Genomic DNA, 115,343 nt, shown 5'->3' with positions numbered 1-115,343 from the left:
GGCTGAACTCCGACGCCTCCGGCACCCGGATCGGCACGCTCGCCCTGTTCAACGACTCGGTCAGTTTCGGCGGCGGCTTCCACACGAACGGCGCCCGCGGCAACGGCACGGCGCGCCCGGGCGGCATCTCGGCACTGCCGATGGACGCACTCGAACTCGCCGAATACACCGACCTCTTCATCCAGCCCGACGAATACGACGCGGGGCTGGAGGCACTGCGTGAGCACCATCTCCTCGTCCTCACGGGCCCGCCCGGCAGCGGACGCGTGGCCGCCGCGGTGAATCTGCTCGCCGAGGCGATGGCCCTGGACGGCACAGGCGACGGCGGCTGCCATCGGCTCCTGGACCCCGCGCTCGTCCTGGAACCGGGGTGGACGCCGCCCGTCAAGAACTGCGGATACCTTGCCGTTCTGGAGGACGGGCCTGCCGGCATGGGGGAGTTCGCGGTCGCGTTCGGTGTCGGGACGGCAGCCGGCATCGGCTCCGGTGCACGGCAGCTGGCCTCCGTTGTCGCCGCGCTGCGGGCCTCGGACTGCCACCTGGTGCTGACCGGCGGGCACGACCTGGCGGTGGCGGCGGCAGGGCCGGGCGGCGAGGCCGTCGGCCACCACCGGCTGGCACCGGTCGACCCGCTGACCGTTCTCGAACGGCGTGTGCTCGGCCATGAAGGCACCCCGGACGCGCATGCTGATCTACGGAGGCTGCTGGCATCTGCCGGGGCCGCCGACGCCTTGCGCGAACAACCCGCCGCCCGGCACGCCGTCCGGCTCGCCGCAGTGATCACCACGGGCGCCGATGTGGCTGCCGCGGTGGCCGCGCTGCGCGATCCGAGCGACCAGGTGCGCGCCTGGTTCAACCGGTATCGCGAACCTGAGGCCCTCGCCTTCGCCCTGGCCTCCGCCGTCCTCGAAGACAGCAGTTATCTCACCGTCTCCGATGCCGCGGTGAAGCTGTGCGCTGGTCTCACACCGCCAGCACTCGCCCCGCCCGACATCAGGTTCAGGGACCGGCTGGGCCACGAGCAGCAGTGGATCCGCCTCGACTTCTCCGGCACGGCTGCACCCCGGGTCCGATTCCGCAGCCCCTTGCTCGGCCAGGTGATTCTCGCCTATGCGTGGGGCACACTCGACGGCCGCCGCGAGGCCTTCCTCGACTGGTTGCGTCAGCTGCTGAACCACAGCGACCTCGAAGTGCGCGCCCGGGCCTCGGTCGCCGCCGGCGTCATCGCCTGGGCCGACCACCACTACGCCGTGCACCGTTTCCTCACCAGGTGGGCCAGCAGCACGTCGTGGCCCCTGCGACAGGCCGCCGCGACCGCCCTCGGGGGTGGCCGGCAGCCGCCCTGGATCGGCCCGGCTTGTCTGGGAGTTGCTGCACAGCTGGGCAGACGGCGGTACCTCCGCGCACCAGCGACGGCTCGCCGGAACAGCGGCCAACGCAGTGGGAGGACTCCTCGGCCGCAGCGCCCCCGACCAGGCGGTGGCCGTGCTGCGCAGTGCTCTGGACCGCGGAGACGACTGGGGAACACTCCTCCCGGTCGCCTGGGGCGGCGTTCATCTCATCCACCAGGGTCAGGCTCACGTCCTGCTCGACGCCCATCTGAACTGGTCCCGGGCACAGGACCTGTCCCCCATGGTCGTCAAATCGCTGTCCGCATTCGTGTTCGCCGTATCGCGGCCGTACGAGAGGCCCGCTGACGGAGCGGAGGTGGATGCCGGCGTGCCGGGGGTCCCCCTGCTGCTGAGCGGCCTCCCCCGGCACAGGGCCCAGCTCGCGGAGCTCTGGGCTCGGGCACTGGCCAGACGCCCCGTCCAGGACTCGGCAATCACGGCGCTCCGCGAGTGGATCGACACGTACGCCGAGAAGTGCCCGGGCTCCCTCGACACCATAGGCGCGCTCCTCGGAGACATCGCGGGGCGGCCGGGGAGCCATCGTGAGCGGCTCGTGTGGTGGCTGGGGAAATGGGCCGGCGACCGGGACCGCCCTTCGGCGAGCGCGGCCGCGCTGCGCCGCCTGATCGAACTCACCTAAGACAGAGACTGAAGCAGAGGGAGGGGGCGTCGTGGAGGAACAGACCTACGATCCGATCCTGCGGAGTGAGGAGCTTCCCAGGTGGCGGCTGACGAACCCGGTGCGGCCACCGAATCCCGGCCTTGCACTGGTTCTCGTCCGGGAGAGCGGCCCCGCGTTGACGATCCGCAGTGGCGAGGAGATCGCGTCGTCCCGTTTCGGGGCGTACCACGGCGTATTCACCGTCGACATGACGGAGCACCGGCTCGTCCTCGACATCCCCCTGCTCAGCCGCGATCCGACGTTCTCCTTCCGCAGCCGGGTGGATCTGGTGTGCCGGGTCGCGGAGCCCGCCAAGGTAGTGGCACGCGGCATCCGCGACATGAGCGGTGCGCTCTACGGACACCTGCGCACCACCCTGCGCGGCGTGGCCCGCGACTACGACATCGCCGAGTTCCACGAAGCGGAACAAGCCCTCGGCGCCGCCCTGTCCGGCTTCACCGGCGACGACGCGATACGGCTGCGCAACATTCAAATCGAGCTACTCGTCGACGAGGACGAAATCAGCGCCAGCGGAAGGGAATTCCGTGATGTCGTACGGGAAACCCGGCTGTCCGGAATGCGCCGCAAACGTCATCTCGACATGATTCGCGAGGAAGGCGTCGACGGCTTGATCGCCGACATCATGGAAAAGGAGGGCCCGCGCGCAGCCCTCGCGTGGATCGAGAAGGGTGAGGCGGAGAAGCGCACGGTGCGGCGTGAGGTCATGCGCATGGTCCTGGACCGGGGTGACGCGGACCGTGAACCCTTCGAGCAGGCGGAACTTGAACGGGCCGTCCTCGAAGAGGTGCTGCGCGACGGCGACAGTCTGTTCGAGACGGCCACACGCCGGGGCCGTCTGGGGGGCTCTCTGGCTCGCACACTCGGCCCAGGCCCGAGCGACGAGGCGCCGACGACGGGTCACGCCGGCGAACCCGGTCGCCGCGAGTCGCTCACGGGCGAGGTGGTGGCGGGCGGGCGAGCCGGCGCCGGCGGACGTCCCTCACCCCGGGACAGCCGCGAACGGGAAAGGCCGGCGGAGCGGCGCGGACCGGGCGCCAGTTCATCGGCACGCCCCAGCGCCCCGCCCGAGGACGAGCCTCTGCCGTCCGAATCCGGGGACCGCACCCGGTCTCACCCGGAACGCTCCGCTCCGGCAGCGGAAACGCCCCGCGTCAGCCGAGTGCGGGGCACCGCCAAGCGCCTGCCTGGTGGCCCTTCCGGTACCACCGGCCATGATGGAGAGCGACGGTGACGGAACAACACCACCCAGGCAGCGAGGGCCCTTGCCCGCTGCGCGCCCCCGCATCCCCCCCTCACTGGGGCACGGCCTCGCAACACCCGCAGATCAAGACTCCGGCGTTGCCGCCGCAGCCCCCGCCATCGTCGGGCCCGGGTACGGCCGGCATCCAGGAGTCCGAAAGGCCGAGGCCGTCCCAGCGTGTCTGGGTGGAGAGCGAGCAGGCCTTCCAGGCCCTCTCCGTCTGGACCGAGCGGGTCCCGGACAAGGGCGAGGACGCGGAGCCGTTTGTCGCCCACCACTGGGAGACGGGACAAGGACTCCTCGCGGTGTTCGACGGCTCGGGCGGCTCCGGCGCGGCCACCGCGTGGCAGGCCCCCGACGGCACGCCCCGGACGGGCGCCTGGGTCGGCGCCCGCACCGCCCGCCTCGCCACCGACTGCTGGTTCCATGAAGTGGCGACGGGTGGCGAACCGCGCGGTCCGGAGAGCCTGCACACATACGTCCAATACTTCCTGTCCAAGGCACCGCAGCGCCGTAGCAAGATCGGCGGCACCATGCGCCGCCAACTGCCTACTTCGGGTACGTTCACACGCCGGCCGATTTCGAGTACGTGTTGCTGCGCACCCTGCACGAGGCTCATGACCAGGACGAATGGGCCGATCTGCTCCGCCGCGAGGTGCAGTCCTATACCGCCGACGATGCGTCTTTGGCCCTGCTGGCACTCGGGTACCGATCGTTCACCGACCTGCGCGAGCAATTCGCCGGGCGCCTTGCCCATGTGACCGACCGATACCTGAGGAACCGGCCGCCCCCTCTTGTCCGTTCTCCCCACCCGGCGTCGGAGGCCGCGAGCGGGCCGCCGCCTGCCGCCGGGTCCCCCGCCTCCCTGTCGGCCGGGATCCGCGCCTGGCAGGACGAGACCTGGCACGCGTACCGCGCCGCATACGAGACACATCTGCCGCCCGCACCGGAGGAGTTCGCATGAAGCTGGGCGATGTGATCAACGGCTACCGCATCACCACTGAGCCGACCAACGCCAATGGCGGCAAATGCATCTGGGCCTTCGCAGAGAAGAACGGAACCCAGTACTTCGTCAAGCAGTTCCTGGACCCCAAGCGCCCACGGGACGACGACACCCGGAACACCGAAAGCCTGCGCATTCGCCGACAGGTGGCGAGCGATTTCGAGGAACGACACCGCACGATCATGAAGCGGCTGCGGCCTGATGCCCCGGGCGGCGGCAACATCGTCCTGGCCACGGACTTCTTCCACGCAGGCAGCACGTACTACAAGGTCACCGAACGGATCGACACCTCCAGTCTGGAGAAGCCCCAGCTGCTGGAGCCGCGCCAGAAGATGGTGCTTCTCAAGACGCTGGGCACGAGCCTCAAGCTGCTCCATGACATCGACGTCGTCCACGGCGATCTCAAGCCGTTGAACGTCCTGGTGCAAAAGCGCGACGACGCCGCGTTCCACACCGCGAAACTGATCGACTTCGACGACTCGTATGCCTCCGGCAGCCCTCCGCCCCCTGCCGACATTTCGGGGGACTCGGTATACGGTGCCCCGGAATGGCGCCGGTACGTGCAGGGCGACGAGTCGGTGCGGCCTGAGCATCTGACCTGCGCCGTTGACGTCTTCGCGCTCGGTCTGATGACCCATCTGTACTTGACGGGCGAACTGCCCCTTCATGACGACCGGTACGACTCCCCGGCCGACGCCGTCAGCGCGGGCGAGCAGCTCCAGTTCAACGTCCGCCTCTCGGACACGCTGCTCGGCCTCCTGCGGGCCATGACCGCGCGGGCACCGGGCGGCCGGCCCCGGCTGTCCACGTTCCTGAAGGCCCTGTCGGATCCGAAGGTGTGCGTGCTCCAGCACCGGCGGCCGGGAAGCTCCGCATCGAAGCCGGACCCGGTGGCCGACGAGACGCGGGCCGCCGTGCCACCCGCGCGTAAGAGTCGCATCCATGCCAATCTCACGTCGCGGGCGCGACCCGGGTCGGTGCCACCGGCTCCCCCGTCCGTGCCTGCGCCCGCCCCTGCGCCTGCGCCTGCTGGAGAGAGGCCCGTTGAGGATCCGATACCCCGCACCTCCCGCGTCCGGATCAACCTCGGAGACCGCGGCCCGGGCCGCCCCACCGCCTGACCCGCCCCCTGCGATCCACCCGCATCCGTCTCACCACGAGGAAATCCCATGAACGCCAACGTCCAGCAGTACCAGGGCAATCTGCAGTACGCGGTTGACATCGTCCTGTGTATCGACGCGACTGCCAGCATGTTCCCCGTTCTCGACACCGTGAAGTCGAGCTCACTGCAGTTCCACAGCCGGCTCAACGACGTCATGGCGAAGAAGGGCAAGGCCATCAGCCAGCTGAGGCTGAAGGTGATCGCCTTCCGCGACTTCGGCGACGACGCCGACAGTGCCATTGAGCAGACCGACTTCCTGCATCTTCCCTCTCAGGAAAGGGACTTCGAGCGGTTTGTGAGCGGCATCGACGCGTCCGGCGGGGGCGACATCCCGGAATCGGGCCTGGAGGCGCTGGCACTGGCCGTCAACTCCCCCTGGGAGACGGGGCTCGACCGCAGGCGCCACGTGATCGTGATGTTCACCGACGCACCCGCGCACCCCCTGGGCACGGTCGGTACGGCCGCACAGAACTACCCCGCCGGCATCCCTCGCAGCATCGACGACCTCTTCGAGCAGTGGGGCTACGCGCGCAGTCAGACCGCGGTCATGGAACAGTCGGCCAAGCGCCTCGTGATGTTCGCGCCCGACGCGGCACCGTGGAACGAACCGATCGCCGAGGAGTGGGACCTGACGCTCCACTTCGCCTCCAAGGCGGGCGACGGTCTTGAGGAATTCGAGATGGACGAGATCATCGAGACGATCGCGAACAGCCTGTGACAGTGCGGCTGGGCTGGCCGTACTTCACGCTGAAGTACAACGGTGCTCAGTTGGAGTTCGAGTGGCAGGGCGCGTGCCTGATCGAAGTCCACGTCCATCGCTGCGTCTCAGCCGGCCTCCACCCCCCGGGCCCGGACGGCACCGGCCAGCTGGTCTTCCAGTTCAGCGGCGCCGAGTCAGGATCGTCCGATCTGATCGAGACCCACATCGACGTACCCGCACAGAGCCTGCCGGAGACCGAGCGGTTCCTGGCGATGCTGCGGCACGATCACGGAGTTCCGGGCCGGTCACAGGGTGAGGCGGAGGACACCGAACTCAAGCGGGTGCCCCGCGGCGACGGCTGGCTCGTCTCCGACGCCGGCCCGGCGTCGGAGGAACTGTTCCGCGACGTGATGGCCCGAGCCAAATGACTCCGCTGACGGCCCCGGCCATCCGGACCGACTGAACCACGGCAGGGAGAGGAGGACCAGGGGTGGCTTCATCAGCCAACTGGCGCTGCGCGGACTGCGACGCATTCAACAAGCCCGGGGAGAAATCCTGCACCATCTGCTACGGAACACGGCGTGTACCGCCGAAGCCCACGCCCAAGCGGCCGGCCGCCGACTGGCGCTGCTCCAAGTGCGACACGAACAACACGAGCGCCCAGGCGTCGTGCGTCAACTGCGGTACCGGTTGGAAGACCGCCGCGAAGAAAGCCGCGGCGAAGACACCCAGGGCCACCGATTCTGCCCCTGGGAGGCCGGCTACGAAAAAGTCCGCCCCCAGCACGACGACGGCACGGACGACGGCACCCAAGAAGCCCACGCCGAAGAGAACTCCGCCGTCCGGCCCGGGCCGCGCCACCACCCCTTCCGGGCCGCGAGCGGGGGCGGGCACCGGCGCTGCGGGCGGCGCCGCACGCCCCCGCACCGAGGGCGTTTTCTACCCCCCGTCCAGCGGCGCGGGGTACACACCCCGCCCGGCGCCCGTCCCGCGCCCCGCGCCGACGACGTACACCCATCCGACGCCGACTACCCCGTGGCCCACAGCGCCCGGTCGTTTCACACCGGTCGCTCCGAAGAGGAACTCCAATGGCCGCGCGTCGGGCTGCCTCACCGCTGTGGCAGTCCTCGGCCTGCTGGCCTGGTTCGCCAGCAGCCACGCCGGTTCCGGCTCGGACAGTCCGCAGGCCGACACGTCGCCGAGCAGCACCACAGCTCCCTGCCCCGGCCGGATCGCCGACGAGATCCCCGAAGGAGACGGCTCCGAACTTGTCGAGGCGTTCCAGACCGACAACAAGCAGATCACCCTCTGCCGTACGTCGGGCGGCACGCTCTACTACTTCGGCGAGTTCAGCGACCACCGCGAGAAGGGCATCGCCATGCGCGCGGAGAAGACTCCCGACGGCTACGAGGCTCGCAACGACCCGTATCGCTACGTGATTCACGACGGCGTGGTCACGATCTACAAATCGGGGGATCGAATCGGCCAGGAACCGATCACCTCGGAGCCCTCCCCGAAGTGACCCCCGGGTCCCCACCCGACCGCGTACGGAGCTCAGCCCTCGGCTGCCGGGTGCAGCCGCAGGGAGATGGAGTTGACCATGCCGTGCGAGACGTCCGCCTTCAGCTCGACGGCGTGAGAGTCCTCCGGGTCGAAGAAGGACGGCCAGCCCACGTGCTTCGAGGATTCACACTGCTCCGCCCGGCGCGCTCACACCGGCTGCACATGCACGTCCGGCGGATTGAGCACATCCAGGTACGCCTGAATGTCTTCCGGATCGCTCGTGAAGATCACTGCGCTGCCGTGCTTCGCGGCGGCCAGCGCCACCCAGGCGTCAACCGCGTCCGGTTTCTTCTTCGCCGGCAGTGCCGCCTCCCCCAGCGCGGTCCCCACGCGGCGCCAGTCGGTCAGATCAGGACCGGCGAGGCAAGTAATGCACTCCGGTCGCCCCGCTCCGGTCTGCCGCATGGCCGACGCCGAGTTCCGGGCCTGCGGCACCGTGCAGTCCGCCAGCACACCGGCCAGCGCGTGCACGAGAGCCGGGCGCGGGCGCCATACCTGGGCGAGAACGGGGCCGAGGACCAGCGCCCGATGCGGAGTCGCCCTCAGCCCGGCGTGCAGGTGAACAGGCTTTGCCTTACGGTCGGCGAGAGCGATGAGCATGCCCGTGTCGTAGACGGGTACACGTGCACTCACGCGGCTTCCCCCGGACGCCCGGCTCGCCGGTCAGTTCCGTAGACGAGGCCCAGGGCCTCCTCGACCTCTCGCCGCTCCTGCTCCGTCAGCTCCTCTTCGGCCACTCCCGACTCGGGCGGCATCTGACCCGCCGCGGCCTCGGCCGCGGCGATCACCGTGTCCACCTCGGCGAACTGTGCCTCTATGGCCTCGGTCTCCGCCATCTGGCGCGTCGCCGCGTGCACCAGATACGCCGAGACATCCATCCCGGCCTGCTCCGCATGATGGCGGATGCGCTCCGCCTGTTCTTGATCAAGGCTGATGCTGATCCGTGTCTTGGCCACAACCAAAGAGTAATACGGATATTACGGCAGCGCCAATGAGGCGAATCGGGGCTTCGCCAACTGCCTCTACCCAACCCGACCACCTTCAAGGCCGACGGCCAGCCGCTGCTGTTCGCCCTGCTCGCCGCCACGCGCGGGGCGGGCCGTGCGCCGGATCGGGCGGACCCTGCTGGTGCATGACGCGGACGCCTACTGGGAGGCGCTGACCCGGCTGCCGCTCGACCGTACGGCGGCCGGGACGACGGGCGGCGCCGCGCGAGCCGCGCTGCGGGGCGAGGGGGTGTGCTGTTCGACCAGGACGGCGGCGGCCACCGGGCGGACCGGCGCGGCCTCGCGGTCGGGCTCAGCGCGGCCGGGGTGGAGGAACTGCGCGCGGTGTGGCGGCCGTTGCTGGTACGCCGCCTCGCGCCGCTGGCCCACGGCGGCGAGGTGGATCTCGTCGAGCTGGCGCGGGAGCTGGCCGGGTCGGTGGTGTGCGCCCTGCTCGGCTCCGGCGCCGATCCGCGTGCCCTGGCGGAGGCGGCCGCCGAGGCCGCGGCCGCCTCCGTACGCAGCCACCTGCCCGGTCCGCACAGGCCCGGCGCGCAGCCCGCCGCCGCACGAACCGCGGAGCGCCTGCGTCTGCTCCTGGGCCCCGGCCCCGGCTCTGGCCACGGCTCTGGCCCCGGCCCCGGCTCCGGCCACGGCCGGGACATCACGGAGCGGCTGCTGCGGGCGGCGGCCGGCCCGTGGTGTGGGTGAGCAGCGCCAGCGTCTACGACCCGCGCCCGGGCCGGGCCCTGGTCACCGAGGACCATCCGCGCGGCGGCCACCTCAACGCCTACGGGCGCACCAAGGCGGCCGGCAAGGCACTCGCCCTGGCTGCGGGCGCCGTGGTGCTGCGGCCGCGGGCCGTCTACGGCCCCGGGGACACCCAGCTGCTGCCCCGGCTGCTCTCCCGGGTCCGGGCGGGGACCCTGCTGCTGCCGTTGGCCCATACGGCGGCCCGGATCGCGGAGGCCCTGGCGGCGGGCGATCCGGCCCTCAGCCGCTACGCGGTGGACCAGCTGGCACATCCGGTGGTGCTGGATCTGGCCCGGGCCCGGTCACAGGGCGGGATCCCGCGCCGGACGCTCGCCGACTACCTAAAATTGAGGGACCAATAGTGAGGGACCAATAGTGCTCATCGGGCGCATCGGGTTCATCGGGCTCATGAGCCACCGGAGGCATCGAGCGTCGTCGTGCGCAACCAGCGATTCATCGCCCCGGCACTCGCCCTGCTGATCGCGGCACTGCCCGCGGCAACCGCGTCCGCGCAGGACGACGAGGTCCCGCGCGGCCCGACGTTCGGTGACCGGGCCCTCCAGGCGCTGGTCGACGGCATCCAGTTCGGCGTCATCATCGCCATCTGCGCCGTCGGCCTCTCCCTGATCTTCGGCACCGTCCACCTGATCAATTTCGCGCACGGCGAGCTGGTCACGATCGGCGCGACCTTCGCCTTCTTCCTGAACGTCACCCCGTCCGGCCCGCACTGGCACCTGATCCCCGCCACCCTCGCGGCGGTCGTGTTCGGCGCCCTGCTCGGCGGGGCGATCGAGCGCTTCCTGATGCGGCGGCTACGGACCCGGGGCACCGGGCTGATCAACCTGTTCATCGTCACCATCGGGCTGTCGCTGCTGCTGCGCCACCTCGTCCTCGTGTTCTACGGGGCGCGGCCCGGCTCCTATGCCCAGTACGACATCCAGCGCGCCTGGGACCTGGGGCCGGTCGGCATCACCCCGCGGGACCTGACCGTCACCCTGCTGTCGGTGGCGGTGCTGCTCGGCGTGGCCGCGCTGCTCCAGAAGACCCGGATCGGCACGGCCATCCGCGCCGTCTCGGTCGACCGCGACCTCGCCGAGGCCTCCGGCATCGACGTGCGGCGGGTAGTGCTGATCGTGTGGATGCTCGGTGGCGCCCTGGCCGCGCTCGGCGGGGTCTTCTTCGGGCTGGTCGAGATCGTCAGCTGGGACATGGGCTTCAAGCTGCTGCTGATGATGTTCGCCGGGATCATCCTGGGCGGGCTCGGCTCCGCCTACGGGGCGATGGTGGGCAGCCTCGTCGTCGGCGTGGTCGCCCAGGTGTCCACCCTGTGGTTCCCGCTGGACCTGCAATACGCCTGGGCGCTGCTGACGCTCATCGTGGTCCTGCTCATCCGCCCGCAGGGCATCCTCGGGCGCCGGGAACGCGTCGGGTGAGGGGCGTGCCATGGACTTCTCGATCATCCTCTCCGACGCCATCCGCTCCGGGATCGGGCCCATCGCCGCCGTGTACGCCCTGGCCGCGATGGGGCTGAACCTGCACTTCGGCTACACCGGTCTGCTGAACTTCGGGCAGGTCGGCTTCATGCTGGTCGGCGGCTACGGGCTCGCGATCACCGTGGCGACCTGGGGCGGCCCGATGTGGCTGGGCATCCTGGTCGGGCTGGCCTCGGCGGTCGTGCTCGCCCTGCTGCTGGGCCTGCCCACGCTGCGGCTGCGCGCCGACTACCTGGCCATCACCACGATCGCCGCCGGGGAGACGCTTCGGCTGTTCTACCGGTCCAGCTGGGCCGAGCCGACCACCGGAGGGGTGTTCGGACTCCAGCGGTTCGCGGGCGACTTCTACGAGATGAACCCGATCGGGCGCGGCAGCTACGGGTTCTGGATGGTGAAGTTCAGCGCCCGGGACCTGTGGGTGCTGATCGTCACCTGGGGGCTGGTGGCCCTCGTCGGGGTGCTGCTGGCCCTGCTGATCCACAGCCCGTGGGGCAGGGTCCTCAAGGCCATCCGCGAGGACGAGGACGCGGTGCGCAGCCTGGGCAAGAACGTGTACGCGTACAAGATGCAGAGCCTGGTCCTGGGCGGTGTGATCGGGGCGGCCGCCGGAATGATGCAGGCGATCCAGGTGCAGTCGGCGAGCCCGGACAGCTTCGACCCTGTCGTCACCTTCTTCCTGTACACCCTGCTGGTGCTGGGCGGGGCCGGGCGGATCATGGGGCCGGTGATCGGCTCGGTGGTGTTCTGGTTCCTGCTGACCTTCCTCGACAGCGCCCTGCGGCAGGCCATCGACGCCGGGTACGTCTCGCCGGAGGTGATCAGCCCGGCGGAGGTCGGCGCCGTGCGGTTCGCCCTGGTGGGGCTCGCGCTGATCCTGCTGGTCGCGTTCAGACCGCAGGGCATCCTCGGCAGCAGGAAGGAGATGTTGCTCAGTGCCCGCTGACACCTCTCCGCACGGGCTCGCCTCGGTCGCGCCGGAGCCGGGGGTGCGGAAGCCCGACCCGGTGCTGGTCCTGGACGGAGTGACGCGCGCCTTCGGCGGCCTGGTGGCGGTCCGGGTCGATCACCTGGAGGTGCAGCGCGGCACCATCACGGCGCTCATCGGCCCCAACGGCGCCGGGAAGACGACCCTGTTCAACGTGGTGAGCGGCTTCGACCGGGCCAGCAGCGGCAGTTGGTCCTTCGACGGGCACCCGCTCGCAGGTCGGCCCGCGCACAAGATCGCCCGCCACGGCATGGTCCGTACGTTCCAGCTGACCAGGACGCTGGCCCGGCTGACCGTACGGGAGAACGTGCTGCTCGCGGCGACCGGCCAGCTCGGCGAACGGCTGCTGCCCGCGCTGCTCCCGCCGCTGTGGCGGCGCCAGGAGCGGGAGATCGTACGCAGGGCCGACGAACTGCTGGACCGCTTCCTGCTAGCGAGGCTGCGCGACGAGTACGCCGGGACCCTCTCCGGCGGCCAGCGTAAGCTGCTGGAGATGGCCCGCGCGCTGATGGCCGAGCCGGCCATGGTGCTGCTCGACGAGCCGATGGCCGGGGTGAACCCGGCGCTGACCCAGTCACTGCTGGGCCACATCACGGCGCTGCGGGACGAGGGGATGACCGTGCTGTTCGTCGAGCACGACATGGACGTGGTGATGGGTATCAGCGACTGGGTGGCCTGTATGGCCGACGGGCGCCTGGTCGCCGAGGGCCCGCCGTACACGGTGGGCCGCAACCCGGAGGTCGTGGACGCCTACCTGGGCAAGCAGCACGACGATCCGGACGCGAAGAAGGAGGAGCGGCCATGACCACGGGCGAGCCGGTGCTGGTGGCCGAGGAGATCACCGCCGGGTACGTGCCCGGGGTGGACGTACTGCGGGGCTGCGGCATCGAGGTGGGCCCCGGCGAGCTGGTCGGCGTCATCGGCCCCAACGGTGCCGGCAAGTCCACCCTGGCCAAGGCGGTCTTCGGGCTGCTGCGCATCCGCAGCGGGAGCGTCCGGCTGCGCGGCGAGGAGATCTCCAACCGGCCCGCGCACGAACAAGTGCGGCGGGGCGTGGGGTACGTACCGCAGCTGGCGAACGTCTTCCCGGCCCTTACCGTCGAGGAGAACCTGCGCATGGGCGCCTACCTGCGGCCCAAGGACTTCACCCGGCGGGCGGCGGCGATGGAGGAGCTCTTCCCCATCCTGGCGGCCCGCCGCAAGCAGAAGGCGGGGTCGATGTCCGGCGGCGAGCGGCAGATGCTGGCGATGGCGCGGGCACTGATGACGGAGCCGCAGGTGCTGCTGCTCGACGAGCCGTCGGCGGGCCTGTCCCCGCTCTTCCAGGACCAGGTGTTCGAGCGGGTCAAGGAGATCAACGCCACGGGTGTGGCGGTGTTCATGGTCGAGCAGAACGCCCGCAGGTGCCTGCAGATCTGCCACCGCGGGTACGTACTGGACCAGGGCCGCAACGCGTACACCGGCACGGGCGCGCAGCTGCTGCACGACCCGAAGGTGATCGAGCTCTACCTCGGCACCCTGGCCCGCGCCCGGTGACGTGTGTCTTCACGGACCTGTGTCTTCACTCGCCGGTGGCCACCTCCGTACGCACGGTCTGCAGCTTGCCGTTCTGGTCGTAGGTGTAGACCTCGATGGTCGCCTGCCCCGGTTCGCCCTGCTCGGTGAAGTCGAGCGGGCCGCTCACGCCGTCGTAGTCGATGTCCTTGCCCTCGGCCAGCAGCTTCTTGCAGGCGGCGAACGAGTCGCACTTCTCGCCGTCCCTGGTGATGCCGACGATCTCCTTGGTGAACTTCTCCGGGTCGTCCGACTTCGCCTTCTCGGCGGCGAGCGCGAGGACTGTCACGCAGTCGAAGGTCTGCGGTGCGAACTGCAGCTCCGTCAGCTTCGGTGCGAAGGCCTTGAGTTCCTTGACGAACTTCTCGTTGGTCGCCGAGGCCGGCGCGGTCCCCTTCATCCCGGCGATGCGGGAGGGGTCGCCGGGGGCGACGAGCGTGGCCAGTTCGGCGCTGTGCAGACCGTCGGCTCCGTAGATCCCGATCTGCTTCGGGCCGAGACCTGCCTCGATGAGGCCTTGCAGGATCTGGGCACCCTCCTCGAAGGAGATCACAACGGCCGCATCGGGCTTGGCGTTGCGCACCTTCTGCACGACCTGGTCGAAGTTGGTCGCCTTGGCATCGTAGGTGTCGGCGAGGACCACGTCCACGCCCTTGTCCTCCAGGGCCTTCTTCGTCGACTCCAGCAGGCCGCGTCCGTAGTCGTCGGCGCGGGCGACGAGCGCCACCCGCTTCTTGCCGTCCTCCTGGACGACCTTGGCGAGGACCGGCCCCTGGAGGGCGTCGCTGGGCGCGGTGCGGAAGTAGTACCCGCCGTCGTCGTAGTCGGTGAAGGTGGGCGCGGTGTTGGAGCCGGAGCACTGGGCCACGCCGGCTCCGGTCACCCGGTCGATGATCGCCAGGGACATCCCGGAGGCGGCGGCGCCGATGATCGCGTCGACTCCCCTGGCCAGGACCCGGTCGGCGGACTGCGCGGCGACGGCTTCCTGGCCGGCCTCGTCGCCGGAGACCACGGCGGGGATCGGCTTGCCCAGCACGCCGCCGTTGTCGTTGATGGTCTTGACCGCGTACTTCAGGGACTCGATCATCGGCGGGCCGAGGAAAGCGAGCTGTCCGGTCTCCGGCAGCACGTAGCCGAGTCTGAGTTCGTCGTCGTCGCCGGGGGCCGCGACCGCGGACGCGCCGGCGTTCCCGCTGAAGGCCGTCATCACAAGAGCGGCCGCACCCAGGAACATCGTGGACCGCTGTACCGATTTGCGCATGGCCGCCTCCTCTCCGTCGAGGACGGGGCTTCTGGTTCGAGCGTAGATCCGGTGGGTGAGAGGCGAAACCGGACGCCGGACCGACCCCGCCACCACCGTCACAGAGCGTGCTGCTCCACTACGATGAGCTACCAAAACCCCGCTCCGGAAGGACGGGAAGCGGGAGGACGCGATGGTCGAGCAGGTGCCCACACTCGGCGTCGAGGAGGAATTCCTCCAGGCGGACGAGGACACAGGAGCGGTCGCCCCATGCGCGCCTGCGGTCGTGAAGCGAGCGCAGGACACGCTGGCCGGCCAAGTGGACGGGGAGCTGTTTCCTACCATGGTCGAGACACGGACGCGCCCCGTCACCGGGCTCGACAGCCTCCGCCGGGAGCTCACCCGGCTGCGCGCGGGCGTCGCGGAGGCCGCCCGCGAGTCCGGCTGCCAGGCCGTCGCCTCCGGCACCCCGGTGCTGCCCGCCTCCGGCGAGCAGGCGGGGGTCACCGACAAGGACCGGTACCTGCGGATGGCCGGCGAGTACGGTTCGCTCGTCGCAGAGCACAGCGCCGAGGTCTGCGGCTGCCACATCCACATCGGTGTCCCGGACCGTGAGACGGCTGTACAGCTCGGCAACCACCTCAGACCCTGGCTGCCGGCCCTCCAGGCGCTCGCCGCCAACTCGCCGTTCCACGACGGCCGGGACACGGGGTACGCGAGCTGGCGGACCATGTCCTGGGCACTGTGGCCGGGCAGCGGCCCGGCCCCGCTGCTCCCCGACGCGGCCGCGTACGACGCACTCGTCGACGCCCTCGTCGCCTCCGGCGTCCTGCTGGACCGCGGGATGGTCTACTGGTACACGCGCCCCTCCGAGCAATGGCCGACCCTGGAGATCCGGGTCGCCGACGTCAACGCCGAGGTGGACACGGTCGTCCTGCTGGCAGCCCTGGCCAGGGCACTGGCCGCGGTGCTCCTGGCAGACATCGGCCGCGGCAAGGAGCCCCACCGCGTCAGCGACCCGATCCTGCGGGCCGCCCACTGGCGAGCGGCCCGGGACGGTCTCCAGGGCTGCGGAGTGGACCCCGCGACCGGCACACTGCGACCGGCCGGCCAACTGGTCGAGCAGCTCCTGCGCTTCGCCCGGCCGGGCCTCGAAGCGGCCGGTGACCTGCCTGCGGTCCGGGACCTGTGGCGGCGCCTGCGCGCGGGCGGCGGCTGTGGCGCGGAGCGGCAGCGCGCGGCGTTCCGCCGCCGGGGCGAGCTACGGGACGTCGTGGATCTGCTGACCCTCGCACCCGGGGCGGGCTGACACCCGTCCGCGAACGTCAGGCGCCCACCGTGGCCCCCGCCTTGGCTATCAGCCTGTCGAGAAGCGAGAGCAGGGCACCGCGGACGTCGTCACGGGAGCGGGCGTCGAGCATGAGGACGGGCGTGTTCGGGTCGCGCAGATGCAGCGCCGCCCCGATCTCCTCTGCGGTGTACGGCTGCTCGCCGTAAAAGCAGTTCGCGCCGACCACGAACGGCAGCCCTCGGCTCTCGAAGAAGTCGACGGCCGGGAAGCTGCGGTCGAGGCGTCGCGTGTCGACCAGGACGATCGCGCCGAGGGCCCCGTTCAGCAGGTCGTCCCACATGAACCAGAAGCGCTCCTGGCCCGGCGTACCGAACAGGTAGAGAACCACCCCGGCATCGCTGAGGGTGATCCGGCCGAAGTCCATCGCCACGGTGGTCACCGTCTTGGACTCGATGCCGTCGAGGTCGTCGACGCCGACACCGGCACTCGTCAGCCGCTCCTCCGTACGCAGCGGCTCGATCTCGGAGACGGTCTCGACCAGGGTCGTCTTGCCGACTCCGAATCCCCCGGCAATGAGGATTTTGACAGGGGCCGCTTCTTGGGCAGCGGCGTCATATCCGGGCAAGGTTGTCCCTGATTCTCATGAGCAGGTGGACATTGGTGGTCTCGGCCCCCTCCAGGGGCGGCCGGTGATGGATCAGCCCACGGTCCGCGAGTTCACCGAGGAGGAGCGTCATCGGAGTGAGCCGGATGTGCATCCGCGCCGCGATCTCGGCGACCGCCAGCCCGTTGGGGGGCAGGCACATGGCGAGGATTGCCTGCCACTCGGTGGGCAGGCCGCCGTGGGCGTCCGCGGCTTCCGCGTCGGCGACCGCCGTGATCGTGGTGTCCATGGTGAGGACGGTGTGCGGAGCAGCTGTACGGCCATCGGTCAGGGCGTACAGCCGCGTCCGGCGGCGGCCTCCGTGCTGCGGCTGCTGCGGTTGCTGTGGCTCGTCCGGCATTACGACGTCGGCGCCTGGGTGCGCTCAGGGGTTCCCAGCCATTCGCCGAGCGCCTGGGCGGTCCGCACGGCCTCGCCGCCCAGCTCCCCGAGCCGCGCCTTGCGGGAGGTCACCACGATGAGCGTGCTGCCCTCCCCGCACCCGACGATGCAGAGGTACCTGTCGTCCATCTCGACCAGCTGGCGGATGACCCGGCCGCCGTCGACCTCCCTGGAGATCGCCTTCATCGTGGCCGCCACTCCGGAGGACGCCGCGGCTATGCGCTCCGCCTGGTCCCGTTCCAGCAGGTAGGCGCTGAGTCTGATCCCGTCGTTGGACAGGAGCACGGCTCCCTGGATACCGGCGATCCTGCTCAGGTTGTTGTCCAGGACGCTGTAGATCACATCGTTGGTTGTCGTCGTCATGTCTGATCCTGTCGGAGCTCGTCTTCCACTTTCTGGGTCCCGTGTTCGTAGTCGGCCCAGGCGTCGGCCACCTCTTCGGGTGTCGCCGCGTCCCGGTCGACGGCCGTCTCCGCCGCCCTTGGCCCGCGGAGCTGCTCGGCGATGTGGGTCTGCGGGATGCGCTCGGGGAGGGCCGGCCGCGCCTCGCCATCCGGTGTAACGGAGCGGTCCGGATGCAGCCGCTCGGGCGGCCGACGGCTCGGCAGCCCGGACCCCGTATGCAGGACCAGTTCGGGCTTGCGGTCGTCGGAAAGCCGCGGGGCGGAGGCGGCGGCGAACGGTGCCGGCTCGGGCGACGGCTTCGGTTCCGTCTTCACCAGCAGCTCCTGGGGAAGGATCACCACGGCGGACGTCCCTCCGTACACGGAGCGGCGCAGCGTGACCGTGGCCCCGAGCTGCTCGGTGATGTGGCCGACCACGAAGAGTCCCAGCCGGTGCGCGTTCTCCGCCAGGACGGAGTACGGCGGCGCCGAATGCAGGCGCGCGTTCATCTTCTCGTAGTTCTCGGGGGTCACCCGCGGCCCACGGTCCTCGATCTCGACCGACAGCCCGTCCGCCACCAGTTCGGCGCGGATGACCACCTTCGATCTCGGCGGGGAGAAGCGGGTGGCGTTGTCCAGCAGCTCCGCCAGGAGGTGGCAGATCTGGCTGATCACGCGCGGTTCCACGCTGATCTCGTCCAGAGCCTGCCGTTCGATCCGCCGGAAGTCCTCGACTTCCGCCGCGGCTTCGCGCAGCAGGTCGGCGATGCGCATGGGCTCGGTGTGCGGGTCGGGGACCTCGCCGCCCGCCAGGATGAGCAGGTTTTCGATCTGGCGCCGCATTCCCACCGTCAGCTGGTCGGCCCGCATCAATTGGGCGAGCAGGGCTTCGTCGTGACCGAACCCGTCCTGGATTTCATCGGTGAGACTCAGCTGACGGCTGACCAGGTTTCCGGTCCGCGAGGCGATGCCCGCGGCGAACATGCCGAAGCCGTGGCGCTCGGCCGCCAGCTGCCGGTGCCCGTCGACGGACACGGCGACGGCCCGGGCGAACGCGTCGCTGATGCGTCCGACCTCGTCCCGGTCTCCGCGCACCCTCGGCAGGACCTCGACGTCGACGGACTGCCCGCGCTGGAGCCGGGCGACGACGTCGGGGAGGGTTTCCTCGGCGACGGTCACCGTGCGTTCGTGCAGGTCGCGCAGACGGCGGAGCACCGATCGCGTGGTGAACACGACGACGACCACGACGACGAGCAGCCCGCCACCGCTTCCCCCGATCAGCCAGGCGACCTCGGTCTCCAGCTCCGCGGCCTTGGCCTCGCCGCGCGTGAGCACCTCCCGCGCCCGGTCGACGTTGAGCGTGGCCATCTGCACCGAGAAGTTCTCGTGCGCGGACCGCCAGCCCCCGACCTCGGCGGGCAGCTTGATGCCGGATCCGATGTCCGTGTGCTCGGTGACGATCGCGTTCTCGATACGGATCTTCCTCTGCCAGTCCGGGGAGGCGACGATCCGCTCGTAGAACCGCCGGTCCCCCTCGGACAGATAGGGCACGACCCATGTCTCGTACAGGTACCGGTGGGCTCCCATGGCGCTGATGAACTGGTCGAAGCCGGCGGCGTTCAGTTCCCTGGACGGCCCGGCCAGGGCCAGGAGCGTGTCCTCGTGCGCCACCATCTCGGTGGCCGAGAGCATGGACACCACGGGCCGGCTCTCCTGGACGAGGTCGGCGTCCTCCGCGTGGCTGAACTCCTGCTGGTACGCCTGGATGACCGCGCCGATCACGCCGGTGTAGTAGGCGAGCGTGCCGTCGGCGCCGCCGGTGCGGGCCTCCGCGCGCTGGCGGGACGCGGCCAGGCCGTCGAGCCGCCGGTTCACTTCCCCGAAGGATTCACCCGAATCGCCCGCCAGCCGACGGAACTCGGCCGCGGCCCGGTCCGTGGCCTCCCGCCGGTTCCGCAGCTCGTCCTCGGCCCCGGCGGTGCCCGCCCACAGCGCGGCGGTCGACGTCCGCTCGGCCTGCATGTCGACCATGAGCGTGTAGAGCGGTGCGCCGATCCGCTCGGCGGCCGCGACATCGGCCCGCAGGTGTTCCGACTTCGCCAGCAACCGCCCGGCGGTCACCGTCACTTGGGCGCCCATCGCCACAGTGGGGAGCACCGCCAGCCAGATGAGCAGGGTGCGCAGGCGCACGGTGCGCCGCCGACGGGTCGTCGACTGCCCTCGTACGCCTTCGGGTTCTATCGGAGACATCGGACCTCGGGAGCGGGGGACGGCGGGTGGACGGCTGGGGGTGCCGATCATAACCAGCCACGCCGAGGAAGTAGATAGGTGTCTTCCGCGACCAAAGCGTGCTATCGGCGGCGGATCATCGCAGGCGAGAGACCTGATCGGAACCCAACCGCGACGTCCTCGACACCAAGGAGCTCGCTCCGAGCCACGCCAAGAGTGCTGCGATCGAACTCGTCGTGCCGGGAGGGCGCACGATCAGAAGCCGCGAAGCGGAGGCAGCGAGGCACTCAAGTCCCGGGGGCGCGGGCCCGGCCACCAGGGCAACGCCTGTCGGCACAGACGTGAGCCCACGGCGGCCGGGTGTGCCCGCGACTCAGATGGTCAACGCACCTGTGTATCCGGCCCGTTGGTGTACTCCGATGCGGCGTCGAGCAGCCAGTCGGCCAGGTAGCCGGCGAACGACGAGCGCACCAGCACCCAGAATCCCGGCTTGAGCTCGCCCCGGGGGACCAGCACCACGTGCGCGCGGGCCAGCGTGGTCTGCGCGCACCGGTCCGCGCCGAAGGACCGCGGATGCAGGTCGAGGGAACAGCCGTGCGCCAGCACTTCGCCGGCCCGGGCCCCGGCGACGAGCAGGGTGGTCCGCTGGGACGACACGTCGACGACCGCGGCGTGCTCGTCGCCGATCGCCTCGCGCAGCCGTGCCTCGATCTCCGCCTGGGTTCCGGGTGGGCCCACGACGAGCCACTCGTCAGGCCCCAGCCACAGCGCGGCCAGCTTGCCGCCCCGCGCGACCGTGTTGGGCTCCAGCGGCAGCGGAAAACCCAGCGCGAGACCGACGGCGTCCGCAGCCGGACCCTTGGGGTCCAGACGCACATTGACCTGCGCGAGGAAGGGGAGTTCCGCCAGCCGCAGCGCTCCGCCCGAGGCGCGCGTTGCGGCGGCGAACCGTTCGGCGTGGTAAGACATCGGGCTCCGCGGGTCGCGGCGGCTTCCGAGCGGCGAGCCGAGACGAAGCGGAGGCTCGGGGTCGTGCCCGAGGGACGAGGGCACGGCACCGGGCCGAAGCGGAGTCGAAGCGGAGCGCGACCAGACATACGAGCTTTCAGCCATCGCGGCGTGCCCCCTCAGGGTCGTAGAGAACGGGACTTGCGACCGTGACCGGGACCAGCTCGCCCCCCACCGGCGCATACAGCCGCTCACCGATACGGTCCCGGCCGCCCCTGACGAGGGCGAGCGCGAACGTCCGGCCGAGGGCCGCGCTGCGGTAGCTGGAGGTGACGTGCCCGAGCATCGGCACCGGCGGTTCGGGGAGCGGGCTGCTGGCGACCAGGTGAGTGCCTTCGGGCAGCAGGGTGCCGGGGTCGTCCGGCAGCAGGCCGACGAGGTGCTTGCGGTCGGGCCGGCTGGTGTCGGCGCGGGCGTACGAGCGCTTGCCGATGAAGTCGGGCTTCTTCTTGGACACCACCCAGCTCATGCCGAGGTCCTGCGGGGTCACCGTGCCGTCGGTGTCCTGGCCGACGATCGGATAGCCCTTCTCGGCGCGCAGGACATGCATGGTCTCGGTGCCGTACGCCGTGATGCCGAGCGGGCGTCCCGCCTCGTACAGCGCCTCCCACAGCGCCGTCGCGTCCCACGGCGAGACATTGATCTCGTACGCCAGTTCGCCGGAGAAGCTGATCCGGCACACCCGTGCCGGGATCCCGGCGACGGCCGTGTCGCGCCAGGCCATGAACGGGAAGCCGGCGTTGTCCACGGCGAGCTGCGGGGCGAGCCCGCCCAGCACCTCGCGGGAGCGGGGGCCGACCAGGGCGACGGTGGCCCACTGCTCGGTGACCGAGGCACAGTGCACGCGCAGGTCGGGCCACTCCGTCTGGAGCCACTCCTCCATCCAGTCGAGTACAGCGGCGGCGTTGCCGGTCGTGGTGGTGACGAGGAAGCGCCTCTCGGCGAGCCGGATGACGGTGCCGTCGTCGAAGAGCATCCCGTCGGGGCGGCACATCACGCCGTAGCGGATCATGCCGACCTTCAGCGTGCTCATCATGTTGGTGTAGAGCCGGTCCAGGAATTCTCCGGCATCCGGTCCCTGCACGTCGATCTTGCCGAGGGTGGAGGCGTCCATGAAGGCGACGCCTTCGCGGGCGGCGCGGCACTCGCGCAGCACTGCCGCTTCCATGTCCTCACCGGCTCGCGGGTAGTACCACGGCCGTTTCCACTGCCCGACGTTCTCGAAGAGCGCGCCGTGCGCGACGTGCCAGTCGTGCAGGGCGGTGACGCGTACAGGGTCGTGCAGGACCCCACGGTCGCGGCCGGCGAGCGTGGCGAAGGAGACCGGCGCATACGGGGCGCGGAAGGTCGTCGTGCCGAGCTCTGCGACGTCGACGCCGAGCAGGTGCGCGATGACGCCGCCGGCGAGAACGCCCGAGGTCTTGCCCTGGTCGTTCGCCGTGCCCGCTGTGGTGTAGCGCTTCAGGTGCTCGACCGACCGCATCCCGGCGCGCGTCGCGCGGGCGAGATCGCCGACGGTGACATCGCGCTGGAGGTCGACAAAGCTGCGGGATGTGTCCGTTCCGGGGGCGACCCACAGATGCCGGGCCGGTGTGCGGGGCTCTTCGACCGGCGAGGGGAGCGGGAGCGAGGCAGAGGCGGCGAACCCCTCGGCTTCGAGCGCCCGCGCGCCCGCGGCCGCGCCGTCGGCCAGGCAACGGGGGAGGTCGAACTCACCGCGTGCCGCCCCGGCGACCTCCACCGCCTGGCGGCAGCTGTCCGGCACGAACGAGCCGAGCGCGTCGTCGTAGCGAAGCCGCCCGCCGGCCTGGCTGAACAAGTGGACGACCGGGTTCCAGCCGCCGGAGACGAGCAGGAGGTCGGCGGCGATCTCGCGGGAGGCCGAGCCTCCCTCGGCAGGGAACACGGTCACCGAGGAGACTCGCGGCTCGCCCGCGGTACCCGTGACGATGTTCCCGGCGAGCACCTCTATGCCGGCCTCCGCGGCCCGGCGCGCCCACTCCCCCGGCTCGGGCCGGGCGTCGACGACCGCCGCGACCTCCACCCCCGCCGCCGCCAGGTCGAGTGCGGTGGCGTACGCGCTGTCGTTCGTGGTGAACACCAGCGCGCGGTGACCCGGGAGGACGCCGTACCGGTTCACGTACGTACGGGCCGCGCCCGCGAGCATGACGCCGGGGCGGTCGTTGTCGGCGAAGGCGAGCGAGCGCTCGTGCGCACCGGTCGCCAGGACGACCCGCTGCGCCCGGATCCGCCACACCCGCTCGCGCGAGACGTGGGCGGGGGCCTGTGCGCCCAGGTGGTTGGTGCGGCGCTCGACGGCGATCACGTAGTTGTCGTCGTAGTAGCCGAAGACCGTGGTGCGGCGCAGCACCCGCACGTCGGGCGCCGCGTCCAGCTCGTCGCCCGCCTCGGCCACCCAGTCCGGCAGTTGGCCCGTACCGAGCAGGCTTCCGCCCAGCTCGGGCTGGTCATCGGCGAGGATCACCCGCGCCCCGCTGCGAGCGGCCGCCGTCGCCGCGGCGAGACCGGCCGGTCCCGCGCCGACGACCAGCAGGTCGCAGTGGGCGTGCACGGCGTCGTAGCGAGCGGGGTCCGGTTCGGTGGCGAGGCGTCCCTGGCCCGGTAGGCCGCTCGCCACGAGCCCGTCGTACAACTCGACAGTCGTCGCGGGGAGCATCGGCTCCGGGAAAGGGGCCTCTATCTGGACGACGGCGTTCGGCTCCTCGGCTCCCGCCGCGAAGATGCCGCGCGGACGGCCGAGTCTGACGCTGGTGCCGGTCTGGTGGACGCCGCCCGCGAGCAGCGCGGAGGCGAGGGTGTCGCCCCGGTAGCCCTGGTACTCCACGCCGTCGAAGAGGAAGCTCAGCGGCTTCTCCCGGGAGATACGGCCACCGCTGGGCCGTCGGAAGGGCTGCGAGGTCATGCGATCACCGGCCTTGGCTCGCCGACCCGGTACACGGCGAGGATGTCGTTGGTCGCCGTGTCCCGGACGGCGTTGAACCAGCGGCGGCAGCCGTCCGCGTGGCTCCACCTCTCGGGGAACGGCCCCTTGGTGTTGTCACGGAAGAACAGATAGCGGGCCCACTCCTCGTCGGTGAGGGCCGAAGGGTCCTCGGGATAGGGAACGTGCGCCTGACCGCCGTAGTGGAATTCGGCCTCGTCGCGAGGCCCGCACCAGGGGCATGGGATGAGCAGCATGGGTCCGGCTCCTCGTGTTGTGCTTCGCTCAGTGGGCGACCGCGGCCGCGCCGTGCTCGTCGACGAGCGCGCCGGTGGTGAAACGGTCGAGCGTGAAGGGGGCGGCCAGCGGGTGGGCTTCGTCGTGGGCGATGGTGTGGGCGAAGGCCCAGCCGACTCCCGGCGTGGCCTTGAAGCCGCCCGTCCCCCAGCCGCAGTTGACGTAGAGGTGGTCCACGGGGGTGAGCCCGACGATCGGTGACGCGTCGGGGCTGACGTCGACGATGCCGCCCCAGGTGCGCAGGACGTGCGCGCGGGCGAAGACCGGGAACAGTTCCAGCGCGGCTGCCATCTGGCGCTCGATGATGTGGAACGCGCCGCGCTGCGTGTACGCGTTGTACGCGTCGATGCCCGCACCCATGACCAGCTCGCCCTTGTGGGCCTGGCTGACGTAGACATGCACCGCGTTGGACATGACCACGGTGGGGTGCACCGGCTCAAGGAGTTCGGAGACCAGGGCCTGGAGTGGGTGGCTCTGGACGGGCAGCTCGAAGCCTGCCATGGCCGCCAGCACCGAGGAGTGCCCGGCCGCGCAGAGGGCGACCCGGCCCGCGGCGATCGGGCCGAGCGAGGTCTGTACGCCGGTCACCCGGCCGCCCTGCACGTCGATGCCGGTGACCTCGCAGTTCTGGATGAGGTCGATGCCCGCGGCGTCGGCGGAGCGGGCGAGGCCCCAGGCGACGTGGTCGTGCTTGGCGATGCCCGCGCGCGGCTGGTAGGTCGCGCCCATGACCGGGTAGCGCACGTCCGGCGAGATGTTGACGATCGGGCAGACGTCCTTGACCTGCTCCGGGTCGAGCCACTCGGCGTCCACGCCGTTCAGCCGGTTGGCCTCGACCCGGCGCACGCTGTCGCGTACATCCTGCAGGCTGTGCGCCAGGTTCAGCACACCGCGCTGGGAGAACAGGATGGGGTAGTCGAGCTCGTCCTCCATCCCCTCCCACAGCTTGAGCGCGTGCTCGTAGATCCCGGCGCTCTCGTCCCAGAGGTAGTTGGAGCGGATGATGGTCGTGTTGCGGGCCATGTTGCCGCCGGCGAGCCAGCCCTTCTCAAGGACGGCGACATTGGTGATGCCGTGGTTCTTGGCCAGGTAGTGGGCGGTGGCGAGGCCGTGTCCGCCGCCGCCGACGATCACGACGTCGTACGACCGCTTGGGCTCGGGCGTGCGCCACAGCCAGTCGGGGTGCTCGGGAAGGTCGGCGCCTGGGGTACGGGGACTCATCGCGCGTCTCCTGACAGGGACGGGTAGAGGGGGTGGGCGGCCGCGAGGGAGGAAACGAAGCCCCTGCGGAGCAGGGCAGGGAAAGAGGAATCGCCGCCGGGCGATTCGTCGTCCACCTCTGACCACCCGCAGCAACTCACAAGCGGGTGCGGCCCGGTGGCCGGGTCAGCCGCGCAGGCGCGACATCGTCGGGTCGAACAGCGGCTCCTCGGCGACGACCGCCGGAACGCGCTGGTCGAAGTAGCCGATCTGCAGGGCGCGGCCGGCCGTGGCGAGTTGCGCGGGGAGCCAGGCGTAGGCGATGCCCTTGCCGATGGTGTAGCCGTACGCCGCGCTGGTGACGTAACCCACCGGGCGGCCGTCGTCGTACACGGGCTCCTTGCCCATGACCACGGCGCGCGGGTCGTCGATGGTCAGACAGGTGAGGCGGCGGCGTACGTCGGCCGCGCGCCGCTCCAGTGCGGCCCGGCCGATGAAGTCGCCCTTGTCCATCTTCACGGCGAAGCCGAGACCGGCCTCGTAGGGGTCGTGTTCGTAGGTCATGTCGGTGCCGAAGGACCGGTAGCCCTTCTCCAGGCGCAGGCTGTTGAAGGCGCCCCGGCCGGCGGCGATGCCCCCGTACGGCTGGGCGGCCTCCCAGAGGGTGTCCCACAGCTTCAGGCCCATGTCGGCGGTCGTGTACAACTCCCAGCCGAGCTCGCCGACGTAGCTGAGGCGCATGGCGGTGACGGGCACGGCGCCGATGTGGGCGCGCTTGGCCCGGAAGTAGCGCAGGCCGTTGTCGGAGAAGTCCGAGTCTGCCAGCGGCTGGAGCACCTCGCGCGCCTTCGGTCCCCACAGGCCGATGCAGCAGGTGCCCGCGGTGATGTCCCGTACGACGACGGATCCGTCGCCGGGGAGATGACGGGTGAACCAGTCGAGGTCCAGGTTGCCGTTGGCGCCGACCTGGAAGAGGTCCCGGCCGAGCCGCGCCACCGTGATGTCGCTGCGGATGCCGCCGTCCTCGTCCAGCATCAGCGTGTACGTCACCGAGCCGGCGGACTTGTCGACGTTGGCAGTGGTCAGTCGCTGGAGGAACGCGGCGGCTCCGCGGCCGGCGACCTCCAGCCGCTTCAGGGCCGTCATGTCGTACATCGCGACGCTCTCGCGGGTGGCGAGGGCCTCGGCGCCGACGACCGGTGACCACAGCTGTGCGGCCCAGTCGTTGGGGGTGGGGATGGACCACCGGGCGAGGAGGGGCTCGTTGGCGGAGTACCACTGGGGCCGCTCCCAGCCGGACGCCTCCAGGAAGAAGGCGTTCAGCTCCCGCTCGCGGACGTGGAACGGGCTGGTGCGCAGCGGCCTCGGGGCACCCGGCGGCTGGAGCGGGTGGATGATGTCGTAGACCTCGGCGAAGTTCTGGCAGTCGCGTGCGAGAACGTAGTCGGGGGCGAGCTGGTGCGGCTCGAAGCGGTTGACGTCGCACTCGTGCAGGTCGAAGGAGGAGCAGTGGCCGTCGACGAGCCATTCGGCCATGGCGCGGCCGACGCCGGCGGAGTGGGTGACCCAGACCGCCTCGGCGACCCAGAAGCCCTTGACGTCGGGTGATTCGCCGAGCAGGGGCATTCCGTCGGTGGTGAACGAGAAGAGCCCGTTGATGCCCTCCTCGACCTTGGCGTCCCGGGTGGCGGGCAGCAGGGACTGGGTCTCGGTCCAGGCGTCGGCGAAGTCGTCCTCCGTGAACCGCAGTACGGAGGGCATCGGTTCGGCGGAGTCCTCGGCGGAGTCCTCGGCGGAGTCCACCGAGGCGATGTCGTCGGCCGAGACCGGCATGGGCCGGTGGCCGTAGTAGCCGATGCCGATCCGGTCGAAGCGGTCGCGGTAGTACAGGTCGGCGTCCTGGTGCCGCAGGATCGGGCGGACCGCTTCCTCGGCCTGTCCGGCGAGCGCCGGAACCGGGCCGGTCCACGCCAGTTGGTGTGCCAGCGGGGTCAGCGGAAGGTTCATCCCGACCATACGGGCGATCTTGGGGCCCCAGATGCCGGCGCAGCACACGACGATGTCTGCGGGGATCTCGCCCTGGCCGGTGACGACGGCGGTGACCCGCTCACCGTGCTCGCCGTCCGTGCGGATGTCCAGGACTTCGTGGCGGGCGAGGAAGCGTACGCCCCGGGCCGTGGCGGCCCGGATCTGCGCCTCGACGGCGAGCACCGCCTTGGCCAGTCCGTCGGTGGGGACAAGGAGACCGCCGAGCACACGCTCGCGGTTCACCAGGGGGTGCAGATCCACGCACTCCTCCGGGCCCACGAGCCGGCCCTCGATCCCCCAGGAGGTCAGCCAGCCCTGCCGGCGCCGCAGCTCGGTCAGGCGCTCCGGGGTGGTGGCCACTTCGAGCCCGCCGACCTGCAGGAAGCAGGGCTGCCCGTCAACGTCGAGGGCGCAGAGCTTCTCGACGGTGTAGCGGGCCAGTTCGGTCATGGTCTTCGAAGGGTTCGTCTGGAACACGAGGCCCGGGGCGTGGGACGACGATCCGCCGGTGGCAGGAAGCGGCCCCTGGTCGACGACTGTCACCTCGGTCCAGCCCCGGGAGGAGAGTTCGTCAGCCAGCGCCGCTCCCACGACGCCCGCTCCGATGATGACCACGCGCGGTCCCGCCATCGCCGCCCCTCCGATTCAAAAGAAGTCGAGTTGCCGTCAGCGCAACGTGCTTCAGGTTGCGCAACTCACAGTGCCGGTCGCCCCGTGCGGTGTCAAGGGGTGCGAATTCGCGGGAACGGCCGTTTCACAAAGACGCGGAAACAGCCGTGCCCGGCGGGCTGTCTCGACAGCCCGCCGGGCACGGCACGTTGCTTTCCGTCTCTCCTGGCTCAGCCCTTTCCGAGCCAGACGTCGACCTTCTTTCGGTTGCCCTCGACCCACTTCTGCGCGGCCTTCTCCGGCGACATCTTGCCCTGCGCGATGTATTTCGCCACGGTGTCCTGATCCTCGTTCGACCAGGTGAAGTTCTTGACGAGCTGATAGGCGGGACTTCCGGAGTCGGCGAACTTCTTACTGACGATCTTGTCCAGTACGTAGGCGGGATAGTCGCAGGCGGTCTTCTCCGGGTCGGCGTCACAGTCCGCCTGGTACGCGGGCAGGTCCACCTTCACGAGCTTCAGCTCCGAGAAGAGCCACTGCGGTTCGTAGAAGTATCCGATGACAGGCGTCTTCTGGGCCTCTGCCTGGCGGAACGCCTGGATGAGAGCGGCCTCGCTGCCCGCGTACACCACCTTGTAATCGAGGTTCAGGTTCTTCACCAGAGCGCCGTCGTTGGTGACGAACGACGGATCCCCGTCCAGCAGCTGGCCCTTGCTGCCGGACTCGGACGTCCTGAACATCTCGGCGTACTTGTTCAGGTTCTTCCAATCGGTGATGTCCGGGTACTTCTCCGCCATCCACGGCGGTACGTACCAGCCGATGACGCCCTTGTTTCCTGTCTCACCGGCGGGGACTGCCGTCTTCTGCTGCTCGATGTATTTCTTCTTCAGATCCGGGTGGCCCCAGTTCTCGACGACCGCGTCCACCTCACCCGTGCCGAATCCCTGCCAGGCAACCTCTTCCTTGAGGTCCTTCTTCGTCACCTTGCACCCGAGGTCCTTTTCCGCGACATACGCGATGACCGCCGCATTGGCCTCGTAACCGACCCACGGGTTGACGGCGAGATTGAAAGTGCCGCATTTCCCGGCGCCGGCGCCGCCCGATCCGGCGCTCGCCTCTCCGACCTTCGCACCGCCGCAGCCGCTGAGCGCGAGGGTCAGTGCCGCCAGGCCGGCCAGACCGGCGCGTCGCCGCATCCGCGTCGCCCGTGTGATGACATTTCTTTCCATGGGTGTCCTGCCCCTTCTTCTGCCTCAGCTCCCGCTGGGCACTCCGGTGGCCCGGTGGGCTGCCGCTTGGGTGATCCGGTCGAACATGACTCCGAGCAGCACGATGGCCAGGCCCGCCGCCAGGCCCTTGCCGTACAACTGGCCCTGCGAGAACCCCGCCACGACGTCATAGCCGAGGGCCCCGGCGCCCACCAGACCACCCACCACGACCATCGACAGCACGTAGATCAGTCCCTGGTTCGTCGCGAGAGCCAGGGCGCCGCGCGCCATCGGAAGCTGCACCTTCGTGATGGTCTGCCAGGTGCTGGAGCCGGCCGAGGTCGCTGCCTCCACCGTGGTCTGCGGCACCGCCCGCACCCCGTCCGCGATGATCTTCATCGTCACCGGTGCCGCGTAGACGATCGCGGCGACGATCGCCGTGAACCGACTCGCGCCGAACAGCGCGAGGAACGGCACCAGATAGACGAACGCCGGCATGGTCTGCCCGGCGTCGAGTACAGGACGGATCAACCGGTCTGCCAGGGCGCTGCGCCCCATCCACACCCCCACCACGACACCTAGGACCATCACGATGACCGTGGCCACCACGCTGGAGGCCAGCGTCGTCATGCTGTCCCGCCACAGGCCCGTACCGACGATCAGCGCCACGCACACCGCCGCGGTGGCCGCCGCACGCCATCCGCCGAACAGCCCGCCGAGGGCCACCACCATCGCGCCGACGAGCCACCAGGGGGAGCCGGTCAGCAGCGCCTCGAAGGGGTTGAGCAGCAGCGTGGTGATCACTTCGCGCAGCCCGTTGGTCACCCCGGCGAAGCTGCCCTGCGCCCACGCGGTCGTGGAGTCCGCCGTACGGGCGATCGCGCTGCCCACCCCGGCGTCACCCGGGAATTCCGCCGCCCACACAAAGGTGTGGGACAGCCATACGCAGACGGCGGTGAGCGCGCCTCCGGCGATGAGCAGCGGACGGCGCCACCGCGCCGAGCGGCCGTCGCCCTGCCTGGCTGTCTCGGCCCTGACGCTCGCCGCGGTGGTGACGCGGTCGAGCACGATGGCCATCACGACGATGGCGAGACCGGCGTTGAACGCCACGCCCACGTCGAGTGTTTCCAGGGCCTTGATGACGGTCTTGCCCAGGCCGGGCGCGTCGATGAGCGCGGCGATGGTGACCATGGACAGCGCGGCCATGATGGTCTGGTTCACGCCCAGCACGATCGTGCGCTTCGACATCGGCAGCAGCACTTTGGTCAGCGTCTGGCGCCGGGTCGAGCCCAGCGACTCGGCCGCCTCGACCGTGGTCCGGGGCACCGAGCGGATCGCGTGGGCGGTGATACGCACCGCCGGCGGCGTCGCGAAGATCAGTGTGGCGATCGTGGCGGACGCCGGGCCGATGAGGAAGAACAGCGTCAGCGGGGCCAGGTAGACGAACGTAGGCATCGTCTGCATGAAGTCGAGCACGGGTGTGACCAGGCGGTTCACCCGGTCGGACAGCCCGGCCCAGACCCCGAGCGGAATACCGGCGAGCAGCGAGACGAAGACGGCCGCCACGGTGAGGGCGAGCGTGTCCATGCTCTCCTGCCACAGTCCCTGCAGACCGAAGAGGACGAATCCGGCGACGGCCAGGGCCGCCACCCGCACATTCCCGAACGCCCACGAGACATAGCCGACGAGGGCGACGACGCCCAGCCAGCCGACCACGGGAACCGGGCGGCCGAACGACGGCTGCGAGAACAGCGCCTGGATGAAGGTGACCAGGTTGTCGACGACCAGACGGATCTCGTTGAAGAAGTAGAGGAAGACCGGGTTGCTGTTGCGGTGGGCGCCGACGGCGTCGTTGATCTCGTTGAACTCGCGGTGGAGCGGGGTCAGTTCCGCCGTGCCGAGCGGAAGCGTATGGGTGCCGCGCAGAACCAGCCACAGGGCGAGCCAGCCCATGACGATCGCGGCCACGACCAGTCGGCGGCCGCCCCGTACCGGCGACAGTCGCGCGGTCGCCTCTGCCAGGACGGCCATCAGGCGCCGTCCTCCGCACCGGCACCGGCTCCGTCACCGTCTCCCCCGGCGACGACCGCGAGGATCTCCTCGTCGCCGACGATGCCGAGGAGGCGCCCGTCCTCGACGACCTTCACGGGCTTGTCTGCGGCGAGCACGGCGCGCGTCGCCTCACGGACGACGACGTCCGGGCTGAGCTCCGGTCCGTCAAGGGCGTCGTCCGGGCGGGCCGGGCGCATGATCCAGCGCAGCGTGAGCACATGGGAGCGGGGCACGTCCGCGACGAAGTCCCTGACGTAGTCGTCGGCGGGCGCGCCGACCAGCTCGTCGCCCGTGCCGCACTGGACCGTCTTGCCGTCGCGCATGATGAGGATGCGGTCGCCGAGCTTCAGTGCCTCGGACAGATCGTGCGTGATGAACACCATCGTCTTGCCGACCTCGCGGTGCAGGCGGATGACCTCGTTCTGCATGTCCCGGCGGATCAGCGGGTCGAGCGCGGAGAACGGCTCGTCGAAGAGGAGGACATCAGGGTCGCCCGCGAGGGCGCGGGCGAGCCCGACCCGCTGCTGCATACCGCCGGAGAGCTGGTCGGGGTAGGAGTGCTCGTACCCGGTGAGGCCGACCAGTTCGATGACCTCCATGGCGCGCCGGGTGCGCTCGGCCCGGCTCATGCCGCGGATCTCCAGGCCGTACGCGACGTTGTCCACGACCCGGCGGTGCGGCAGCAGCCCGAAGTGCTGGAAGACCATGGAGAACTTGCGCCGCCGCAGCTCACGCAGTCGCTTGTCGTCCGCGCGGCGGATGTCCTCGCCCTCGAAGACGATCTCACCGGCGGTGGGTTCTATCAGCCGGGTCAGACATCGCACGAGTGTCGACTTGCCCGAGCCGGACAGGCCCATGACGACGAAGACCTCTCCGGGCGACACATCGAAACTCACATCCCGAACGGCCGCGGTACAGCCCGTCTGCCGCATGAGCTCCTGTCGGGTAAGACCGCAGAGCTCGGACGAGTCCGGCACCTGCGCGGCCCTGGGCCCGAAGACCTTCCACAGGCCGCGGACGGAGATGACCGGAGTCCTGTCGTCGGACACGCCGCGCTGCGGCGGCAGTTCTGTCTCTGTTGCGGTCACTGTCGACCTCTCTTCGGATGGCACGGCCGCGCTCGACGTCGGTGGCACAGAGCTCAGCCGCGGAACCAGTTCTGCGGCCGGGGTTGGATGTTCTGCCAGATGTGCTTGGGTTCGCGGTACTCGTCCAGGCCGGTCGGCCCCAGCTCGCGGCCGACTCCCGAGTGCCCGAAGCCGCCCCACTCCGCCTGCGGTACGTACGGGTGGTAGTCGTTGATCCATACGGTGCCGTGCCGCAGCCGCCGGGCAACCCGCTGCGCCCTGCCCGCATCCTGCGTCCAGACGGCGCCCGCGAGTCCGTACTCGGTGTCGTTGGCGATCCGTACGGCGTCGTCCTCGTCCGAGAACCGCTCGACGGTGAGCACCGGGCCGAAGGACTCCTCCCGTACGACGTGCATGTCCTGGCGGCACTCGTCGAGCACGGTCGGCAGGTAGTAGAACCCGTCGGCCAGTGCGGGGTCATCGGGGCGCCGGCCCCCGCAGCGCAGTACGGCGCCCTGCGCCAGGCCCGACGCGACGTACTCCTCCACCTTCGTCCGGTGCTGTGCGGAGATCAGCGGGCCCGTCTCGGCGTCGGGGTCGAACGGGCCACCCAACCGGATGTTCCGGGCGCGGCGTACGACCTCGTCGACGAAGGCGTCGTGCAGGGAGTCCTCGACGATCAGGCGGGCACCGGCCGAGCAGACCTGGCCGGAGTGGAGGAAGACGGCCGTGAGGGCGAAGTCGACGGCGGCCTCGAAGTCGGCGTCGGCGAAGACGACGTTGGGGTTCTTGCCGCCCAGTTCCAGGGCGACCTTCTTCACGGTGGCGGCGGCCGTGGCCATGATCCGCTTTCCCGTCTCCAGACCGCCGGTGAACGAGACCATGTCGACGCCCGGGTGCTCCGCGAGGGGCGCGCCCGCCTCGGCTCCCGCTCCCAGGACGAGGTTCGCGACACCGGCGGGAAGCCCGGCCTCCTCCAGCGCGCGCATCAGCAGGATGGAGGTCGAGGGGGTCAGCTCGCTGGGTTTCAGGACCAGCGTGTTGCCGGCGGCGAGGGCGGGTGCGACCTTCCACGCCGCCTGCAGCAGGGGGTAGTTCCACGGGGTGATGAGCCCGCACACACCGACCGGCTCGTAGACGACCCGGCTGATGGCGTCCTCGCGGCCGGTGTCGACCACGCGGCCCGCGCTCGTGCCCGCGACCCCGCCGAAGTACCGGAAGCAGGCGACGATGTCGGCGATGTCGTACTCGCTCTCGACCAGGCGCTTGCCGGTGTCGAGAGACTCGGCGCGGGCGAACTCCTTGGCGTCGCGCTCCATGACGTCGGCGGTGCGCAGCAGCAGCGCGCCGCGCTCACGCTCGGGCGTCCGTGGCCACGGCCCTTCGTCGAAGGCGTGCCGCGCCGCGGCGATCGCGGCTTCGGTGTCGGCTCGCGTCGCTTCGCACACGGTCCGGACATGCGTGCCGTCGGCGGGACAGTGAATGTCCCGGTGGCCGCCCGCCATCGCGTCGCGCCACTTGCCGTCGAGGTACAGATCTGCCACGCGCGGAGCCCTTCATACGGGTATCACCGATATCTGCGTTGCGTATCGCGCATCGAATTGCTCGTAATGGAACGACACAATCGCCCACGAGGTGCCGTTCGTCAAGGGGTACGGAGGGGCGGATCTGCCGCCTCCGCCAGTTGCCCGCGCCCCCTTGACCCGCCGCGCCACAGCGCTGGAGCATGTTGCGTATCACCCACCCTGTTGTGCAATACGCATCAACGGAGGATGCATCATGTCTCCTCGACCGCAACCCGGCTAGGGCTCGGCGCCGGCGGGGCGCCCGTCAGCCGCCGAGGCGGTCCAGCATCGCGCGGCGCCAGCGCTCCGTCTCCGCGATCTGGTTGAACGTGAACAGGTGCAGACCGGCCACGCCCGCCTCCGGTGAGCCCAGCGCGGGGGCCGTTCGGCGGAGCAGTCTCTCCGGGGAGTAGCCGCCCGGCGCCGCGAAACGCACGAACCAGGCGGCGTGCCGGGTCAGGAACTTCGCCGACTCCCCCACGCCGATCTTCGTCGCCACGGAGAGCAGCTTCGCGCGCTGCACGGGCCCGGCGACACCGAGGTGTACCGGCAGCGTGACGCCGCGACGACGCACCCTCCCGAGCCAGTGCCGCAGGGTCCCCGGGTCGAAGCAGAGATTGCTGACGATGTAGGTCGCGTGCGCCTGCTTGTCCCACATCGACTGGACGGTGACATCGTCGTCGATACGGGGATGGCTCTCCGGATAGCCGGTGATGCCGACGTGCGCGAACGGGCTGCCCAGCTCGCTGAGCCGGCGCAGTACGGGCAGCGCCGCGTCGTACACCCCGGCCGGCGGGTCCGCGTCGCCCGCCGGCACGAAGACGTCCTCGATACCGGCGGCGATGAGCCGGTCGACGACGTCCGCCAGGTGGCTGTGGTCGACGATCTGCCGGGCCGGGACGTGCGGCACGACCCGGTAGCCGTGGCCCGCCAGCCGGGTGGCGAGGTCCAGCGTCGGGCCGAGGCCCTTGGCCGGTGAGGCGGTGACGGTGACGGGGATGTCGGTGGGGACGCAGCCGAGGACCTTGTCCTCGGTGCTCTTCGTCGGCAGGACCTCGTAGCGGACCCTGTGCAGGAGCTCCGGCAGGCCCCCGGTGAGGGGGGCCTGCGCGGAGCGCTCGGGATACGGCGTGGGCCGCGTGGGCATGGCCGCTCCTTCTCAGGCGGGAGTGGGCCGGTGCCGGTAGAACTCGGCCTTGGACGGCGGCAGCGGCTCATTGCCCAGGATGAGGTCGGCGGCCTTCTCGGCGACCATCATCACCGGTGCGTAGATATTGCCGTTGGTGACGTACGGCATCACCGACGCGTCCACGACGCGCAGCCCCTCCAGGCCGTGCACGCGCATGCTCGCCGGGTCGGTCACCGCCATGTCGTCGGTGCCCATCTTCAAGGTGCACGACGGATGCAGGGCGGTCTCGCCCTCCTTCGCCACCCAGGCGAGGATCTCCTCGTCGGTCTCGACGGCCGGTCCGGGCGAGATCTCCCCGTCGTTGTACGCGGCCATCGCCGGCTGGCCCAGGATCTGGCGGGCGGTGCGGATCGCCTCGACCCACTCGCGGCGGTCCTGCTCGGTGGAGAGGTAGTTGAACCGCAGCGCCGGGTGTTCGCGCGGATCCTTGTTCTTGATCTTCACCGAGCCGATGGCGTCGGAGTACATCGGCCCGACGTGTACCTGGTAGCCGTGACCGCCGGACGGCGCGGAGCCGTCGTAGCGGACCGCGATGGGCAGGAAGTGGAACATCAGGTTGGGGTACTCGACGTCCTCGTTGCTGCGCGCGAAGCCGCCGGCCTCGAAGTGGTTGGTCGCCCCGGGGCCCTTGCGGAAGAGCCACTGGAGGCCGATCCACGGCCGGTGCCGCCACTTCAGATACGGCTGCATCGAGACCGGCTGCTTGCAGGCGTACTGGACGTACACCTCCAGGTGGTCCTGGAGGTTCTCCCCCACGCCCGGCAGGTCGTGGACGACGTCGATGTCCAGTGCGCGCAGCTCGTCGGCGTTGCCGACGCCGGACAGCTGAAGCAGCTGCGGAGAGTTGATCGCGCCGCCGGACAGGATCACCTCGCCGGCGCGCACCTGCTGGGGCGCGCCGCGGCCGCGGCGGTACTCGACGCCGACGGCGCGCTTGCCCTCGAAGAGGATCCGGGTCACGAAGGCCCGGGTCCGCACCGTCAGGTTGGGCCGCTTCATGACCGGGTGGAGGTAGGCCCGCGCGGCGGACAGCCGCCGTCCGCGGTGGACATTGCGGTCGAAGGGCGCGAAGCCCTCCTGCCGGTAGCCGTTGACGTCATCGGTCAGTGGATGGCCAGCCTGCTGCACCGCTTCCAGGAAGGCCGGAAACAGCGGACTGGAAGCCGGGCCACGCTCCAGGACGAGCGGTCCCGAGCGGCCGCGGAACTCGTCCTCGGGGTCCGAGGCGAGGCAGTTCTCCATCCGGTTGAAGTACGGCAGGCAGTGCGCGTAGTCCCAGGTCTCCATGCCGGGGTCGGCGCCCCAGCGCTCGTAGCCCAGGGGGTTGCCGCGCTGGAAGATCATTCCGTTGATGCTGCTCGACCCGCCGAGCACCTTGCCCCGGGCGTGGTAGATGCGCCGCCCGTTCATGTGCGGCTCGGGCTCGGACTCGTACTTCCAGTCGTAGAAGCGGCTGCCGATGGGGAAGGGCAGCGCCGCGGGCATATGGATGAAGACGTCCCACGGGTAGTCGGGCCGGCCGGCTTCGAGGACCAGGACCCGGTTGCCCGGGTCCGTGGAGAGCCGGTTCGCCAGTGCGCTGCCGGCCGAACCACCGCCGACGATGACGAAGTCGTACTTCTGGGGCGCCATTGCTGCCTCGTCTCGGTCGCGCCGTCGATACGCGCGCATGCTAATACGAGTATCGCTATACGCACTAGGTTGCAAGCAACGCAACTTCCTTTCGTCGTACCGACCAGTCACTTCGTTGGTGACAGCGCGTATAGTTTCGCCATGAGCAACTACACGGCAGCTACCGAATCCGCAGGCGCCCCGGCGGGCGGAGTGCAGTCCGTCGACCGCGCCGTCAGCGTCCTGGAGATCCTTGCCCAGCGCGGCGAGGCGGGCGTCAGTGAAGTGGCGGCGGAGATCGATGTCCATAAGTCGACCGCGTTCCGCCTGCTCGGGGCACTGGAGGCACGCGGTCTCGTCGAACAGGCCGCCGAGCGGGGCAAGTACCGCCTCGGCTTCGGGATCGTACGACTGGCCGGTGCGGTCACGGGGCGTATCGACATCACCCAGCAGGGCCGCCCGGTCTGCGAGCGGCTCGCCGAGGAGATCGGCGAGACGGTCAACATCGCCATCCTGGAGGAGCGTTACGCGATCAACCTCTGCCAGGTGCGCGGCCCGGGCGCGGTCACGGCGCACAACTGGGTCGGGCAGCTGACGCCGCTGCACGCCACATCCAGCGGCAAGGTCCTGCTGGCCCACCTCCCGGCGAAGCGGCGCGCGGAGCTGCTGGCCGAGGCCGGCCTGAAGAAGCTCACGCCGAGCACGCTGACCACCAGGACGAAGCTGGAGAAGAACCTCAGTGATGTCCTTGAGCGCGGATACGCCATGACGTTCGAGGAGTACGAGATCGGGCTCCATGCCATGGCCGCCCCGGTCCGCGACCGGGACGGCGAGGTCATCGCCGCGATCAGCGCATCGGGGCCCAGTTACCGCTTCACCGAGGAGCGCATGCACGAGCTCGCGCCGCTGCTGGTCCAGGGCGCGCAGGAAATCAGCCACCGCATGGGCTACCTGGGCTGACGTTCCGGGCGCTCCAGCCGGCCCTGCACCCAGTCGTGGAACGCGCCGATGTGATGCTCGCTGGGTACGAGGACTCCCCCCTTGGCGTACAGGCGGGAGCTCATCGCGGGCTGGCAGCGCTCGCAGGCTTCGAAGTCCTGCCTGTTGACCCGGTCGAAGAGTTCGACGGAACGGCTGACGTCCTTGCCGCTCTCCACCACGCCCTTGAGGTACAGCCAGTCGCACTCGACGATCGTGCGGTCGGCGGCGACCGGGTACATCCGGTGGAAGATCACATGGTCCGGCACCAGGTTGATGAAGACCTGCGGCTTGATGGTGATCGCGTAGTACTTGCGGTCCTGGTCCTCGGAGACCGTGGGGATGCGGTCGAGGCCCTCGGAGCCGTCGACGGTGAACCCCTTGATGTCGTCACCGAACTTGGCGCCGTGTCCGACGTAGTACTGCGCCGCGTAGCCGTCGGCGAACTCGGGGAGCACCTCGGTGAGTTCGGGGTGGATGGTGGCGCAGTGGTAGCACTCCATGAAGTTCTCGATGATGAGCTTCCAGTTCGCCTTGACGTCGTAGACGATCCGCTTTCCGACCTCCAGGTCGGCGATGTTGTAGCGCTCGATCGCCTCCACATCGCCGAGCCGCTCGACGACGGCGCCGATCACCTCCTCCTCGAAGGAGGGCGGACTGTCCGCGAGGCATACCCAGACATAGCCGAGCCACTCGCGCACGGCCACGTCCACAAGGCCGTACTCGGTCCGGCCGACGTCCGGCATCTTGGTGAGATTGGGGGCGGCGACGAGCTTGCCCTGAAGATCGTATGTCCAGGCGTGGTACGGGCACTGGAACGCCCGCTTGACCTCGCCGGACTCCTCCGTGCACAGCTTCGCGCCCCGGTGCCGGCACACATTGAAGAAGGCGCGGATCGAGTTGTCGCGCGAACGGGTCACCAGGATGCTCTCGCTTCCCACGTCCACCGTCTTGAAAGCTCCCGGCTTGGCCAGCTCGGAGGAGCGCGCCACGCAGAACCACATCGACTCGAAGATGTATTCCTGCTCCAGGCGGAAGATGTCCGGGTCGGTGTAGGAAGCGCCGGGAAGGGTGGCGATCAGGCTCTCCGGCAGGCTGGTCGTTGTCACGTGCACTCCTCGCGGGAAACGTCGTGGATCAGGTCGTCACACGCCGGTTGAAGAGCAGTCCCGGACGGTGTCGTACGAGAGCGGTGCTGTACGAAAACGGTGTGGAACGCGACTGGGCAGGCCCGGGCACAGGCGTGCCCGGCGGGTCAACCGGCCGTACGGGCCGTGACGGTGGCCAGCTCACGCCGCCACCGGGTGAACAACCGCGGCTGGTTCAGCCCGAGCACCGCAACCGGACGGCCCGCGCTCCGGTAGACCGCGAGGAAGCTGCGGTCGGCCGCCGCGCCCTCCTCGACCGTGACGCTGTCGGATTCCGAGGCGTGCCCGGCGAACTGGATCCGGACGCCGTACTGGTCCGACCAGAAGTAGGGCGGGCGGAGCGGCTCGGGCAGGGCCGTACCTCCGGAGAGCAGGGCGGCCACGGCCGCCGCCGGCCGTTCCCGCGCGCCGGTCCAGTGCTCGACCCGGCGGTGCCCCCCGACAGCGGGGTCGTACCAGGCCGCGCAGTCGCCGACCGCGACGATGCCCGGGATGCCGGTGCCGCCTGCGGCGTCGCACCGTACGCCGTTCTCCAGCGTCACTCCGGCCCCCTCCAGCCAGTCGGTGCACGGGCGCGCGCCCACCCCGACGACCACGGTGTCGGCCAGGACACGGCGGCCGTCCTCCAGCAGGACGGCGTCCACCCGCCCTTCTCCGGTGAGAGTCCGGACGCCGGCTCCGCACAGCAGCCGGACGCCGTGGTCGCCGTGGAGCTCGGAGACGATGCCTCCCATCTCCGTTCCGAGCGGACCGGCCAGCGGTGTCGGGGCCGCCTCCACGACCGTGACGTCGAGGCCGAGCCCGTACGCGGTGGAGGCGACTTCGGCTCCGATGAATCCGCCGCCGATGACGACCAGCCGGCCACCGCGCGCGAGATCCGCCCGCAGCGCGCGGGCATCGTCGAGCGTACGCAGCACATGCACACCGGCGAGGCCGTCGCTCCCGGGCAGGGTCCGGGCGGCCGCTCCGGTGGCGATCACGATCCCGTCCGCCCGGACCGACCTGCCGTCGGCGAGCCGTACGAGGCGGTCGCCCCGCGACCCGCTGTCGAGCCCGATGGCTCGCGTGCCGAGCTCCCACTCCGCCGCGAGGTCCTCGCCGTCCGCCTCCAGTGCGAGGACGCCCTCGTCGATGTCTCCGGCGAGGAACCCCTTCGACAACGGCGGCCTGTCGTACGGGCGGTGGCGCTCATCACCGATGAGGACGAGCCGCCCCTCGTAACCCTGCTCGCGCAGCGAGCGGGCGGCCGACAGCCCGGCGAGCGACGCGCCGACGACGGCCACGGTCTTCACGCGGGGCCTCCCGCCAGGCGTACGGACGCGCAGGGCGGGAGGTTCGGTGGCGCCTGGGACAGCAGGACGTAAATCATGCCGTCCTCGACGAGGACCTGGTGGGTGCGTACGGGCAGCTTGGCCGGGGGCGCGTCGACGCTGCCGGTACGCAGGTCGAACTTCGAGGCGTGCAGGGGGCATTCGATCTCGCACCCCTCCAGCCAGCCGTCGGACAGCGACGCGTCCTGGTGGGTGCAGGTGTCGTCGATGGCATAGACCTCGCCATCCTCGGTGTGGAACACCGCGACAGGGGGATCGGACTCGAGCCGGTAGGCCTCGCCTCGCGGGAGATCGGCGAGACGGCACGCGGGAATCATCATGACACCTCGGTGCGTATAGCGAAACGGATTGCGGTGAACGCAACGTCAGTTTGAGGGCCCCCCTATGCCTTGTCAAGGCGCCGTTCGCGACGGCCCAAGGGATCCTCTCGTTGCGCTCTACGCACGATTCCGCATATGGCGGAACGACTGCCGCAGCGGACGCCATGCCGTCCTCATGAGGCCGCCGTGTCACATGTCTTGACAGGGATCGCCGGCCGCGAGTTCCCTTCGTTGCGCATAAGACAAGGCATTGCGCGATAAGGAACCCGACGAGAGGGGTCACCATGCCCGTTGCCCGGCACCGCCTGCTCAGCGTCGTCACCGCGGTCACCGCACTCGCCACGGTGGCGGCCGGCCCCGTCCTGGCTCAGGCCTCGGGCGACCCGGCCCCCGCCGGCCAAAACAGCCGCAAGGCCGAGCTGAAGTCCTGGCCGGATGGACAGGGACGTCGGCTGGAGAAACTCATCGCGGATTCCGCCGGGCGCGGCGCATACGCGGTGTTCGACGCCGACAACACGATCTGGCGCTACGACCTGGAGGAGGCCCTGCTCCCGTATCTCGAGATGAAGGGCGTGCTGAGCCGGGACTCGCTCGACCCCTCGCTGAAACTCATCCCCTTCCGGGACGACGAGAGCCTCTACTCGTACTACGTGCGGCTCTGCGAGATCGACGACAAGGTCTGCTACCCGTGGATCGCGCAGGTGTTCTCGGGGCTCAGCCTGGAGAAGCTCAAGGCCCGCGTCGACGAACTCTTCGCCTACGGCAAGCCCATCCCGGTGACGTACTACGACGGCGATGTCACCGTGCACAGCACGGTCAACCCTCCGCGCATCTATCCCGCCCAGCGCGAACTCCTGGGCGAGCTCCGGAAGCACGGGATCACGCCCTACGTGATGACCGCCGCACACGAGGAGCTGGTGCGCATGGTCGTGTCCGACCCCACGTACGGCCTCGGTATCGAGCCGAAGAACGTCATCGGCGTCACCACGCTGCTCCGCGACCCGGGGACCGGTGAACTGACCACCGCGCGCAAGCAGATAGAGAAGGGGCACTTCCTCGACGCGGAGTACCCGGCGAGCAAGCACAACAGCATGGTCATAACACCGTATCTGTGGACCCCGGGCACGTGGTACGTGGGCAAGCTCGCCGGCATCAAGGAGTACATCGACCCCTACGAGCGTCCGATGCTCGTCGCCGGTGACGCCCCCTCCGACTGGTTCATGCTCTTCGACACCGATGTGCGGGCCGGGGGCCTTCGGCTGTGGGTCAACCGCAAGCAGAAGTACACGGACGCGCTGGAGGTCGAGAAAGCCAAGCGGGCGGATGAGCAGAAGGCGGCCGGCGTCCCTGTCGACGCCGACCGCAACTGGGTGGCCGTCAAGCCCGCGGAGATCGGGGGCTGAAGGCCGGTTGACTCCGGCCGGGCCCGCCCGTGGTCACCAACCGCGGGCAGCCCATTCTTCGAGGTGTGGCGCTTCGGCGGCGATGGTGGTCGTGTCCCCGTGGCCCGGGTACACGACCGTCTCGCCCGGGAGGGTCAGCAGCCGGTCGCCGATCGATCCGATGATCGCGCCGAAGTCGCTGTACGACCGTCCGGTCGCGCCGGGTCCGCCCGCGAAGAGCGTGTCCCCGCTGAAGAGGGCGCCCAGGCCGGGCGCGTACAGGCACACTGCCCCCGGCGCGTGGCCGGGCGTATGGAGCACGCGCAGAAACGTCCCCGCCACCTCGATCCGCTCTCCGTCCGCCACCGCACGGTCGGGCCGGCGGTTCGGGTGCGTCATCTTCCACAGCACCTGGTCGTCGGGGTGAAGGAGGATGGGCGCGCCCGTCCGGTCCGCGACCTCGGGCGCCGCGTTCACGTGGTCGTCGTGCGCGTGGGTGCAGACGACGGCGGACAGACGGCGGTCGCCGACAGCGGCCAGAATCGCCTCGGCGTCGTGCGCGGCGTCGATGACCACGACCTCGTGGTCGTCCCCGACGAACCAGACGTTGTTGTCGACCTCCCAGGTCCCGCCGTCGAGGCTGAACGTCCCGCTGGTGACGAGGCGTTCGATGCGCAGTTCCCCCGCCGCCATCAGAACACCACCACCGAGCGCAGCACATCGCCGTGGTGCATCTTCTCGAAGGCTTTCTCGACATCGCCGAGTCCGATCGTCTCGGAGACGAACGCGTCGAGGTCGAAGCGCCCCTGCAGATACAGGTCGATGAGCATCGGGAAGTCGCGTGAGGGAAGGCAGTCGCCGTACCAGCTGGACTTCAGAGAGCCGCCGCGCCCGAAGATGTCGAGCAGCGGCAGCTCCAGCTTCATCTCGGGAGTGGGTACGCCGACGAGCACGACGGTGCCCGCCAGGTCGCGGGCGTAGAACGCCTGCTTGTACGTCTCCGGACGGCCGACGGCCTCGACGACCACATCCGCGCCGAATCCTCCGGTCAGCTCGCGTACGGCCTCGACCACATCCGTCTTCGTGCCGTCGACGGTATGGGTGGCGCCCATACTTCTGGCCCGTTCCAGCTTGCGCGCGTCGACGTCGACGGCGATGACGCTGGTCGCCCCGGCGAGCTTCGCTCCGGCGACGGCGGCCATCCCGACGCCGCCGCACCCGATGACGGCGACGGAGTCGCCGCGGCCGACGGCGCCGGTGTTCACGGCGGCGCCGAAGCCCGCCATGACACCGCAGCCGAGCAGTCCGGCGGCGGCGGCCGGAGCGGCGGGGTCGACCTTGGTGCACTGCCCGGCGGCGACCAGCGTCTTCTCCGCGAAGGCGCCGATGCCGAGCGCGGGGGCGAGGGGCGTGCCGTCGAGCAGCGTCATCGGCTGGGTCGCGTTGTGCGTGGAGAAGCAGTACCACGGCTTGCCCTTGCGGCAGGCACGGCACTGGCCGCAGACCGCGCGCCAGTTCAGGATCACGAAGTCACCGGGCTCGACCTCGGTGACACCCGCACCGACGGCCTCGACACGACCTGCCGCCTCGTGCCCGAGGAGGAAGGGGAAGTCGTCGTTGATGCCGCCCTCGCGGTAGTGCAGATCGGTGTGGCAGACGCCGCACGCCTCGATCTTCACCAGCGCCTCGCCGGGTCCGGGGTCGGGTACGACGATCGTTTCCACGGAGACGGGCGCGCCCTTCTCCAGGGCGACGACGGCGCGGACCTCGTGGGCCATGGGTACTCCTCGACTGGAACGAATCCCTTGACAGTGTTGCCTATGGTGATGCGCGTCTCTCAAGTCGCAACTGAAGCATTGGGGAAGAAGGCCCCCCGGTCAAGGGTCACGGCGCCGTCGTGTCAGTGACCGACGGGCGGCGAGCGGCGGGCGGCGGGCTGATCTCTCCGTGCACCGTCTCCTGCTCCGGACGTGACCAGGCACGACCGCGCGGGCGCTGACCTGCCTGGCCGGGTCCAGCCCGGCCGCGGGGCCTCAACATCCGGCGGCGCAGTGGCCGCACCCAGCGATATCCGGGAGGGGACTGGACCGAGGGCACCGCTTTCACGGTGACATGCCGACCCGGCACCGACGGGGGCCTGGCGCGTTCGCCCCGGTCAGCGCTCTGTTCCTCCGGCAGGCCGAACACATCCACGTCGGTTCGGACGACGGCGTGCGCCAGCTCCGTAGCGAGCGCGGCTGCGCCGATGTCGTCCTCCGCCTGGACAAGGGCGATGGACGGTTCGGCGTGCTGCGCCATGGCAGTGTGACCGTGGCGGTTCCGCTCAATGCCCGCGCCCTGGCTCTCACTGGCGACCGCGGCAGGCTCGCCTGCTTCCTCCCGCTCGACGACGAGGCCGTGGAGATCCGTTCGTTGACTGGCCCGGTCAGCCCACGCCGGGGATCAAGCGGAGCGAGATCGAGTTGATGCAATAGCGCTGGTCGGTGGGCGTCGGGTAGCCCTCGCCCTCGAAGACGTGGCCCAGGTGCGAGCCGCACTTCGAGCAGAGCACCTCGGTGCGGACCATGCCATGCGAGACGTCCGCCTTCAGCTCGACGGCGTCGGAGTCCTTCGGGTCGAAGAAGGACGGCCAGCCGCAGTGCGACTCGAACTTCTCGGTGGAGCGGAACAGCTCGTTGCCGCAGGCGCGACAGGAGTAGACGCCCTCCGTCTTGGTGTCCGTGTACTCACCTCGGAAGGCCGGCTCGGTGCCCGCGAGGCGCAGCACCTGGTATTCGGACGGGGTCAGCTCCGCCTGCCACTGCTCGTCCGTCTTCTCGACCTCGTACGACATGACTCTCCCGTTTCCTCAGGCCCTCAGTTCGACAGGCGGGCGAGGATGGCCGGACCGAGGTCCGTGACGTCGCCCGCGCCCATCGTGAGAACGAGATCGCCCGGCTTCGCCATTCCCGCGATGACGTCGGCGACGGCGTCCTTGTCGTGCTCGGCGTTGACGTCGGCGCCCGCGGCCCGGGCGGCGGCGATGATGATCTCGCTGGTGACCCCGGGGACCGGGTCCTCGCGCGCCGGGTAGATGTCGAGGACCACGGAGGAGTCGGCGAGCGCCAGGGCCTGGCCCATCTCCTTGCCGAGCTCCTGGGTGCGGGAGAAGAGGTGGGGCTGGAAGACGACCAGGATCCGGGAGTCGCCGGCGGCGCCGCGGATGGCCTCCAGGTCGGCGGTCATCTCCGTCGGGTGGTGCGCGTAGGAGTCGATCACCTGCACGCCGGCCGCCTCGCCCTTGAGCTGGAGGCGGCGCTTGACGCCGGTGTACTTGCCGAGGGCGGAGGCCAGGTTGTGCGCCGGGATGCCGAGGGCGACACCGGCGGCGAGGGCCGCGACGGCGTTGTGCGCGTAGTGGCGGCCGGGCACGGAAACGGTGAAGGTGAGCATCCGGCCGTCGAGGACGACGGTGACCTCGCTGGTCAGACCGCGCGGGGTGATCTTCGTGATGCGGACGTCGGCGCCGTCCTCCTCGCCGTACGTGACGACCTGGAGGCCCTCGTTCCCGGCGACGCGGCGGGCGATCTCGGCCGCGCCGGCCTGGCCGTGGGCGACGACCAGGGTGCCGCCGGGGACGATCTTGCCGACGAAGGTCTCGAAGGACTCGTAGATCTCCTCCATCGACGCGTAGTTCGCGTGGTGGTCGAGCTCCGCGTTGAGGATGATCGCGACCTGGGGGGTGTACTTGTGGAAGCTCCGGTCGCTCTCGTCCGCCTCGGCCACGAAGATGTCGCCCTCGCCGTGGTGGGCGTTGGAGCCCGGCGCGTCCAGGTCGCCGCCGATGGCGTACGACGGGTCCAGGCCCAGGGCCGACAGGGACACCGCCAGCATCGAGGTGGTGGTGGTCTTGCCGTGCGTACCGGCGACCGCGATGGGGCGCAGGCCGTCCATCAGGCCCGCGAGGGCGTCGGAGCGGTGCACGACGGGGATGCCGAGCTCGGCGGCGCGGGCCAGCTCGGGGTTGTCGGCGCGGATGGCGCTGGAGACGACCACGCAGGTGGAGTCGTCGGCGAGGTGGCCGGCGGCGTGCCCGATGTGGACGGTGGCGCCGTGGGCGCGCAGCGCCTGGGCGGTCTCCGAGTCACGCGCGTCGCTGCCGGCGACCTGCGCGCCGCGCTGGGCGAGGATCTTCGCGATGCCGGACATCCCGGCGCCGCCGATGCCGATGAAGTGGGGCCGTTCCATGGCGGTCGGCAGGCCGGGCTTCATTCAGGTCGCTCCAGAAATCGAGTACGAGAGGTTGAACCGGACCCCAGCCTATTCGTTGTGGGCGAAGAGCTTGAGCACCGGAACGCCGACCTTGTGCCGGGCCCGGGAGGCCCAGTCCCGGTGGAAGAACTCCTCGACGAAGTGCGGGGCGGTCAGGACGATCACCTCATCGGCGTTCGTCTCCTCCACGACGGCCTTGAGTTTGTCGAGGGGGTGGTCCTCGATGATCTGGCCGGAGGCCTTGGCGCCCTTCTTCCGCAGGGCCTCCAGGGAGTGCTCAAGGGCCTGCTCGGCGGGGCCGCGGGCGGCCTCGCCCTCGGGTTCGTCGCCCTCGCGGATGGCCTCGGGGAGCTCACCGAGCGCTACGTCGTCGATGGCGCGGAGCAGTCGGTCCTGGTCGCCCCGGGGTTGCATGAGGACGAAGAAGGAGACCGCGTCGTCTCCGTGAAGGCTGGTGACGAAGTCCACGTCGACCGGGGTCAGCGGCTGCTCGATCATCAATACACTCGTGAACACGGACGCCCTCTCCTTCATGGGCCGAGGCCGGTCGCCCGGCCCCTGCGGAAACCATCCTGCCCCGCTGTCGCGCGGGGCCTTGCGCGGATATGTCTGCCCAGTTATGTGCCCGGGGGAAGCAAAGCGGAACGGCAAATTCCGCCCCTTGTCAGATCCGACGGTAGCTCGTGAAGAGGAACCCGGCCTCTTCCAGTACGGACGCGGGCGCCAGCCGGTGCGGTACGGCCACCGAGGGGCCCCAGGCGATGCGCTGGGCGTCCCCCGCCGCGAGCATCGGCGCGACGGTCAGGCACAGCTCGTCCAGCGCGTCGGCGGCCACGAACTGGCCCAGCATCCGGGGCCCGCCCTCGGTGAGCTGGCGGCGCAGACCCCGCTCCGCGAGCTCCCGTACGGCCCGGGCCGGATCCACGGCGGCCCCGTCCCCGGCCACGACGACCTCGGCCCCGGCCCCGGCGGCCTCGGCCACCCGGTCGGCGGGCGCGGTGGCGCCGGTGATCACCAGGGTGGGCACCAGGGGGGAGGTGAACAGCGGCAGGCTGAAGTCCAGGTCCATGCTCGCGGTGATCACCGCGATGGCGGGGGCCGGGCCCTGCCCCGCGGCCTTGCGGCGGGCCGCGAAGGCCTCCCGGGCGCGGGCCGGCCGGTAGCCCTCCCGGCGAACCGTTTCCGCGCCGACGACCACCACATCGGCCAGTCCTCGCAGGGTGCCGAAGATCCGCATGTCGGTCTCGCCGGAGATGGGCTGGGAGCGCCCCTCGTGCTGGGCGGCCCCGTCCAGGGTGGAGACCATGTTCGCCCGCAGCCAGTGCGCGTCGCCGGCGAGCGGAGGGTACGCGTACGCCTCCGCGAGCTCGTCCATCGACCACTCCCGGTCGGCCTCGGCTACTGATGTCTGATCTGATGTCTGATCGGTCACAGGGAACAGGCGTCGCATCGGTGCAGTGTGACACGCCCCGTAGAGTTAAGGGCTGTGTCAACCTCTCTCTCCACATCCGGTTCGACGACGTCCGGGCGGAGCCCGATAGCCGACGCGGGCCCGCATGCCCTGTGCGCCCGCGCGCCGCACGTGCCCGCCGAGCGCCTGGTCGCCGAGATGGTGCCGCCGCCGCGTTTCGACTCGGTGCGCTTCGACACGTACAACCCGGACCCGGCCCAGCCGAGCCAGGCCGAGGCCGTCACCGTACTGAGCACTTTCGCGGCCGGCCTGGGCGGGGCGCACGCGAGCGGCGCCGGCAAGCGGCGCTGGTTCGCCAAGAAGCCCGCGGCTGCGGCCCCCGGCTCGCGGGGGGTCTACCTGGACGGCGGCTACGGCGTCGGCAAGACCCACCTGCTCGCCTCCCTGTGGCACGCGACCCCGGCCGAACCCGCGCTCAAGGCCTTCGGCACCTTCGTGGAGCTGACCAACCTGGTCGGCGCGCTGGGCTTCCAGCAGACGGTGAAGACGCTGGGCGGGCACCGGCTGCTGTGCATCGACGAGTTCGAGCTGGACGACCCGGGTGACACCGTGCTGGTGTCCTCACTGCTGAGCCGGCTGGTCGAGCAGGGCGTGGCGCTGGCCGCGACCTCCAACACCCTGCCGGGCAAGCTGGGCGAGGGCCGCTTCGCCGCCGCGGACTTCCTGCGGGAGATCCAGGGGCTGTCGGCGCACTTCCGGCCGCTGCGGATCGACGGGCAGGACTACCGGCACCGAGGCCTGCCCGAGGCGCCGGCGCCGTTCTCGGACGAGCAGGTGGCGAAGGCCGCGTACGCGACCCCGGGCGCGAGCCTGGACGACTTCCCCGGCCTGCTGGAGCACCTGTCGAAGGTGCACCCGAGCCGGTACGGCGCGCTGACGGACGGGATAACGGCGGTCTGCCTGACCGATGTCGGCCCGGTGCCGGACCAGTCGACGGCGCTGCGGCTGGTGGTACTGGCCGACCGGCTGTACGACCGGGAGATACCGGTGCTCGCCTCGGGCGTCCCCTTCGACCGTCTCTTCAGTGAAGAAATGCTGAACGGCGGCTACCGCAAGAAGTACTTCCGAGCCATCTCGCGGCTCACCGCGCTGGCACGCGACGCGAAGCCCCTGGTGTCCCAGTAGGTTTGGGGACGCCGGGTCGTCTCGTCTGGGCGGCCCGGTCGATTCCACTTCTGCGAAGGGATCCACCATGGCCGCCACGCGCAATGCGCACGCCGTCTGGGAAGGCAACCTGTTCGAGGGCAAGGGCGTCGTGACGCTCGACTCGTCCGGGCTCGGTTCCTACCCCGTTTCCTGGCCCGCCCGGACCGACGAGCTGGCGAACGGGCGGACCAGCCCGGAGGAGCTGATCGCCGCCGCGCACTCCAGCTGCTACAACATGGCCTTCTCCAATGTCCTGGACAAGGCGGGCACCCCGCCGACCAAGCTGACGACCTCGGCGGCCGTCACTTTTGTGCCCGGCAAGGGGATCACTGGCATCCACTTGACCGTCGAGGGCGAGGTACCCGGCAGCGACAGCGCCAAGTTCGCCGAGGCCGCCGAGGACGCGAAGCAGAACTGCCCGGTCAGCCAGGCCCTGACGGGTACGACGATCACGCTGTCAGCGAAGCTGATCTGACGGCCCGCCGCCTGCCCACGCCCGGGCGGTCGTGCGGTGCGGGCGGCGACGCCCACACCGCACGACCCGTCCCGGCCGGTCTGCCGCGCGCGTGATCTCCGGCCCCGGTGGCGGCCGGTGGGGTGAGGGAACGGCGCCCGTCACCGCGTCGGGCGCCGGGGCGCGGGGGCCCGTGGTACCACGGGTCGCGTCACACCTCGTCCCCCGGAGCCGCCGATGTCCGTCAGCCGACGAAGCCTGCTCGCCGCCGGCGGTATCGCCTTCACCGGAGCGCTCGGGGCGCTCTTCGCCGGTGCGGGCGCTGCCGTACCCGCCGCCGCCCGGGGGTACGGGTACGGGCCCCTCGTGCCGGACCCCGCCGGCCTTCTCGACCTGCCGGCCGGCTTCACGTACCGCGTGCTCTCCCGCGCCGGGGACCCGCTCCGCTCCGGCGAGGGCACCGTCCCGGCCAACTGCGACGGCATGGCGGCCTTCGGGGCCGGCGGACACCGGGTGCGGCTGGTCCGGAACCACGAGAACCGCACCACCGCCGCCCTCCGCGTCCCGCCCGTCGACGGGCTGACCTACGATCCGCACGCCCTCGGCGGCTGTACGGTCCTCGACCTCGGCCCCACCGGCCGGGTCACCGCCGAGCGGGTCGCCCTCGCCGGTACCGCCGTCAACTGCGCGGGCGGCCGCACCCCCTGGAACACCTGGCTGAGCTGCGAGGAGACCGAGGACCGGGCGGGCGGCCCGGCCGGCTACACCAAGGACCACGGCTACGTCTTCGAGGTGGACCCCGCCGACCCGCGCCGCTCCGGGGCGGTACCGCTCACCGCCATGGGCCGCTTCGCGCACGAGGCCGTCGCCGTGGACCCGTACCTCGGGGTGGTCTACGAGACCGAGGACGCGTTCATCAAGCCCTTCGGCCTGTTCTACCGGTTCCTGCCCGAGCGGCCCCTCGGCGGGCTCGGCTCGCTCCGGGCGGGCGGCTCCCTGGAGGCCCTGCGGGTGCCCGGCGTGCCGGACCTGTCGGTGGTGACGGAGCCCGGGACCGAGTTCCCGGTGGAGTGGGTACCCGTACCCGACCCCTCGGCCGCCGAGACGCCCATCCGGCTCCAGGACTTCGGCCCGGGCGGGATCACCCACGCCCAGAAGCTGGAGGGCTGCTACTGGGGCGACGGCGGCGTCCACTTCGTCTCCAGCTACGCCCGCAGCCGCGAGGGCGCGGCCGCCGACCACTACGGGCAGGTGTGGTTCCACGATCCGCGCAGCGGCCGGCTCCGGCTGGACGTGGTGTTCGGCCCGGCCACGGACGTGCGGCTGCCCGGGGACTCGCCGGACAACATCTGCCTGGCGCCCGACGGCGGCCTGATGGTGTGCGAGGACGGCGGCGGGGCCCAGTACGTCTTCGGCGTGACCCGGGCCGGCGAGGTCTACCCGATGGCCCGCAACGCCGACGACATCGGAAAGCCGGGCGCCCCGGAGTGGGGCGAGTTCGCCGGGGTCACCTTCTCCCCGGACGGGCGAACGATGTACGTCAACGCCTACGCACCGGGCACGACCTTCGCGGTGACCGGCCCCTGGCTCTGACGCCCGGCCCGACCGCTTCCGCCCGTCCTTCGTCACGTCGCGGCGCCCTTCGATCCGTTGCACGATCGGAGGGACCGACGGGATTGGGGCAGCGGTGGCGAAGAAGGACGGCGGGAGCAAGAAGGACGGCAGGAGCAAGGAGGACGGGCGGAGCAAGAAGGACGGGCGGAGCAAGGAGGACGGGCCGAGGACCGAGAAGTCCCCTGCCCGGCACGCCCCGCTCCGCGAGCTGCTCCGCGTACCGGCCGGTGAGCGGCTCCACCTCTCCCGCTTCGACCCCGCCGCGATCCCCGCCGGCCCCGCCGACAAGGCGGCCGGCCTGGCCGCCGCCGCCCGGATGGCGGAGCCCCTCGCCTCCCTCCAGGAGCGGCTGTACGCGGCGAGCACCGCCGGCGACCGCCGCCGTGTCCTCCTCGTCCTCCAGGGCATGGACACCAGCGGCAAGGGCGGCACGGTCAAGCACGTCGCCGGCATGTTCAACCCCTCCGGCTGTCGCGTCAGGGCCTTCAAGGCGCCCACGCCCGAGGAGAAGAGCCACCCGTTCCTCTGGCGCGTCATACAGGCCCTGCCCCAGCCGGGTGAGATCGGCATCTTCGACCGTTCGCACTACGAGGACGTCCTAATCGCGCGGGTCCGCGAACTGGTGCCGCGCAGTCAGCTGAACCGCCGGTACACCCAGATCAACCGGTTCGAGGAGTCCCTCGTGGACGACGGGGTGACCGTGGTAAAGGTCCTCCTCCACATCAGCCGCGAGGAGCAGGGCAAGCGGCTCCTGCAGCGGCTCGACAGCCCCGACAAGCACTGGAAGTTCAGCCCGGGCGACATCGAGGAGCGCGCCCTGTGGCCCGCGTACCAGGAGGCGTACGAGCTGGCCCTGGAGCGCTGCTCCACCGACGCGGCGCCCTGGTTCATCGTTCCCTCAGACCGCAAGTGGTACCGGAACTGGGCGATCGGCACGCTGCTGCTGGAGCATCTGGAGGGCATCTCGCCGCGCTACCCAAAGGCGGACTTCGATGTGGAGGAGTGCCGCGCACGTCTGATTGCCACATAGTCATATATTTTGCGTACGTGACCCTTTCTGTACGCAAGGTGGCGGCCGTTGCCGCGCTCAGTGCCGCCCTCGCGGGATGCGGGGGCGGCACCGGCACCCCCGACGGCGGCGGCCAGGCCCGTATGGGCACCCCCCCGGCCAAGGCCCCCACCCCGGCGTCCCCATCCCCATCCCCCTCCTCCCCGTCCCCGCAGAGCTCCGGCAGCCCGCTGCCCGGCGCGCCCGGCAAGGTCCCGACCATGCCCCCCGGGCCGAACGGCCTGACCCCGGTCTTCGAGCGGGCGAAGCAGAAGACGGACAAGACCGTCGCGCTGACCTTCGACGCGGACATGACCGCCGACCAGGGGCCGCGCGCCGCCGAAGGGGAGCACTTCGACAACCCGCAGCTGATCTCGACCCTCCGGGCCCTCAAGGTGCCCTCGACGATCTTCATGACCGGCCGCTGGGCCGAGGAGTACCCGGACCAGGCCAAGTCCATCGGCACGGACCCGAACTTCGAGATCGCCAACCACTCGTACAGCCACTACGCCTTCAAGTCCCCCTGCTACGGGCTTCCCTCGCTCGACGGCGCGGCCGCCCGGGCCGACGTGGACCGGGCCTTCGCCGCCTTCCGCACGGCGGGGGCGGTCAACACCGTCCCGTACTTCCGCTTCCCCGGCGGCTGCTACGACGACCCGGCGCTCCGGGCCCTGTCCACGGCCAGGGTCACGGCCGTGCAGTGGGACGTGGTCAGCGGGGACGCCTTCGCGAAGGATCCGGACGCGGTGGCCGAACAGGTGCTCACCGGGGTGAAGCCCGGCTCGGTGGTGGTGATGCACTGCACGCGCAGCGCCGCGCCCGTCACCGAGGAGGCCGTCCGGAAAATCGTCCCGGAGCTCCGCAAGCGCGGCTACCGCTTCGTGAAGGTGTCCGACCTCATCGGGAAGTAACCGAGAAGGAGACGGGAGGTAGCCGGGAAGGAGCCGCCCCGGCTATCCCGAGCAGGCGGTGCGCTGCGCGTCCTGCCACTCGCAGACCGGGCACAGCACCACGCCGGGCGTGGCGACCCCGTACTCCGTGGGCCTTCCGCACTCCAGGCAGTCCGCGTACGGCGGCCCGGCCACGGCCGCGGCGGGGGCCGCCGGGGCCGGGCAGTACGACGTGTCCTGCTCGCTCTGGTCCATGTGTACGAGCGTACTCAGCCCCGCCTCGCACTGACGAGGCAGGCCACCGCGCCCGCCACGGCCGACAGGGCCACCGCCCCCGCCGGCGCCCCGAGCGGGACCCGCACCGAGCCCCCGACCAGCCCGGTCACCACCACCCGGGCCGGGGAGCCCGCGGTGACCAGGGCGAGCAGGCTGCCGAGGCCCGCCGCCGTGACCGCGTACCCGGGCGAGTTGACCACCGGCCTGCTGCACAGCGCCCCCACGGCCACGCCGGCCAGCGCGCACACCAGCAGCGCCACGGCCCCGGCCGGTCCAGCTCGGCCCGCGCGGGCAGGTCGAGGCCGGTCCAGGCCTCGTCGAGGACGAGCAGGCCGGGCTCGGCGAGGAGCGCCTGGGCCACGGCCACCTTCTGGCTGGTCCCCTTGGAGAGTTCGGCCAGCGGCGTGCCAGCGTGCCCGGCCGCGCCGAACCGCTCCAGCCAGGCGGCGCCCCGGTGGGCGGCCTCGGTGCGCGCCAGCCCGTGCACCCGGCCCATGTGGGTCAGGTAGGCCGCCAGTGAGCGGCAGGGCGGCGGGAAAGCGCTCGGGGACGTACGCCGTGCGGCGCGGGCGGCCGCTGATCCGCCCCTCGGTCGGGGTGTCGATCCCGGCGACGAGCCGCAGCAGGGTGGACTTGCCACCGCCGTTGCGGCCTTCGACACGTACGAGGGTTCCGCGGGGCAGTTCCAGCGAGACCCCGCGCCGTACCCAGGGGCGCCGCATTCCGTAGCGGCGGCCCACGGCGGTCAGGTTCGGTGCGCCGCCGCCGTATCGGTGAGCTCGCTCGGGCGGACGATGACGAAGCCCTCGCCGCGCAGCATCAGCTGGACGGCCTCGCCCGAGCCGCCGCGGATCATCGAGCCGACCGACTGGGAGCGGTGCAGGCCGGTTTCCAGCTGGGCGCTCCAGCCGACCACCGCGTCGGTGTCCACGTAGACCGGGTTCTGCGAGGTGACCGGGATGATGATCGGGTTGCCGTCGCAGACCACGGCGAGCTTGCCGGTGCCGGTGAAGACGCTGTTGAAGAGGCCGCCGCCGGTCATGCCGGCGCCCTTCACCATCTTGATCTCGTAGGAGAGGGTCGAATCGAAACACAGCACGTTGCGGCCGTTGATGGTCAGGGCGTCGCCCGGCTCGAAGTCGATGATGAAGCAGTTGCCGGCCTGGTGGGCGAACCAGGCCTCGCCCTGGCCGCGTACCGCCATCAGCGCCAGGCCCTCGCCCGTGACGGCGCGCTTGAGCATGCCGCCTATGCCCTGGCCCTTGCGCTCGAACTGGAGGTTGCCGCGGAAGGCGACCATCGCGCCCTGGCGGGCGAGCATTTCACCGTTGACGGCGTACTTCACCGACTTGGCGTTCTGCAGGGTCATGCCCGGCGCGGTGGCCGGCTGGACGAGGTTCTCGGACGCGAAAAGATCACTCTTCATGGCCTCGATCCTCACCCGGCGGGGACCCCTGCGGCATCATCCTCAAGGGGGAGGCTGGCATCCTTGACCGGATGAGCAGCCAGCACACGAACCACACCGCAGACACCCCCGCCGACGTGCCCGCAGACAGCCCCGCCGACGTCCCCGCCGCCGTTCCCGCCGCCGTTCCCGCCGACGTGCCGGCTGTCGGGGCGGACAGCCCGTTCCGGCAGGAGCGCGTCGCCCGTGACGAGGCCCCGCAGTTCGTGCTGCCGCTGGTGGTGCGGATCGAGAAGGCCGGGCCGCCGGCCCGGACGGACGCGCTGGAGACGGCGGCCCGCGCGGTGCTGGTCCTGCTGAGCGACGAACGGGCGCAGGGCGAGGGCGAATGGGCCGCGGCGGTCCGCGACTGGCAGGACGCGCGGATCCGGAAGGTGGTCCGGCGGGCGCGCGGGGCGGAGTGGCGCAAGGCGGAGACCCTGCCGGGTGTCACGGTGCACGGCGGCGGGTCGGAGGTACGCGTCTTCCCGCCGGTGCCGCTCGACGGCTGGCCCAAGGAACTGGCGAAGCTCCAGGTGTCGGGAACCGATCTGGACGACCCGGAGCCGGTCAGTCCGGCGGAGGCGGGAGTTCCGGTGCTCTGGCTCAACCCGGACGTGGAGATGTCAGCCGGCAAGGCGATGGCCCAGGCGGGGCACGGGGCGCAGTTGGCGTGGTGGGAGCTGACCGGCCCGGAGCGAATCGCGTGGCGAGATTCCGGTTTCCGGCTGGCCGTACGGACGGCCGCGCGCGAGCGGTGGGCGGAGCTGAGCGGGAGCGGGCTGCCGGTGGTCCGGGACGCCGGTTTCACGGAGATCGCCCCCGGGTCGGCGACGGTGATCGCGGACCATCCGGCGCTGCGGGGGCGGCTCGAAGCGGGCCTGGGCCTGCGCTGACGGGGGCGGGGTCACCCGGATGGCCCAGTCCGGGGCCGGGTGGTCCCCGGAGCGCGGCTAGCCTCGCACTGTAGGTGTCCGCCGTGTGGCTGGGGGTGGATTCTGCTTCGGCCGCTGCGCGCAGCCGGCCGGAGAGGAGGACGTATGACCGGCATGCCCTGGCGTCCCGCGGCCCGCGTGGCCGCGGTCCTCGGGATCCTCGTCGCGCAGTTCCTGGCCCTGAGTGTGGGTCGGGCCCACGCTGCCGTGCAGTACTACGAGATCCGCACCCCGGGCGGCAAGTGCCTGAGCGTCGCGGGCTCCTCCCTGCGCTCCGGCGCGGAGGTGGTCCAGTGGGACTGCCTGCACGGACCAGCGGTGGCGGGTCACGAACGCGGCCGACCGGCCCTTCGGGGAGCTGGAGGACCGGCCCCCCGGGCAACGCACCGACCAATGGCTGTTCGTCAGGCTCCGGGCCCAGCACAGCGACAAGTGCCTCGCACTGGTGGGGGAACAGTTCGAACCCGGCACCGACATCGTGCAGGCGGACTGTGCGGACCAGACGGCGGACTGGACGCTGCGCGGCAGCGGGGACCGCTTCCTGATCAAGAGCGAGCACTGTGTCGGGGTGGCGGGCGGCAGCCGTCGCAACGGCTCCGCCGTGGTCTATCAGGAGTGCACCGAGAACTCCCCGAAGTGGCTGTTCAAGCCCTGGGAGTGAGGCCGGAACCTCAAACTTGGGGGTGGGCATCGGGTGGCGGCCGGAGATCGCTGAGGCGGTCGAGCGGCTGGAGGGTCTGGACTGGTCGAGGTAGTGGCCGAGAACCTCTGTCCGGGGCACCTGCCCGAGTCCCTGCTGCGGCTGCGCGAGGCACGCGAGCTCCTCGGCTGGAAGGCAGAGCACTCCGTCGGGCGATCGGCCAGTGGGCCGCGGAGGCCCCGCAGCACACCCTGGCCAGGCTCGGCGCCCGGTGCGCCACCGCGTTCGCGGTACGGATCGCGCCGAGTGCCGCCCCCCGTGTCCGCACCGGACGCGGTCCGGAGAACATGGCCACCCTGCGGAACTTCGCGCTCAGCGCCCTCCGCCGGGCCGGGCGCCACGGCATCGCCGCCGGCCTCCGCCACCTCTCCTACCAGCCCCACACCCGGCCTCTCGACTCATCGGCCTGCCCTGAGCAGCCCGCCCACAAGATCACACGACTTGGCAACAGCCCTGCCCGGAGAGGTCACCCCTGCCACAAACTCACTTCAGCTCGAAGACGAGCCCGACAACGTCGGTCGCACCGGAGTTCTTTGCAGCATGCTCTTGCGACTCCTGCCAGATCGTGTCGCCCGTGTGCAGCTCAACATCTTGGGACTCACCGGAGGGTGAACTGAATGTCATTTTCCCGTCGCTGAGGCTGTAGATGAGACAATCCGGATGCCCGTGCATGGCCGATTCATCGCCCGGCTTCTGGCGCACCTCGAGCAGTCTCATCCGGTCATTCTCGAACAAAACCTTATACAGGTTCGGTGCTACCTGTACCGGATCTTGCGCCAATGTCGCCTCCAAGGTGAGCGGACGCTCCGGACGCGGCACAGCCGATGGCCACCCGGGCTATCCAGGGTCTTTCGCAGAAACATCAGGCTCCTTGTGCGGATACCTCCGCGCAAGGAGCCACACCAGTGATCTCCCGCGCGCAACTCCGACGGCTCCGCGACGCGGGGGTCGTTGGGAAGGTCACTTGCTCCAACGGAGCTTCGTTGCGTTGGACACGCAGCCCACCGACCATGCCTCTGACCAGCACACTCACAAGATCACGAGACTTTGCAACAGCCCTGGCCCCGGCCGGCGCCGCTTCCAGTCGGCTGGGGCTACACCCACACTTGGCCCGCTCGCCCGCGGGTACAAGACCCTGGGGGGCGCGCTATTATCCCCGGGATCTTGTAGATGTCAGTACAAGAGTTTTCTTGGGGCTCATCGAGATCGCCCCCGGGTCGGCGACGGTGATCGCGGACCATCCGGCCCTGCGGGGGCGGCTGTGACGGGTCTGCGGGGTGGGGCGGGTCTCGGGGGTGCGGCGGGGCTCCGGGGTGCGGCGGGTTCGGCCGGTGCCCGGGAACCTCAAATGTTGCTCTGAACGTCACCCTTGGGCGGTTGGCCCGACCGTGTCGGGGCGATGACATCGGCACACGGACCGATGAGAGGGGGCGAGGGGACATGAAGCCCATGGCACACCTGGGGGTGGGCATCGGATGGCGGCCGGAGATCGCGGACGCGGTGGAGCGGCTGGAGGGGCTGGACTGGGTCGAGGTGGTGGCCGAGAACATCTGTCCGGGCCACCTGCCGGCGTCGCTGCTGCGGCTGCGCGAGCGCGGGGTGCGGGTCGTGCCGCACGGTGTCTCGCTGGGCCTCGGCGGCGCCGACCGGCCCGGCCCGGAGAAGCTGGCCGCGCTCGGGGAGCGGGCGGTGGCGCTGGGGGCGCCGCTCGTCACTGAGCACATCGCCTTCGTACGGACCTCGTCGCCGGCCTTGGAGGCGGGGCACCTGCTGCCGGTCCCGCGCACGCGGGACGCGCTGGACGTGCTGTGCGAGAACGTGCGCATCGCGCAGGACGCGCTGCCGGTGCCGCTGGCGCTGGAGAACATCGCCGCGCTGATCTCCTGGCCCGGGGAGGAGCTGACGGAGGGGCAGTTCCTGACGGAGCTGGTCGAGCGGACCGGGGTGCGGCTGCTGATCGACGTGGCGAACCTGCACACGAACCGGGTGAACCGGGGGGAGGACCCGGCGGGCGTGCTGGACGCGATTCCGCTGGAGGCGCTGGCGTACGTGCATGTTGCCGGGGGCGTGGAGCGGGGTGGGGTGTGGCATGACACGCATGCGCATCCTGTGCCGGGGGTGGTGCTGGATGTGCTGGCCGAGCTCTGCTCGCGGGTAGTGCCGGCGGGGGTGCTGCTGGAGCGGGACGACGACTTTCCGCCGGAGGGGGAGCTGGCGGCGGAGCTGGCCGCGATTCGGGGGGTGGTGGGCGGCCCTGCGGGGCTTCTCCCCCACCCCGCCCCTTCCCGAAACCGGGACTCCGCCCCGGACCCCGCGCCTCAAACGCCGGCGGGGCTGGACGGGCCGGAGGGCGCGGCGGGGCCGGACGGGGCCGCCGGGCTGGAGGGGGCGCGGGTGCGGGTTGGGCTGGGGCAGGCCGCGTTGTTGTCGGCGTTGGTGGGTGGGACGCCGGTGCCCGAGGGGTTTGACCGGCAGCGGATTCGGGTGCAGGCGCGGGCGCTGGCCGCCAAGCGGGCCGGGGTCGTGGCGAAGGTCGCGCCCGAGCTGCCCGGGATCCTGGGCGGCGAGGAGGCGTACCGGCAGGCGTTCCTCGCGTACGCCCGGCACCGCCCCATGACGGCCGGATACCGCCGGGACGCACTGGACTTCGCCGAGCATCTGCTGATCCGCGACCTGCCGGCCGACCCGGCCGCCCGGCGTCGCCTCACCACCTGGTGGCAGGACCGGGCCGGGGCCCGCCCGCCCCGCCGTGTCGTCCGCTGGGCCCGGGCCCTCGTAGGGAGGGCAGCGTGAACCTCCTCGCCCTGGCGATCTGGGTCGCCGTCATCGTGTCCACCGTGCTCCTGTTCCGCGGGCTCAGCCGGGCGCGGCCGTCGGCGACCGGGCCCGCGCCGCGGCTGCACGACTTGTCCGAGGCCGCGTTCATGGCGGGCGGCCCCGGGGCCGTGGTCGACGCCGCGCTCGTCTCCATGCTCGGGGACGGCCGGCTGATGGTCGGCGGTCCCGGCATCGTCCACGTCCGGCCGGGGGCGCGGGCCCGCGACGTCGCCGAGCGCGCCGTGCTCCAGGCGCACGGGTCGGCGCCCTCCGGGTGGCTGTACCAGGTGCGGTACGCCGCGATGCTCGGCCCGGCCGTCCAGGAGACCGGGGACGCGCTCGCCGCCCGCGGGCTGATCGCCCTGCCCGGCTCCGGGCGGAAGTGGCGGCGCTGGGGGGTGACCCAGGCCGTGGTGTGCGCAATCCTGCTGGCGCTCTCGCTGCCGGTCACGTTCGTCGCGCTGGCGCTGGATTCCGGGCCCCAGGTGCCGTTCATCGTCAAGGTGTTCCTCGCGCTCGTGGGCGGCATCGTCATGGGCGCGGCCGGCGCCGCGCGGGCCAAGCAGCGGGTCACCCCGGCGGGACGGGCGGCGCTGCACGGGATCCGGGAGCACTACAGGCTCGACCAGAGCGCGCACGTGCAGACGGCGCTGTTCGGGCTGCGCGGGCTGCGGGACCCGTACCTGCGCGAGCAGCTGGTGCCGGCCGCGCGCGGCACCCGGCTGGCCGCGGCCCAGTCGCGCTCGCACACCTCCCACACCTCCCACTCGTCCCACACCTCCCACTCGTCCCACTCCTGCGCCGAGATCCTGCCGGTCGTCTGGTGCGCGAGCAGCGACGGCGGCGGGTCCGGGGGCGGGTCGAGCTGTGGGTCCGGATCGAGCTGCGCTTCGTCGGGGAGCAGTTGTTCCTCCGGGTCCGGCTGCGGGTCCTCCGGAAGCAGCAGCAGTTGTGGCGGCAGTAGTTCCAGCTGCTCCAGCAGCAGTTCGAGTTGCAGCAGTTAGTTCGTCGAGTTCCAGCGATCGTCCGTCAGTACATCGAGCAGCAGAACCGTCCGCTGTGACTTGCGGGCCAGAGCAGCCCTGAGAATCGCTTCACCACCGGGCTGAAGCCCGGTGCACTGCGATTAGTCCCGGTAGCAGCAGTTCCTGACGGTGTGGGCCTACGGCAACCGGGGGCGGATGCCTCGGCAACGGGGGTATTGAGGGCGACACCCGGCGTTGATCCTTTACTGGGGCGCGGCCCCGGAATCTCATCGGACCAGCCGATGAGATGAAGGGGCCCATCATGCGGACGCCGCTCACCCGTCACGCAGTCGCCGCGGCGGCGCTCTCCCTCGCCCTGTGCGCCCCCGCCCCGGCCCGCGCCACTGCGACGCCGGCCGATGCCCCCCCAGCCGCGAGGGCGGCAGCCGAGACCGCCGGAGCCGAACTCGTCGCTCGCCGCGCAGCGGAGGCCGCGCAGGCAGCCAAGGCCGTGGAGACCGCGGAGACCGCCTCCCGCAAGGAAACCGCCGGAGGCCACCGCACGGGGGCACTCGACTTCCGTGCCTGCCCCGAGGCCGAGGCCCTGCCCGACCCCGTCCGCTGCGCCACCCTCCGGGTCCCGCTCGACTACGCCCGTCCCGACGGCCCGCAGATCTCCCTCACCGTCAGCCGGGTCACTGCCACCGGCCGCGGAAAGGCCGCCCGCCAGGGCTCACTCGTCTACAACCCCGGCGGACCCGGCGCCTCCGGCATGTTCTTCCCGCTCCTCGCCGACCGCCCCCAGTGGGAGCGCGTCGCGGCCGCCTACGACCTCGTCGGCTACGCCCCGCGCGGGGTCGGCCGCTCCGCCCCGCTGTCCTGCCAGGACCCCGCCGCCCGGGCTCAGGGGCCCACCCAGGTCCCCGTCCGGCCCTCCGCCGCGTACAAGAGGGAACGTATCGCCGCCGCCCGGGCGTACGCCCGCGGCTGCGCGCGGCGGACCGGCGCGGCCCTCCCGTACTACACGACCCTCAACAACGTCCGCGATCTGTACGTACTGCGCGCCGCGCTCGGCGATCCGGGGCTGACCTTCATGGGCGGCTCGTACGGCACCTACCTCGGCGCGGTCTACGCCACGCTCTACCCGGCGCACGTGCGCCGCATGGTGTTCGACTCCGTGGTCAACGCGGACCCGCGCCGGGTCTGGTACCGCAACAACCTCGACCAGGCGGCGGGGTTCGAGCGCCGCTGGTACGACTTCCGCGCCTGGGCGGCCAGGCACCACGGCACGTACCGCCTCGGCGCCACAGCGGCCGCCGTCCAGGCGAGCTACGAGCGCGTCCGGTCGGCCGTGGCCCGTACGCCGGCCGGCGGGGTGGTCGGCACGGGCGAACTCCAGTCGGCGTACCTCCAGGCCGCGTACTACGACGAGGTCTGGCCGGAGCGGGCGGCGGCACTCAGCGCCTTCCTGGGCGGCGATCCGGGCCCGCTGGCGGAGCAGGCCGGGGAGACCGGGGAGGCCGGGCAGGCCGGGCAGGCCGGGCAGGCCGGACCGGACACAACCGCAGCCGCAGCCGCGGCCGAGAAGGAGAACGCAACGGCCGTCTACACGGCGGTGCTGTGCAACGACGCCCCGTGGCCCGCCGGCTGGGAGACCTGGGACCGGGACAGCACCGCGCTCGCCCGCCGGGCGCCCTTCGAGACCTGGGCGAACGCCTTCCTGAACCTGCCGTGCGCCTACTGGCCGGTCAGGGAACGGCAGCAGCCGGTGGCGGTGGGAGCCGGCACCGCCGGGCCGCTCCCCCCGACGCTCATCGTCGCGGCGGAGCGGGACGGCGCGACCCCGTACCCGGGTGCGCTGGAGTTGCAGCGGCGGCTCGGCGGCGGGGCCGCGCTGGTCACGGAGACGGAGGCCGGCGCCCACGGAGTGGCCGGCGGACGCAATGACTGCGTGGACCGTCACGTGGAGCGGTACATCCTGACGGGTGCCACCCCAGGGTGGCGTGTCACATGTGCGCCGCATCCGGAGCCCGCACCGGTGTCGTTGGACGACCGGGCAGCGAACACCCGCGGGGTGTCACTGCCGCCAGTCGTCTGAACTTCCGGGCGGGATCTCCGGCTGCGTCGTTTCGGGGTGAGGGCCTGGCCCAGCCTCCCGATCCACCGGAGAAGGTCAGTCCTCCGGTCCTTCCCCCCAGGGGAGGTATCAGGCGAGCCCGTCCACCAGATCGGCGACGGACTTGCGGCGTCCGGTGTAGAAGGGCACCTCTTCACGGACGTGCATGCGGGCCTCGGAGGCACGCAGGTGACGCATGAGGTCGACGATCCGGTAGAGCTCGTCGGCCTCGAAGGCGAGCAGCCACTCGTAGTCGCCCAGCGAGAAGGACGCGACCGTGTTGGCGCGCACGTCCGGGTAGCCGCGGGCCATCTTGCCGTGGTCGGCTAGCATGCGGCGGCGGTCCTCGTCGGGCAGCAGGTACCAGTCGTACGAGCGCACGAAGGGGTAGACGCTGACGTAGTCGCGCGCGACCTCGTCGGCCAGGAAGGCCGGGATGTGCGACTTGTTGAACTCGGCCGGGCGGTGCAGGGCCATGTTCGACCACACCGGCTCCAGCGCACGGCCCAGCTTGGTGCGGCGGAACAGGTTGTAGGCGGTCTGCAGCTCGTCCGAGGTCTCGGCGTGCCACCAGATCATGATGTCCGCGTCGGCGCGCAGGCCGGAGACGTCATAGGTGCCGCGGACGGTGATGTCCTTGGCGGCCAGCTGGTCGAACAGCTCCTGGACCTCGTCGGCGTAGCCGGCGCGGTCCTCCGGGAGGACGTCCTTCAGCTTGAAGACGGACCACAGGGTGTAGCGAATGACCTCGTTGAGGTCCTTGGCCTTCTTCCCCGCGTTGGGAATCTTCTCTGGTGCAGTCATGTGCCTATTGTCCCGTGTGCCGATCAGTGGTCTGTGCCAGGGGTGCCGAACGCGGCCATCACCGCGTCGGCGGCCTTGCCGGCGCTCGCGACGCAGGCCGGAATCCCGACTCCGTCGTACAGTGCGCCGCACACCTCGAGGCCGGGCAGGGCCGCGACGGCGGCCCGGATCCGGGCGACGCGGTCCAGGTGGCCGACGGGGTACTGGGGCAGCCCTCCGTCCCAGCGTGTGACGGTGGAGGCGACGGGCCGGGCCGCCAGGCCGACGGCCTCGCCGAGGTCGTCGAGGGAGACCTCCACGAGCTCCGCGTCCTCACGCGTGAGGTCCTTCTCGTCGCCGTAGCGGCCCACCGACGTGCGCAGCAGGAACAGTTCGGGGTCGGCGCCGGACCAGGACCACTTGTTGCTGGAGAAGGTGGACGCCTTGATGGTCCGGCCGTCCACGGGCGGTACGAGGAATCCGCTGGCGCCGCCGCCGGTGATCGAGTCGGGCAGGTCGGAGCGCCGGAAGGCCATCGTGACCAGGGCCATCGAGGCGTACTCCACCGCGCGCAGCTCGGTGGCCGCGGCCGGTGCGAGCCCGTCCAGCAGCCGGGCGGCGGGTCCGGCCGGGGTGGCCAGCACCACACCGTCGGCCTCGATGGCCTCCGCGTCGGCGATGACCCGCCAGCCCTCGGCGGTACGGACGACCTCGCGCACGGGCGTGCCGGTGAGGATCCGCGCCCCGGCCGAGCGGCAGGCCTCGGCCACGGCGAGCGGCAGCCGTCCGATGCCGCCGTCGATGCCGGCGAAGACGGGACCGGCCGCCTGCGGCTGCTGCGCCGCCTTGCGCTGGAGGTCCCGTACGCCGTCGCCCAGCAGGGTGTGGGTGCGTGCGGCCTCGAAGAGCTGGGGCACGGCGGCCCGCATCGAGATCCGGTAGGCGTTGCCGGCGTAGACCCCGCCGAGCAGCGGTTCCACCAGCCGGTCGACGACCTCGCGGCCCAGCCGGGCGGCGACGTACTCGCCGACCGCGACGTCCTCGCCGATCTCGGCGGGCGGCAGCGCGTGCTCGGCCTCGATCCGGGCCATTCCCTCGGCGGAGAGCACCCCGGAGGCGGCCAGCGGCCCCAAGTCGCCGGGGACGCCCATGACATGGCCGCGCGGCATGGGCCGCAGCGCGCCCCGGGTCCACAGGTGGGCGGTGGCGGTGGCGGGCGGCTGGAGGGCGTCGCCGAGGCCCACGGCCCGGGCGAGCTCCACGGCTTCGGGACGGCGGGCGAGCACGGATTCGGCGCCGAGGTCGACGGGGAGGCCGGCGAGCTCGCCCGCGTGAAGCTTGCCGCCGAGCCGGGGTCCGGCCTCCAGGAGCGTGACCCGGGCGCCGTCGGCGAGCAGCCGGTGGGCCGCCGCGAGGCCTGCGATACCGCCGCCGATCACGACGACATGGCGGGTGCCGCCCGTCCGATCCGTACGCATGTCCGCTTCGTGCATGGACACATCGTCTCAGACCCGATCACCGACGCCGGACCGTGACCGCATCGGGATCGGCTCGGGACCGCGGAAGCGAAACCCGCGGCGGGACCCTGAACGTCACAACGGCGACATCAGCCGATCCTCGGGGGTTACCAGCGATGCAGACCCGCAGAAAAGAAGCAGCCGTCAGACACCGCTCCGCGGCGGCCCTCGCCGCGCTCGCCCTGGCCGGGGCGCTCGCGCTCGCCGGCTGCGGCAGCGGCGCCGACAACGCCAGGTCGGCGGCGGACCAGGCGGCGGCCAAGCCGCAGGAGGGCGCGGCCGCGCCCGCGCAGGACAAGTCCGGGGCGGGGGCGGCGGCTCCCCCGGCGGCCTCCAAGGAAGGGCAGCAGCAGGCCGCGGTCCGCCCGCACATCATCCGTACAGCGACGCTGGGCATCGAGACGGCCGACGCCCAGAAGGCTCTCGCCGCGGCCCGCACGGCGGCCGAGGGCGCGGGCGGGTACGTCGGCAACGAGTCGACCAGACGCGGTGAGAACGGCCGCATGACCTCGACGGTGACCCTGCGCGTGCCCGGCGACCGCTTCGACGCGGTGCTCGGCGCCATGGAGGGCAGCGGAAAGCTGCTGAACCGGAAGGTCGAGGCGCAGGACGTGACCGAGAAGGTCGCGGACGTCGACAGCCGGGTCAAGTCGCAGCAGGCCAGCGTGGCGCGGGTGCGGGAGATGATGGACAAGGCCTCGGCGCTCAGTGACGTGGTCATGCTGGAGAGCGAGCTGAGCAGGCGCCAGTCGGACCTGGAGTCGCTGCTGGCGCAGCAGACGGCGCTGAAGGACCAGACCTCGCTGGGCACGATCACGATGGAGGTCTCGGAGCCGGCCCCGGAGCCGGTGGCGCCGAAGGAGGAGAAGGAGAAGAAGCCCGCCTTCATGGACGCCCTGCGGGGCGGCTGGGGCGCCTTCTCGACCGTCGTACGCATCCTGACGCTGGCGGTGGGCGCGGTGCTGCCGTTCGCGCTGACGGCCGGGCTGGTGGCGCTGGCCTTCCGCGTCTACCGGCGGTACCGCCCGGCGAAGCCGAAGGCGGGCCTCGCCCCGAAGCGGATACCGGTCCCGGCGGCCCGGCCCGCCGCGTCCGCCGCGACCGAGCCGGCGGGCGACGCGGACGACGCGGACGACGCGGACGACCGAAGGAGCTGACACAACACCCCTTCGGCCATTGCCCCGTAGCGTGTTCCCGAGCGACGGCGACCGTGACGGCGGCGAAGGACGGTGGGGCGATGGCGACCGAACGACTGGTGGTGGTCGGCGGTGACGCGGCGGGGATGTCCGCCGCGTCACAGGCCCGGCGGATGAAGGGCCCGGCCGAGCTGGAGATCGTCGCCTTCGAGCGGGGGCACTTCACCTCGTACTCCGCGTGCGGGATCCCGTACTGGATCGGCGGGCAGGTGGCGGAGCGGGACGCGCTGATCGCCCGTACCCCGCAGGAGCACCGCGCCCGGGACATCGACCTGCGCACGCGCACCGAGGTCGTGGAGCTGGACCTCGACGGCGGCCGGGTCCGCGCCCGCGATCTGGACACCGGATCCGAATCCTGGACGGGCTACGACAAACTCGTCCTGGCGACGGGCGCCCGCCCCGTCCGCCCCCGGCTCCCCGGCATCGGCGCACACGGGGTCCACGGCGTCCAGTCCCTGGACGACGGCCAGCACCTCCTCAACACCCTGGAGCGTACGGAGATCCGCCGCGCGGTCGTCGTCGGCGCGGGCTACATCGGCGTCGAGATGGCGGAGGCCCTGGTCTCCCGGGGCTACGAGGTGACGGTCCTGCACCGCGGCGAGCAGCCGATGGCCACGCTCGACCCGGACATGGGCGGCCTGGTGCACGGCGCGATGAACGGCATGGGCATCCGTACGGTGTCCCGCGCCGAGGTGACGAAGATCCTCACCGACGAGGAGGGCCGGGCCCGCGCGGTGGCCACGGCGTCGGGCGAGGAGCATCCGGCGGACGTGGTGGTCCTGGGCATCGGCGTGGAGCCGCGCACGGCTCTGGCCCGGGCGGCGGGCCTGCCGCTGGGCGAATCGGGCGGCCTGCTGACCGACCTGTCGATGCGGGTCCGCGGCCACGAGAACATCTGGTCGGGCGGCGACTGCGTGGAGGTCCTGGACCTGGTGGCCGGCCGCATGCGCCACATACCGCTCGGCACGCACGCCAACAAACACGGCCAGGTGATCGGCTCGGGCGTGGGCGGCGGCTACGCGACGTTCCCGGGGGTGGTGGGCACGGCGGTGAGCAAGGTCTGCGACCTGGAGATCGCCCGTACGGGCCTGCGCGAGAAGGACGCGCTGGCGGCGGGTCTGCGGTTCGTGACGGCGACGATCAGCTCGACGACGACGGCGGGCTACTACCCGACGGCGGCGGACATGACGGTGAAGATGATGGCGGAGCGGCGTACGGGGCGTCTGCTGGGTGTCCAGATCGTCGGCGGCGCGGGGTCCGCGAAGCGGGTGGACATCGCGGCGGTCGCCCTGACGGCGGGCATGACGGTGGACCAGATCGTCTCCCTGGACCTGGGCTACGCCCCGCCGTTCTCCCCGGTCTGGGACCCGATCCTGGTCGCCGCCCGCAAGGCGGTGTCAGCGGTCCGCAGGGCGGGGGTCTAGACCGCCCCGCCGGACACCGGCTAGTGCCGTGGCCGGANNGGTCCGACAACGCGGCGAGGTGCCGTACTGGGCGTCGCGACCCGGTGAACCTTGCCGGTCACGGCACTAGCGCTGGGTCTGGGTGTGGACGTAGTCCACGAGGCGGGTCAGGGCGTCCGGGTCCGTGGTCGGCAGGACACCGTGCCCCAGGTTGAACACGTGACCCTCCAGACCGGCCGCCGCGTCCAGCACCTCGCGGGTCTTGGCCTCGACCGCCTCCGGCGTGGAGAACAGCACTGCCGGGTCCAGGTTCCCCTGGAGCGCCTTGCCCAACCCCACCCGACGGACGGCCTCGTCCATCGGCACCCGCCAGTCCACACCCATGACATCCGCACCGGCCTCACCCATCAGGCCCAGCAGCTCACCGGTACCCACACCGAAGTGGATCCGCGGCACGCCGTACGACTCCACGGCGGAGAAGACCTTCGCCGACGCCGGCATCACCGACCGCCGGTAGTCCGCCGGGGCCAGCGCGCCGACCCAGGAGTCGAAGAGCTGGACGGCCGAGACGCCCGCCTCGATCTGGACCTTCAGGAAGGCGGAGGTGATCTCCGCGAGGCGGTCCAGCAGATCCGCCCACAGCTCCGGGTCCCCGTACATCAGGGCCTTCGTGTGCTCGTGGTTGCGCGACGGACCGCCCTCGACCAGGTAGCTCGCGAGAGTGAAAGGCGCGCCCGCGAAACCGATCAACGGCGTGCCGCCCAGTTCACCCGTGAGCATGCCGATCGCCTCGGTGACGTACGGGACGTCCTCCGGGGTGAGGTCGCGCAGCTGTGCGAGGTCCTCGCGCCGGCGGATCGGCTGGGCGACGACCGGGCCGATGCCCGGCTTGATGTCCAGGTCGATGCCGATGGCCTTCAGCGGGACCACGATGTCGGAGAAGAAGATCGCCGCGTCCACGTTGTGGCGGCGCACCGGCTGCATCGTGATCTCGGTGACCAGGTCGGGCCGCATGCACGATTCGAGCATCTGCGTGCCCGCGCGCAGCTTGCGGTACTCGGGAAGGGAGCGCCCCGCCTGCCGCATGAACCACACCGGGGTGTGCGGCACCGGCTCCCGCCGGCACGCCTTCAGGAAGGCGGAATCGTACGTCTGACTCGGCTGGCCCTTGGGGCGGTCGTTGGCACTCACGACCCAAATCTTCGCACGTATGAAGAAGTGCCCGGCCCGGCGCGGGTGTCCCTGCGCCGTAGGGACGCTCATTCCGCCTAGTCTTCCCCGCATGGCTGCGGCTCAGGGACGATTTTCAGATGGCGCTGACGGTGTGGACAGCGCGAAGGAGAGCTCCGTCCCGCTCCCGTTCCGGCGGGCGGTCGAGGGCCTGAAGAAGGCGCGGCTGCGGCCCGGTATCGAGATCGACCCCACGAAGCCGCCCCAGAGACTGGCGCCGCACGCCTACGCACTGGAAGCGGCGGTCGTGGACGGCGAGGAGGACCTCGCCGACGGCCGTCTGATCCTGCTCCACGATCCGGCCGGGCACGACGCCTGGCAGGGGACGTTCCGGCTCGTGACGCTCGTCCGGGCCGAGCTCGAACCGGAGATGGCCGCGGACCCGCTCCTCCCCGAGGTGTGCTGGTCCTGGCTGACCGGGGCGATGGACGCGCGCGGGCTGGTGTACGGGGAGGCGAGCGGCACCGTGACCATGGCGAGCTCGCACTACTTCGGCGGGCTCGCGGAGCGGCGGCCTGCCACGCAGATCGAGATCAGAGCCTCCTGGACGCCGCGCGAGGGGGTGGGCGGGGTGCCGGACACCTCGGCGCACCTGTCGGCCTGGTGCGAGCTGCTCTGCCAGATCGCGGGGCTCCCGCCGGCCGGACCGACGGACGCGGGCACGGGAGTGGTCTCCCTGCCACAGCGTCGCGGCCCGCACCGCCCGTAGGCACAGAGCCGTCCGCCGTCCGCGCAGGCGTACGGCGCCGGATGGGCACAGCCGACCGATCGAGCCCCCATCGGAGTGCCGTAACGGGCATCCGTTGTGGGCTTCTGATCACCCTATGATCGATCGTGCGTCCGAATTGCCCGAATTGTTACTCACCAAATCGTGATCATTTCCTAAAGCCGGGCGGGTGACGTGCCGAAGGAGTCAGTGACCATCCGATCGGTTCGCACCGGCTTCCTTCCCCGAGCCGGCCGTCCCGCCACTCCCCCAGGAGGCCTAGGTGTCCGTTCTTCTCGAGCAGCCCGCAAGCCTGGTCGCCTACCGCCCGAACAAGCCGACGGCCATGGTCGTCGTGGCCGACCCGCGCGTCCGTTCCACCGTGACCCGCCATCTGTGGGCCCTCGGAGTACGTGATGTCATCGAGGCGTCGTCCATCGCGGAGGCCCGCCCCCGCGTCGGCAGCCCGCGCGACATCTGCGTGGCCGACGTACACCTGCCCGACGGTTCCGGTCTCACCCTGCTCTCCGAGACCCGCGCCGCCGGCTGGCCGAACGGCCTGGCCCTGTCCGCCGCCGACGACATCGGCGCCGTACGCAACGCCCTCGCGGGCGGAGTGAAGGGCTACGTCGTCACCGGTACGCGGACCAACATCGGGCTTCCCACCCGGCCCGGCGCCGCCCCCATCGGCGCCGCCGCCGCCCGTATGCACCGCCGCCCCCCGGGTGCCCCGAGCCACCCGGGCGGCTACCGAGAGCTCTCCGGCCGCGAGGTCGAGGTCCTGCGCCTCGTCGCGGAGGGCCAGTCCAACAAGGCCATCGGCGTCTCGATGGGCCTGTCCGCCCTCACCGTCAAGTCCCACCTCGCCCGGATCGCCCGCAAGCTCGGCACCGGCGACCGGGCCGGAATGGTCGCCGTCGCCCTGCGGACCGGGATCATCCACTGACCCCGCCCTGAGGCTCCCCGGCGACCCCACCTCTCGGTGACCCCACCTTGAGGCTCCCCGGCGAACTGCCGGGGAACCCGGGGAAAACGTCCGTACCTCCACATCGCGCCCGTCGACGGAACGTTCCGGCGACGGGCGCCTCGTATCCACGGATACCCTTGAGCGGTGACCGACGCCCAAGAGACCGCAGCAGACCTGCGCACCACCACCGGGGGCGGCCCCCCGGACGACAAGGTTTCGTCCGATGGGCCGCCGATTCCGTTGCTGGAGCCCCGCGAGGGGATTCCCCCGGTCGTCGCCGACGCGGACGCCCTGGCCCAAGTGGTCGCGGCCTTCGCCGCGGGCACCGGGCCGGTGGCCGTAGACGCCGAGCGCGCCTCCGGATACCGCTACGGCCAGCGCGCCTACCTGGTGCAGCTGCGCCGCGAAGGCGCGGGATCCGCGCTGATCGACCCGGTGGGCTGCCCCGACCTGTCCGCACTGGGCGACGCCCTGTCCGGCACCGAGTGGATCCTGCACGCCGCCACCCAGGACCTGCCGTGCCTGCGCGAAATAGGCATGGCGCCCACCTCCCTGTTCGACACCGAGCTGGCCGGCCGCCTGGCCGGGTTCCCTCGGGTCGGACTCGGCGCGATGGTCGAGAGCGTGCTCGGCTATGTGCTGGAGAAGGGCCACTCCGCCGTCGACTGGTCCACCCGCCCGCTCCCCGAGCCGTGGCTGCGCTACGCCGCCCTGGACGTGGAGCTGCTGGTGGACCTGCGGGACGCGCTGGAGAAGGAGCTGGACCGGCAGGGCAAGCTGGAGTGGGCCCGGCAGGAGTTCGACGCCATCGCCGCCGCCCCGCCCGCCCCGCCGCGCAAGGACCCGTGGCGCCGTACGTCCGGTATGCACAAGGTGCGCCGGCGCCGGCAGATGGCCGTCGTACGGGAGCTGTGGGAATCCCGCGACCGGATCGCGCAGCGCCGTGACGTGTCGCCGGGCAAGGTGCTGGGTGACGCCGCGATCGTGGAGGCGGCACTGGCGATGCCGCTGAACGTGCAGGCGCTGTCCGCCCTGCCGGGGTACGGGCAGCGGATGGGGCGTCGTCAGCTGGACCAGTGGATGGCCGCCGTGGACCGGGCGAAGGCCCTGCCCGAGAACCAGCTGCCGCAGCCGGGGGCGACCCCGGCCGGTCCGCCGCCGCCGCGTTCCTGGGCGGACAAGGACCCGGTGGCCGCGGCCCGGCTGGCCGCGGCCCGTACGGCGGTCTCGGCGCTGGCGGAGGGGCTGAACCTGCCCCAGGAGAACCTGATCACCCCGGACACCGTCCGCCGGCTGTGCTGGGAGCCGCCGCTGCGGCTCGAGGCGGACGCGGTGGCGGAGGCCCTGGCGGGCTACGGGGCCCGGCCGTGGCAGATCGAGCAGGTGACCCCGGCGCTGGTCGAGGCCCTCGCGGCCACCGCCACCGCCACCGCCTGACGCGGTTTCCGAGTACAGAGCCCCCGGCCCGTGGCCGGGGGCTCTTTGCCGTCCGCCGTTCTCCCACTGTTCCGGTTCGGCAACAGCGCCGTCGGCTTTCTTTTGAACACGCTCAAACCTCGCTAGGTTTTTGAACATGATCAGTCGGGGGTTCGAGGTATGGGTACGCGACTTCAAGGCCGAGCGGGAGCGCCGCGCCCAGGTGGGGGATCCGGTGTGGAGCGGGGGCGCCTCGCTGGACCCGGCGCTGGTACGGAGCCTGCAGCGGTTCCAGGTCGGTGAGGACGGGGACGGCTCCGCGCTGATCCGCAAGGCGGAACGGGCGGGAGACGCGGCTTACACGGAGGCGGTACGGCTCTTCGTGGCCGAGGAGCAGAACCATGCGCGGATGCTGGCGCTGCTGCTGGCGGCGGGTGGCGCGGGGACGCTGCGCGGGCACTGGAGCGACGCGGTGTTCGTCCGCCTGCGGCGGCTGCTGGGGCTACGGGTGGAGCTGCTGGTGCTGATGGTGGCCGAGGTGGTGGCCCTGCGGTATTACCGGGCGGTGCGGGACGGCAGCCCGGATCCGCTGACGTCGGAGGTCGCGGGGCGGATCCTGGCGGACGAGGAACGTCACGTGCCGTTCCACTGCCTGCGCCTCGGGGAGGGACTGGCGGGTCTGCCGCGGCCGGCCCGCCGGGCGGCGGTCGCGGTCTGGCGGGTTCTCCTCACGGCCGCGGCCGGGTTCGTCGCCGTCGACCACGGCCCGGCCCTGCGCGGTCTGGGCGTGCGCCGTCGCGCCTTCGTCCGGGACGTGTTCCGCTCCTCGGCCGAGCCGGCCGCCGCCATGCACCCCACCCGGGCCCTGCCGGTCCCGGCCGGGGCTCCGCCCCGGACCCCGCGCCTCAAACGCCGGCGAGGCTGGGTTGTGCGGCGCCGCGCCTGTGCGGGGTCCGGGGGCGGGGTCCCCGGGCCCGCGCCTGTGCGGGGTCCGGGCGGGGCCCGGGGCGGGGTCCCGGGAAGCCGAGAAGGGGCGGGGCGGGGTGTGACCTTCGCCGCTCCTCCGGGAGGGGGTGTGCACATTGGTTACCCGCAAGTAGCATGGTCAGGTGAGCGGGCGCTCAGTAATGAGCACGCCCCCGCGCAGCAGTGCACACCCGCACCTGGAGGAGAGCCAACGTGCCTCGTACCGTCAGGGACGTCGTCTTCGTCGACGGCGTCCGCACCCCGTTCGGCAAGGCGGGCCCGAAGGGCATCTACCACGAGACCCGCGCCGACGACCTCGTCGTGAAGGCGATCCGGGAGCTGCTGCGCCGCAACCCGGACCTGGACCCCGCGAAGATCGACGAGGTGGCCATCGCCGCCACCACGCAGATCGGTGACCAGGGCCTGACCCTCGGTCGGACCGCCGGGATCCTGGCCGGGCTGCCCCAGTCCGTCCCCGGGTACTCCATCGACCGCATGTGTGCCGGCGCGCTGACCGCCGTCACCGCCGTCGCCGGCGGCGTGGCCTTCGGTGCGTACGACGTCGCCCTCGCCGGCGGTGTCGAGCACATGGGCCGCCACCCCATGGGCGAGGGCGTCGACCCGAACCCGCGCTTCGTCTCCGAGAAGCTGGTTGATGAGTCGGCCCTCTTCATGGGCATGACCGCCGAGAACTTGCACGACCGGTACCCGACGATCACCAAGCTCCGCGCCGACGAGTACGCCGTGCGCTCGCAGGAGAAGGCCGCCAAGGCGTACGCCGACGGCAAGATCCAGCAGGACCTGGTCCCGATCTCGGTGCGCAACACCAACGAGGCGGCCGGTGAGACGGGCTGGGGCCTGGTCACCACCGACGAGCCGATGCGCCCGGGCACCACGCTGGAGAACCTGGCCGGCCTGAAGACCCCGTTCCGTACCCACGGCCGGGTCACCGCGGGCAACGCCGCCGGTCTCAACGACGGTGCCACCGCCGCGATCATCGCGTCCGAGGACTTCGCCCGCGAGAACAACCTCCCGGTCAAGATGCGCCTGGTCTCGTACTCCTTCGCGGGTGTCGAGCCGGAGGTCATGGGCTACGGCCCGATCCCGGCCACCGAGAAGGCCCTCGCCCAGGCCGGTCTGACGATCGACGACATCGGCCTGTTCGAGGTCAACGAGGCCTTCGCCGTGCAGGTGCTGGCCTTCCTGGAGCACTACGGCATCGCCGACGACGACGCCCGCGTCAACCAGTACGGCGGCGCCATCGCGTTCGGCCACCCCCTCGCCTCCTCCGGCGTCCGTCTGATGACGCAGCTGGCCCGCCAGTTCGAGGAGCAGCCGCACGTCCGCTACGGCCTGACCACCATGTGCGTCGGCTTCGGCATGGGCGCCACGGTCATCTGGGAGAACCCGCACTTCAACACCGAGGGAGACTCCAAGTGAGCACCACCACTGAGCTCCTGAAGGGCGCGGCCGAGCTGTTCCCGGACGAGGTCGTCACGCAGGCGCACGTCCGCCACCTGGACCTGCCCTTCGGCGCCGGGCGCTTCGCGCTCATCACGCTGGACAACGGCTTCGACCACACCAAGCCGACCACCTTCGGCCCCCAGTCCCTCGCCAACCTGAACGCGGCGATCGACCAGGTCGAGCAGGAGGCCATCGCGGGCTCCATCATCGGCGCGGGCATCACCGGCAAGCCGTTCATCTTCGCGGTCGGCGCCGACCTCAAGGGTGTCGAGCTGCTGAAGAAGCACGACGAGGCGCTCGCCATCGGCAAGGGCGGCCACGACGTCTTCAAGCGCCTCGCGGCGCTGGCCGTCCCGACCTTCGCCTACTACAACGGCGCGGCGATGGGCGGCGGTGTCGAGGTCGGTCTGCACTGCACCTACCGCACCGTCTCGAAAGCCATCCCGGCCTTCTCGCTGCCCGAGGTCTTCCTCGGCCTGGTTCCCGGCTGGGGCGGCTGCGCCCTGCTGCCGAACCTGATCGGCGCGGACCGCGCGGTCTCGGTGATCATCGAGAACTCGCTGAACCAGAACAAGCAGCTGCGCGGCAAGCAGGTCTTCGAGCTCGGCATCGCGGACGCGCTGTTCGAGGGCGCGGACTTCCTGGAGCAGTCGCTGCTCTGGACCGCGAACGTGCTCAACGGCACCACCGAGGTCGTACGCCCCGAGATCGACCGCGGCGAGGCCTGGGACGCGGCGGTCGCCCGCGGCCGCTTCATCGCCGACTCCAAGGTGCACGGTGCGGCCCCGGCCGCCTACCGCGCGCTGGAGATCATCGAGGCGGCCAAGGACGGCGACCTGCAGAAGGGCTTCGACGCCGAGGACACCGCTCTCGCGGACCTCATCATGGGCGGCGAACTGCGCTCCGGCATCTACGCCTTCAACCTGGTCCAGAAGCGCGCCAAGCGCCCGGCCGGCGCCCCGGACAAGTCCCTGGCCCGTCCGGTCACCAAGGTCGGCGTCGTCGGCGCGGGCCTGATGGCCTCGCAGCTGGCGCTGCTCTTCCTGCGCCGCCTGGAGGTGCCGGTGGTCCTCACCGACATCGACCAGGAGCGCGTGGACAAGGGTGTGGGCTACGTCCACGCCGAGATCCAGAAGCTGCTCGGCAAGGGCCGTATCAACCAGGACAAGGCCAACCGCCTGACCGCCCTGGTGACCGGTGTCCTGGACAAGGCCGAGGGCTTCGCGGACGCGGACTTCATCATCGAGGCCGTGTTCGAGGAGATGTCCGTCAAGCAGAAGGTGTTCGCGGAGGTCGAGGCGGTCGCCCCGGCGCACGCGATCCTCGCCACCAACACCTCCTCGCTGTCGGTGTCGGAGATGGCCTCCAAGCTCCAGCACCCGGAGCGCGTGGTCGGCTTCCACTTCTTCAACCCGGTCGCGATCCTCCCGCTGCTGGAGATCGTCCGCGGTGAGCAGACCGACGACGCCTCGCTGGCCACGGCCTTCGGTGTCGCCAAGAAGCTGAAGAAGACCGCGGTCCTCACCAAGGACGCCCCGGCGTTCGTCGTGAACCGCATCCTGACCCGCTTCATGGGCGAGATCCAGAACGTCATCGACGAGGGCACCCCGGTGGTCACCGCCGAGAAGGCCATCGAGCCGCTCGGCCTGCCGATGTCCCCGCTGGTGCTGCTGGAGCTCGTGGGCCCGGCGATCGGTCTGCACGTTTCCGAGACCCTGAACCGCGCCTTCCCGGAGCGCTTCACGGTCTCCCCCAACCTCGCCGCGGTCGTCAAGGCCGGCAAGCGCGGGTTCTACGTCTACTCCGCCGAGAACGACTTCAAGCCGGAGCTCGACCCCGAGGTCGCCGCCCTCCTGGTCCAGGGCGATGTCGTCCTGACCGAGGAGCAGGTGCGCGACCGCGTCCTGGACGCGGTGGCGCAGGAGATCGGCCTGATGCTGGAGGAGGGTGTCGTGGCCGAGGCCCAGGACATCGACCTCTGCCTCATCACCGGTGCCGGCTGGCCCTTCCACCTGGGCGGCGTGACCCCGTACCTGGACCGCGAGGGCGTCTCGGAGCGCGTGAACGGCAAGAAGTTCCTGGCCCCGGGTCTCGCGAGCATCCCCGCGTAACCCGTAGCTGATCCGCAACGGCGAAGGCCCGGCACACCTCGTGTGCCGGGCCTTCGCCGTGTTCCGTGCGGGGGAGGCGGGGGCGGATCAGCGGCCGCCGCCGTACGGGTAGTGCTCACACGGGTTGTCGGAGCAGGGCTCACGCGAGGCCAGCGCCGACTGCCGGATCCAGTTGTCCTCCGGGACGCCGTGGACCTTCATGGTGACCCGGGTGGGCACGGAGTGGATGGCGCTGAAGACCGACACGAAGTCCAGGGTGTAGGTACCGGGCTTCCACGTGTGCGCGTGGGTGGTCTTCCACTGGCCGTCCTCCGACACCATCGCCAGGGCGATCAGGCGGCCGTTCTCCAGGATGGAGACCTTGGTGACGCCGGGCTCGGCGGTACCGGCGAACCGGGGCCGGGTGCTCGCGTACCCGCCTTCCTTGGGCGAGGTGACGGTCGGCGGGGCGACCCAGTTCTTGACGGTGAACGCGAGGGTGCCGATCGGCGTGGGGCCCTGGTCGGTGTAGCCGACGGCCTGGAGGACGTGCTCGCCGGCCGCCCAGTTGATCACGCGCCGCCACTGCCACTTGCCCTCGTGGTTGACGCGGGTCCCGCCGAGGTAGACGCCGTTCTCGAAGAACAGCAGGTAGCTGGTGCCCACGTCGGCCGTACCGGTGAACTTGCCCATGGCGCTGACCAGCTTGCCGGCCGAGGGTGAGCGGAAGACCGGCGCGTTGCCGACGCGCATGTCGGCGTACAGGGCGAACTCGGGCTTCTCGACGGTGAACTCAACGGCCGGCGGCGGGTATTCGGGGGCCAGCGCGGCGGCCTCGGGGTTGATGAACCCGCGCGGCACGCCCGGGGAGTTGTGCAGGGCGATCGCCACCATGCGGGCGATCTCGCGGGCACCGATGTCGTTGAAGTGCGTCGAGTCGATCATGCCGTCGGGGTGGTTGGGGTGCTCTCCCGCGTCCACCCAGCGGAAGTACTGGCGGGCCCGCTGCGGGCCGAGCTCCTGGAGCATCTGCGCGCTGAAGGCGTGCATGTCCACCAGCGCAGCGCCGGTCTCGGCCGCGGCCTCCCGCACCAGCTGCGGGTACTCCTCGCGCGTGTTGGCGACGCTCCCGTCGGGCTCGAAGGCACACCGGTCGGGCGGGGTGAGCAGGACCGGTATCGCGCCCTGCGCGCGGATGCCCTCCACGTAGAGGTAGAGGAACTCCTTGAACTCGCGCGGGCCGTGGTAGCGCAGCGGGTGGTCGATGCGCTGCTCCACACCGCCGAAGGCGACGAGGACGACATCACCGGGTTCGAGCATGCCGAGCAGGGCGGGGAGCCGGTCGGTGAAGTAGTTCCGCGCCGTCATGGCGTCGCGCGCGAAGTTGCGGACCTCGTGATAGGGCATCACGAAGTCCCGCATGTACTGTCCCCAGCCTGCGAGCGGTGCTTCTTCCAGTTTCCGCGACTTGGCGACGGAGTTCCCGAGTATGCAGATCTTGCTCATGGATGTTCCTGATTCCTACAGCGGAAACCCGGGAAGCCGACCGGCGTGGTAACGCTGGTTCCTCGGCGATCCGAATTCGAATTGACTCGCGATCGGGAAGTAACTCGGCAGGAATCCGGCCAGGATCGCGTCTTGTTCGTCCTCTGATACGTCTCCATCATGGAAGTCGTTCAGACAGAAAGTGTCGTTCGAGCGTGCGGTGAGCAGCGTGTTCAGCTTCTTCAGCTGTTCGCTGAGCCCGACGTTCACGAAGCCGGCACTGAGGCCGCCGGGCACACTGCGCTCGGTGTAGTACCCGAAGTAGTGGTGCAGCGAAGAGGCCGTCGAGATGTCGGTGGGGCTGCGCAGCTGCGAGTGCGCGGTGCGCTGCATGGCCTCGGGGAAGTGCGTCTCAAGGTCGAACATCACACTGCGCCGGAGCGGGTGCGGGGCGTGCACGAAGGAATTCACCAGGGTCCGGCCGAACATCTGCTGAATGAGTTCGCGGTTGTTCTTCGCCGCCATGCGGCTGAATTCGTCACCTTCGGTGATGGGGCTCATCGGGATGGCGTTCGACGAGGTGAAGTGCTTCGCCTGCCCGTTGCTGAGATAGAACAGGCTGGGCTGGACCGGGCGGCCCAGGAAGATGTCGTCGTTGAAGTAGAGGAAGTGCTCGGAGAGCCCTTCGATGTGGTGCATGCGGCTTTCGATGGCATGCGAGTTGTACGTGGGGAGGGCGCCGGCCATGCCGAAGATCTCGGTGTGGTCGACGACTCGCACCCGGGGGTGGTTGAGGTCCAGCCACGGCGGAACCTGCTGGTCCGTGACGATGTAGATGTTGCGGATCCAGGGGCCGTGCATGTCGATCGAGCGCAGCGAGTAGCGCAGCTCGTCGCGGTTGCGGAAGCGGGCCGCGCTGGTGGCCGCGTCCTCGGTGACGATGCCGAGCGCGGACAGGGCGGCGTTCTTGCGCTCCAGCCAGGCCATGTCCGCGCCGTCGACCCAGGTGTAGACGGCGTCGATGGGGAACGTGAAGTCCTGGTGGAGGGTGTGGGCGTACGGCTCGATGGTCGGGTAGGTGCGGCCGCCGACCACGGTGTACGCCTGGCGCATCGCCGGCCGGGGGATCCGTGCGCCGATGAGCGTGCGGTTCGGGGAGACGAAGAACTCCGGGTCCTCGGGGTCCTCTTCCCAGAACGAGATGGTGGAGCCGTAGGCGGCGCCGAGGCGCAGGGTGCGCGAGGCGGTGACGGCGCTCTGGTAGACGCGCACCCCCGCGAAGCTGGTGCCGAGGTGGTCGGCGGCGAGTTCGGCGAGGGTGGTGACGGTCGCCGAGTCGGACTCGTTGAGGAGCGCTATGTAGACGGGTGAGCCGCGGTAGGTCTCGGCGAGCACCTTCAGGACTTCTTCCCGGTGTTCGGCGTGGACGGCGACCGAGTGGCGCACCTTGGTGTCGCGCACCGCGAAGTAGGGGATGCGGGCCCGCTCCAGTGCGTCGGCGGCGAGCGACAGGTTGGTGGAGGCGATCTCGAACGGGGACTCGGCGTCGATGAGGCGGCAGACCTGGCCGCCGTCGCGCACGTAGCCCTGGTTGTGCTTGAGGATGCGTTCCTCGGCGGCGCGCAGCCGCTTGGTGCGGGAGGTGCTGGCCGGGGCGGCGGACGCGGCCCGGGCCACGCCGTCGCTGTCGCCGTGCAGTGCGTGGGCGGCGAGCCGGGCCGCCTTGGTCTCGGCGCGGGAACCGGAGTCGCGGGCCGCGGCGAGCGTGCGCAGCAGCCCGTCCCAGCGGGCGGTGCCGGCGGCCGCGTCGAAGCGGACGGCGGCGTCCACGGCGGCGGCGCCCATGCCGTGGCGCAGCGGGGCGTCCTCGATCAGCCTCATGAGGACGCTGGCCAGTGCCTCGGTGTCGCCGGGGGTGACCAGGACGCCGGTGTGGCCGTCCTGGACCACGTCCCGCGGGGCGTTGGGGCAGTCGTAGGCGATCACGGGGACGCCGGCCGCCTGGGCCTCCATGAGGGACAGGCCGCCCGCCTCGGACTCGGAGGTGCACAGGGCGATGCTCGCCTTGGCCCACTCCTCGGCGACGAAGGGGGCCTCTCCGATGAACTGGACGCTGCCGTGCAGGCCGAGCTGGTCGCGGCGGCGGCGCAGGAAGCCGATCTGCGGGCCCTCGCCCAGGACGCGCAGCGACCAGGTGGGGTGCATCGGGGCGACGGCCGCCCAGGCCTTGAGGGCGTCGCCGAGGCCGGCCCGTTCCACCAGGGGCGCGGAGAGCACGACGATGCGTGTCTCCAGGGTCGAGCGGGGACGGTAGCCGGCCAGCGGCGCGGGCGGGATCACGTCGAGCTGCGGGACGCCGGCGCCGAAGGTCTCCATGAACCATTCGTACGAGCGCGGGCTCGGGAAGGTGACGGCGTCGAACCGCGGGGTGTGCTTGAGCAGGGGTTCGCCCTCGGGGCCGCCGAGTTCGGGGACCCGCTGCTCGTGGTGGACGGTGAGCACCCGGTTGGGGGCGAACTGGGCGGCGTACGCCATGAGCCCCGGCGAGGTGCTGACGAGCACGTCGGTGTCGATGTTCTGCAGCGCGTATTCGAGCTCGACGTCCGCGAGCCGGTTGAACCGGTCGTCGCAGCGGCGGGGGACGACCGAGCTGGGTACGGACGCGAGGGCCGCGGCACGCGCGTCGTCCAGACCGGATGCGCGGACGGGCCGGTGGGTCGCCCCCGCGGCCTCGATGAGGAAGTCGGTGCGCACCCTGTCGTCCGGCGGGGTGAACCGGCGGCGGCGGACCTTGAAGACGCTCAGGATGCTGACGTCGTACCGGGCGGCGGCCAGCTCGGCAGCCTGGTTGTAGACGGCGCGTTCGGCGTCGCCCATCGCGTCTGCCGTGGTCAGCAGAAACGTGACCTTCATACTCTTCCTCACCCGGCCTCTGCGCTGCACGTGAACCGGAGGTTCCCGGCGGCTGTGTACCGCGATTCGACCATGATCAAATGCTCCGGCCCGGGCGCGACCATGATCTTGCGCGTGGCGAAGACCTGCTGCGGGTTGCGTACGTCGTGCAGCTTGCGGGCCACGCGCACCGGGCGGCGGCCCTTGGAGCAGAAGACGACGTCCCAGTGCTCGGGCCGGCTGCCCGAAGGAGTCATCTCGGCCAGCGGCACGCCCACGCGCCACACACCGGCCTCCACCTCGGTCAGCCCGGCCTCGATCCGCCGGCCGGAGGCGACGAACTCGCACCAGCCGCCCTCGGCGTCCATGCCGAGCAGGCGGAAGTCCACCTGGATGCCGGCGTGCCCGATGTGGAGGTGGACGACCTCCACGCCCGGCTTCGGAGCGCTGCAGATGATGCGTGCCGCGCCGGTGGCCGTACGGCCGATCCGGTTGCGGCGGCCGGTGACGGGCGAAACGGCCATCGGGCCGGTCGCGCCCCCCTCGTACGGGGCGGGCAGGCTGCTCAGCAGCAGCGGCATGGTGCGCGAGGAGCGCCCGGACCTCGTCTGGAGCCGCAGCTTCCAGCGGCCGGGGGTGACGGGGGCCCCGCCGACCTCGGCGCCCAGCAGTACGGCGGCGTCCATCAGCACGCGGCCCTCGCGGTCGGTGTGGATGCGTGCCGGGACGGCGTGCCGGCCGCGGCCGGTGCCGATGACGATCTCGGCGCTGTCCGGGGTGCCGGCCGATCGCGGCAGCTCGGCGTGCAGGTTCACCGTCTGCCCGTCGAGCACGGCCGCGTAGAGCAGCCGGGCCGAGCGCTTGGCCCGCAGCGGGAAGAGGACGGGCAGCATCAGCCGCCAGGCACGCCGGGCGGCGGTGAGCCTGGTGAGCTTCCTGCGCGCGGCACCGAGCCGTTTCCGCAGCGCACTCATGCCTGCACACATCCCAACTCGTTGATGCGGCGCACCGGAAGGCCGGTCGCGCCCGGAAGCTCGTAGGGGCTGGGGACGGGGAAGTACGTCTCCAGGAAGTTCCCGACCATCCGCTCCTGCGCGGCCGGGTCGGCGGGGACCACCGTGTCGTTGATGCAGAAGGTGTCGAAGTCGCGGCGTGCGACCAGCCGGTCCAGGCGCTGCTGGGCTCCGCCGTCGCCGATGTCGATGTACACGTACCGCAGGTCCGCGACCGTCGCCCGGGCCGAGTGGTAGGCGTGGTAGTGGTGCAGCGAGGACGCGACGGGTATGTCGTGGGGCGAGCGGAAGCGCGCGTGCTGGGTGGTCCAGTGGGCCCGCTCGTAGACCTGCTCGATCTCGGCGAGGACGGTGCGCCGCAGCGCGTGCGGCGTGTGCTTCATCTTCTGGGAGATGAAGGTGCCGAACTGCTGGGATATCAGGCTGCGGCTGTTGCGGCCCGCCGCGTTGACCGGGAGGTCCTCCTCGCTGCGCCGGCCGGAGGGGATGAGCGCCTTCGACATGAAGAACTTGGTCAGGCCGTTGGGGTGGAAGAACTGCCCGGGGGTCACCGGCCGGCCGAAGAACACGTCGTCGTTGAGGTAGAGGAAGTGCTCCGAGAGGTCCTCGATGTGGTGCAGCTGGCTCTCGATGGCGTGCGAGTTGAAGGTCGGCAGCGCACCGGGGTCGGCGAAGATCTCGCGGTGGTCGACCACGCGCAGGCCGGGGTACTCCAGGTTGAGCCAGCCGGGGGCCTGGCCCGCGGTGACGAGGTAGATGTTGCGCACCCACGGGGCGTACTGGTGGATCGAGCGCAGGGAGTACCGCAGCTCGTCGCGGCTCTTGAAGCGGGAGTCGTTGGCGGCCTGCTCGTGCAGGGGGGCTCCGGTGCCGTCGCCGGCGCTGCCGCGCGCGGCCTCCTTGGAGGCGCGCCAGACCGGGTCGGAGTCGTCGACCCAGGTGTAGACGACGTCGACGGGGAAGAGGTGGTCGCCCGGCAGCGGCGCGGTGAACTCGGACAGCGTGCGGGTCTGGCCGGTGGTGTAGAGCTGGGGGACGGGGCTGAAGAGCTTCTGCTCGGCCCAGCGGCGTTCCTCGGCGACACCGGCGGTGGTCACGACGCTGTTGGGGCGCGGGGCGACGTACTCCCCCGCCTCCTCGGCCCAGAACTCCAGCTCGACTCCGGACTCGGGCCCGAAGATGAGGTGGCCGGAGGGGTCGCAGACGTTCCACGCCAGGCGCAGCACCTTGTCGTGGCGGAGCTTGCGCCAGGTGGCGGCGCTGGCGCCCGAGCGCATCTGGGTGCCCGAGGACTCGCCGACGTAGCCGGGGTTGTGTCCGAAGCCGATCTGGAGGACCTCTTCGACGTCCTCGCGCCATACGGAGGGGACGGCCACGCAGGGCAGGTTCTTGGCGGTGCCGCGGATGCAGAAGAAGTCGATCTCCGCTTCCTCCAGCATCCCGACGAGCAGGTGCAGGTTGCGGGCGCGGGCCGCCCACTCGGTGGCGCCGGGGACGACGACGGCCCGCATGTGCTTGCCGCCGATGCGGACGACGCGCAGCGCGCCGCGCGCGCTGTGCCGGGCGCCGCTGGAACGGCCTCCGAGCGCGCGGGTCAGCAGGGCGGAGCGAAAGGAGTCGAAGGAGGCCAGGACCGCCATGACGCCACGACGCAGCGGACGTGGCACCCGGCGCACGATCCTGCGGCGCGCCCGGACGGGCAACAGCGATCGGTAGGACGCGACCAGGGCACTCGCCTCAGGGTTCTTGAGGCTCACAGACTTCCGCACCATCCAAGAATCACGAGCTGTCGTGCAGTCCGGGGTCTCCCCGGACTGCACGACCAGCAAACGACAACAGGTACCCACGGCCCCCCAACCGAACCGGGTGTCGCTGCTCCGAAACGTCCCTTCGATCACAACCGCGTCCGAAAACAGCCGGGAGGGGTTGCCCCTGTCGGCTGGCTCAGCATTACTGAATCTTTACATCTGGTGCTACGGGCCGTCCATCCATGGCCATCGATTCCAGAGGGCCGTTACGGACCTGAAATGAACTTGCGGCGTACGAATGATTTCGATGTGGTGACGGTCACACGACGGAATCCAGTCAAATCCGAACGGAAGGCTCCATCGCGAATCCGCCCTCCGGGCCCTGCCTCGCGACCCGCAGCCCGCCCTCGGCATCGAGGAAGGCGACCACGACGCGGCCGTAGTGGTCGAGCGTCAGGGCCGGGGCCTCGGCACACCACTCCCCGGTCGGCGACCACCACACGCCGGCGCCCTCGTTCTCCGTGCCGAAGGCCCCGAGGACGACCTGGCCGTCGAGTCCGCGGTGTGCGAGGACCGTGCAGTCGTAACCGTCGATCATCGTCCGCAGGGCCGCGATCCGGCCCGGCGCCGCGGTGCCGCCGAGCGGGATCACCCAGCCGCCCGCCCGGTACGCGAACAGGCCCGTGGTCGCCGGATCGCTCCAGTAGTACGTGACCCGGCCCGGCGCCGTTTCGAGTCCCACGGCGCTGTACTCGGCCGGCGCGATCTGCAGGTCCTGCACCCGCAGCAGGTCGGCGTCCTGCTCCGGCTGGCAGCAGCGCATCGCGCCCGGCTCCATGGGCACCAGGGCCTCGATCAGCCCGGACGCGAGGGACACCGGGGCCATGTCGGCGCGTACGCCCTTGCCCTTGATGCCCTGCCAGGGCCGCCACTTGCCGGCCGCGGACTCCCGGCGCACGGCCAGGGCGCCGGAGGCGTTGCCGATGAAGACGTACGTCGCCCCGCTCGCGGCGACGGCCACCACGGGGTCCCCGACGAAGGGAGCCCGGGCGGGGTCGCGGTGCGGGTTGCCCAGCGACTGCCACTCGGCGAGGGGCCGGCCGCTCTGGTACTGGATGGCGTGCGCGAGGTCGACCGTCGTGCTGCCGCCCTTCCCCTGGAGCGTGCGGCGGCCCACGAAGTGGATGAAGCCGTCGGCACCCTGGGCGACGGACAGGCTCGCGATGTGCGGGGCGGGGAAGAACTCCGGCCCCTTCCACTGCGGCCCGCCGGGCTGCGTCTCGGTCCAGCGCAGCAGCCCGTCGGAGGTGCGCGCGTACGCCGTGAGACGGCCGTCGAGGCCGCGCGTCAGCCAGCGGCCGTCGATGACGGACTCGGCCCGGAACGCGGCTGCTGCGCTCTGGTGCCCGCCGGTCTGTTCGGCTGCTCCCCGGCCCACGGCACCTCCCGACCTCATCCGCATGGCGTTGCCCTCCTGCGTCCTCACGGCCGGCTGACGGCCACCGTGCGGATTGTAGTTCGGCGAACAGATTCCTCATTCCCGGACCCGGGACGCACGCCAGTCGGAATATCTGTCTATAGTGCACGGTCAGCGTGGCATAAGCGGGCGTTCACCTACTGCGCCCCGGGATCCGCCCCCTCCAACACCCACGCCGGCCACCACGATTGAGGACTGAAGCAGGATGAGCCAGGACGTCAAGACACCGGACCATCGCCAAGCCCCCGACCGCCCCGGCCGGGGACGCAAGCGCGTCCGTACCCGTGGACAGCGCATCAGGCGGGGTATCCTGCTGACCCTCCTCGTCCTGCTCCTGGCCGCCGGCGGCGCCGGCTGGTGGGCGTACAGCCACCTCAACGGCAACATCGACAGCGTCGACCTGGACCAGGCGATCGGGGACAACCGGCCCAAGAAGGTCGTCGCGGGCGCGCAGAACGTCCTGGTGCTCGGCTCCGATTCACGGGCCGGGGCCAACGGCGACCTCGACCACGGCGATGTCAGCGGGGCCCGTTCCGACACTGCGATGCTCGTGCACATACCCGAGGGCCGGTCCAAGGCCACCGCGGTGAGCATCCCGCGCGACACCCTGATCACCCGGCCCGAGTGCAAGGACAAGGACGGCAAGACCCTGCCGTCCGCGAACCGGGTCATGTTCAACTCCGTCTACTCCCTCGCCGGCCCGGCCTGCGTAGTCAAGACCGTGGAGCAGCTGTCCGGGATCCGCGTGGACCACTTCGTCGAGGTGGACTTCGCCGGCTTCAAGGGCCTGGTGGACGCGCTCGGCGGCGTCACCGTCACCCTCGACAAGCCGATGACCGGTGAGAAGGGCGGCCTCAAGCTCGACGCGGGTCCGCACCGGCTGAACGGCACCGACTCGCTCAAGTTCGTCCGTACCCGCTACGGCTACGGAGACGGCAGCGACCTCGGGCGCATAGGCCTCCAGCAGCAGTTCATGATGGCGATGCTTTCCGAGATCAAGAAGCAGGACGCCTTCGGCAACCCGGCGCAGCTGTACAAGCTCGCCGACGCCGGCACCAAGTCGCTGACCACCGACTCCGACCTCGCCTCGCTCACCGCGCTGTCCGACTTCGCGCAGAGCATGAAGGGCGTGGACCCGGACACCATGGAGACGATCATGCTCCCGGTGGCGTACGACAAGGTCGACCCGAACCGCGTCATCGTCGCGGAGCCGCAGGCGACCCAGCTGTGGGAGGCCCTGCGGGCCGACAAGAAGGTCCCGGCCTCGGCGAAGGACTCCCCCGCCAAGGGCTGACGGCACGCGCACGTGATGAAGCCGGCTGTACGGGTGAACCCGTACAGCCGGCTTCGTTTTCGCGCCCGGGGCTAGTACTTCGCGTCCTGGCCCAGGCGGCCGAGGCGGCTGTTGTGGCGGCCGTACAGGAAGTAGACGAAGAGGCCGACCACCATCCAGATCCCGAAGCGCACCCAGGTCTCGGCCGGCAGGTTGAGCATCAGCCAGACGGAGGTGGCGATCGACAGGATCGGGACCAGCGGCACCAGCGGGGTACGGAAGGACCGGTGCAGGTCGGGGCGGGTGCGGCGCAGGATGATCACGCCGAGGGCCACGACCACGAAGGCGAAGAGCGTGCCGATGTTCACCAGCGTCGCCAGCTCGTTGATGCTGGTGAATCCGGCGACGATCGCGATGATCACGCCGAGCAGAATGGTCGGCCGGTACGGGGTGCGGAACTTCGGGTGGGTCCGCGAGAAGAAGCGCGGCAGCAGGCCGTCGCGGCTCATCGCGAAGAACACGCGGGTCTGGCCCAGCAGCAGGATCATGCACACCGTGGTCAGGCCCACGGCCGCGCCGAAGCTGATGATGCCTCCGTACACCGGATGCCCGGCGGATTTGAAGGCGTCGGCCAGTGGCGCGCTCGTGGACAGCTGCGTGTAGTTCTGCATGCCGGTGACCACGAGCGAGACCGCCACGTACAGCACGGTGCAGATGATCAGCGAGCCGATGATGCCACGGGGCATGTCCCTCTGCGGCAGCTTGGTCTCCTCGGCGGCGGTGGCGACGACGTCGAAGCCGATGAAGGCGAAGAAGACGACGGAGGCCGCGGTGAAGATGCCCATGACGCCGAAGTTGGTCGGCTCGTAGCCGAAGATCAGCTGGACGAGTGGCGCGTCCAGGCCTGATCCGCCCTTCTGTGGCTGGGCCTTCGGGATGAACGGCTCGTAGTTGCTGCTCGTGATGAAGAACAGGCCCGCGATGATCACGATGAGGACGACGGTGACCTTGATCGCGACGACGACCGCGGTGATCCGGGCGGAGAGCTTCACCCCGACGACCAGGACCGCGGTCAGGACCAGCACCAGTACGAAGGCCAGCAGGTCGAAATGGCCACCGGGTACGTCCGGCCCCTGGAGCGCCGCGGGCAGGTGGACGTCGACGTTGTCCATCAGCGAGCGCACGTACCCGGACCAGCCGACGGCGACGACCGCGGTGCCGAGCGCGAACTCCAGCACCAGGTCCCAGCCGATGATCCAGGCCGGGAGCTCGCCGATCGAGGCGTACGAGAAGGTGTACGCCGAGCCGGCGACCGGGACGGTCGAGGCGAACTCGGCGTAGCAGAGGGCGGCGAGGGCGCAGACCACGCCGGCGGCCACGAAGGCCAGGGCGGTTGCCGGGCCGGCGGTCTCCTTGGCGACCTTGCCGGTGAGGACGAAGATGCCGGTACCGATGATGACGCCGACGCCGAAGACGGTCAGGTCCCAGGCGGAGAGCGACTTTCGGAGCGCGTGTTCGGGCTCCTCCGTGTCGCGGATGGACTGTTCCACCGACTTCGTGCGGAACGGACTGTTCGAATCCGTACTCACCGACGCACCTCCGAAAGGTGACGACGCACAGGAACGGGCCGGGAGGCCCACCCCTCAAGGGTGATCTCCCGGCCCGTGACGTGCAACCGCGCGGCGATCTAGGACCGCCCCCGGGGCCTAGTCGATGGCGGCGGCCGCCTCGCTCTCGCAGCGCCCGTCCAGCTTGGCCACCAGGCCGGTGACCTGCCGGGCGATGTCCGGTGCGGTCAGCCCGATCTCGGCCATGACCTCCTTGCGGGAGGCGTGGTCGAGGAAGCGCTGCGGGATGCCGAAGTCGCGCAGCGGTACGTCGACACCCGCGTCGCGCAGCGCCTGCGAGACGGCGGCGCCCACACCGCCGGTACGGCCGTTGTCCTCGACGGTGACGACCACCCGGTGCCGGTCGGCGAGCGGGGCCAGGGCCTCGTCCACCGGCTTGACCCAGCGGGGGTCGACGACGGTCGTGGAGATGCCCTGCTTGTCGAGCAGGCCGGCGATCTCCAGGCACATCGGGGCGAGCGCGCCGACCGATACGAGGAGTACGTCCGGCCGGGTGACCTCGTCGGCCGGGGCGCGCAGGACGTCCATGCCGCCGATCTTGCCGACGGCCGGGACGGCCGGGCCGACGACGCCCTTGGAGTAGCGCACGACGGTCGGCGCGTCCTTGACCTCGACGGCCTCGCGCAGCTGGGCGCGCAGCTGTTCGGCGTCACGCGGGGCGGCCAGCCGCAGGCCGGGCACCACCTGCATGATCGACATGTCCCACATACCGTTGTGGGAGGCGCCGTCGGTACCGGTGACGCCGGCCCGGTCCAGGACGAAGGTGACTCCGCACTTGTGCAGGGCCACGTCCATCAGGACCTGGTCGAAGGCACGGTTGAGGAAGGTCGCGTACACCGCGAAGACCGGGTGGGCGCCGCCGGTGGCCAGACCCGCCGCCGAAGTGGCGCCGTGCTGCTCGGCGATGCCGACGTCGAAGATCCGGTCCGGGAAGGCGTCCGCGAACTTCTTCAGGCCGACGGGCTGGAGCATGGCCGCGGTGATCGCGACGATGTCCTTGCGCTCCTTGCCGAGCTTGACCATCTCGTCGGCGAAGACGGAGGTCCAGCTCGCGGCGTCGGTGGAGACGGGCAGGCCCGTGTCCGGGTGGATGACGCCGACCGCGTGGAAACGGTCCGCCTCGTCCTGGACGGCCGGTTCGTAGCCCCGGCCCTTCTGGGTGAGGCAGTGCACGATGACCGGGCCGCTGAAGCGCTTGGCGCGCGTGAGGGCGGACTCCAGGGCCTCGATGTCGTGTCCGTCGATGGGCCCGATGTACTTCAGGCCGAGGTCCTCGAACATGCCCTGCGGGGCGATGAAGTCCTTGAGGCCCTTCTTGGCGCCGTGCAGGGTCTCGAAGAGCGGCTTCCCGACGACCGGGGTGCGCTCCAGGATCTCCTTGCCGCGGGCCAGGAAGCGCTCGTAGCCGTCCGTGGTGCGCAGGGTGGCCAGGTGGTTCGCGAGGCCGCCGATGGTGGGGCCGTACGAGCGCTCGTTGTCGTTGACGACGATCACCAGGGGCCGGTCCTTGGCGGCGGCGATGTTGTTCAGCGCCTCCCAGGCCATGCCGCCGGTCAGCGCGCCGTCACCGATGACGGCGGCGACGTGGTGGTCCTCGCGGCCCAGCACCTCGTTGGCCTTCGCCAGGCCGTCGGCCCAGCCCAGCACGGTGGAGGCGTGGGAGTTCTCGATCACGTCGTGGTCGGACTCGGCGCGCGAGGGGTAGCCGGAGAGGCCGCCCTTGGAACGCAGGCTGCCGAAGTCCTGGCGGCCCGTGAGCAGCTTGTGGACGTAGGCCTGGTGGCCGGTGTCGAAGAGGACCTTGTCCTTGGGCGACTCGAAGACCCGGTGCAGAGCGATCGTCAGTTCGACCACGCCGAGGTTGGGGCCGAGGTGCCCGCCGGTCTTGGAGACGGCGTCGACGAGGAAAGACCTGATCTCGGCGGCGAGCTGCTTGAGCTCCTCCTGGCTGAGCCGGTCCAGATCGCGCGGTCCCTTGATGCGGGGCAGCAGCACCCGTGCCTCCTTGCAGTTGCTTGCTGGTCTGTCGAGTCTAATGTTCCGCCCGCGGCGGCGATGATCGGGCCGTCCCGGGTGGGTCACACCTTTGTCATACATGTACACCCCACTGCGCGGCCATACATCACAAACGGCGTATACACGCACAGCCGTACGCGTACCAGCACACGTACATGTACGCACACGTGCCCGGTGCCACACGAAGTGGCACCGGGCACTGTGACCGTTCTTACCGCGCCGGGGCGCGGATCAGGCGGTGAATCAGCCGCCGATCAGGCGCGGCCCGCCGTCTTCTGCGTCTTGCGGGTGATCGAGTCGATCACGACCGTCGCCAGCAGCACCGCTCCAGTGATCATGTACTGGATCGGGGTCGCGATTCCCTCCAAGGCCAGACCGTACTGGATCGAGGTGATGACCATGACGCCGAGGAGGGCGTTCCAGGTCCGGCCCCGGCCGCCGAAGAGGCTGGTGCCGCCGATGACGGCCGCCGCGATCACGTTCATCAGCAGGTCGCCGGCGCCGGCGCTCTGGTTGGCCGCCGCGATCTTGGAGGCCCAGAACAGCCCGCCGATGGCGGCGAAGGTGCCGGCGATCGCGAAGACCGCGATCCGGATCCCGGTGACGTTGATGCCCGCGCGGCGGGAGGCCTCGACGCTGCCGCCGAGCGCGAACACGTTGCGGCCGAAGGTGGTGCGGCGCAGGACGAAGTCCGTGCCGACCAGGACGACCACGAACAGCACCACCGCGAGCGGCAGGCCCTTGTACTGGTTGAACACGATGGCCGGGCCGAACGTGAACACCGCGAGCAGGCCGGTGCGCAGCAGCACCTCCGCGAGCGGCCGCGAGGGCACGCCCGCGGCCTGCCGGCGCTGGTTGTCGGTGTAGGTGGCGAGGAAGTACGCCGCCACGGCGACCGCCGCGAGGCCGTAGCCGACGGCCACGTCCGAGAAGAAGTACGTGGTCAGCTTCCCGACCACACCCTCGGAGTCGAGGTTGATGGTGCCGTTACTGCCGAGGATCTGCAGCATGGCGCCGGACCAGAACAGCAGGCCCGACAGGGTGACGGCGAAGGCCGGGGCGCCGATCCGGGCGAAGAAGAAGCCGTGGATGGAGCCGATCAGCGCGCCGCCGGCGACGGCGGCGAGGATGGCCACCCATTCGTTCACGCCGTGAGTGACGGCCAGGACGGCGACGATCGCACCCGAGACACCGCTGACCGAGCCGACCGAGAGGTCGATCTCGCCGAGCAGCAGCACGAAGATGATGCCGACGGCCATCATGCCGGTGGCGACCATCGTGATCGCGATGTTGGTGAGGTTCTCCGGGGACAGGAAGTTCGAGTTCAGGCCCTGGAAGATGCCCCAGATGATGATCAGGCCGAGGACGACCGGGATGGAGCCCAGGTCGCCGGCCTTCATCTTGCGGCCGAACTCGCTCAGGTACCCGGACAGGCCCTGCTCGCGTACGAGCAGGCGGGGGTCCACCGCCGGAATGGCGTCGTGCGCGGCGGCCGGGTTGACCGGGTCTATGTGCTCGGCCGTGGGTCCTGCGGCAGGCTTGTGGGTACTCACTTGCGGGCCTCCCCGGTGCGGGCCGCCCGGCGGGTCACGGCGTTGTCCGTGGCACCGGTGATGGCGGAGATGATCTCTTCCTGCGAGGTGTCGGCGACGTTGAAGACGCCGTTGTTGCGGCCCAGCCGCAGGACCGCCACCTTGTCGGCGACGGCCTTCACATCGGCCATGTTGTGGCTGATGAGGATGACGGCGTGGCCGCGCTCGCGCAGCCGCTCCACGAGGTCGAGCACCTGTGCGGTCTGCTCGACGCCGAGGGCGGCGGTGGGCTCGTCGAGGATGACGAGCTGGGGCTCGCCGAGCATCGAGCGGGCGATCGCCACGGTCTGGCGCTGACCGCCGGAGAGCGAGGCGATGGGGATCCGGACACTGGGGATCCGGATGGACAGGGTGGTCAGGAGCTCGCGGGCGCGGCGCTCCATCTCCACCTCGTCGAGTACACCGCGGCGCTTGAGCTCGCGGCCGAGGAAGAGGTTGCCGACGACGTCGATGTTGTCGCACAGCGCGAGGTCCTGGTAGACCGTCGCGATGCCCAGGTTCTGGGCGTCGTGGGGCTTGGTGATCGAGACCTGGCGGCCCTCCCACTCGATGACACCGTCATCGATGGGGTGCACGCCGGCGATCGTCTTGACCAGCGTGGACTTGCCGGCGCCGTTGTCGCCGACCAGGGCGACCACCTCACCGGAGTGGATCTCGAGTTCTACGTCGGTCAGGGCCTGAACGGCGCCGAACCGCTTCGAGACCCCTCGCAACGCCAGCACGGGCGCAGCGGACACATGAACCATCTCCTTCGCCGCCTGACCGGCGGGGATGTCGTGCAAAAGAGCAGGAGCGGGGCGAATGGGGGGAAGAGCGGGAAGAGTGGGAGGAGCGGGATGGGGAAAACGTTTCTGCCCGGCGCCCCGCGGATGGCGGGGAAAGAGGGGCGGGGCGCCGGGCAGAGCCGGTGGGCGCCTCGTGGGGGACGAGGGCCCTGCTTCTGGGGCCTTACTTCAGGCCGATGGCGGCGCAGGCCGCCGCGTACTTGTCGGTGCAGATCTCGTCGACCTTGTAGACGCCGTCCTTGACGACGGTGTCCTTGATGTTGCCCTTGGTGAGCGAGACGACCGGGATCAGCACGGACGGGACGCCCTTGGTGGTCGGGCTGTCGACGTTCTGGTTGATGATCCCGTCGATCTTCTCGCCCTTGGCGAGGGCGACGGCCATCTCGGCGGCGGCCGCGGCCTCGGGCGCGTACGGCTTGTAGACGCTCATGAACTGCTCGCCCGCGACGATGCGCTGCACACCGGCGAGTTCGGCGTCCTGCCCGGTGACCGGGGGCAGGGGGGACAGGCCGGCCGCCTTGAGGGCGGTGATGATGCCGCCGGCCATGCCGTCATTGGCGGAGTAGACGCCGATGACCTTGTCCTTGCCGAGCGCGGAGAGGGCGCCCGCCATGTTGGTGTTGGCGTTCTCCGGCTTCCACTCCTTGGTGTCGTACTCCTTGCCGATGTTCACCTTGCCGTCGAGGACGGAGTGCGCGCCCTTCTTGAACAGGGCGGCGTTCGGGTCGGTGACCGAGCCGTTCATCATGACGATCTGGCCGTCCTTGGCCTTGTCGCCCAGCGCGTCCAGGAGCGCCTTGCCCTGGACCTTGCCGACCTCTTCGTTGTCGAAGGAGGTGTACGCGTTGATCGGGCCCTCGGCCAGACGGTCGTAGGCGACGACCGGGATGCCGGCGTCCTTGGCCTTCTTGACCGAGCCGGCGATGGCCTTCGCGTCGACCGCGTCGATGATCAGGACGTCCACCTTGTTGGTGATCATCGTGTCGACCTGCGAGTTCTGCGTGGTCGCGTCCTGCTTGGCGTTGGCGTAGACCACCTCGGCCTTGCCACCGGTGAGGTCGGCGACCTTCTTCTCGATCAGCGGCTTGTCGAACTTCTCGTAGCGCGCGGTCTGGTTCTCCGGCAGGAGCAGGCCGACCTTGATCGCATCGCCCTTGGCGGCGCCGGACTCGCTGGTCTTGTCGCCGGCCTCCTTGGCGCTGCCACAAGCGGCAAGCGAAACGGCCATGGCACCAGCGGCGACGGCTACGGCGGCTCTACGCATACGCGTGTTCATTACTTGAACCTCCCTGACGAGGCCGCAACGTTGCGGCCGAGGTGGATGTGAGTCAACCCCGGCCGCAAGTTTGTCGTCAAGGAGTGAATCCTTAACGAGATGACAACGGTGCCATCCGTTATCTAACTGAAGACATGACGGCGGGAGCTCGTACCCCACTGCTATTTTCCGCCAAAAGCGATGAATCGCCCATTTCACTGAGCACGAGGGCCAACGCGCCGAGCACCTCCGCCCGCCCGCCCAGGGACCCCGTCAGCACGGACAACTGGCGGGCCGCACTGGGAATCGCGTACCTCCCCACGGATTCACGGATGGGAGCCAGCACGAGTTCACCCGCGTCGGCGAGCGACCCGCCCAGCACCACCCGGCTCGGGTTCAGGAGGTTGCAGAGGCTGGCCACGCCGCTGCCGATGTGGCGGCCGACGTCCGCGATGACCCGACGGCAGCCGGGGTCGCCGTCGCGGGCCAGCTCGACCACCCGCTCCATCGTCAATTCCGGCCCGTGGCTGCCCTGGAGGAGCGGCAGGACGTACCGGGCGGCGGCGAAGGTCTCCAGGCAGCCGCGGTTGCCGCAGCGGCAGACCGGACCGGATTCGTCCAGCGTGATGTGCCCGATCTCGCCCGCCGTGCCGCCGGGGCCCCGGTAGATCTGGCCATTGATGACCAGGCCCGCACCGACGCCGCTGGCCACCTTGATGTAGGCGAGGTCTTTTACTCCCCGGCCACTCCCCCATACGAGTTCACCGAGCGCTCCGAGGTTCGCGTCGTTGTCCACGTACACGGGCACGCCGAGGCGCTGCGAGAGCTCCTGACGGGGGTTGATCCCGGCCCAGCCCGGCAGGATCGCGGTGGAGCCCAGGGTTCCGGACTCCACGTCGATGGGGCCGGGGACGCCGAGCCCGACGCCGATGACCTTCTCGCGACCCACCCCTATGCCCTGGATCAGCCGTCCGACCAGCGCTTCCGCCCGGTCGAAGCCCTCGACCCAGGAGGCGTCCACGTCCAGCGGCTCGGACTCCTCGGCCAGGACCTGGTGTGCGAGGTTCCCGACGGCCACCCGCAGGTGGGTGTGGCCGAAGTCCACGCCGATGACGATGCCCGCGTCCCCGCTGAGCGAGACGCTGCGCGCCCGGCGGCCGCCGGCCGAGGTGTCGGTGACCTCGACGGTCCCGGCCTCCTTGAGCTCACGGACGATGTTGGAGACCGTGGCCGCCGACAGTCCGGTGGCGCGGGCGATCTCCGCCTGGGTCAGCGAGCCCGCGAGCCGCACGGCCCGCACGACCCGTTCGAGATTCGCGCGATGCAGCGAGGACTGCGATCCGGGAGTCTGCACGACTCATCCACTCCTGCCCTTAAGCGACGGCCAGCCGTCGCCCCCCGGCCGACGGTCGCGGCTTGGCGCTCCGAGACACCGGCGTCTCTCCAACTTGTGAACCTTAAGTCGAGCCTTTGGGTCCTCACACGTCAAGAGGCTCACGCAGTACGAATCGGCCGCTATCGGCCATAAGGGGAGAGAACGACCTCCGAGATCGTGCTACGGTCGGCCGAGGCGCCGATCCTCTGCGGCCTTTACGGCCGGACCGGGCGCCCTGTCATGACAGCGCTGCGCAAGGAGGCGTTCGGGATGAGTCCCGATCGAAGTCTTTGCAGCGCTCTCGTTGGCTGACCCGCTGACCTGCTGATCAGCTGACCTCTTCCGAGTGCGCACGGCCACGGCTGCCAGCCACCCCGTGCGGTTCTGCATTCCTTCACCCCATTTTGCTTCCTTCCGCATGCCTTGGCCCTTTCGCTTCCGCTTTCGCCATGCATACGTCGACGTCGACCATGCCCACCGGCGCACCCGCGGCCGTTCCGTGCCGCCCCGCGCCCACCCCTGATCACTCCACGTGACCGCTCGCGGCTTCGCGCTGCCCGGACGCCCGGACGCGGTGGAGGGAGGCATTCGCCATGACCATGCTCACCCTCGTACCCCGGCCGGGCTCGCACCGCCGGGCAGGACGCGCCGCGACCGCAAGGCCGCCGAGCTGGAGTCCCGTACCCGGCTCGCCGGCGAACGGCTCATCGGGCACAGCTTCCGTCCGCGCGCCCAGGTCCTCCAGGATCTGGGCGCGAGCCCGGCCGGCCTCACCCACGCCGAGGCGGCGCTGCGGCTGGAGCGGCACGGCGCCAATGTCGTCGCCGACGAGCGCGCCCCGCGCTGGTGAGGGCCTACTGGAGCCCCTTCATCGCCGTCCTGGTCCTCCCGGCCGAGGTCATGTGGTGGCAGGACCCCGAGGACCCGGGCGTCGTCATCCGCAGGAGTACCGCTCGGGCCGCGCCGCCGACGCGCTGAAGAAGCTCGTCACCACCACCTGCGCCGTGCAGCGCCGGGCCGGCGGCGGCCCGGGGGCGACCACCTTCGAGGTACCCATGGACCAGGTGGTCCCGGGCGATGTGGTCAAGCTGGCCGCCGGCCTGATCCCGGCCGACCTGCGGATCGTCTCGTCCAAGGACCTGATGGCCGGCCAGGCCGCCCTGTCCGGCGAATCGTTGCCGGTCGCTGCTGATCCGCTTCATGCTGGTCATGGTCCCCGTCGTGTTCGCCGTCAGCGGGCTCACCAGGGGCGACTGGGACGAGGCCTTCCCCTTCGGCATCGCGGTCGCGGTCGGCCTGACCCCGCATCACGATGGGAGCCAAACCCCGGCATTCGCAGGGGCCGTACAGGCGTATGTACCCTTCACGCGCACTTGGTCTTCACACCCAAGGTCCGGCGCGGTCCGTTCACCGACGAGATCCTCAGACGCTGCTAAGAGATTATGCGCGCCGTCTGCGCCGGTACGTCCGCAGGTTCGGCGCCTGGCTCTAGGAGCCGCTACTTGAGGGTGGCGGAGGTCAGGCCGGCCTGGATCTGGCGCTGGAAGGACAGGTAGACGACCAGCATCGGGATCATCGCGATGGTCACGCCGGCGAACAGCACCGGCAGGTCCGTCTCGTAGCCCATCTGGTACTGGAGCTGGATCAGGCCCTGGGTGAGCACGTAGCGCTCGGGGTCCGATCCCGTCTGCGGCTGCATCAGCACGGACGGCAGGATGTACTGGTTCCACTGGCCCAGGATGTTGAATATCCCGACGCTGATCAGGCCCGGCTTGGCCATCGGCAGCATCACCTGGAAGAAGATCCGGGTATGGGAGGCCCCGTCGATCACGGCCGCCTCGTGCACCGCCGTCGGCAGCGTGCGGAAGAAGGAGTGCATGAAGAAGACGGTGAACGGCATCGAGTAGGCGATGTACACCAGGATCAGGCCCTGGTACGTGTTCAGCATGTCCAGCCGCTTGACCATGAAGAACAGCGGGACGAGCGCCAGGAAGACGGGGAACATGGCCCCGCTGACGAAGAAGTAGTAGATCAGCCGGTTTCCCGTGAAGGGGTAGCGGGCCAGCACGTACGCCGCCATCGAGCCGAGCAGCATGGTCAGCGGGACCGAGAACACCATCACGATCACCGTATTGGCGAAGTAGGACCCGATCCCCTTGGTCCAGGCCCGGGAGAAGGCGTCGAACTCCCAGTGGGACGGCCAGCCGAGGGCCGAGCCGCCGATCTGCGCGTCGGTCTTGAAGGAGCCGAGCACCAGCCAGATCAGCGGAAGGATGATCAGTATCCCCCACACGGCGAGGAAGCCGTGGGAGAAGACGTTGAGCACCATGCCGTCGGAGCCGCCCTTGCCCCGTCCGCGGTCCTGCCCGGTGCCCGGGCCGCGCTCGGCGGCCGCCTCGCCCGGGGCTTTGATCACTGTGGTCATCGTGGTCTCCCGCTAGAACTCGACGCGCTCGCGGCGAGTGGCGCGCAGCGTGATGACGGAGAGGATCAGGGTGAGGAGGAGCATGACGACCCCCATGGCGCAGGCGTAGCCGGCCTTGCCGAAGTGGAGGAAGTTGCGCATCAGCACCGTCGCCATGACCTCGCTGTGGTGGTCGGGTCCGCCGCCGAACTGGCCCGAGGTCATGGTCGACACGAGGACGAACATGTCCATCGCGGCGATGCCCAGGTAGACCGCGGAGGTCTGCACAGAGTCCCACAGCAGGGGCAGCGTGACCTTGAAGAAGGTCTGGGCGCGCCCGGCGCCGTCGAGCAGCGCGGCTTCGTAGATGTCCTTGGGGACCGACTGCATGGCCGCCGAGAAGAGTACGAGGTAGAAACCGACCCCGTGCCAGACGACGACCAGGAGCAGGCACCATAGGACGAACTTGGGCTCGTTGAGCCATTCGACGGGCGCGGCCGGGTCGACCAGGCCCAGTTTGGTGAGGAAGCCGTTGAGCAGGCCGCCCTCGTCGCTGCGGTAGACGGCTCCGAAGAGCACCGCGAGGATGGCGAGGGAGAGGACCTGCGGGAAGAAGTAGACGATCTTGTAGAAGGCCGATCCCCGCACGCCCTGCACTCCGCCGGCCCCGCTGCGCCCTCCGGCGTTCAGCATGAAGGCGAAGAACAGGGCGATCAGGATGGTGACCACCGGGACGAACACCAGGAGCAGCAGGTTGTGCAGCAGCGCGCCGCGGAAGACCTCGTCCTTCATCAGGGCCGTGTAGTTGTCCAGGCCGACGAAATCGAAGGTCGGCGACTGGCCGGTCCAGTTGGTGAAGGAATAGCCGAACGTCTGGATGTACGGCCAGATGACGAAGGTCAGATACAGCGCGAGGGGCAGGAAGAGGAAGCCGGCGATGAAGCCGCCCCGTCCCTTGCTGTTGGCTACGTGGCTCATGGTGTCCGTCCCTGGATGTGCCGGGTGACCGGTGGACGTGGTGGACGCGGTGGGCGCGGTGTCAGCTGCGCTTGTTGTTCTTGGCGTTCGGGTCCTTGGTCGCCTTGTTTACCGCAGCCTGGGCCCGCTTGATCCATTCCTTGGGCTGGATGCGCTTGGCCATCAGCTCATTGGACGCGTTCTGGATCTCCGTGTCCATCTCGCTGTACCAGTCGGGGTAGCGGTAGTTGAAGGTGTTCTCCCCGGCGGCCTTGAGCGCGGCCACCGCCGACGTGGTGCCGGGGCGCAGCTTCACGGACGGGTCCACGCCGTCCTTGACGATGGTGAGCGAGTTCGCCTGCTGGGCGAAGAGGGTCGACCATTCGCGGGACAGCATCGAACGGATGAACTCCAGGCCCCCGGCCTTGTTGCCGGCCTTCTCCGGGACGATGAAGGGCTCGCCGGCGCCGGCCCGGATGGCCTCGAAGGGCAGCTTGCTGTCGGCGAGCACCGGCATCGGCAGGAACTGCATGTCGAAGTCGTCGGGCGTCTGCTTGAGCTGCTCGTTCTCCAGCCAGGAGCCGGAGGTGATGAAGGCCGCCTTGTACTGGTTCCAGGCGGTCTGGGACTCCGTGTGGGTCAGGCCGTTGGTGCCCGGCATCAGCAGGCCCTTTTCGACGACCTCGTAGACCGCCTCCACGGCCGCGAGGGCGACCGGGTTGTTCTCGAAGGCGTTCGGTTCGAGGTTGTCGATCGCCTTCATGGCGTCCAGGCCGCCCTTCTTGGCGATCAGGTCCATGATGGCGACGTTGATGTAGTACGGGAACTTGCCCTGGTGGGCGAGGCCCCCGATGCCCGCGTCCTTGGCCTTCGTACACACGTCCAGGAACTCGTCCCAGGTCTTCGGGACCGGCCAGCCCTTCTCCTTGAAGAGCTTGCCCGAGTACCACAGGCCCCAGACGGTGTAGACGTAGTTCAGCGAGACGAACTTGCCGCCCTGCATGCCCTGTTCGACGGTGCCGGGGATCAGCATGTCCCGGACCTTCTTGGCCGGGTCGTCGAGCGAGGGCGCGTCGAGCACCGGGGTGAGGTCGGCGAGCTGGCCCCCCTTGACGAGCACGTCGAGCTTGATCTGCTGGGCGCCGGAGTCGTCGACGACGTCCGGCGGGTTGCCGCCGTTGAAGCGCGGCTGGAGCTTGGAGGTGATCTCCTGGGTGGCGAGGTGGGAGCTGGTGGTGCCCCACTTCTTGTCGAACGCGGCCTCCCACGCCTTGGCGTAATCGTCGCCGTAGCCGCCCTTGAAGACGACCACGTCGAGCTTGCCGCCCTTGGCGACGCCGAAGGGGTTCTCCTTGCTCGTCGGCGCCTTGACCGGCCCCTTCGTCGACTCGTCCCCGCCGCCGGACGCGCAGGCGGACAGGAAGCTCATCGTCGGCACGGCGATCAGGCCGAGTGCCGCGGAGCGCTTGATCAGATCCCGGCGGCCGAGGCCCTCACCGGTGGTGTTCTCGCCGTGGGCGGAGGTGGATCCCATGCTCAAGTCCTCGCCTTCGTCAGAGTGTGAAGGAAGCCGGAAATCACAGCAGTTGCCGTGCATGCGGACATCGCCGCAGGTCCCCGCCGTCCCCCCGTCCGGGGCCGCTTTCTACCGCGCCGGTCCGGACGGGCACAGGTATAGTCCACTTCCGCTCGGCTGAGCAAGATCGTGCACAAGTATCTGCCCCGGCTTTTCCGAGTTGAGACCTCACCGTCACCTGCCTGGCCGATACCCGATGGCCCGGATAAGCGGAAGGGCCGTATCCCCTTAATGGGGATACGGCCCTATGGTGCCGACTGGCGGGGCGGAGCCGACTGATTCGGCTCCGCATGGCGCGCCCTGGGGCGCGCCTTTTTTCAGCCGCGGATCAGGTTGCGCAGCACGTACTGCATGATGCCGCCGTTGCGGTAGTAGTCCGCCTCACCGGGGGTGTCGATGCGGACGACCGCGTCGAACTCCACACCGGTGTCGGTGGTCACCTTGACCGTGCGCGGGGTGGTGCCGTTGTTCAGCTCCTCCACACCGGTGAAGGAGAAGGTCTCCTCGCCGGTGAGGCCCAGCGCGGCCGCCGAGGCGCCCTCCGGGAACTGGAGCGGGAGGACACCCATGCCGATCAGGTTCGAGCGGTGGATGCGCTCGTAGGACTCGGCGATGACGGCCTTGACGCCGAGCAGCGCGGTGCCCTTGGCCGCCCAGTCGCGGGACGAGCCGGAGCCGTACTCCTTGCCCGCCAGGATGACCAGCGGGATGCCGGCGGCCTGGTAGTTCTGCGAGGCGTCGTAGATGAACGCGACCGGCGCGTCCGGGGCGGTGAAGTCGCGGGTGAAGCCGCCCTCGGTGCCCGGCGCGATCTGGTTGCGCAGGCGGATGTTGGCGAACGTACCGCGGATCATGACCTCGTGGTTGCCGCGGCGCGAGCCGTAGCTGTTGAAGTCACGACGCTCGACACCGTGCTCGGTGAGGTACTTGCCGGCCGGGGTGTCGGCCTTGATCGCACCGGCCGGGGAGATGTGGTCGGTGGTGACCGAGTCGCCCAGCTTCGCCAGCACGCGCGCGCCGGCGATGTCGGAGACCGGGGTGGTCTCCATCGTCATGCCCTCGAAGTAGGGGGGCTTACGGACGTAGGTGGACTGCGGGTCCCACTCGAACGTGTTTCCGGTCGGGATCGACAGCGCCTGCCACTGGGCGTCGCCCGCGAAGACGTCCCGGTAGGACTTGTTGAACATGTCCTCGCCGATGGCGTTCGCCACGACGTCGTTGACCTCGGCCTCGGACGGCCAGATGTCCTGGAGGAAGACCGGCTTGCCCTCGGTGTCGATGCCGATGGCGTCCTTGGTGATGTCCACCTTCATGGAGCCCGCGATGGCGTACGCGACGACCAGCGGCGGGGAGGCCAGGTAGTTCATCTTGACGTCGGGGTTGATCCGGCCCTCGAAGTTGCGGTTGCCGGAGAGCACCGAGGTGACCGCGAGGTCGTGCTCGTTGATCGCCTTCGAGATCTCCTCGTCCAGCGGACCGGAATTGCCGATGCAGGTGGTGCAGCCGTACCCGACGAGGTTGAAGCCCATCTTGTCGAGGTACGGGGTCAGGCCGGCCTTGTCGAAGTAGTCGGTGACGACCTTCGAGCCCGGGGCGAGGGTGGTCTTGACCCACGGCTTGCGGGTCAGGCCCTTCTCGACCGCCTTCTTGGCCACGAGCGCCGCGGCGACCATGACGTAGGGGTTCGAGGTGTTGGTGCAGGAGGTGATCGCGGCGACGGTGACGGCGCCGTGGTCGATCTCGAAGGACGAGCCGTCGGCCAGGGTGACCAGCGTCGGGCGGGTCGGGACGCCGTTGTGCTCGGCGGGGGCGTCGGAGGCCGGGAAGGACTCCTTGCCCGCCTCGTCGTCCTCGCTCACGTAGTTGCGTACGTCCTGCGCAAACTGCTGCGAGGCGTTGGCGAGGACGATGCGGTCCTGCGGGCGCTTCGGGCCGGCGATGGAGGGGACGACCGTGGAGAGGTCGAGCTCCATCTTCTCGGAGAAGTCCGGCTCGGCGGCCGGGTCCAGCCACAGGCCCTGCTCCTTGGCGTACGCCTCGACGAGCGCGACCTGCTGGGCGTCGCGGCCGGTCAGACGCAGGTACTTCAGCGTCTCGTCGTCGATCGGGAAGATCGCGGCGGTGGAGCCGAACTCCGGCGACATGTTGCCGATGGTGGCGCGGTTCGCGAGCGAGGTGGCGGCGACGCCCTCACCGTAGAACTCGACGAACTTGCCGACGACACCGTGCTTGCGCAGCATCTCGGTGATGGTGAGCACCAGGTCGGTGGCGGTGGTGCCGGTGGGCAGCTCGCCGGTCAGCTTGAAGCCCACGACGCGCGGGATCAGCATGGAGACCGGCTGGCCGAGCATCGCGGCCTCGGCCTCGATGCCGCCGACGCCCCAGCCCAGCACGCCCAGGCCGTTGACCATGGTGGTGTGCGAGTCGGTGCCGACGAGGGTGTCCGGGTAGGCCACACCATTGCGGACCATGACCGTGCGGGCCAGGTGCTCGATGTTGACCTGGTGGACGATGCCGGTGCCCGGGGGGACGACCTTGAACTCGTCGAAGGCGGTCTGACCCCAGCGCAGGAACTGGTATCGCTCCTTGTTGCGGCCGTACTCCAGCTCCACGTTCTGGGCGAACGCGTCCTTGGTGCCGAACTTGTCGGCGATGACCGAGTGGTCGATGACCAGCTCGGCCGGGGCCAGCGGGTTGATCTTGGACGGGTCGCCGCCGAGGGCCTTCACGGCCTCACGCATGGTGGCGAGGTCCACGACGCAGGGGACGCCGGTGAAGTCCTGCATGATCACGCGGGCCGGCGTGAACTGGATCTCCTCGCTGGGCTGGGCCTGCGAGTCCCAGTTGCCGAGCGACCGGATGTGGTCGGCGGTGATGTTCGCGCCGTCCTCGGTGCGGAGCAGGTTCTCCAGCAGCACCTTCAGGCTGTAGGGAAGGCGGGCAGCGCCCTCAACCTTGTCCAGCCGGAAGATCTCGTACGACTCGTCGCCCACCTGCAGCGTGCTGCGGGCGTCGAAGCTGTTCGCCGACACGACAGTCTCCTTCATGCATGAAATTCGCGCGTATTGCCGCAATCCTGCCGCCACGCCCTATGGCCATTCCGCTAAGGTAAGGCTAAGTTAGGTAACCCTTACCAGCAGGGGCGGCTGCGGTACGCCTTCGGCAGATATCTCGATGTCGAGATAACTCTAGTGCATGGCCGCGCCCTGGTCATGCGCGGCATGGGCCAGATCACAAGGGCTTCACAGGAAACGCCCCCGGCGGCGCGGCGGACGCGGCCCGGGAGGATGCCCGCACCGTCAGTCCGGCGGCGACGGTGAGCTGGCCGGGCACCGCGGTCCGCGGGGACTCCAGCAGGGCGACCAGGGAGGCGACGGCGGTCTCCCCGATCACGCCGGGTCGCAGGGTCACCGCGCTCACGGCCGGATCACCCTGCGCGTACGCCGGGTCCTCGCTCGCGCAGACGAGGAGCAGCTGGTCCAGCACCCGCAGGCCGTGCCGCGCGGCGGCGGCCAGGACCTGGCGGCCGCCGGGGTCGTACAGGGAGTAGACGGCATCGGCGTCACGTCCGAGGAAGGCCCGGTCGAACGCGTGGCCGGCGGCGTCCTCGGGCTCGAACGGGATCAGCAGCGGCGTGCTTCCGCGTTCCGCGCACCACCGCAGGTAGGCCCGCGTCACCGCGTAGGTGTAGTACTCGTCCCCGAAGCCGCAGTGCAGCGCGATGCGCCGGGCGCCGGCCGCGGCGAGGTGGTCGAGCACCTCGCGCGTGGTCGCCGCGTGGTCGTTGTCCACCCAGATGTCCCCGGGACGGAGGTCGCCGAGCCGGACGGCTGGCTGGTGGTGGAGGACTGGAATCCGGTCAGGCGCGTGCGGGGCGGGCGAGCTGTACCGGGAGTTGGAGGGGCTGAGCCGGACCTCGGTGCTGCGGATGCACACGGCGGGGACGGCGTGGCAGCTGCGGCAGGAGAAGCTGACGGGCACCGTGGAGGCGGGCAAGTCGGCGGACCTGGTGCTGCTGGACCGGGATGTGACCCGCTGTCCGGTGGCCGACATCAGCGGTACCGGGGTACGGATGACCCTGGTCGGGGGGCGCGTGGTGACGACGCGGACTCGGCGGCGGGGCGGGCGGCTTCGAGCGGGGTGGCCCGCGCGGCGGCCGGCCCGCGCCCGGCCTCGTACAGCGCGGTGCACGGGGGCCGGCACCGCGCGTGCGGGTGCGGGGGGCCACTGAGGGACGGGGGACAGGAGGGCAGGAGGGCAGGGGACTGGGGACTGGGGACTGGGGACTGGGGACTGGGGGCAGAGGACGGTAGACCTGTACCCCCTTGCCCCCTTTGTCTGCTCCGAAATGAAAACTGACGGTCGGTAACACCCGTCTGCCACACCCGACGCAGGCGTAATCTCATATCTGAGATACGGTGCAGATATGGCAGACGACTACCTCGTACGCATCGGCAAGCTCATCCGTGACGCACGGCAGCACCGGGGCTGGACACAGAGTCAGCTCGCGGATGCACTCGGCACCAGCCAGAGCGCCGTGAACCGGATCGAACGCGGCAATCAGAACATCAGCCTTGAGATGATCGCTCGAATCGGCGAAGCTCTCGACAGCGAGATCGTCTCTCTCGGCTACGCCGGCCCGATGCACCTGCGCGTAGTCGGCGGCCGTCGGCTGTCCGGCGCCATCGACGTCAAGACGAGCAAGAACGCCTGCGTCGCCCTGCTGTGCGCGTCCCTCTTGAACAAGGGCCGTACGGTACTTCGCCGGGTCGCCCGCATCGAAGAGGTCTACCGTCTCCTGGAGGTCCTGAACTCCATCGGCGTCCGCACCCGCTGGATCAACGACGGCGTGGACCTCGAACTGATCCCGCCGGCCCGCCTCGACATGGACGCCATGGACGCGGACGCCGCGCGCCGGACCCGGAGCATCATCATGTTCCTGGGGCCGCTGCTGCACCGGATGGACCAGTTCCGTCTGCCCTATGCCGGCGGCTGCGACCTCGGCACCCGCACCATCGAGCCGCACATGATCGCCCTGCGCCGCTTCGGCCTGGACATCACCGCGACCGAGGGCATCTACCACGCACAGGTCGCCTCAGGAGTCTCCCCCGACCGCCCGATCGTGCTGACCGAGCGCGGGGACACCGTCACCGAGAACGCCCTGCTGGCCGCGGCCCGGCACAACGGCGTCACGGTCATCCGCAACGCCTCCTCCAACTACATGGTCCAGGACCTGTGCTTCTTCCTGGAGGCGCTCGGCGTACGGGTGGAGGGCATCGGCACCACGACCCTGACCGTCCACGGCGTCCCGACCATCGACGTGGACGTGGACTACTCCCCCTCCGAGGACCCGGTCGAGGCGATGAGCCTGCTGGCCGCGGCCGTGGTCACCGAATCCGAACTGACCATCCGCCGGGTCCCGATCGAGTTCATGGAGATCGAGCTCGCGGTCCTGGAGGAAATGGGCCTCGACCACGACCGCTCGGCGGAGTACGAGGCCGACAACGGCCGCACCCGCCTGGTGGACCTCACGGTCCGGCCCTCGAAGCTCGAAGCCCCGATCGACAAGATCCACCCGATGCCGTTCCCCGGGCTGAACATCGACAACGTCCCGTTCTTCGCGGCCATCGCGGCCAGCGCCCAGGGTCAGACCCTGATCCACGACTGGGTGTACGACAACCGGGCCATCTACCTGACGGACCTGAACCGCCTCGGCGGCCGCCTCCAGCTCCTGGACCCGCACCGCGTCCTGGTCGAGGGCCCCACCCGCTGGCGCGCGGCCGAGATGATGTGCCCCCCGGCCCTGCGCCCGGCAGTGGTCGTCCTCCTCGCGATGATGGCCGCGGAGGGCACCTCGGTGCTGCGCAACGTCTACGTCATCAACCGCGGCTACGAGGAACTGGCCGAACGCCTCAACTCGGTCGGCGCCCAGATCGAGATCTTCCGCGACATCTGACCGGCTCAAGGAGAGTCGCCGCCATACCCCTTCTGAACTGCATGAATGTGGGTACGGGGGGGCGTGACAGCCCCCCTGGGACTTTTCTGGGACTTTGCGCTGGGACCGGAACGGCTGCCGGCCTCCGGACTGCGTGTGGAGATCGAGCGACACGACCGACGGCCTGGCCCTCCTACCCGGCGCAGAGCAAGCTGCCGCAACGGGCTCGCCCGGCAGGCTCCGCCCGACTCGCTCCGGACACTGACTCGCACTTCACCGCCCGCGCCACCTCTCCGGCCGCCATAATGGAGTCATGCCCTCCAGCCCACAACACCCCGCACCCACGTCGAGGGACCTCTCTCGCGCGGACGCCGAGGACCTCGCTCTGTACCGGGAGAAGTTCCGACTCCGGCTGCCGGAGTCGCTGGACGAGTTGCACGGCCCGACCGGAGGGGTCGTGGAGCTGCCGTTGCATATGGCCTGGTCCGGGATGACCTCGTACGACATGGACAAGCCTCGCCAGCGCATGGGCCTGTACCGCACCGTCCTGCACGAGGGGCTGCGCGACGACCTGCGCCGCTACCTCAATCAGGACCTGCTCCTCCAGTTGTGGCCGGTACTGCGCACACTCGTCGGCCGCAGCGTACGAGCCGTATGGGAAGACGCCTTCCCCCAGCTCTCCTCCCGCACGCGGGCGGCCGCGTGACGGACATGCCGGAGCTGCACACACGGCTCCTGGCGGATGTGATCGCCCTCGGTTCCCCGTATCCCCTGGTCCTCACAGGCGGGTACGCCGTGCGGGCTCACCGCCTCGTGAACCGCCCCAGCCAAGACCTTGATGTCGCCACAGAGAACCCGGCGCCGATGGCCGACATCGCGGCCACACTCCGCACCGGCCTGGAAGCCCGCGGCTGGACGGTTCACGCGATGGAGACCGCCCCGCTGTCCGCCCGCTTCACCGTGACCGACCCAGCCACCGGGCAGGAGTGCGAAGTCGACGTCCTCAAGGAGATCTTCTGGCGGCCGGTCGCCCAGAGCATGTACGGGCCCGTCCTCGCGGAGGAGGACGTGATCGGGACGAAGGTCCGTGCGCTTGCCGACCGTGGAGCACCCCGCGATCTGATCGACGTTTTCGCGGCCTCCCACCGCTGGACCAATGCCGATCTCGAGGAGTTCGGGCGCCGCCATGCCCGTGGCCGCTTCGAGCACGAGGACCTGCAGGCGAACCTCACCGGCGCCGAGTGGACCGACGACGAAGCCTTCGCCGCCTATGGGCTCGATGACGCCATCATCACCGCTCTCCGCACCTGGGCCGTGGAGTGGGCCGACGACCTCGCGACCCGTCTGCTCGCAGAGGCCGACGATCCGGACACGGACTGAGCAGGTAGGAAAGCAGTCGGTAGCGGGCTTGTCCCACATCAAGCGGGCTGGGCAGGCACTGGGCAGATCAGCTGGCGGGCAGGCTGCGGCCCAGCTACGCGGCTTTGATGAAGTGCGTTGCTGATCCGTTGATGCGTGTGCGTTGACGGCAGGGCGTGATCGACTGCGGTGCCGACCGCTTCTGCGGTGGTGAGACACCCGACAAACCGGGCGTCTCAGTCGAGACTGCCAGAGAGGGAAGAGACAAAGGCACTTGGCTGATTCACACCGGTCTGCGCAAGCGACGACCCGACCCGGAATCCGGAGATCCGGGCCGTCGCTCTCCCTTCATTTCGTCCCAGAGCCCTGGCTGTCCGGGCACCTTCAGCCCCTGGCGTGGGACTCACCTCATGACCACTCGACGCTGCCGCCATCGCCCGATCCGGTCAGTCTCGGATGTGTTGGATGAGAACGGTGTGGTGCCTTCCCTCGCCGTCGGTGTAGTCGACCGAAAGCCCCGCCTCCCGCCAGAGCAAGGCAGCTCCGAGTGCCGTGAACGGGCTCAGCGACTCCGTCTCGTCTGAAGCCGGGGACTGCGAAGTGATCTCGTACTCCTCGGCATCCGCCGCCCCGTCGAAGATCAGCCCTGATCATGCGAGGCCTGGAGACCGAGGGCCCGGTCACACTGGCTTGCGCGTACCTCGACGCCGAGGAAAGCACCGATCTCCTCGCCGGAACCCCGACACCCACCCACGCCGCTCTCGCCGCTCTCTGCTTCACCCCCGGCGGTACGGCCCCCGATCTCCGCGAAGCTCTCCTCCATCGTCTGCACACGCTCCGAATCGACCCGGCCCCGCGCAGGGTGAGCGGCCTGCGGATCGTGCTGACCGACCGGTGCAACATAGCGTGCGACTACTGCTTCGTGCAGACCAACACCGGCAAGGCCGACATGACCGAGGAAGAGCTCACCGCCGGGCTCACCTACCTCTCCAACGCGGGACACGAAGAGGTCTCCATCCAGTGGTTCGGCGGAGAGCCCACCATCCGCTTCGACCTCATGCAGTTCGGTGACGCCCTCGCCGACACCCTCGCCCGCCAGCACGGAGTGCAGCGCATCCGCCGTACGGTCGTCACCAACGGGGCCCGCCTCACCGACGACATGCTGAGGCACTTCCTCGCCCACGACTACGGCATCGGGATCTCCATCGACGGACCCCCAGCCATCAACTCCGCCAACCGGAAACTGCTCGGCGGACAGCCCGCCGACGACCGGATCCGCAGCAACATCCAGCGACTCCTCGAACACGAGGGTCTGCACGTCGGCTGCAACCTCACCCCCACCAGCGCGAACATCGGCCGCCTTGGCGAGACCGTCGCCTGGATCATCGACGAGCTCGGGCTCAAGTTCATCTACGCCAACACCCCCATCCCCTCGGCGGGGAAGTGGAAGGTGGACGGCAGCGAGCTCGCCCGGGAGCTGTACGAGGCCCGCATGGTCGCCCTCGGCCGGGGCGGGATGCTGTTCTCGGTCCTCGACCGCGCGTTCCAGGCCCTCGACACCCGGCGCCCCATGCTCTACGACCACATGCAAGGCGACCAGAGCATCAACGCCGCCCTCCTCACCGGCAACCGGGTCAGCGTGTGTGACATCAACTTCGACTCGGACGCGTTCCTCTACACCCTCGACCAGCTTCGCGCCGATCCTTCTCTCCTCGCCGGCGCCGCGAAAACCGTCGCGCCCATCCCCGCCTGCGGCACCTGCCCAGCCCTCGCGATCTGCGGCGGCCCCTCCCGCAACGAACAACTCCTCATCGGCGGCAACACCCCCGACCCCCACATGTGCGACTTCTACACCGGCACGGTGGAGATAGCCGTCTGGGACAACACGGGGGTCCAATGAGCGTGGCCACCCTCACCCACCGCCCTGCCAATCCTGCCAAGAACCCGTACGACACCGCGCTCGTCAGCACCGCCGGCCACTGCGAAACCGCCTGCGGCTTCTGCTTCCGCGCCGACCGCGCCCGCGGATTCCTCACCCTCGACACCTACACCCGCGCCGTGTCCCGGCTCGGCGAACTCGGCGTCCAAGGCGTCTGCCTCACCGGTGGAGAACCCGCGCACCACCCCCACCTGCGGCAACTCGTATGCGTGGCCTACCAGTTCGGCATCACCCCCTCCGTAGTCACCTCCGCCCGCACCCACGACGAGAGAGCCGCCCTGGACCAGGTGGACCGCTGGCTCGCCAACATCACCGTCTCCGCCGACTCGCGCGGCGCCATGGCCCTCGGCCGCACCACCCGCACCGCCGCCTCCGCGATCACCACCCTGCGCGGCAGCGCCACCCCCGAGAAGATCTTCCACCTCACCTACTGGCGGGTCGACGACGACGAGGCCGCAGCCCTGTACGAACTCGTTGCCGCCACCGGAGTCCGGATCCAGCTCAGCCCGGTCACCCTCACCGACAAGGCGCGGGACCGGATCGGTCTCGGCATGAACGACTACCTCGAACAGCACCGCCACGACACCGACGCCCTCGGCAGGTACTTCGCCCTCACCCCGGCCTTCAAGAACCACCTGCTCGACCTGCGGGCGATGCACCTGTACACCGAGCGCCGGAACACCTGCCGCCCTTCAAGCCTCTACGTCTCCCACACCGGCGGAATCCGCCGCTGCCCCTTCAGCGCCAACGACACCACCATCCACGCCACCCGGGCGGACATCCACCACGCCCTCACGCAGCCCCCGACGTCCCGCATCAGCCCGGACTGCGCCGCGCTCTGCCGAGCGGAGGACAAGCCGTGACTCCCGAGGAGTTCACCCGCCGCTGGTCCAGCCCGCCGAACTTCCGGATCGACCCCGACCTCGCCCCCGCTGAATCTTCAGGGACGTGTCGGCGCGGCCCACATGGGGCGAAGCCGACCGGCCAAGCCACGCGAGGATGAGTTCAGGAGCGGACGATGTTCTCCGCCTGCGGTCCCTTGTGGCCCTGCGTGACGTCGAACGTCACCGCATCTCCCTCCGTCAGCTCACGGTATCCGTGGCCCGAGATGTTGGAGTAGTGGGGCGAAGACGTCCGGTCCGCCGCCGTTCTGGGCGATGAACCCAAGACTCTTCTCGGAGTTGCACCACTTCACAGTGCCGCGGGCCATACTCATCCCTCTGCTCAATCAACGAGCAACCCGACAGGGCCGCCCCAGCGCCCCGATGTGGGCACCATCCCTCTCCACCCCAACTCGCCCTGCCCCTACACCGGATATTCCGGGTGAATGTCCCTCGCTCGCAAGCCACCAAACATGCGCTGGCCGGGCGGCAACGCCGGGCTGAGCGAAGCGCCGGTAGACCGTCTGCCAGCACGGGCCCTGCGGCTGTTCTCCGTCGCTACGGTGAGGTTCGTTGGCCAATCGGGGCTTTCGGCCAAGGGTCATGTCCCGGACGGCCCCATGCGGCTTCGATAACCGTTAGGTTTCTCGACCGCTTGCCCAGTGAGCAGTTGGGTCCTCGCCAGTTCGTTGTAGAGCGCGTCCCGGGTCATGAGTTCGGTGTGGGTGCCTACGGTCCGTACCCGTCCCGCTTCCATGACCACGATCCGGTCCGCTGTCGTCACGGTGGACAGCCGGTGGGCGACCACCAGCACAGTGGTGTCGCGGGCGGTATCAATGACGGTGTCGCGCAGCGCCGCCTCGTTGGCCGCGTCGAGCTGGGAGGTGGCTTCGTCCAGCAGTAACAGCATTGGGCGGCGGAGCAGGGCCCGGGCGATTGCCACGCGTTGCCGTTCGCCACCGGAGAGGCGGCTCCCGCGGTGGCCGACGTCGGTGTCCAGCCCGTGGGGCAGGTGGTCGGTCAGCTCGTCCAGCCGGGTCAGTCGCACCACGCGCGTGAGTTCCTCGGCGGAGGGGGCTTCGCCTCCGAGCGTCAGGTTGTCGCGCAGGGTGCCGGCGAGGACGGGGGCGTCCTGTTCGACGTAGCCGATGCAGGCGCGCAGCTGGTTCAGCGGCCACTGCCGCACGTCTTTCCCGCCGAGCAGGACATGACCGGAGTCGGGCTCGTAGAAGCGCTCTATCAGTGAGAAGACCGTGGTCTTGCCCGCTCCGGACGGGCCGACGAACGCGGTCAGCCCGAGCGCGGGGACGGTGAAGGAGACATCGTGGTGGACCCGGCGGGCTCCGGAGCGGTAGGCGAAGCACACCTGATGGAACGCCACGCCGAGGGAGGAGTGCCCGGCCGCCGCCCCGCCCGTCGCGGACCGCTGGGTACGCGACGGCTGCCCGTGGTGCTGGGCCCGCGCGATTTGCCCGGATGCCCTGGCCGGCTCGGGGTGCTCGGTGTATTCCACGTGCTCGACAGCGAGCTGCTCCACCTGCCCGATGCGGACCGCGGCCGCCGATCCGACCTGTAGCTGGCCGACGCCCTCGACCAGTTGCCCGATGCGCGGGGCGAGGGTGAAGAGGTAGAGCAGGAAGGCGACGAGCGTGGAGATGCCGATGGCACCGGAGGTGACGCGCGCGCCCCCCACTCCGAGCACCACGAGAAAGCTGACCTGGACGATGACCGCCGACGCCGTCGCCGAGACCGCTTCCCAGGCGGCGGCGCGTACCCCGGTGTGGCGGGCGTCCTCGGCCGCCCGGTGTAGTGCTTTGGCCTCCCGGTGTTCGGCTCCGGAGGCCTTGACGGTGCGGAAAGCACCCAGGACCCGCTCCAGGGCCACCCCGATGCGGCCCACCGCCTCCTGCGTGTGGCGGGTGGCGCGGCCGATCCGGGGGGCCACGAGCGCGACGATTACCCCGACGAAGGCGACGACCGCCAGGGTGACGCACAGCAGTACGGCGTCGAGCAGTCCCATCAGGACGACCGTCGCCACCGTGACCAGGGTTCCGGTGACCGCGGCGGACACCGCGTGCGGTGCGCTCTGGCGCAGCAGCGTCGTGTCGGAGGTCACCCGGGCGATCAGGTCACCGGGTTCGGTGTCCTCCACCACGGGCACGCGCAGCCGTAGGATCCGGTCGGCCAGCCGGCAGCGGGCGGCGCAGACGACGGACTCGGCCGCGCACTGCAACAGATAGTGGCCCAGTCCCGCGAGGACGGCCCCTGCGACCACCAGCAAGCTGAGTACCACCACGGGGCCAGCCGCCGGTTGTCCGTGGCCCATGTCGTCCATCACGCGCTTGGCCGCCAGTGGCTGGGCCAGGCCCATGACGCTGCCCACCAGGCCGACGACGAGACCGGCGGTGATGCGGGCGCGCTGCGGGTGCAGATGCCTCAACAGCGCCCGGTGGCCCCGGTGGGCTGGGGCGGTGCTCTCGACTACGGGTTGTTTCTCGGGGACGGCGGGCTCGTTGCCGGTGACCGCGGCGGCGGGTGCCTCGGTCATCGCCTCGCTCCACGGTGACAGAGCATCGGCTCACTCCACGGTGAAGAAGCGCTGGAAGTAGTCGGCCTGTGCGCCTTCGCCGACGAGGACGCCTTCGGCTTCCACCCAGGCGTGTGCGGCGAACGGCGGGCGGCTGCGCACCCCCACGCACCAGGTGGGCCACTGGCCGTACCAGCGGCACAGCAGCACGGTGGCCAGGGACCGGGGCAGGCACCCTTTGCGTCCTCCGGCGGCGAGGCTCACGGCGAGCACCGTCTCCCTCGCCGAGGCCGCCTCGGCCAAGGTGGCGGGCCGGGCGCCGCCGCGCAGTCGGCTCAGGACAGCCCGGATGCGGTGGGGCGGCTGGGTCGCCAGCACATGGGCGCAGGCCACCGCTGCCCGTGCCACGAGACGGCGGGCGAGCGGCACGGACCGTGGGTGGTAGGGCATGGCTTCCGGCGTCGTCATACGTGTCTCTCATTCGGGGCGAACGGGGCTGGACGGTCGAGTGAGCGGGCGAGGACAGCTCCGCGAAGGCAGGCCGGTCGGTGGGCGAGAAGGCACCTTGGTTCTGGAACAGTGCGTTACCGGGCCAACGGGTGAGGAGGTCCGCAGGCCTACGGGCTAGGAGATCAGGAGGCCCGTGTCGCGCAGCTCGCCGATGATGCTTCTGACGTCTTCGGCAGCCAGCTCCGTGTCGACGTCCTCGTACCGTGTGGTCAGGATCTCGACGGCCCGCTCGGGGCCGCCTCCGTCCAGAAGGCTCCGCAGGACGATGGCGGCCGTCGGGTTGAGCGTCCAGTACTCGGCACTGTCCTGGTCGAGGAGTGCCAGACCGTACTCGGTCTCGGTCAGCAGGACACCGGGTTTCAGTGTGAGCACCGGTTCACCTCTCTCCGCATTTTCCGTCGGCCGGCCGGGGTGTCATCTCCCGTGAGCGCAGCCATACTTCGCAGGCGATCGTGGGATGCAGCAGGTAGCTTTCGGTCTCCGCAGAAAGAGCACGGCGACACCATTCGCGCAGGACACGTTCGTCGGCCAGGCCGAGCCGGGCAAGGCGGGAGTCCTCGCACAGCGCCAGTAGGGCCGATCGGTGCTCGCGCAGCCCCACCTCCTCCTCAAGCGTGGCGTTCGCCTTGGTGCCGCGGGTGCGGCTGGCCTCGGGCACGATTCCTCGCATCGCCTCCACGATGAGGGGCTTGTACCGCCAGGGGGTGATCCGTTCACGCGGCCGGACGGCGAGGGCCGCCTCGATGACGCGGGCGTCGTAGTAGGGGGCGGAGACGGTGATGCCGAGGGGGGCGGCCATCTGCCCGATGTGCCGGGTCCACTGCGAGATGCCGTCCATCGCGACCAGTTCGCGGTGTTCACCGTGCCCCCTGCCCCGGGGTTCCACGGCGGACCGGCCGGTACGCAAAAGCTCACGGGCCGCCGCGACAGCGTCCGCCGTGGCCCAGGGCGGCATCCGGGGCGGCACCGCCCAGTCGAGCAGCGGCTCGTCAGCGGCGACCGGGGGCTCCGTCAGATCACGAGCCACCCTCTCGACCCAGGCGCGGTAGGAGCGCCGGTCCACAAGCTGGCGCAGCACCCCCCGCCGACTCCACTGATATTTGGCGGCGTACCCCCGGGCCGAGCGCAGCGCGACCAAGGGGTGGCTGAGCGCCAGCGCGTGCAGCCGGGCTGGCGTTCCGGCCAGGAGTTCGTCACCACCCAGGCCGGTGAGGTGCAGAGCGGAACCGCGGGCCGCGGCCATCTCCACGATGCCCATCCGGCGGTTGCGGTCGACGGTGAGGATGCTGGGGGTGTCGAGGATGTCGTCGAGTGTGTCGATCCCGTCGAACGTCATGGCCACGTCACCGGCCGGTACGACATGGTGTTCCACGCCGTCCAGGGCCCGCACGGTGCGGCCGGCCCAGTGCACGTCGTCGCCGGCCTCGTCGTGGAGGGCGGCGGTGTAGGCGACGACCTTGGCGTCACCGCGCACCGCGGCGCAGTACACCGCTGTGGAGTCCAGGCCGCCCAGGTCCGACGACACCAGGTCCCGGCCGCGGGTGCGCACCTGCACCGCTTCGACGAGTGCCTCCCTCAGCCGCACGGCGCCCTCGGCGAGGGGGACGACGGGGTCGGGCGGTGACCACCATCGTGTGATGCGGGCACGTCCGTCGGGGAGCAGGGTCAGACGGTGGCCGCCCGGCAGCGCGTGCAGCCCCCGCCACAGGGGGTCGCCCGCCCACGGATACGGAGCCCCCAGGGTAAGCATCTCAAGGGCGATGCGGCGCTCGTCGAGTTCGGCATCGACCAGTTCGGCGAGGATGTCGGCCCTGTCGCAGGCCATACCCACCGCTGTGGAGCCGGGCGGGGCCGTCTTGGTGTGGAAGACGCGCCGCAGGCCGACGGCACAGCCCCGCACCAGGGCCTGGCCGCCTCCGCTGGCGATCAGGTGGAAGCTGCCGGCCCAGTCGGCGGCGTGGTCCAGTGCCGTCACAGAGCGGGCGCGGGTCACCGCCGCGGCGGCCCGTTCGGCGTCCCGCGCAGTGACGGCGTGCTCGCCGGTCACTGCGACCCGGGTACCCTCGTGCTCCCCCACGACCATAGCCTCCGGCGCCCAACGGCCCACGATCCAAGGCCTTCCTGAGGCATGGTGCAGACTCCGCGTCGCGTGGGAGACGGCCTTGCGGGCGAGGGGCGCTGCCGCCTCGGTGTCGGGCAGGATGACGAACCAGCTTTGCACTGCCTGAAGTGACAAGGAGTGGTCCATGGGGCCTCGGCCTTTGATCGGCGGTACTCGGGCACAAGACCGGGTGGCGGCTGGACGCCGCCACCCGTGGAGCCGGGCCGCGGACGGCCCGCCCGGTGTGCATCACCCGCACCCGCTCAGCGGATGCGGGCGACCCGCGTCAGAGAAGCTGCTTGCCGCCGAGGACGTCCTTCGGCCCGTTGTTCTTGACGCCGGTCACCTTGCGGAAGCTGCCGGCCTTGGCCAGGGTGGGACGCTCGTACGTCATAATCGTTCTCCTTCAACTTCGGGGACGATGTGCAGAACAGACGCCTGCACCGCGGCGGGCCCTGTCCGAATTCCCGGAGGAAAACACGAGCGGGGATCGGCGCCACACACAAGCTAAGTACGACCAGCGCAGCATCACAACGCCGTGCGTCGGGGCTTGAGGATGCGCAGGCGGGGCGCGCGTTAGTGAATTCCACCGACGGATGCCCCCCTCCACGCCCCTTGTGCCGCACGGCGGGAAGTCAGTGGAGGTCCTGTGCGCCGGAACCAGAAGGACGATGCCGAGCCGGTCGGCCGGCGCGTCATCAGCAGCTGGCTGAGCATCGCTGCGGTAACCAGGGAAGCATGGATGTCCACGAACACGGCGCTGTCCTCACATCCGGGTAGCAACGCGTGCACTGCTTCTTCGATGGCCGACGCGTTGTCGAGATCGACCACGTCATGAAGCTCGATGACGCGCAGACGCCGGTCGTGGCGGTGGCCGGGCGTCCACTGGGTCGACCGGGACAAGTTACGGCGCTGGGCGAGAGCGGAGCCGCGCTGCACGAGCTCCTCGGCCTGTCCGCACGCTCCCGCGCGAACCGGTTCAAGCACGCCGCCTGACCGGCAGGCACCTGATCATCCAACACATCTCGGGGGTGTGGTGTTCGACGAAGACGGGTCACTCGACCCGCTGCTGAAATTCCTGCTGTACGCAGTCCTCGCCCTAGATGATCAATTCCA

General features: G+C 70.4%; 101 protein-coding genes and 4 pseudogenes (1 of these 105 running past the window's edge). 46 read left to right on the top strand and 59 right to left on the bottom strand.

Annotated features, from left to right (window positions below):
• The 7 genes from J7I97_RS21435 to J7I97_RS21405 all read left to right on the top strand — a co-directional run.
• Positions 1-1,697, top strand: partial view of a hypothetical protein gene (locus tag J7I97_RS21435; RefSeq protein WP_214937296.1) — the 3' portion only. 154 nt of this gene lie to the left of the window's left edge; the window shows 1,697 of its 1,851 coding nt (coding positions 155-1,851); its start codon lies beyond the left edge, outside the window; the stop codon is at positions 1,695-1,697.
• Positions 1,698-1,707: 10 nt separating this feature from the next.
• Positions 1,708-2,031 (top strand): hypothetical protein, encoded by a 324-nt coding sequence (locus tag J7I97_RS21430; RefSeq protein WP_214937294.1) that lies wholly within the window; start codon positions 1,708-1,710, stop codon positions 2,029-2,031.
• A 31-nt stretch (positions 2,032-2,062) separates the two neighbouring features.
• Entirely contained in the window at positions 2,063-3,304 is a 1,242-nt protein-coding gene (locus J7I97_RS21425) for a hypothetical protein (protein ID WP_214937292.1), read from the top strand.
• Between the two features lie 598 nt (positions 3,305-3,902).
• Positions 3,903-4,277 (top strand): hypothetical protein, encoded by a 375-nt coding sequence (locus tag J7I97_RS38690; RefSeq protein WP_251059029.1) that lies wholly within the window; start codon positions 3,903-3,905, stop codon positions 4,275-4,277.
• Positions 4,274-5,437 carry a protein kinase gene (locus J7I97_RS21415; protein ID WP_251059028.1) on the top strand — a complete coding sequence of 388 codons (1,164 nt, stop codon included), beginning with the start codon at positions 4,274-4,276 and terminating at the stop codon, positions 5,435-5,437. The genes J7I97_RS38690 and J7I97_RS21415 overlap by 4 nt, the downstream gene beginning before the upstream one ends.
• A 48-nt stretch (positions 5,438-5,485) precedes the next feature.
• Entirely contained in the window at positions 5,486-6,196 is a 711-nt protein-coding gene (locus J7I97_RS21410; protein WP_214937290.1) for a vWA domain-containing protein, read from the top strand.
• 2 nt (positions 6,197-6,198) lie between these two features.
• On the top strand, positions 6,199-6,606 hold the full coding sequence (locus tag J7I97_RS21405; RefSeq protein WP_214937288.1) for a hypothetical protein: 408 nt from the start codon (positions 6,199-6,201) through the stop codon (positions 6,604-6,606).
• A 139-nt stretch (positions 6,607-6,745) separates the two neighbouring features.
• On the opposite strand, the gene J7I97_RS21400 is transcribed toward J7I97_RS21405, so the two are convergent.
• The gene (locus J7I97_RS21400; protein WP_214937286.1) at positions 6,746-7,000 is read right to left on the bottom strand and encodes a hypothetical protein; all 255 of its coding nucleotides are present in this window, start codon (positions 6,998-7,000) and stop codon (positions 6,746-6,748) included.
• Positions 7,001-7,295: 295 nt separating this feature from the next.
• On the opposite strand from J7I97_RS21400, the gene J7I97_RS21395 reads away from it, so the two are divergent.
• Complete coding sequence (locus J7I97_RS21395; RefSeq protein WP_214937284.1) at positions 7,296-7,700, top strand: hypothetical protein; 405 nt, start codon at positions 7,296-7,298, stop codon at positions 7,698-7,700.
• A gap of 188 nt (positions 7,701-7,888) precedes the next feature.
• Here the strand turns inward: J7I97_RS21395 and J7I97_RS21385 are convergent, their stop codons facing one another.
• Both J7I97_RS21385 and J7I97_RS21380 read right to left on the bottom strand, forming a co-directional pair.
• The gene (locus tag J7I97_RS21385; protein ID WP_251050236.1) at positions 7,889-8,341 is read right to left on the bottom strand and encodes a hypothetical protein; all 453 of its coding nucleotides are present in this window, start codon (positions 8,339-8,341) and stop codon (positions 7,889-7,891) included.
• Between the two features lie 29 nt (positions 8,342-8,370).
• Positions 8,371-8,697: a ribbon-helix-helix protein, CopG family gene (locus J7I97_RS21380; protein WP_214937280.1), complete on the bottom strand. Its 327-nt coding sequence runs from the start codon at positions 8,695-8,697 to the stop codon at positions 8,371-8,373.
• A gap of 282 nt (positions 8,698-8,979) precedes the next feature.
• Between J7I97_RS21380 and J7I97_RS21375 the strand changes: the two genes are divergently transcribed.
• From J7I97_RS21375 to J7I97_RS21350, 6 genes are all read left to right on the top strand, one after another.
• On the top strand, positions 8,980-9,438 hold the full coding sequence (locus J7I97_RS21375; RefSeq protein WP_214937458.1) for a hypothetical protein: 459 nt from the start codon (positions 8,980-8,982) through the stop codon (positions 9,436-9,438).
• Entirely contained in the window at positions 9,435-9,842 is a 408-nt protein-coding gene (locus tag J7I97_RS21370; protein ID WP_308369264.1) for an NAD-dependent epimerase/dehydratase family protein, read from the top strand. The genes J7I97_RS21375 and J7I97_RS21370 overlap by 4 nt, the downstream gene beginning before the upstream one ends.
• A gap of 75 nt (positions 9,843-9,917) precedes the next feature.
• A complete protein-coding gene (locus tag J7I97_RS21365; protein WP_214937278.1) occupies positions 9,918-10,913 on the top strand; it encodes a branched-chain amino acid ABC transporter permease in 996 nt (331 codons plus the stop codon).
• Positions 10,914-10,923: 10 nt separating this feature from the next.
• Positions 10,924-11,916, top strand: a complete 993-nt coding sequence (locus tag J7I97_RS21360) for a branched-chain amino acid ABC transporter permease (RefSeq protein ID WP_214937276.1) — start codon at positions 10,924-10,926, stop codon at positions 11,914-11,916.
• Entirely contained in the window at positions 11,906-12,763 is an 858-nt protein-coding gene (locus J7I97_RS21355) for an ABC transporter ATP-binding protein (RefSeq protein WP_214937274.1), read from the top strand. Before J7I97_RS21360 ends, J7I97_RS21355 begins: the two co-directional genes overlap by 11 nt.
• Positions 12,760-13,494, top strand: a complete 735-nt coding sequence (locus J7I97_RS21350; RefSeq protein WP_214937272.1) for an ABC transporter ATP-binding protein — start codon at positions 12,760-12,762, stop codon at positions 13,492-13,494. Before J7I97_RS21355 ends, J7I97_RS21350 begins: the two co-directional genes overlap by 4 nt.
• 25 nt (positions 13,495-13,519) lie before the next feature.
• Here the strand turns inward: J7I97_RS21350 and J7I97_RS21345 are convergent, their stop codons facing one another.
• Positions 13,520-14,773, bottom strand: a complete 1,254-nt coding sequence (locus J7I97_RS21345) for an ABC transporter substrate-binding protein (RefSeq protein ID WP_214937270.1) — start codon at positions 14,771-14,773, stop codon at positions 13,520-13,522.
• A 172-nt stretch (positions 14,774-14,945) separates the two neighbouring features.
• Between J7I97_RS21345 and J7I97_RS21340 the strand changes: the two genes are divergently transcribed.
• Positions 14,946-16,061 carry a glutamate--cysteine ligase gene (locus J7I97_RS21340; protein ID WP_214937268.1) on the top strand — a complete coding sequence of 372 codons (1,116 nt, stop codon included), beginning with the start codon at positions 14,946-14,948 and terminating at the stop codon, positions 16,059-16,061.
• A gap of 16 nt (positions 16,062-16,077) precedes the next feature.
• On the opposite strand, the gene J7I97_RS21335 is transcribed toward J7I97_RS21340, so the two are convergent.
• The 15 genes from J7I97_RS21335 to betA form a co-directional block, all read right to left on the bottom strand.
• Positions 16,078-16,668 (bottom strand): ATP/GTP-binding protein, encoded by a 591-nt coding sequence (locus J7I97_RS21335; protein ID WP_214937265.1) that lies wholly within the window; start codon positions 16,666-16,668, stop codon positions 16,078-16,080.
• On the bottom strand, positions 16,655-17,047 hold the full coding sequence (locus tag J7I97_RS21330; protein WP_214937263.1) for a DUF742 domain-containing protein: 393 nt from the start codon (positions 17,045-17,047) through the stop codon (positions 16,655-16,657). Before J7I97_RS21330 ends, J7I97_RS21335 begins: the two co-directional genes overlap by 14 nt.
• The gene (locus tag J7I97_RS21325) at positions 17,047-17,451 is read right to left on the bottom strand and encodes a roadblock/LC7 domain-containing protein (RefSeq protein ID WP_214937261.1); all 405 of its coding nucleotides are present in this window, start codon (positions 17,449-17,451) and stop codon (positions 17,047-17,049) included. Before J7I97_RS21325 ends, J7I97_RS21330 begins: the two co-directional genes overlap by 1 nt.
• The gene (locus J7I97_RS21320; RefSeq protein ID WP_214937259.1) at positions 17,448-19,721 is read right to left on the bottom strand and encodes a sensor histidine kinase; all 2,274 of its coding nucleotides are present in this window, start codon (positions 19,719-19,721) and stop codon (positions 17,448-17,450) included. The genes J7I97_RS21325 and J7I97_RS21320 overlap by 4 nt, the downstream gene beginning before the upstream one ends.
• Positions 19,722-20,081: 360 nt before the next feature.
• Positions 20,082-20,669 (bottom strand): sarcosine oxidase subunit gamma, encoded by a 588-nt coding sequence (locus J7I97_RS21315; protein ID WP_251059026.1) that lies wholly within the window; start codon positions 20,667-20,669, stop codon positions 20,082-20,084.
• A gap of 136 nt (positions 20,670-20,805) precedes the next feature.
• Positions 20,806-23,631 (bottom strand): sarcosine oxidase subunit alpha family protein, encoded by a 2,826-nt coding sequence (locus J7I97_RS21310; RefSeq protein WP_374195503.1) that lies wholly within the window; start codon positions 23,629-23,631, stop codon positions 20,806-20,808.
• Positions 23,628-23,906 (bottom strand): sarcosine oxidase subunit delta, encoded by a 279-nt coding sequence (locus J7I97_RS40370; RefSeq protein ID WP_374103642.1) that lies wholly within the window; start codon positions 23,904-23,906, stop codon positions 23,628-23,630. The genes J7I97_RS21310 and J7I97_RS40370 overlap by 4 nt, the downstream gene beginning before the upstream one ends.
• Positions 23,907-23,934: 28 nt before the next feature.
• Positions 23,935-25,167, bottom strand: a complete 1,233-nt coding sequence (locus J7I97_RS21305) for a sarcosine oxidase subunit beta family protein (RefSeq protein ID WP_214937255.1) — start codon at positions 25,165-25,167, stop codon at positions 23,935-23,937.
• A 165-nt stretch (positions 25,168-25,332) separates the two neighbouring features.
• Positions 25,333-27,804, bottom strand: coding sequence for an FAD-dependent oxidoreductase (locus J7I97_RS21300; RefSeq protein ID WP_214937253.1), 2,472 nt, complete (start codon positions 27,802-27,804; stop codon positions 25,333-25,335).
• Between the two features lie 209 nt (positions 27,805-28,013).
• A complete protein-coding gene (locus tag J7I97_RS21295) occupies positions 28,014-29,012 on the bottom strand; it encodes an ABC transporter substrate-binding protein (protein WP_374195502.1) in 999 nt (332 codons plus the stop codon).
• Between the two features lie 24 nt (positions 29,013-29,036).
• Positions 29,037-31,022 (bottom strand): ABC transporter permease subunit, encoded by a 1,986-nt coding sequence (locus J7I97_RS21290; protein WP_214937251.1) that lies wholly within the window; start codon positions 31,020-31,022, stop codon positions 29,037-29,039.
• Positions 31,022-32,131, bottom strand: coding sequence for a glycine betaine/L-proline ABC transporter ATP-binding protein (locus J7I97_RS21285; protein ID WP_214937249.1), 1,110 nt, complete (start codon positions 32,129-32,131; stop codon positions 31,022-31,024). The genes J7I97_RS21290 and J7I97_RS21285 overlap by 1 nt, the downstream gene beginning before the upstream one ends.
• 53 nt (positions 32,132-32,184) lie before the next feature.
• Entirely contained in the window at positions 32,185-33,654 is a 1,470-nt protein-coding gene (locus J7I97_RS21280) for an aldehyde dehydrogenase family protein (protein WP_214937247.1), read from the bottom strand.
• 286 nt (positions 33,655-33,940) lie between these two features.
• Entirely contained in the window at positions 33,941-34,822 is an 882-nt protein-coding gene (locus J7I97_RS21275) for a methylenetetrahydrofolate reductase (protein WP_214937245.1), read from the bottom strand.
• 12 nt (positions 34,823-34,834) lie between these two features.
• Positions 34,835-36,496 (bottom strand): choline dehydrogenase, encoded by a 1,662-nt coding sequence (betA, locus tag J7I97_RS21270; RefSeq protein ID WP_214937242.1) that lies wholly within the window; start codon positions 36,494-36,496, stop codon positions 34,835-34,837.
• A 141-nt stretch (positions 36,497-36,637) separates the two neighbouring features.
• On the opposite strand from betA, the gene J7I97_RS21265 reads away from it, so the two are divergent.
• Positions 36,638-37,435, top strand: coding sequence for an IclR family transcriptional regulator (locus J7I97_RS21265; protein WP_214937240.1), 798 nt, complete (start codon positions 36,638-36,640; stop codon positions 37,433-37,435).
• Here J7I97_RS21265 and J7I97_RS21260 read toward each other — a convergent pair.
• The 3 genes from J7I97_RS21260 to J7I97_RS21250 all read right to left on the bottom strand — a co-directional run bounded on the left by J7I97_RS21260 (position 37,423) and on the right by J7I97_RS21250 (position 40,252).
• Positions 37,423-38,562 carry an aromatic ring-hydroxylating dioxygenase subunit alpha gene (locus J7I97_RS21260; protein ID WP_214937237.1) on the bottom strand — a complete coding sequence of 380 codons (1,140 nt, stop codon included), beginning with the start codon at positions 38,560-38,562 and terminating at the stop codon, positions 37,423-37,425. The two genes, J7I97_RS21265 and J7I97_RS21260, sit on opposite strands and share 13 nt — an antisense overlap.
• A 146-nt stretch (positions 38,563-38,708) precedes the next feature.
• Positions 38,709-39,893, bottom strand: a complete 1,185-nt coding sequence (locus J7I97_RS21255; protein WP_214937235.1) for an NAD(P)/FAD-dependent oxidoreductase — start codon at positions 39,891-39,893, stop codon at positions 38,709-38,711.
• Complete coding sequence (locus tag J7I97_RS21250) at positions 39,890-40,252, bottom strand: bifunctional 3-phenylpropionate/cinnamic acid dioxygenase ferredoxin subunit (protein ID WP_214937233.1); 363 nt, start codon at positions 40,250-40,252, stop codon at positions 39,890-39,892. The genes J7I97_RS21255 and J7I97_RS21250 overlap by 4 nt, the downstream gene beginning before the upstream one ends.
• A 284-nt stretch (positions 40,253-40,536) precedes the next feature.
• Between J7I97_RS21250 and J7I97_RS21245 the strand changes: the two genes are divergently transcribed.
• Positions 40,537-41,655, top strand: coding sequence for a haloacid dehalogenase-like hydrolase (locus tag J7I97_RS21245; protein ID WP_214937231.1), 1,119 nt, complete (start codon positions 40,537-40,539; stop codon positions 41,653-41,655).
• 33 nt (positions 41,656-41,688) lie between these two features.
• Here J7I97_RS21245 and J7I97_RS21240 read toward each other — a convergent pair whose 3' ends face one another.
• The 6 genes from J7I97_RS21240 to J7I97_RS21215 form a co-directional block, all read right to left on the bottom strand.
• Positions 41,689-42,327 carry an MBL fold metallo-hydrolase gene (locus J7I97_RS21240; protein ID WP_214937229.1) on the bottom strand — a complete coding sequence of 213 codons (639 nt, stop codon included), beginning with the start codon at positions 42,325-42,327 and terminating at the stop codon, positions 41,689-41,691.
• Entirely contained in the window at positions 42,327-43,412 is a 1,086-nt protein-coding gene (locus J7I97_RS21235) for an S-(hydroxymethyl)mycothiol dehydrogenase (RefSeq protein ID WP_214937227.1), read from the bottom strand. Before J7I97_RS21235 ends, J7I97_RS21240 begins: the two co-directional genes overlap by 1 nt.
• A 647-nt stretch (positions 43,413-44,059) precedes the next feature.
• Positions 44,060-44,467: a peptide-methionine (R)-S-oxide reductase MsrB gene (msrB, locus tag J7I97_RS21230; protein ID WP_214937225.1), complete on the bottom strand. Its 408-nt coding sequence runs from the start codon at positions 44,465-44,467 to the stop codon at positions 44,060-44,062.
• 23 nt (positions 44,468-44,490) lie between these two features.
• Positions 44,491-45,885 carry a UDP-N-acetylmuramate--L-alanine ligase gene (murC, locus tag J7I97_RS21225; protein ID WP_214937223.1) on the bottom strand — a complete coding sequence of 465 codons (1,395 nt, stop codon included), beginning with the start codon at positions 45,883-45,885 and terminating at the stop codon, positions 44,491-44,493.
• A 48-nt stretch (positions 45,886-45,933) separates the two neighbouring features.
• Positions 45,934-46,401, bottom strand: coding sequence for a universal stress protein (locus tag J7I97_RS21220; RefSeq protein ID WP_214937221.1), 468 nt, complete (start codon positions 46,399-46,401; stop codon positions 45,934-45,936).
• 148 nt (positions 46,402-46,549) lie between these two features.
• A complete protein-coding gene (locus J7I97_RS21215) occupies positions 46,550-47,335 on the bottom strand; it encodes a pyrimidine reductase family protein (protein WP_214937219.1) in 786 nt (261 codons plus the stop codon).
• 36 nt (positions 47,336-47,371) lie between these two features.
• Between J7I97_RS21215 and zapE the strand changes: the two genes are divergently transcribed.
• The 5 genes from zapE to J7I97_RS21190 all read left to right on the top strand — a co-directional run bounded on the left by zapE (position 47,372) and on the right by J7I97_RS21190 (position 52,529).
• Positions 47,372-48,481 (top strand): cell division protein ZapE, encoded by a 1,110-nt coding sequence (gene zapE / locus J7I97_RS21210; protein ID WP_214937217.1) that lies wholly within the window; start codon positions 47,372-47,374, stop codon positions 48,479-48,481.
• A gap of 67 nt (positions 48,482-48,548) precedes the next feature.
• Complete coding sequence (locus J7I97_RS21205; protein ID WP_214937215.1) at positions 48,549-48,977, top strand: OsmC family protein; 429 nt, start codon at positions 48,549-48,551, stop codon at positions 48,975-48,977.
• 216 nt (positions 48,978-49,193) lie between these two features.
• On the top strand, positions 49,194-50,549 hold the full coding sequence (locus J7I97_RS21200; protein WP_214937213.1) for an alkaline phosphatase PhoX: 1,356 nt from the start codon (positions 49,194-49,196) through the stop codon (positions 50,547-50,549).
• Between the two features lie 94 nt (positions 50,550-50,643).
• A complete protein-coding gene (locus tag J7I97_RS21195) occupies positions 50,644-51,600 on the top strand; it encodes a PPK2 family polyphosphate kinase (protein ID WP_214937211.1) in 957 nt (318 codons plus the stop codon).
• A gap of 17 nt (positions 51,601-51,617) precedes the next feature.
• Positions 51,618-52,529 carry a polysaccharide deacetylase family protein gene (locus J7I97_RS21190; RefSeq protein WP_214937209.1) on the top strand — a complete coding sequence of 304 codons (912 nt, stop codon included), beginning with the start codon at positions 51,618-51,620 and terminating at the stop codon, positions 52,527-52,529.
• Positions 52,530-52,571: 42 nt separating this feature from the next.
• Here J7I97_RS21190 and J7I97_RS21185 read toward each other — a convergent pair whose 3' ends face one another.
• From J7I97_RS21185 to J7I97_RS21175, 4 genes and pseudogenes are all read right to left on the bottom strand, one after another.
• Positions 52,572-52,763 carry a hypothetical protein gene (locus tag J7I97_RS21185; RefSeq protein WP_214937207.1) on the bottom strand — a complete coding sequence of 64 codons (192 nt, stop codon included), beginning with the start codon at positions 52,761-52,763 and terminating at the stop codon, positions 52,572-52,574.
• A gap of 14 nt (positions 52,764-52,777) precedes the next feature.
• Complete coding sequence (locus J7I97_RS38685; RefSeq protein WP_251059047.1) at positions 52,778-53,044, bottom strand: hypothetical protein; 267 nt, start codon at positions 53,042-53,044, stop codon at positions 52,778-52,780.
• A gap of 8 nt (positions 53,045-53,052) precedes the next feature.
• Positions 53,053-53,506, bottom strand: a pseudogene (locus J7I97_RS21180) (ATP-binding cassette domain-containing protein); the annotation flags it as partial.
• A 23-nt stretch (positions 53,507-53,529) separates the two neighbouring features.
• Entirely contained in the window at positions 53,530-54,210 is a 681-nt protein-coding gene (locus J7I97_RS21175; RefSeq protein WP_214937205.1) for an AIM24 family protein, read from the bottom strand.
• A 71-nt stretch (positions 54,211-54,281) separates the two neighbouring features.
• On the opposite strand from J7I97_RS21175, the gene J7I97_RS21170 reads away from it, so the two are divergent.
• The 3 genes and pseudogenes from J7I97_RS21170 to J7I97_RS38680 form a co-directional block, all read left to right on the top strand.
• The gene (locus tag J7I97_RS21170; protein WP_214937203.1) at positions 54,282-55,124 is read left to right on the top strand and encodes an aminoacyl-tRNA hydrolase; all 843 of its coding nucleotides are present in this window, start codon (positions 54,282-54,284) and stop codon (positions 55,122-55,124) included.
• Positions 55,125-55,521: 397 nt separating this feature from the next.
• On the top strand, positions 55,522-55,824 hold the full coding sequence (locus J7I97_RS21165) for a ricin-type beta-trefoil lectin domain protein (protein ID WP_214937432.1): 303 nt from the start codon (positions 55,522-55,524) through the stop codon (positions 55,822-55,824).
• 16 nt (positions 55,825-55,840) lie between these two features.
• Positions 55,841-55,978, top strand: a pseudogene (locus tag J7I97_RS38680) (DUF692 family multinuclear iron-containing protein); the annotation flags it as partial.
• A gap of 368 nt (positions 55,979-56,346) precedes the next feature.
• Here J7I97_RS38680 and J7I97_RS21160 read toward each other — a convergent pair.
• Positions 56,347-56,580 (bottom strand): cupin domain-containing protein, encoded by a 234-nt coding sequence (locus J7I97_RS21160; protein ID WP_214937201.1) that lies wholly within the window; start codon positions 56,578-56,580, stop codon positions 56,347-56,349.
• A gap of 723 nt (positions 56,581-57,303) precedes the next feature.
• Here J7I97_RS21160 and J7I97_RS21155 point away from each other — a divergent pair.
• From J7I97_RS21155 to J7I97_RS21145, 3 genes are all read left to right on the top strand, one after another.
• Positions 57,304-58,656 (top strand): DUF692 domain-containing protein, encoded by a 1,353-nt coding sequence (locus J7I97_RS21155; RefSeq protein ID WP_214937199.1) that lies wholly within the window; start codon positions 57,304-57,306, stop codon positions 58,654-58,656.
• A complete protein-coding gene (locus J7I97_RS21150) occupies positions 58,653-59,684 on the top strand; it encodes a TIGR04222 domain-containing membrane protein (RefSeq protein ID WP_214937197.1) in 1,032 nt (343 codons plus the stop codon). The genes J7I97_RS21155 and J7I97_RS21150 overlap by 4 nt, the downstream gene beginning before the upstream one ends.
• A gap of 283 nt (positions 59,685-59,967) precedes the next feature.
• Entirely contained in the window at positions 59,968-61,743 is a 1,776-nt protein-coding gene (locus J7I97_RS21145; protein WP_214937195.1) for an alpha/beta hydrolase, read from the top strand.
• Between the two features lie 108 nt (positions 61,744-61,851).
• Here the strand turns inward: J7I97_RS21145 and hemQ are convergent, their stop codons facing one another.
• A complete protein-coding gene (gene hemQ, locus J7I97_RS21140) occupies positions 61,852-62,565 on the bottom strand; it encodes a hydrogen peroxide-dependent heme synthase (protein WP_214937193.1) in 714 nt (237 codons plus the stop codon).
• Between the two features lie 23 nt (positions 62,566-62,588).
• Entirely contained in the window at positions 62,589-64,037 is a 1,449-nt protein-coding gene (hemG, locus tag J7I97_RS21135) for a protoporphyrinogen oxidase (protein ID WP_251059024.1), read from the bottom strand.
• Positions 64,038-64,177: 140 nt separating this feature from the next.
• Between hemG and J7I97_RS21130 the strand changes: the two genes are divergently transcribed.
• Together J7I97_RS21130 and J7I97_RS21125 are read left to right on the top strand one after the other, a co-directional pair.
• Positions 64,178-65,218, top strand: a complete 1,041-nt coding sequence (locus tag J7I97_RS21130) for a DUF4349 domain-containing protein (protein ID WP_214937191.1) — start codon at positions 64,178-64,180, stop codon at positions 65,216-65,218.
• An 80-nt stretch (positions 65,219-65,298) separates the two neighbouring features.
• Positions 65,299-66,681, top strand: coding sequence for an FAD-dependent oxidoreductase (locus J7I97_RS21125; protein WP_214937190.1), 1,383 nt, complete (start codon positions 65,299-65,301; stop codon positions 66,679-66,681).
• A gap of 105 nt (positions 66,682-66,786) precedes the next feature.
• Here J7I97_RS21125 and hemE read toward each other — a convergent pair whose 3' ends face one another.
• Positions 66,787-67,851 (bottom strand): uroporphyrinogen decarboxylase, encoded by a 1,065-nt coding sequence (hemE, locus tag J7I97_RS21120; RefSeq protein WP_214937188.1) that lies wholly within the window; start codon positions 67,849-67,851, stop codon positions 66,787-66,789.
• 91 nt (positions 67,852-67,942) lie between these two features.
• On the opposite strand from hemE, the gene J7I97_RS21115 reads away from it, so the two are divergent.
• The 6 genes and pseudogenes from J7I97_RS21115 (at position 67,943) to J7I97_RS21090 (ending at position 75,520) form a co-directional block, all read left to right on the top strand.
• On the top strand, positions 67,943-68,599 hold the full coding sequence (locus tag J7I97_RS21115; RefSeq protein ID WP_214937186.1) for a DUF3000 domain-containing protein: 657 nt from the start codon (positions 67,943-67,945) through the stop codon (positions 68,597-68,599).
• 280 nt (positions 68,600-68,879) lie between these two features.
• Positions 68,880-69,542: a response regulator transcription factor gene (locus J7I97_RS21110; protein ID WP_007267191.1), complete on the top strand. Its 663-nt coding sequence runs from the start codon at positions 68,880-68,882 to the stop codon at positions 69,540-69,542.
• Between the two features lie 165 nt (positions 69,543-69,707).
• Positions 69,708-71,000: a ribonuclease D gene (locus J7I97_RS21105; protein WP_214937184.1), complete on the top strand. Its 1,293-nt coding sequence runs from the start codon at positions 69,708-69,710 to the stop codon at positions 70,998-71,000.
• 136 nt (positions 71,001-71,136) lie between these two features.
• A pseudogene (locus tag J7I97_RS38675) lies at positions 71,137-71,829 on the top strand (ferritin-like domain-containing protein); the annotation flags it as partial.
• 329 nt (positions 71,830-72,158) lie between these two features.
• Entirely contained in the window at positions 72,159-73,385 is a 1,227-nt protein-coding gene (locus J7I97_RS21095) for an acetyl-CoA C-acyltransferase (protein WP_214937180.1), read from the top strand.
• Positions 73,382-75,520, top strand: a complete 2,139-nt coding sequence (locus J7I97_RS21090) for a 3-hydroxyacyl-CoA dehydrogenase NAD-binding domain-containing protein (protein WP_214937178.1) — start codon at positions 73,382-73,384, stop codon at positions 75,518-75,520. The genes J7I97_RS21095 and J7I97_RS21090 overlap by 4 nt, the downstream gene beginning before the upstream one ends.
• Before the next feature lie 87 nt (positions 75,521-75,607).
• Here J7I97_RS21090 and J7I97_RS21085 read toward each other — a convergent pair whose 3' ends face one another.
• The 5 genes from J7I97_RS21085 to J7I97_RS21065 all read right to left on the bottom strand — a co-directional run bounded on the left by J7I97_RS21085 (position 75,608) and on the right by J7I97_RS21065 (position 84,075).
• A complete protein-coding gene (locus J7I97_RS21085) occupies positions 75,608-77,005 on the bottom strand; it encodes a hypothetical protein (RefSeq protein WP_214937176.1) in 1,398 nt (465 codons plus the stop codon).
• A gap of 15 nt (positions 77,006-77,020) precedes the next feature.
• Positions 77,021-79,897: a stealth conserved region 3 domain-containing protein gene (locus J7I97_RS21080; RefSeq protein WP_214937174.1), complete on the bottom strand. Its 2,877-nt coding sequence runs from the start codon at positions 79,895-79,897 to the stop codon at positions 77,021-77,023.
• A gap of 8 nt (positions 79,898-79,905) precedes the next feature.
• Positions 79,906-80,850, bottom strand: coding sequence for a hypothetical protein (locus J7I97_RS21075; protein WP_214937172.1), 945 nt, complete (start codon positions 80,848-80,850; stop codon positions 79,906-79,908).
• Complete coding sequence (locus tag J7I97_RS21070; protein ID WP_251059033.1) at positions 80,847-82,529, bottom strand: stealth family protein; 1,683 nt, start codon at positions 82,527-82,529, stop codon at positions 80,847-80,849. Before J7I97_RS21070 ends, J7I97_RS21075 begins: the two co-directional genes overlap by 4 nt.
• A 445-nt stretch (positions 82,530-82,974) precedes the next feature.
• Positions 82,975-84,075, bottom strand: coding sequence for a hypothetical protein (locus J7I97_RS21065; protein ID WP_308364563.1), 1,101 nt, complete (start codon positions 84,073-84,075; stop codon positions 82,975-82,977).
• A 244-nt stretch (positions 84,076-84,319) separates the two neighbouring features.
• Between J7I97_RS21065 and J7I97_RS21060 the strand changes: the two genes are divergently transcribed.
• The gene (locus J7I97_RS21060; RefSeq protein ID WP_214937168.1) at positions 84,320-85,408 is read left to right on the top strand and encodes an LCP family protein; all 1,089 of its coding nucleotides are present in this window, start codon (positions 84,320-84,322) and stop codon (positions 85,406-85,408) included.
• Between the two features lie 71 nt (positions 85,409-85,479).
• Here J7I97_RS21060 and J7I97_RS21055 read toward each other — a convergent pair whose 3' ends face one another.
• The 6 genes from J7I97_RS21055 to J7I97_RS21030 form a co-directional block, all read right to left on the bottom strand.
• Positions 85,480-86,976 (bottom strand): amino acid permease, encoded by a 1,497-nt coding sequence (locus J7I97_RS21055; RefSeq protein ID WP_214937166.1) that lies wholly within the window; start codon positions 86,974-86,976, stop codon positions 85,480-85,482.
• A 117-nt stretch (positions 86,977-87,093) separates the two neighbouring features.
• Positions 87,094-89,010: a 1-deoxy-D-xylulose-5-phosphate synthase gene (dxs, locus tag J7I97_RS21050; RefSeq protein WP_214937164.1), complete on the bottom strand. Its 1,917-nt coding sequence runs from the start codon at positions 89,008-89,010 to the stop codon at positions 87,094-87,096.
• Positions 89,011-89,285: 275 nt separating this feature from the next.
• Positions 89,286-90,584 (bottom strand): sugar ABC transporter permease, encoded by a 1,299-nt coding sequence (locus J7I97_RS21045; protein WP_214937162.1) that lies wholly within the window; start codon positions 90,582-90,584, stop codon positions 89,286-89,288.
• Positions 90,581-91,369: an ATP-binding cassette domain-containing protein gene (locus J7I97_RS21040; RefSeq protein ID WP_214937160.1), complete on the bottom strand. Its 789-nt coding sequence runs from the start codon at positions 91,367-91,369 to the stop codon at positions 90,581-90,583. The genes J7I97_RS21045 and J7I97_RS21040 overlap by 4 nt, the downstream gene beginning before the upstream one ends.
• A 202-nt stretch (positions 91,370-91,571) precedes the next feature.
• Positions 91,572-92,684 (bottom strand): sugar ABC transporter substrate-binding protein, encoded by a 1,113-nt coding sequence (locus tag J7I97_RS21035; protein ID WP_214937158.1) that lies wholly within the window; start codon positions 92,682-92,684, stop codon positions 91,572-91,574.
• A gap of 118 nt (positions 92,685-92,802) precedes the next feature.
• The gene (locus tag J7I97_RS21030) at positions 92,803-94,017 is read right to left on the bottom strand and encodes an ROK family transcriptional regulator (RefSeq protein ID WP_214937156.1); all 1,215 of its coding nucleotides are present in this window, start codon (positions 94,015-94,017) and stop codon (positions 92,803-92,805) included.
• Positions 94,018-94,570: 553 nt separating this feature from the next.
• Between J7I97_RS21030 and J7I97_RS39955 the strand changes: the two genes are divergently transcribed.
• Positions 94,571-94,888, top strand: a complete 318-nt coding sequence (locus J7I97_RS39955) for a cation-transporting P-type ATPase (RefSeq protein ID WP_308364567.1) — start codon at positions 94,571-94,573, stop codon at positions 94,886-94,888.
• 84 nt (positions 94,889-94,972) lie between these two features.
• Here J7I97_RS39955 and J7I97_RS40365 read toward each other — a convergent pair whose 3' ends face one another.
• Positions 94,973-95,095, bottom strand: coding sequence for a hypothetical protein (locus J7I97_RS40365; protein WP_285441104.1), 123 nt, complete (start codon positions 95,093-95,095; stop codon positions 94,973-94,975).
• Positions 95,096-95,126: 31 nt separating this feature from the next.
• Here J7I97_RS40365 and J7I97_RS40360 point away from each other — a divergent pair, with 31 nt between their 5' ends.
• The gene (locus J7I97_RS40360; protein ID WP_374195504.1) at positions 95,127-95,474 is read left to right on the top strand and encodes a hypothetical protein; all 348 of its coding nucleotides are present in this window, start codon (positions 95,127-95,129) and stop codon (positions 95,472-95,474) included.
• Between the two features lie 62 nt (positions 95,475-95,536).
• Here J7I97_RS40360 and J7I97_RS21020 read toward each other — a convergent pair whose 3' ends face one another.
• The 5 genes from J7I97_RS21020 to J7I97_RS21000 all read right to left on the bottom strand — a co-directional run bounded on the left by J7I97_RS21020 (position 95,537) and on the right by J7I97_RS21000 (position 102,971).
• The gene (locus tag J7I97_RS21020; protein WP_214937154.1) at positions 95,537-96,463 is read right to left on the bottom strand and encodes a carbohydrate ABC transporter permease; all 927 of its coding nucleotides are present in this window, start codon (positions 96,461-96,463) and stop codon (positions 95,537-95,539) included.
• 12 nt (positions 96,464-96,475) lie between these two features.
• Positions 96,476-97,420 (bottom strand): carbohydrate ABC transporter permease, encoded by a 945-nt coding sequence (locus J7I97_RS21015; protein WP_214937152.1) that lies wholly within the window; start codon positions 97,418-97,420, stop codon positions 96,476-96,478.
• A 61-nt stretch (positions 97,421-97,481) separates the two neighbouring features.
• Positions 97,482-98,933 carry an N-acetylglucosamine/diacetylchitobiose ABC transporter substrate-binding protein gene (gene ngcE, locus J7I97_RS21010; protein ID WP_214937150.1) on the bottom strand — a complete coding sequence of 484 codons (1,452 nt, stop codon included), beginning with the start codon at positions 98,931-98,933 and terminating at the stop codon, positions 97,482-97,484.
• 359 nt (positions 98,934-99,292) lie between these two features.
• Positions 99,293-102,022 carry an aconitate hydratase AcnA gene (gene acnA, locus J7I97_RS21005; RefSeq protein ID WP_214937148.1) on the bottom strand — a complete coding sequence of 910 codons (2,730 nt, stop codon included), beginning with the start codon at positions 102,020-102,022 and terminating at the stop codon, positions 99,293-99,295.
• 184 nt (positions 102,023-102,206) lie between these two features.
• Entirely contained in the window at positions 102,207-102,971 is a 765-nt protein-coding gene (locus J7I97_RS21000) for a substrate-binding domain-containing protein (protein WP_251051438.1), read from the bottom strand.
• Here J7I97_RS21000 and J7I97_RS20995 point away from each other — a divergent pair.
• The 6 genes from J7I97_RS20995 (at position 102,895) to J7I97_RS20970 (ending at position 109,071) form a co-directional block, all read left to right on the top strand.
• Positions 102,895-103,206, top strand: a complete 312-nt coding sequence (locus J7I97_RS20995) for an amidohydrolase family protein (RefSeq protein ID WP_308365816.1) — start codon at positions 102,895-102,897, stop codon at positions 103,204-103,206. The genes J7I97_RS21000 and J7I97_RS20995 overlap by 77 nt on opposite strands.
• 195 nt (positions 103,207-103,401) lie before the next feature.
• Complete coding sequence (locus J7I97_RS20990) at positions 103,402-104,931, top strand: UDP-N-acetylglucosamine 1-carboxyvinyltransferase (RefSeq protein ID WP_214937146.1); 1,530 nt, start codon at positions 103,402-103,404, stop codon at positions 104,929-104,931.
• A 292-nt stretch (positions 104,932-105,223) separates the two neighbouring features.
• Complete coding sequence (locus J7I97_RS20985) at positions 105,224-105,616, top strand: hypothetical protein (protein ID WP_214937144.1); 393 nt, start codon at positions 105,224-105,226, stop codon at positions 105,614-105,616.
• 5 nt (positions 105,617-105,621) lie between these two features.
• Positions 105,622-106,290, top strand: coding sequence for a nucleotidyl transferase AbiEii/AbiGii toxin family protein (locus J7I97_RS20980; RefSeq protein ID WP_214937424.1), 669 nt, complete (start codon positions 105,622-105,624; stop codon positions 106,288-106,290).
• A gap of 631 nt (positions 106,291-106,921) precedes the next feature.
• A complete protein-coding gene (locus J7I97_RS20975) occupies positions 106,922-108,169 on the top strand; it encodes a radical SAM protein (protein WP_214937142.1) in 1,248 nt (415 codons plus the stop codon).
• Positions 108,166-109,071: a radical SAM protein gene (locus tag J7I97_RS20970; RefSeq protein WP_214937140.1), complete on the top strand. Its 906-nt coding sequence runs from the start codon at positions 108,166-108,168 to the stop codon at positions 109,069-109,071. Before J7I97_RS20975 ends, J7I97_RS20970 begins: the two co-directional genes overlap by 4 nt.
• A gap of 142 nt (positions 109,072-109,213) precedes the next feature.
• Here J7I97_RS20970 and J7I97_RS20965 read toward each other — a convergent pair.
• The 6 genes and pseudogenes from J7I97_RS20965 to J7I97_RS20940 form a co-directional block, all read right to left on the bottom strand.
• A pseudogene (locus J7I97_RS20965) lies at positions 109,214-109,418 on the bottom strand (cold-shock protein).
• A gap of 272 nt (positions 109,419-109,690) precedes the next feature.
• Positions 109,691-111,637, bottom strand: a complete 1,947-nt coding sequence (locus J7I97_RS20960) for an ABC transporter ATP-binding protein (protein WP_214937138.1) — start codon at positions 111,635-111,637, stop codon at positions 109,691-109,693.
• A gap of 30 nt (positions 111,638-111,667) precedes the next feature.
• Positions 111,668-112,084, bottom strand: coding sequence for a lasso peptide biosynthesis B2 protein (locus J7I97_RS20955; RefSeq protein ID WP_214937136.1), 417 nt, complete (start codon positions 112,082-112,084; stop codon positions 111,668-111,670).
• 156 nt (positions 112,085-112,240) lie between these two features.
• Entirely contained in the window at positions 112,241-112,498 is a 258-nt protein-coding gene (locus J7I97_RS20950) for a lasso peptide biosynthesis PqqD family chaperone (RefSeq protein ID WP_214937135.1), read from the bottom strand.
• 4 nt (positions 112,499-112,502) lie between these two features.
• Entirely contained in the window at positions 112,503-114,374 is a 1,872-nt protein-coding gene (locus J7I97_RS20945) for an asparagine synthase-related protein (RefSeq protein ID WP_214937133.1), read from the bottom strand.
• Positions 114,375-114,513: 139 nt separating this feature from the next.
• The gene (locus tag J7I97_RS20940; RefSeq protein ID WP_214937131.1) at positions 114,514-114,621 is read right to left on the bottom strand and encodes a keywimysin-related RiPP; all 108 of its coding nucleotides are present in this window, start codon (positions 114,619-114,621) and stop codon (positions 114,514-114,516) included.
• A 440-nt stretch (positions 114,622-115,061) separates the two neighbouring features.
• Here J7I97_RS20940 and J7I97_RS20935 point away from each other — a divergent pair, with 440 nt between their 5' ends.
• Complete coding sequence (locus J7I97_RS20935; RefSeq protein WP_251059022.1) at positions 115,062-115,223, top strand: hypothetical protein; 162 nt, start codon at positions 115,062-115,064, stop codon at positions 115,221-115,223.
• Positions 115,224-115,343: the final 120 nt, after the last annotated feature.

Origin of the sequence: Streptomyces sp. ISL-87 (assembly GCF_018614095.1) — a bacterium.
GTDB lineage: Bacteria > Actinomycetota > Actinomycetes > Streptomycetales > Streptomycetaceae > Streptomyces.
Note: the sequence above shows the minus strand (reverse complement) of the source record. Positions and strands in the feature narration are given on the sequence as shown.

What these genes read in the sequence shown, in the direction of transcription:
- J7I97_RS21415 (WP_251059028.1), top strand. Translation starts at nt 4,274, where the DNA reads ATGAAGCTGGGCGATGTGATCAACGGCTACCGCATCACCACTGAGCCG.
- J7I97_RS21410 (WP_214937290.1), top strand. Translation starts at nt 5,486, where the DNA reads ATGAACGCCAACGTCCAGCAGTACCAGGGCAATCTGCAGTACGCGGTT.
- J7I97_RS21385 (WP_251050236.1), bottom strand. Translation starts at nt 8,341, where the DNA reads ATGCTCATCGCTCTCGCCGACCGTAAGGCAAAGCCTGTTCACCTGCAC.
- J7I97_RS21360 (WP_214937276.1), top strand. Translation starts at nt 10,924, where the DNA reads ATGGACTTCTCGATCATCCTCTCCGACGCCATCCGCTCCGGGATCGGG.
- J7I97_RS21350 (WP_214937272.1), top strand. Translation starts at nt 12,760, where the DNA reads ATGACCACGGGCGAGCCGGTGCTGGTGGCCGAGGAGATCACCGCCGGG.
- J7I97_RS21345 (WP_214937270.1), bottom strand. Translation starts at nt 14,773, where the DNA reads ATGCGCAAATCGGTACAGCGGTCCACGATGTTCCTGGGTGCGGCCGCT.
- J7I97_RS21340 (WP_214937268.1), top strand. Translation starts at nt 14,946, where the DNA reads ATGGTCGAGCAGGTGCCCACACTCGGCGTCGAGGAGGAATTCCTCCAG.
- J7I97_RS21330 (WP_214937263.1), bottom strand. Translation starts at nt 17,047, where the DNA reads ATGCCGGACGAGCCACAGCAACCGCAGCAGCCGCAGCACGGAGGCCGC.
- J7I97_RS21325 (WP_214937261.1), bottom strand. Translation starts at nt 17,451, where the DNA reads ATGACGACGACAACCAACGATGTGATCTACAGCGTCCTGGACAACAAC.
- J7I97_RS21320 (WP_214937259.1), bottom strand. Translation starts at nt 19,721, where the DNA reads ATGTCTCCGATAGAACCCGAAGGCGTACGAGGGCAGTCGACGACCCGT.
- J7I97_RS21315 (WP_251059026.1), bottom strand. Translation starts at nt 20,669, where the DNA reads ATGTCTTACCACGCCGAACGGTTCGCCGCCGCAACGCGCGCCTCGGGC.
- J7I97_RS21310 (WP_374195503.1), bottom strand. Translation starts at nt 23,631, where the DNA reads ATGACCTCGCAGCCCTTCCGACGGCCCAGCGGTGGCCGTATCTCCCGG.
- J7I97_RS40370 (WP_374103642.1), bottom strand. Translation starts at nt 23,906, where the DNA reads ATGCTGCTCATCCCATGCCCCTGGTGCGGGCCTCGCGACGAGGCCGAA.
- J7I97_RS21305 (WP_214937255.1), bottom strand. Translation starts at nt 25,167, where the DNA reads ATGAGTCCCCGTACCCCAGGCGCCGACCTTCCCGAGCACCCCGACTGG.
- J7I97_RS21300 (WP_214937253.1), bottom strand. Translation starts at nt 27,804, where the DNA reads ATGGCGGGACCGCGCGTGGTCATCATCGGAGCGGGCGTCGTGGGAGCG.
- J7I97_RS21295 (WP_374195502.1), bottom strand. Translation starts at nt 29,012, where the DNA reads ATGGAAAGAAATGTCATCACACGGGCGACGCGGATGCGGCGACGCGCC.
- J7I97_RS21290 (WP_214937251.1), bottom strand. Translation starts at nt 31,022, where the DNA reads ATGGCCGTCCTGGCAGAGGCGACCGCGCGACTGTCGCCGGTACGGGGC.
- J7I97_RS21275 (WP_214937245.1), bottom strand. Translation starts at nt 34,822, where the DNA reads ATGCCCACGCGGCCCACGCCGTATCCCGAGCGCTCCGCGCAGGCCCCC.
- betA (WP_214937242.1), bottom strand. Translation starts at nt 36,496, where the DNA reads ATGGCGCCCCAGAAGTACGACTTCGTCATCGTCGGCGGTGGTTCGGCC.
- J7I97_RS21265 (WP_214937240.1), top strand. Translation starts at nt 36,638, where the DNA reads ATGAGCAACTACACGGCAGCTACCGAATCCGCAGGCGCCCCGGCGGGC.
- J7I97_RS21250 (WP_214937233.1), bottom strand. Translation starts at nt 40,252, where the DNA reads ATGATGATTCCCGCGTGCCGTCTCGCCGATCTCCCGCGAGGCGAGGCC.
- J7I97_RS21245 (WP_214937231.1), top strand. Translation starts at nt 40,537, where the DNA reads ATGCCCGTTGCCCGGCACCGCCTGCTCAGCGTCGTCACCGCGGTCACC.
- J7I97_RS21240 (WP_214937229.1), bottom strand. Translation starts at nt 42,327, where the DNA reads ATGGCGGCGGGGGAACTGCGCATCGAACGCCTCGTCACCAGCGGGACG.
- J7I97_RS21235 (WP_214937227.1), bottom strand. Translation starts at nt 43,412, where the DNA reads ATGGCCCACGAGGTCCGCGCCGTCGTCGCCCTGGAGAAGGGCGCGCCC.
- msrB (WP_214937225.1), bottom strand. Translation starts at nt 44,467, where the DNA reads ATGTCGTACGAGGTCGAGAAGACGGACGAGCAGTGGCAGGCGGAGCTG.
- murC (WP_214937223.1), bottom strand. Translation starts at nt 45,885, where the DNA reads ATGAAGCCCGGCCTGCCGACCGCCATGGAACGGCCCCACTTCATCGGC.
- J7I97_RS21215 (WP_214937219.1), bottom strand. Translation starts at nt 47,335, where the DNA reads ATGCGACGCCTGTTCCCTGTGACCGATCAGACATCAGATCAGACATCA.
- J7I97_RS21205 (WP_214937215.1), top strand. Translation starts at nt 48,549, where the DNA reads ATGGCCGCCACGCGCAATGCGCACGCCGTCTGGGAAGGCAACCTGTTC.
- J7I97_RS21200 (WP_214937213.1), top strand. Translation starts at nt 49,194, where the DNA reads ATGTCCGTCAGCCGACGAAGCCTGCTCGCCGCCGGCGGTATCGCCTTC.
- J7I97_RS21185 (WP_214937207.1), bottom strand. Translation starts at nt 52,763, where the DNA reads ATGGACCAGAGCGAGCAGGACACGTCGTACTGCCCGGCCCCGGCGGCC.
- J7I97_RS21175 (WP_214937205.1), bottom strand. Translation starts at nt 54,210, where the DNA reads ATGAAGAGTGATCTTTTCGCGTCCGAGAACCTCGTCCAGCCGGCCACC.
- J7I97_RS21170 (WP_214937203.1), top strand. Translation starts at nt 54,282, where the DNA reads ATGAGCAGCCAGCACACGAACCACACCGCAGACACCCCCGCCGACGTG.
- J7I97_RS21160 (WP_214937201.1), bottom strand. Translation starts at nt 56,580, where the DNA reads ATGAGACTGCTCGAGGTGCGCCAGAAGCCGGGCGATGAATCGGCCATG.
- J7I97_RS21155 (WP_214937199.1), top strand. Translation starts at nt 57,304, where the DNA reads ATGAAGCCCATGGCACACCTGGGGGTGGGCATCGGATGGCGGCCGGAG.
- J7I97_RS21145 (WP_214937195.1), top strand. Translation starts at nt 59,968, where the DNA reads ATGCGGACGCCGCTCACCCGTCACGCAGTCGCCGCGGCGGCGCTCTCC.
- hemQ (WP_214937193.1), bottom strand. Translation starts at nt 62,565, where the DNA reads ATGACTGCACCAGAGAAGATTCCCAACGCGGGGAAGAAGGCCAAGGAC.
- hemG (WP_251059024.1), bottom strand. Translation starts at nt 64,037, where the DNA reads ATGCACGAAGCGGACATGCGTACGGATCGGACGGGCGGCACCCGCCAT.
- J7I97_RS21130 (WP_214937191.1), top strand. Translation starts at nt 64,178, where the DNA reads ATGCAGACCCGCAGAAAAGAAGCAGCCGTCAGACACCGCTCCGCGGCG.
- J7I97_RS21125 (WP_214937190.1), top strand. Translation starts at nt 65,299, where the DNA reads ATGGCGACCGAACGACTGGTGGTGGTCGGCGGTGACGCGGCGGGGATG.
- J7I97_RS21115 (WP_214937186.1), top strand. Translation starts at nt 67,943, where the DNA reads ATGGCTGCGGCTCAGGGACGATTTTCAGATGGCGCTGACGGTGTGGAC.
- J7I97_RS21085 (WP_214937176.1), bottom strand. Translation starts at nt 77,005, where the DNA reads ATGAGCAAGATCTGCATACTCGGGAACTCCGTCGCCAAGTCGCGGAAA.
- J7I97_RS21080 (WP_214937174.1), bottom strand. Translation starts at nt 79,897, where the DNA reads ATGAAGGTCACGTTTCTGCTGACCACGGCAGACGCGATGGGCGACGCC.
- J7I97_RS21075 (WP_214937172.1), bottom strand. Translation starts at nt 80,850, where the DNA reads ATGAGTGCGCTGCGGAAACGGCTCGGTGCCGCGCGCAGGAAGCTCACC.
- J7I97_RS21070 (WP_251059033.1), bottom strand. Translation starts at nt 82,529, where the DNA reads ATGGCGGTCCTGGCCTCCTTCGACTCCTTTCGCTCCGCCCTGCTGACC.
- J7I97_RS21060 (WP_214937168.1), top strand. Translation starts at nt 84,320, where the DNA reads ATGAGCCAGGACGTCAAGACACCGGACCATCGCCAAGCCCCCGACCGC.
- J7I97_RS21040 (WP_214937160.1), bottom strand. Translation starts at nt 91,369, where the DNA reads ATGGTTCATGTGTCCGCTGCGCCCGTGCTGGCGTTGCGAGGGGTCTCG.
- J7I97_RS21035 (WP_214937158.1), bottom strand. Translation starts at nt 92,684, where the DNA reads ATGAACACGCGTATGCGTAGAGCCGCCGTAGCCGTCGCCGCTGGTGCC.
- J7I97_RS40365 (WP_285441104.1), bottom strand. Translation starts at nt 95,095, where the DNA reads ATGGGTACCTCGAAGGTGGTCGCCCCCGGGCCGCCGCCGGCCCGGCGC.
- J7I97_RS21020 (WP_214937154.1), bottom strand. Translation starts at nt 96,463, where the DNA reads ATGACCACAGTGATCAAAGCCCCGGGCGAGGCGGCCGCCGAGCGCGGC.
- J7I97_RS21015 (WP_214937152.1), bottom strand. Translation starts at nt 97,420, where the DNA reads ATGAGCCACGTAGCCAACAGCAAGGGACGGGGCGGCTTCATCGCCGGC.
- ngcE (WP_214937150.1), bottom strand. Translation starts at nt 98,933, where the DNA reads ATGGGATCCACCTCCGCCCACGGCGAGAACACCACCGGTGAGGGCCTC.
- acnA (WP_214937148.1), bottom strand. Translation starts at nt 102,022, where the DNA reads ATGAAGGAGACTGTCGTGTCGGCGAACAGCTTCGACGCCCGCAGCACG.
- J7I97_RS20990 (WP_214937146.1), top strand. Translation starts at nt 103,402, where the DNA reads ATGGCAGACGACTACCTCGTACGCATCGGCAAGCTCATCCGTGACGCA.
- J7I97_RS20985 (WP_214937144.1), top strand. Translation starts at nt 105,224, where the DNA reads ATGCCCTCCAGCCCACAACACCCCGCACCCACGTCGAGGGACCTCTCT.
- J7I97_RS20980 (WP_214937424.1), top strand. Translation starts at nt 105,622, where the DNA reads ATGCCGGAGCTGCACACACGGCTCCTGGCGGATGTGATCGCCCTCGGT.
- J7I97_RS20975 (WP_214937142.1), top strand. Translation starts at nt 106,922, where the DNA reads ATGCGAGGCCTGGAGACCGAGGGCCCGGTCACACTGGCTTGCGCGTAC.
- J7I97_RS20970 (WP_214937140.1), top strand. Translation starts at nt 108,166, where the DNA reads ATGAGCGTGGCCACCCTCACCCACCGCCCTGCCAATCCTGCCAAGAAC.
- J7I97_RS20960 (WP_214937138.1), bottom strand. Translation starts at nt 111,637, where the DNA reads ATGACCGAGGCACCCGCCGCCGCGGTCACCGGCAACGAGCCCGCCGTC.
- J7I97_RS20955 (WP_214937136.1), bottom strand. Translation starts at nt 112,084, where the DNA reads ATGACGACGCCGGAAGCCATGCCCTACCACCCACGGTCCGTGCCGCTC.
- J7I97_RS20945 (WP_214937133.1), bottom strand. Translation starts at nt 114,374, where the DNA reads ATGGACCACTCCTTGTCACTTCAGGCAGTGCAAAGCTGGTTCGTCATC.
- J7I97_RS20940 (WP_214937131.1), bottom strand. Translation starts at nt 114,621, where the DNA reads ATGACGTACGAGCGTCCCACCCTGGCCAAGGCCGGCAGCTTCCGCAAG.
- J7I97_RS20935 (WP_251059022.1), top strand. Translation starts at nt 115,062, where the DNA reads ATGAAGCTCGATGACGCGCAGACGCCGGTCGTGGCGGTGGCCGGGCGT.